Raw genomic sequence first — 115,343 nt, 5'->3', positions numbered from 1 at the left:
AAGGAATATTATGAAATACTTTCCTTTCATACTTTTAGGTTTTTTCCTGGTTGCGATATATATTATTTCCATTATTTGATAATCAAAATAATACACTCATTTAATGATAATTACACTTTGAATTAATAAAGCCTCCGAATTAGGAGGCTTTATTAATAATGGATAATCTAAATAAGATGTTATTGACGATAGCCTTCAAGGAAGCGGCCAAATTTATTAATAGCCATTTCAAGATCGTCAGCATAAGGTAAGGTCACGATCCTAAAATGATCGGGTTCTGGCCAGTTAAATGCGGTGCCTTGGACTAATAACACTTTTTCTTGCAACAGCAAGTCAAGGATCATTTTTTGGTCATCATGGATATTAAAACGCTTAATATCAATTTTTGGGAACATATACAGTGCGCCTTGTGGCTTCACACAAGACACACCTGGAATTTGGTTAATGAGTTCCCACGCACGGTTACGCTGCTCATATAAACGCCCACCAGGTTGAATAAATTCACTAATACTTTGGTAACCCCCCAGTGCTGTTTGAATGGCATGTTGCATTGGCACATTGGCACATAAACGCATTGAGGCTAGCATTTCTAAGCCTTCAATATAGCTTTTTGCATGTTTTTTCGGACCATTTAATACCATCCAACCTTGTCGGAAGCCTGCAACACGATAGGTTTTTGATAGCCCATTGAATGTAATCGTTAATAAGTCAGGTGCTAATGCCGCAATAGAGTGATGAACTGCATCATCATAAAGAATTTTATCATAAATTTCATCAGCATAGATAATTAGATTGTGTTGACGAGCCAGTTCAACAATCTCTAATAGCAAATCTTTGCTATATACAGCACCTGTTGGGTTATTGGGATTAATGACCACAATACCGCGCGTTCTGGGGGTGATTTTGTTACGAATGTCCTCAATATCTGGCATCCAGCCTTGTTGCTCATCACACATATAATGAACCGCTTTCCCGCCAGAAAGCGAAACCGCTGCTGTCCAAAGTGGGTAGTCAGGGGCTGGGACTAACATTTCATCGCCATTATTAAGCAGTGCTTGCATCGCTTGGACAATAAGTTCAGACACACCGTTACCGATGTAGACATCTTCTACTGTCATTTCGTGAATGCCACGAGCTTGGTAATGTTGGACGATGGCTTTACGAGCAGAATAGAGCCCTTTGGAGTCACAATAGCCTTGGGAACTTGGTAAATTGCGTAAAACATCCACAAGAATTTCATCAGGTGCTTCAAAGCCAAACGGTGCCGGGTTACCAATGTTCAGCTTGAGGACTTTATTGCCTTCCTCTTCTAAGCGTTTTGCTTCTTTTAATACGGGCCCACGGATGTCATAGCAGACATTATCGAGCTTGCTGGATTTAGTTAGATTATTCATTGTTCTCTCATTACCTTAACGGGATTGCATTGCTAGGGCCGGCTTTATTGTCTTACTGTACTCCTCCCTCAGAAGCTTTTGAAGATGCAAGGTTATTTTTGGTGTAAAAGGTTGGTTAAAGTATAAATGTGATGTTTGACATCTTATTATCTTTTTTATGTTGGTTTAATATTTCAATAAACACACTTATGTTGGGTTTATATCTCGATAATATCGTGTCTTTTGGTGTGTAAATATAAAAAAAAAGGAAAAATAACAGTTGAACTAAAAAATTGTATCAAAATGTAATATTAAGCCTAGATTCGTTAGTTTAGTCATAAATTTCACTGCATATTGCCCTTTTTTTATATTTTTTTGACCGTTTTTGTTAGTAATATTGATTGTTTTGCTCAATATTTTTTAACTAAACATACACTTAAAACGCATAACCCGTTGAAATTTAAAGGTATAAAAAAATAGTGAAATGAATTTTATAATGTGCTTACATTAAAATAATTGCGATTACATTAAATATGTTACTATTTAGCGGTACTTTATAAAGCGTTTCTTTAATCAGATTCTGTAAGAGAATACACTTTTTGTTAACACTATTTTTGATTGATTGGCAGTACCCTGTTTATACCAGCATTGATGTTATTCGTTAATAACGGGTTGGTTATAACTAGATAAAATAATGAGTAGTCATTGCAGATCTAAGGATTAGAGATGCACTAGATGAGTAGTATATAAATTATATCGCTGATTCTCATGGAGGAGAGCAGAACACCAGGTAACATAAATATTATATAAGAGAATGAACGATGATAAATTCCAATCGTCCCATCATGAACTTAGATCTGGACTTGCTGCGTACGTTCGTTGCAGTCGCTGATCTAAATACATTTGCAGCTGCAGCTGCAGCAGTGTGTAGAACGCAATCTGCGGTAAGCCAGCAGATGCAGCGTTTAGAGCAACTTGTTGGCCGTGAGCTTTTCGCTCGTCATGGGCGTAATAAACTCCTCACAGCGCATGGTTTACAATTACTGGGTTATGCACGACAAATCTTGCGTGCTAATGATGATGCAACGGCATCATTAACCTATAACGATGCTGAAGGCGAATTACGTATCGGTGCATCTGATGACACTGTTGATATCCTATTGCCATTTTTGCTAAATCGTATCGCTTCTGTGTACCCACGCATTGCGGTTGAAGTTCGCATTAAGCGTGCTCAATTTATTGAATCAATGCTGGATAACCATGAAATCGATTTAGCATTAACAACAGCGCGTATTAGCCATCACCCAAAAACGGCATTGAGAACCGTGCCAGTGCTATGGCATAGTTCGCCTGATTTCCAATTACGTCATAACGAGCCGATCCCATTAGTTGTAATGGATGAAACCAACCCATACCGCAAACTTTGCACGCAAGCATTGGATGATGCAGGATTACCATGGCATATCGCCTATGAAGCCGCGTCTTTACCTGCAGTACGTGCTGCAGTAACAGCGGAAGTCGGGGTGACTGCACGCCCAATGGAAATGCAAAATGCGGATTTACGTATTTTAAATGAAACAGATGGTTTGCCGCGTTTGCCTGATATTCAATATTGGCTATATAAGAATGCAGATGAGCAGAAAGATTTTGTTTTGACCGTCTTTAGCGCCATTGAAAACAAAAAAATTCCTTATGTTGCTGCATCGGCAAGTGAACTTGCTGATGGGAGCGAAATGAATAATTAATCGTTTCAGGTGATATTAACTGACCGTTAATATCCGCGAATATACAACGAACAAAACGGTAATTCCTATTTTTTTAGGATTGCCGTTTTTTTATATCAAAAATTTGCATAAAAAGTGTAGGTAAAATATTTGCAAGCTAATTATTTTATGCAAATGCAATGAACAGCTCAATTCAGATAAATATATCGACTAAAGTGATATTCACTGGGAGGAAGTATAACCCTAGTAATCTAGGGGAAATACCATTCTTTTTTGGATGCATCTATCTACAGAGTAAGATGCTTCGTAACTGAAACGATTATTTCATACTGATGTGTTAAATTTTCAATATTGGGGAGAGAGTATAAGAAATCATTTTAAAACAAGGTATAAATATTGAGCGACGGTTTTGAAAAATCGTTATCAAGTTCAAATTTATCATTTTTTTATCGATTTCAGTACACAAAACCTGCAATTAACCACTTAATAAGTATGGTTAAATGTTGAAGACCATGAAATAATTGTGATGTAGTTGGCAGAACCTGAATTTCATTTTTTGGTTAACAATTTGTTACGTTATTAACAATCTTTTTTTGCTGAATTGATAAAATAGCACTGGATTGTCAGCAGGTTAGTGAAATTGTTGAGTAAAAAAGCGTTACATGTTCTTAAAGTAAAATTGAACGGCATGTAAACAAATTGAGTACTTTTTCAATAAATCTGTGCGTTAGATCAAATAAAAAGCGCAATTTTTCATCTGTTAAGACAGGTTTTTCCTGCGATAATGGTGTAGTAAAAACGAATAATCAGTTAAACTAGTTTGAGTGTTTACTTGTGTTTCATTACACTGACACGTTTTAGCAGATCATGAGTACTTTTTGTTGTTTTAATGTTTTTTCTATGTGAAGTTTTTGTAACAAATACGGGTTATTTTACCTAATTTGGGTAAAGTAAATTGTAATGAGAGAGGACAAACCAAACGCAGTCATCAGACTGATTTATGTTTGGTGATGATTTTTGGTCTTTCTTCTCGATTAACTGGGCAATTGTGGTGCAATACTGCCGTGTTGTAAAAAAGAGCAGTTTACGCACCATAAGTAATGAGTAAGCAACGAGTATGTCTACATCAATCCTAGCGTTAGCCCATAACTGGGCGTTTGCGATATTCCTTATCGGCACTATCGGTCTTTGTGCTTTCATGTTGGTCGCAGGTCACTTCTTGGGTAGCCGCGCCAAAGCCAGAACAAAACATGTTCCTTACGAGTCAGGTCTTGATTCGGTCGGTAGTGCACGTCTTCGTATGTCTGCTAAGTTCTACTTAGTCGCCATGTTCTTCGTTATCTTCGATGTTGAAGCCATGTTCTTATTTGCATGGTCAGTTGCCATCCGCGAAGCTGGTTGGGTTGGTTTCATCGAAGCCGCGATCTTTATTTTGGTATTGTTGGCGGGATTGTTTTATCTAGTTCGCGTAGGAGCATTGGATTGGACTCCAGTCCGTTCCCGCGGAAAAGTGAAGCATCCTAGTGAAGTTATTAAAATCAGCAATCGTCATCCGCAGTAAAAAGCGAGGCATTATACAATGGATTATACGCTCACCCGCATAGATCCGAACGGTGAGAACGACCGTTACCCACTGCAAACCCAGGAAATCGTAACAGATCCTCTGGAGCAGCAAGTTGAAAACAGTGTGTACATGGGGAAACTATCTCATGCACTTCACGATGTGGTTAACTGGGGGCGCAAAAACTCTCTATGGCCATATAACTTTGGTCTTTCATGTTGCTATGTAGAAATGGTGACTTCGTTCACGGCTGTTCATGACGTAGCCCGTTTTGGTGCGGAAGTACTTCGTGCTTCACCTCGTCAAGCCGACTTCATGGTTGTTGCAGGAACCTGTTTCACAAAAATGGCGCCTGTTATTCAACGTCTGTATGACCAAATGCTCGAACCAAAATGGGTTATTTCCATGGGTTCATGTGCCAACTCTGGTGGCATGTATGACATTTATTCTGTGGTACAAGGCGTCGATAAATTTATCCCTGTGGATGTGTATATCCCAGGTTGTCCACCACGCCCAGAAGCCTATATGCAGGCTCTACTTCTGTTGCAAGAATCTATCGGTAAAGAGCGTCGTCCGCTCTCTTGGGTCGTTGGAGACCAAGGGGTTTACCGTGCCAATATGCAATCAGAAAGAGAAAGAAAGCATGGTGAACGTATCGCAGTGACTAACCTGCGTACACCAGACGAAATTTAAGGCTTAAAGCCATACAGCGTAACAGAGCAATGTTGTTGCGAAATAATAAACCTGATCAAGCGTTATGGTGAAGAATGATGACAGATCAGATAGCGCAAGCGAGTAGTACCCAGCCAGGATGGCAGACACAGGATCATTTAAATGACCCTGTGCTTCTGGAACTGCGCAATCAATTTGGGCCGGATGCCTTTTCTGTTCAAGCAACCCGCACTGGTATGCCAGTGATATGGGTTCGTCGTGAACAATTACTGGAAGTTGTCGATTTCCTGAAAAAATTACCGAAACCGTATGTCATGTTATTTGACTTACACGGGGTAGATGAACGTCAGCGAATTCACCGTCAAGGTCTGCCAGAGGCAGACTTTAGTGTTTTCTACCACATCATCTCCATCGATCGTAACCGCGATATCATGTTAAAAGTCGCTCTTAATGAGAAAGACTTAAATGTGCCTTCTGTGGTTTCACTGTTCCCGAATGCGAGTTGGCATGAGCGTGAAGTGTGGGATATGTTTGGGATCACCTTCCAAGGTCACCCAAATCTGCGTCGCTTGCTGATGTCGCCAAATTGGGAAGGTCACCCACTGCGTAAGGATTACCCTGCGCGTGCAACTGAGTTCGACCCCTTTGTTCTGACGAAACAGAAACAAGATCTGGAAATGGAAGCATTGACTTTCAAACCAGAAGAGTGGGGCATGGCGCGTGGAAACGAAAACGAAGATTTCATGTTCCTGAACTTAGGGCCAAATCACCCATCATCGCACGGTGCGTTCCGTATCGTACTGCAACTTGATGGTGAAGAAATTATCGACTGTGTGCCAGATATCGGTTACCACCACCGTGGTGCTGAGAAAATGGGTGAACGCCAGTCATGGCACAGCTACATTCCATACACTGACCGCATCGAGTATCTCGGCGGTTGTGTGAATGAAATGCCATACGTGTTAGCCGTTGAAAAACTGGCTGGTATCGAAGTGCCTGACCGCGTGAAGACTATTCGTGTCATGCTGTCTGAGTTATTCCGTATTAACAGCCACTTGCTGTACATCAGTACCTATATTCAAGACGTTGGTGCAATGACACCGGTATTCTTTGCGTTTACTGACCGTCAAAAAGTGTACAACGTGATTGAAGCGATTACGGGCTTCCGCATGCACCCAGCTTGGTTCCGTATCGGTGGTGTTGCACACGATTTACCGCGCGGTTGGGAAAAACTGCTGCGTGAGTTACTTGACTGGCTGCCAAAACGTTTAGAATCCTATGTTACGTCAGCGCTGAAAAACTCCATCTTAAAAGGCCGTTCAATTGGTACAGCAATGTACAACAAAGAAGAGGCTCTAGCTTGGGGTGTAACCGGTGCAGGTTTACGTGCAACGGGCGTTGATTTCGACGTACGTAAATGGCGTCCATATTCAGGCTACGAAAACTTTGAGTTCGATATTCCTATCGCTCACAACGGTGACTGTTATGACCGTGTGATGATCAAAGTGGAAGAGATGCGCCAGAGTATCCGTATTCTTGAGCAGTGCTACAAGAATATGCCAGAAGGCCCATTCAAAGCCGACCATCCACTGACGACGCCACCACCAAAAGAGCGTACATTGCAGCACATTGAAACCCTGATCAATCACTTCTTACAAGTGTCTTGGGGCCCGGTGATGCCTGCGAATGAATCATTCCAGATGGTTGAAGCCACGAAGGGTATTAACAGCTACTACCTGACCAGTGATGGCAGCACCATGAGCTACCGCACACGTATTCGTACCCCGAGTTATGAGCACTTACAGCAAATTCCTTCGGTGATCAGAGGTAGTTTAGTTTCGGACTTAATTGTCTATCTGGGTAGTATCGATTTTGTAATGTCGGATGTGGATCGCTAACCATGCATAATGAACATAACGAAAATGAGAAGCACAACGAGCTCAATGTCGTGAATGTGTTTGAACCGCAAGTCAATCATGGCTTTGTCTTAACAGAGAAAGAGCGTGAAGAGATTGAAGGTGAGAAACACCACTATGAAGATGCGCGTGCTGCCTCAATTGAAGCACTGAAAATTGTGCAAAAAAACCGCGGTTGGGTTGAAGATGGGGCTATCCACGCGATTGCTGACGTCTTAGGCATTCCAGCCAGTGACGTTGAAGGGGTGGCCACATTCTATAGCCAAATCTTCCGTCAGCCAGTAGGTCGCCACATTATTCGCTATTGCGACAGTGTTGTTTGCCATATTACAGGTTATCAGGGCTTAGAAGCTGAGATCATTAAACAGCTGAATATTCGCCCAGGTCAAACAACAGCTGATGGCCGCTTTACGTTGCTGCCAACCTGTTGCTTAGGTAACTGTGACAAAGGTCCAACGATGATGATCGATGAAGACACTCACAGCTACGTACAGCCTGAAAATATTCAAAAATTACTGGAGCAGTATCCATGACAAATTCTGTTAATCCAGTGATCCGTACTGCCGAAACTCATCCTCTAACATGGCGCTTGCGTGATGACAATCAGCCTGTTTGGTTAGATGAGTATCGTAGTAAAAACGGATACAAAGGTCTTGAGCGTGCGCTTAAAGGCATGGCGCCAGATGAAGTTGTGAATCTCGTGAAAGACGCAGGCCTGAAAGGGCGTGGTGGCGCGGGCTTCTCAACAGGTCTGAAATGGAGCCTGATGCCGAAAGACGAAAACATGAAACTGCGTTACTTCTTATGTAATGCGGATGAAATGGAACCAGGTACTTATAAAGACCGTCTATTGATGGAACAACTGCCTCACCTATTAGTTGAGGGGATGATCACAGGGGCTTATGCACTGAAAGCCTATCGTGGTTATATCTTCTTGCGTGGTGAATACGTTGAAGCTGCACAAAATCTGCGCCGCGCCATCGAAGAAGCCAAAGCAGCGGGTCTGTTAGGTAAAAATATTCTCGGTTCTGGATTCGATTTCGAACTGTTTGTGCACACGGGGGCTGGGCGTTATATCTGCGGTGAAGAAACTGCGCTGATTAACTCCTTAGAAGGTCGCCGTGCAAACCCACGTTCTAAGCCACCATTCCCTGCAACATCAGGGGCTTGGGGTAAACCGACTTGCGTAAATAACGTCGAAACTATCTGTAACGTGCCTGCAATTTTAGAGCACGGTGACCAGTGGTATATCGATTTAAGCGCAGGTAAGAGTAAAGATGCCGGCACAAAACTGATGGGCTTCTCTGGCCGTGTGAAAAACCCAGGTCTGTGGGAATTACCGTTTGGTACCACAGCGCGTGAAGTCCTTGAAGACTACGCGGGTGGGATGCGTGATGGCTTGAAATTAAAAGCATGGCAGCCGGGCGGGGCAGGGACAGACTTTCTGACCAACGATCACCTCGACTTACCAATGGATTTCGAAAATATTGCTAAAGCAGGCAGCCGTTTAGGGACTGCATTGGCGATGGCAGTTGATAATGAAATCAACATGGTTTCGTTAGTGCGTAACTTAGAAACCTTCTTTGCGCGTGAATCTTGCGGTTGGTGTACACCTTGTCGTGATGGGTTGCCGTGGAGTGTGAAAATTTTACAAGCACTGGAAAAGGGCGAAGGCCAGCCAGGCGATATTGAAACATTAGAGCAACTTTGCCGTTTCTTAGGCCCAGGTAAAACCTTCTGTGCTCACGCACCAGGTGCAGTTGAACCACTGCAAAGTGCTATCAAATATTTCCGTGATGAATTCGAAGCGGGTATCTCGCAAAAAGATCTGCGCAATTTAGTGCAGATTGCAGGTATTCAGCCAAACCTGCTGAAGCAGCGCTGGTAATCGTTTCGCGATTGAGCAACCGCGAACGAGATTTTTCACGAAGAACGTATTTTTGATTAACGCCTGCTTTATGCGGGCCTTTGGGAAGCATGCTGACTATGGCTACAATATATGTAGACGGCAAAGAATATGACGTTAACGGGTCTGAAAACCTGTTACAAGCCTGTCTTTCTCTCGGGCTAGATATTCCTTATTTTTGCTGGCATCCGGCGCTGGGAAGCGTTGGCGCTTGCCGCCAGTGTGCGGTTAAGCAGTATCAGAACGCGGATGATACCCGCGGTCGCCTAGTAATGTCTTGTATGACACCGGCAACGGAAGGCACCTTCATTTCTATTGATGATGAAGAAGCCAAGCAATTCCGTGAAAGTGTTGTGGAATGGCTGATGACCAACCATCCACATGACTGTCCAGTCTGTGAAGAGGGCGGTAACTGCCACCTGCAAGATATGACGGTGATGACTGGCCATAACATGCGTAAATATCGTTTTACGAAACGTACACACATTAATCAAGATCTGGGGCCTTTCATTAGCCATGAAATGAACCGCTGTATCGCGTGTTACCGTTGTGTTCGTTACTATAAAGATTACGCAGATGGCACGGATTTAGGGGTTTATGGGGCCCACAACTATGTGTACTTCGGTCGTACAGAAGACGGCACGCTGGAAAGTGAATTTTCAGGCAACTTAGTCGAAGTCTGTCCGACAGGGGTATTTACTGACAAAACCCACTCTGAGCGCTATAACCGTAAATGGGATATGCAATTTGCACCTGGTATCTGCCAACAGTGCAGTATCGGTTGTAATACTAGCCCAGGTGAACGCTATGGTGAAATTCGCCGTATTGAAAACCGTTATAATGGTTCTGTTAACCACTATTTCTTGTGTGACCGCGGTCGCTTTGGTTACGGTTACGTTAACCGCAAAGACCGTCCACGTCAGGCTGTCTTGAACAAAGATGGCGTTAAACAGGTTATCTCTGCTATTGAAGCAATGCAAAGCGGTGCGCAAATTATCAATCAAGCGAAAAAAGTGATTGGTATTGGCTCGCCTCGTGCAAGCATTGAAAGCAACTACGCATTACGTGCATTAGTGGGCGCAGAAAACTTCTACTCAGGTATCTCTGCGGGTGAGCAAAGCCGTCTAGCGCTGATGCAAAACATTCTGCAAAATGGTGGTATCTATACCCCAACTCTGCGTGAAGTTGAAGGTTACGATGCGGTACTGGTTCTGGGTGAAGATTTAACTCAGACAGGTGCACGTATGGCGCTTTCTGTTCGTCAAGCGGTAAAAGGTAAAGCACGTGAAATGGCCGCAGCACAGAAAGTGGCTGATTGGCAAATTGCGGCAATTATGAACATTGGTCAACATGCGAAATATCCGCTGTTTATCACCAACGTTGATGATACCCGCTTAGACGATGTTGCGGCTTTCAATTACCGTGCTCCTGTTGCTGACCAAGCGCGTTTCGGTTTTGCTATCGCCAATATGATTAACGGTGAGGCACCTGCGGTTAACGACTTACCTGCGGACCTAAAAGCGAAAGTGGAAACCATCGCACAGGCCCTTTCAAGCGCGAAAAAACCCCTGATTATCAGTGGTAGCCACAGTGCTAGTGATGCGATGATCCAAGCGGCAGCTAACGTGGCATTTGCATTGAAAGCAAAAGGCGCGCAAGTGGGCTTATCTTACTTAGCCTCTCATGCGAACAGCTTCGGTTTAGCGATGATGAACGCACAGCCATTAGACAGCGCATTAGCTCGCATTGAAGCGAATGAAGCGGATGTGGCTATCGTTATCGAAAATGACCTTTACCGTCACAGCAGTGTGGACGCAGTCAATAGCGCATTAGCGAAATTAAGCCACCTGATTGTTGCTGATCACCAGCAAACTGACATCATGGATAAAGCAACACTTGTTCTGCCAGCGGCGAGTTTCGCAGAAGCAGACGGTACGTTGATTAACCAAGAAGGTCGCGCACAACGTTTCTTCCAAGTTTTCGATCCAACTTATTACGATAAAACTATCGTGATGAACGAAAGCTGGCGCTGGATGCACTCGCTGCAAACGGAAGCGCAAGAACGTGATGCGGATTGGTCGCAACTTGACCATGTAATTGCTGACTGTGTGGCTGCATTACCGCAATTTGCGGGTATTGTGGATTCAGCACCGAAAGCGTCATTCCGTATCCGTGGACAAAAATTAGCGCGTGAGCCGCATCGTTACAGTGGTCGTACAGCAATGCTGGCGAACCAATCTGTGCATGAACCACGCCAACCGCAAGATATTGACTCTCCATTTGCTTTCTCAATGGAAGGGAACAACAGCCCAACCGCACCACGCCAGCAAATTCCATTTGCATGGGCGCCAGGTTGGAACTCACCTCAAGCGTGGAATAAATTCCAAGCAGAAGTCGGTGGCCATTTATTATTTGGTGACCCAGGTGTGCGTCTGTTCAATTCAACAGAAAGTAAATTGGCTTATTTCACTGATATTCCAGCAGCTTACCAAGCAGCGGATGCGCAGTGGGTAGTCGCGCCGTATTACCATCTGTTCGGTAGTGATGAAATGTCACAGCGCTCAGAGGTGATCCAACAGCGTATGCCAGAGCCTTATATCATGCTGAGCACGCAAGATGCTGCGACACTTGGCTTGGCAACAGGGACAAAAGCTGAATTTAGCTATGCAGGTCAAGGGTTTAACTTGACTGTACGCATCAGCAATAACCTGTCGACAGGTCAAATTGGCTTACCATTAGGGATGCCAGGTATCGCACCTTCAATGGCTGGCGTGTCAGTCAATAATCTGCGGAGGGGAGCATGATGGATTGGATTTCTCCTGAAGTGATGGAAGTATTAATTTCCATCCTCAAATCTGTCGTCATTTTATTGGTTGTTGTGACTTGTGGGGCATACATGAGTCTGGGAGAGCGCCGTATTCTCGGTCTGTTCCAGAATCGTTATGGCCCAAACCGCGTTGGCCCGTTTGGGATGGGCCAGTTAATCGCCGATATGTTCAAAATGCTGTTTAAAGAAGACTGGATCCCACAGTTCGCGGATAAGAAAATCTTTACGCTAGCGCCAGTTATCGCATTTTGTTCACTGTTCCTTGCATTCGCAATTGTGCCTGTCAGCCCGACTTGGCACGTAGCAGACTTAAACATTGGGATTTTATTCTTCCTGATGATGGCAGGTCTGGCGGTGTATGCGGTCCTGTTCGCGGGTTGGTCAAGTAACAACAAATATTCATTATTAGGGGCGATGCGTGCTTCGGCACAAACCGTTAGTTATGAAGTGTTCTTAGGCTTGTCTTTAATGGGCGTGGTCGCACAAGCAGGTTCATTTAACCTGATTGATATTGTGAACTCCCAAGAAGGCATGTGGAACATTATTCCTCAATTCTTTGGTTTTGTGACCTTTGCGATTGCGGGCGTTGCGGTATGTCACCGTCACCCGTTTGACCAGCCAGAAGCAGAACAAGAGATTGCGGATGGTTACCACGTTGAATACTCAGGGATGAAGTTCGGTCTGTTCTTCGTCGGTGAGTATATCGGTATCGTAACGGTTTCTGCCCTGATTGTGACGCTGTTCTTTGGTGGCTGGCATGGTCCATTCCTGCCGTCATTCTTGTGGTTTGCTATCAAAACTGGCTTCTTCATGATGATGTTCATCCTGATCCGTGCCTCTTTACCGCGTCCACGTTATGACCAAGTGATGTCTTTCGGCTGGAAAATTTGCCTGCCATTGACGCTGCTTAATCTGCTGGGTACTGCAGCAGTGATTTTATACAACGCTCAGTAAGGGGTGATTGAACCATGACATTGAAAGAGTTATTGGTCGGTTTCGCCACCCAAGTACGTAGTATTTGGATGGTCGGCCTACATGCGTTCGATAAACGCGAAACGCAAATGTATCCAGAAGAGCCGGTTTATCTGCCACCCCGTTACCGTGGTCGTATCGTGTTAACCCGCGATCCAGACGGTGAAGAGCGTTGTGTTGCGTGTAACTTATGTGCGGTTGCTTGCCCAGTGGGATGTATCTCACTGCAAAAAGCCGAGCACGAAGATGGACGCTGGTATCCGGAATTTTTCCGCGTTAACTTTTCGCGCTGCATTTTCTGTGGTCTGTGTGAAGAGGCTTGCCCAACAACGGCAATCCAATTAACACCTGACTTTGAAATGGCCGACTGGCGACGTCAGGATTTGGTTTACGAGAAAAATGACCTGTTGATTTCAGGTCCAGGTAAATATCCTGATTATAACTTTTACCGTAAATCGGGTATGGCGATTGCAGGTAAAGACAAAGGTGAAGCGGATAACGAAGCGAAACCGATTAACGTCAAAGACCTGTTGCCATAAGGAGCGATATTCATGGAATTTACATTTTATATCGCCGGTCTGGTTGCAATACTTGCAACTTTGAGGGTGATAACGAATACCAACCCGGTGCATGCACTGTTGTATCTGGTTGTTTCTCTGCTGGCACTGTCAATGGTGTTCTTCTCACTCGGCGCGTCTTTCGCGGGTGCGCTAGAAATCATCGTTTACGCAGGTGCCATTATGGTCTTGTTTGTGTTCGTCGTCATGATGTTGAACCTAGGCCGCTCTGTGCAGGAGCAAGAGCGCGCTTGGCTAACACCGAAAAACTGGATTGGTCCAGCGGGATTATCCGCAGTGTTGTTGGCTATCCTGGTTTACGGCATCACTTCTTTATCTTACGAGAAGGGGATTGATGGCACGGTGATTGGGGCGAAAGAAGTCGGTATCAGCTTGTTCGGGCCATATGTTCTGGCTGTTGAACTTGCTTCACTGCTGTTATTGGCAGGTATCGTCGTCGCATTCCACGTTGGACGTGACCGCAAAGAAAACGGTGCTGACCTTGTTAGCATTGCGGAGGAGCAAAAATGATACCTCTAGAACATGGTCTGATTTTAGCGGCAATTCTATTTGTGATGGGGCTTAGCTGCCTTGTTATCCGCCGCAACTTGCTTTTCATGTTGATCGGACTGGAAATCATGATTAACTCAACTGCACTGGCATTTGTCGTCGCAGGGAGTTTTTGGGGGCAACCAGACGGCCAGATTATGTATATCTTGGCAATCGCACTGGCTGCAGCGGAGGCGAGTATTGGATTGGCGTTGTTACTGCAACTCCATCGTCATCGTCAGAACCTGAATATTGATAAAGTCAGTGAGATGCGCGGATGAACCTACTCTATTTAACTATTCTGTTGCCTTTACTGGGGTCGGTGCTGTTAGCCTTCTCCCGTGGACGCTGGTCAGAAAACGTTTCGGCCATTATTGGTGCGGGGTCGGTCGGCTTAGCTGCCCTCGTCGCATTCTATGCTGGTAACGAATTTTTAGCTCAACCCGACGCTGGCGTGTTTATTCAGCCACTTTGGACTTGGATGTCTGTCGGTACCTTTAATATCCCATTCACCCTGATGTTAGATGGTCTGTCACTGACCATGTTAGGTGTGGTAACGGGTGTGGGCTTCCTTATTCACGTGTATGCCTCTTGGTATATGCGTGGCGAGGAAGGTTACTCACGTTTCTTCGCTTACACCAATCTGTTTATCGCGAGCATGGTCGTTTTAGTCCTCGCCGATAACATGATGCTGATGTATCTCGGTTGGGAAGGGGTAGGGCTGTGCAGTTACTTGCTGATTGGTTTTTATTACACCAATCCAGACAACGGCAAAGCCGCGATGAAGGCGTTCTTTGTGACGCGCATCGGTGACGTGTTCCTTGCTATCGGTATGTTTATTCTGTGGAATGAACTGGGCACACTGAACTTCAGCGAAATGGCGGTGTTAGCACCTCAGAAATTTGCTGAAGGTTCAAGCGCAATCAACTGGGCAACCTTGATGTTATTAGGTGGTGCAGTCGGTAAATCTGCGCAGCTACCATTACAAACATGGTTAGCTGATGCGATGGCGGGTCCAACACCAGTTTCTGCACTGATCCACGCCGCAACCATGGTAACCGCAGGTGTCTACTTAATCGCACGTACCCATGTTTTGTTCCTATTAGCGCCTGAGGTATTGCACTTAGTCGGTGTTGTGGGGGCGGTAACACTCGTACTGGCAGGTTTTGCAGCATTGGTACAAACGGATATCAAACGTGTCCTCGCTTATTCAACCATGAGCCAAATTGGTTATATGTTCTTGGCACTGGGTGTTCAAGCTTGGGATGCGGCGATTTTCCACCTGATGACGCACGCTTTCTTCAAAGCATTATTGTTCCTGTCAGCCGGTTCGGTGATCCTCGCTTGCCACCACGAGCAAAACATTTTCAAAATGGGTGGGTTGCGTAAGCAAATTCCATTCATTTATGCTGTGATGTTAATCGGCGGAAGCGCACTGGCAGCATTGCCACTGTTTACCGCAGGTTTCTACAGTAAAGATGCAATTTTGTGGGGCGCGCAGCTTGATGGACAAACTGTGTTGTTGTGGGCAGGTATCCTCGGTGCATTAATGACCGCAATTTATACCTTCCGTATGATTTTCATCGTGTTCCACGGTGAAGCAAAAATCAAAGCGCACAAGGTTAAAGGCATCACTCACACATTGCCACTTGGCATTCTGGCTATCCTTGCAACGTTTGTTGGTGCTTTAATCCACCAACCATTAGAAGGGGTGTTCCCAGCGGAAGCCGCAGGAAGTGAAGACGGTAAAGTCTTACTTGAAGCGATTTCAGGCGGGTTTGCAATCGCAGGTCTGTTGATTGCGGTATTCCTCTATCTATTCAGACGTTCCATTGTTGATGCTATCGCGAAAACGGCGGTTGGCCGCTTCTTCAGTGCCTGGTGGTACCAAGCATGGGGATTCGACTGGCTGTATGACGTAGTCTTTGTGAAACCGTTTAAAGGTATTGCATGGCTACTGGAAAGCGATCCGATTAACTCACTGATGAATATTCCTGCGCGATTATCAAGCTTAGCGAACAAAGGACTTTCTGTGAGTCAAAACGGCCAGATCCGTTGGTATGTTGCCTCATTGGGGCTGGGTGCAGTGCTGATTCTTGCTCTGCTGCTTTTGGTTTAATTAAGGGACACATTGCGCCATGCTACTACCCTGGCTAATACTTATTCCCTTCATCGGTGGCCTGCTAAGTTGGCAGGCTGACCGGTTCAGTCACCGCGCTCCACGTTGGATTGCGCTGGCAACGATGGGATTAACACTTATTCTTTCCGTGCAATTGTGGTTACAAGGGAGCTACTCTCTGGCTAACCCACAAGGCGTTCCACTATGGCAATCCGAGTTTTTCATGCCGTGGATCCCTGCACTGGGAATCAACATTCACTTAGCGATTGACGGTTTATCACTGTTGATGGTCGTTCTGACGGCTATCATGGGTGCGTTCTCGATTTTGAGCTCATGGAGTGAAAACCAAAAGAATCAAGGTGCGTATCACTTTAACCTCCTGTGGATTATCACTGGGGTGATGGGGATTTTCACAGCGGTTGACTTGTTCTTATTCTTCTTCTTCTGGGAGATGATGCTGATCCCAATGTACTTCCTGATTGCAAATTGGGGACATAAAGGCTCAGAAAACAGACAACACGTTAACGCCGCGACTAAGTTCTTTATTTATACGCAGGCAAGTGGTTTGATTATGTTAGTGTCCATCATTGGATTGGCACTGGCACACTTCAACTCAACGGGTACCTTAACATTTGATTACGACCAGTTATTAGGCACTCAAATGTCTAGTAGCGTCGCATTCATGTTGATGTTAGGTTTCTTCATTGCCTTCGCTGTTAAAATGCCTCTGGTACCATTCCATGGTTGGATGGCAGATACCCAAGAGCAATCCCCAACCGCAGGTTCGGTAGATATCTCGGGTATCATGCTAAAAACCGCGGCTTATGGTCTGTTACGTTTTACTTTGCCTCTGTTCCCTGAAGCGTCTATCCAGTTCACACCAGTGGCGATGACTCTGGGTGTGGTCAGTATCTTCTATGGTGCATGGTTAGCGTTCAAACAAACCGACATTAAACGTCTGGCGGCATACAGTAGCTTATCCCATATGGGGTTTGTGACTGTGGCGATTTATGCAAGTTCAGTGTTAGCGTACCAAGGTGCTGTAATCCAAATGATCACCAACGGTCTGTCAGGTGCAGCGCTGATTATCATCAGTGGCCAACTGTATGAGCGTACGCAAACGCGTGATATGCGCATGATGGGTGGATTGTGGAAACGCATTAAATGGTTACCAGGAATGTCCCTGTTCTTTGCTGCGGCAACGCTAGGAATGCCAGGTACAGGTAACTTCATTGGCGAATTCATGATCCTATTCGGTAGCTTCAGCCAATTCACATTAGTGACCTGCATTATGGTATTTGGTGTGGTGTTTGCCTCTATCTACTCACTGTGGATGATGCAGCAGACTTACTACGGCACACCAAAATCAGAAAAAGAAATGAAAGGGTTAACGGCGCGTGAATTCGGTGTGCTACTGGCTCTGGCTGCTTTACTGGTTATTATCGGTTTCTATCCACAACCAATTTTAGATACATCAGTTGGTTCAATGGAAACATTACATAACCTGTATTCTGCTTCACTAACAACATTAGGGCTGTAATTCGCCATGACAATAACTCCTCAAGAACTGATCGCAATACTACCACTGATGATCGTCGGGTTGACGGCGGTGGTTGTGATGCTGTCCATTGCGTGGCGACGCGATCACCTGACTAGTGCCGCGCTGACAGTATCGGGTTTTATCATTGCGTTGCTTTCACTCATTTGGGTAGCCGACGGCTACCTAATGGATGTGACTTCGCTTATCCGTGTTGATGGCTTTGCGCTGTTCTATAGTGCGCTTGTCCTGATTGCAGGTATCGGTACCAGTATCTTTGCTTACCACTGGCTAGAAGGCTTTGGTGATAACAGAGATGAATTCCATCTGTTAGTCGCAATTGCCGTCGCAGGTGGTGTGCTGCTATCCATGTCAAATCATATGGCATCAATGTTTATCGGTATCGAGCTGATTTCATTACCGCTGTTTGGTTTAGTGGCGTATACCTTCGAACGTAGCCGTACCTTAGAAGCTGGGATCAAATACATGCTGTTATCTGCAGCAGCGTCTTCGTTCCTGTTATTTGGTATTGCATTACTGTATGCAGAATCAGGTAGCTTAAGCTTCGCTTCGGTGGGGCAAAGCCTGTCTGACAACCAAATCCACGCGCCATTAGTGATGATTGGCTTTGGTATGTTGATTGTTGGTTTTGGTTTCAAACTATCTTTGTTCCCATTCCAACTATGGACACCGGATGTTTATCAGGGCGCACCAGCACCAGTTTCTGCATTCTTAGCAACGGGCAGTAAAATAGCTATTTTTGCGGTATTAGTGCGTATCTTTATGGAAGCGCCAATTACCAGTAGCAACACACTGGCAATTGTTATTTCAGTGATTGCAATTGCGTCTATTCTGTTTGGTAACTTACTGGCTATCACACAAAAAAGCGCAAAACGTTTACTGGGTTACTCCTCTATCTCCCATATGGGTTATCTGTTAGTGGCACTGGTTGCCCTGCGTATCGACCCTGTTGCTTCACAAGTGACGATTGCAATTTATTTAGTCGGTTACTTGTTTGCAAGTTTGGGCTCATTTGGTGTGATCAGTATCGTTTCTAGCCCTTACCGTGGTGATGACCAAGACGATTTCAGCGCGTTTCGTGGGTTGTTCTGGCATAAGCCTGTGCTTGCAACTGTGATGACAGTCGCACTGTTATCCTTAGCGGGTATCCCAATTACATTAGGGTTTATCGGTAAATTCTATGTGATTGTTTCAGCGGTAAATGCGGAACTTTGGTGGTTAACGGGGGCTGTTGTGGTAGGTAGTGCGATTGGTTTGTACTATTACCTGCGCTTTATGGCAAGCTTGTACAGCCGTGATGCAGAACATGCTGAGCGTTATACTGGCCCTGAAAAAGCAACTCTGGGTACGGTTTTTGCAGCTATCTGTGCAATTGCAGCCATTGTCTTCGGTGTTTGGCCACAACCGCTTATTGATATTTCGGCATTAGCTGTAGCAATCGTTGGTTAATGAATACAGTTTAAGTAATATGAAGCCGGTTACTGCAAAGTAACCGGTTTTTTTTTAATCGGGTAGTTGGCGTTGGTATTGATATTCCACATCATTCAAATAAGTCATCAACATTTGGCTTGCCGTATTGATTTGTACTAAGTTAAGGGGTTGCTCTGATATCTTTTCACTTATATATTGACACCATGACTCCCAATAGTTTTTGAGTAATCCAACTTGGTGGATAATGGTTTGTTTATGCAGATCGATGGCAGTAATTTCATTGGAGAGAGACATCAGTTGTGTGAGTCTAAAAATATTTGTGTCAATAGTATTAAGCTCTTCTTTGTGCTCAATAATTTGGTCACTTAAGTATAATCGGACATCAACTAATTTAGTAAACTCAAGGCCATCATCTACCATTGTTAGCAGGTTTCTAATATAACTAATTGCTGATTTTAAAATATCTTTTTTATTTGGTGGAATGTTGAGAGAGTCAATTATTTCTTTTCCTTTAAAATACTTATCAAAAAAATCAGTTAGCTTTGCTCGCAAAACAATATCTTCAGCAGCTGTAATAATAGAATAATTCTTGTGTAAATCATTTATTTTAGCTTGCATACTGTGCTTGGATGTCAAAAGAAGTTCTTTTTGGCTAGTGTATTGGGATAATTTTAACTTATTAGGTTCGTTAAGGTGAAAGATCAGTAGTGATTCATTTGTGTAGCGTATTTTTGAAATAAGTTTTTCTAACTCTAACTTTGCATCCATTAAATCATCAATAAAACTGGCGGTTAGAAATTGTTTTTTTATATCTGAATAGCTATCTTCGCTGGTTGTTGAGCTTTTGGGGATATTTAATTCATTATCTATTATATAATTAAGTTTGATGCGTAATATTGGAATCGAATTTCGGATCAACTCATTGATACGCTCTGTTTTGATTGCGATTTTTTGAATTCTTCCGTAAACAATATAATCATAATTCATGATATTTTTATTAAAAGAAACAATGTTATTTGAAATACATCTTAACTGATAAATATCAATAGGGGGTAACATTGGTAAATCAAGATTGTCATGCATATTAATGCCTTTTATTGAGATGATGTGTCATTTTTTTGTAGCTCATCAAATAATGTAATTAAATGAACTGAGTAATCTTGAATTGAACTCCAAGACATAATAATTTTCTTGAACTGAGCAATGAATCTAATAAGTTTGTCTGCATTATTTATTCGCTGGAAAATATCAATTGATTGTTTTATTTCAGTTAAAATAACTAGCCACATATAGTCAAGGTGGTCAATAGCTAATCGAGCATCTTTAAATAGTCCCTCAATTTTATGTAAGTTAAGTTGGATATCGAAAATCGTTTTTTGGATTAATTTTTCATTGTTTATCTTGGTGTTTATTTCGGCAATTTCTTTTAATAGTTCGTTCTTTCTGACTCTTATTGCATCTGCTTTAGGCCCAAAAATACTACTGGTAATAACCAGACCAATAATTCCTCCAGCTAACCCAGTAAAGCATAATTTGATAAAATGAGAGTACTCTTGTTCTAACTTCACAATATCTTGCTTTTTAAATTCAATCATTTCTTTTAGAAATGATTCGGTGCTATCTCGATTGGTCGGTTCGAGTTGCTGATAAATACCTTTTATATTAAATAGAAGTGATTCAACATGTTCAAAATTTGAGAGGTACCCACCTGTAATGTAGGCTCTAAAATCTGATACTGTATTTTTAATTTTGATTGTCTTTATTGATTGCTGTTTAATGTCATTTTTAATTATATTTAAAATACTAACAAGCTCAGTGGCAATTTGTTGGTCATCATTTTGATAGATTATTTTATCTAAGTCATTTGTGGTTAAATCATCTAAACTATCGGATATTTTCTGCAAAATAGGCATGTGGTTAATATATTCAATTATCTGATTTCCTGTTTGCATAATATTGCGACTTGTCAGTGATAAATTAACAGATTGCTCTTTAACTTGTTGTTCTACGTTATCCCAACTGTTTGCATGATTTCTAATATCAATAATTGCACTTGTTAAATCATTATGGTTAATTGGCAGTTCTGTTGAATCATTGATACCAAACCATTTCAAAATATCTGTCTCTCGTAAAGGAAGAGAAAGTGCGAAACGAACATGTTGATGAATATTGACTAAATCATCTAAGGTAAATATACCTGCGGAACGCGCGGAAAGCGTATCTTGATTAGTTAACAATGCTAATGTTGCATTTCCTATATTTTCTTTTTCAATAATTCGGTCATAACTTTCTTGAATATGCATTGTGAATTCCAGCTTTATTAAGTTAATGAGTAATGAATTTGTAACTTGATTCATTGTAGGAGACGTATGTACAGTAGGTATCTGAATTAGTTCTATTCAATGGAAATTAATCATTGGTAAAGCATAAGGTGAGCGCTTTATATTGAATAACCTACTAGAAAGTGATGACGGGGGTTGATACTAAAAAATGAAAATCATCGCTAAAAAATAACTCAATGTGTGTATCACAATAGTAAAAATTCGTATTTATAAAATTAGCTTAATTAATAAGAAGATTAATTTTTTATAAAATTAAGTTTATATGGAATGAGGGGAGGGAGAAAGTATCGTACTTTCCGTGTTCAATTGATATTAAAGATATGTTTCATAATGAAATGTGATAAATAGAAGCGAGTATATTTTATACATAATTAATGTCTGCGACCCATTCAATCCATGATAGCGATGATGTAAAACAGTTGATTGGCCAATAAACCGGTAATGTAACCGCAAGAACAGTGATAAAGTCACAAAATATCAATTAATTAAATGAATATGTCATTATATAATTGCTAGAATAATCTATACTAGATACAAGAAGAGCATAGAATCCCAGCTTTAGCTGGTCTTTGTGAATAAGTTAAGGCAGTGATTGTGGGAGACTCGTCATAGAGACAATAATTAATCAATGTATTAATGCATTACATTGCGCTATATAATAATTGGTGTAAATCTATGTGCTGTGGCAGTAGGGATCTAAAGTGATAAATAAAAAAATTGATAATGTAATAGCTGAAATTCTGGAACACTTGTCTACATTGGCACTGGGAAACAAAGAATACGTACGACTTGTTTGGCGACTTGATGAGCAAACTACTTTTCCTGGTTTAGCGTGGTTATCTTCGCAAGCTTGTTACCCGCAATTTTATTGGTATCAACGTACAGGTGCAGAGGAATGCAGTGCGTTGGGACGTGTTAAATCCTTTTGCTCTATTGAGGATGCCGAACATTTTTTATCCCAAAATCCACAGATACCTGATGTGCGTTTGTGGGGCTTAAATGGTTGGAATGCAGTGGGGGATGGCCTCACCGATGAAGAAAAACAGCAAGCAACATATTGTTTTCTCCCGCGTTTAGAGATTCATCGGCTGCGTTCAACAATTAATGTGAACTTGAATATTGATGGAAAAGATGACATTCAGGCTGCCATTTTGTTTCTTTCGCAACTGACAGCGACACCAGATGTCCCACTAACGCTTTCTGCGTCGATTACTGAGCAAAAACATATTCCTTGCCATGATGAATGGTGCCGTTTATTAAATTGCGCCATTAGCGATATGAAAGCAGGTAAGATGGAAAAAGTAGTTATGGCGCGGGAGACCCAACTTACGCTATCAAATGCGATTTCAGTCGCAGAGCTTTTATCTGCCAGTCAACAAGTTAACCACCATTGCTACCATTTCATGATGGCGTTTGACAAGTATTCAGGCTTTATTTCTTCGACGCCAGAACGTTTATATCTGAGGCAGGGGACACAGCTTAATTCAGAGGCGCTGGCTGGTACAGTGGCGAATGACCCTGATGATAACATTGCGGCGGAACATGCAAAATGGTTAATGGAAGACAAGAAAAATCAACACGAGAACTTAGTTGTCGTGGATGATATTTGCCAACAATTACAAGGGGCTGTTACGGGGGTTGATGTTTCATCGGCGAAAGTGATCCGCTTGAGAAAAATCCAACATTTATATCGTTCTATCGTGGCAACGTTGATTGCGCCTTCAGACTGCGATTGTTTGCAACGACTTCAGCCAACAGCCGCTGTATGTGGCTTACCACGACAGGCAGCAAGGCAATTTCTTGCAAAGAATGAACCTTTTTCTCGTGGCTGGTATGCGGGAACAGGTGGATTTATTAGCTTAAATAAAAGCGAGTTCGCCGTTTCTTTGCGCTGTGCGCAAATTAATGGTTCGCAAGTTTCATTATACTCAGGCGCTGGCATAGTGAGAGATTCAGACCCTGAACAAGAGTGGGAAGAAATTGAAAATAAAGCAGCGGGTTTAAAATCGTTGTTTGGTAATGGCTAAAAACCTTATAATAAAAAAGGTTATTTCCTTTTTATTTTCAATTAGTTCATCAAAAATTGTTCTGAGATCAAGAAACTTTTTTCTATCAGTCTAAACTGATTGATAATTAATAATTTGCTGAGCATATTATGTCGAATTCTGCATTTAATATCCGTTGGGCTGAAGTGATCATTGAAGCACTTAGCCGTCATGGTATGAAACACATTTGTATCGCGCCAGGTTCCCGTTCGACGCCTTTAACGTTAGCGGCAAGTAACAATCCAAAATTACATTGCCATACGCATTTTGATGAGCGTGGCTTAGGTCATCTTGCGCTCGGACTGGCTAAGGCAAGCGGTGAACCTGTTGGCGTGATAGTGACGTCAGGTACTGCGGTGGCTAATTTGTATCCTTCATTGATAGAAGCTGGATTAACGGGTGAAAACGTTATTTTTTTGACAGCTGATCGTCCTCCTGAACTGATTGATTGTGGTGCAAACCAAGCTATTCGCCAAACCCATATATTTGCTTCGCATCCGACTCAGTCATTAATGCTGCCTCGTCCAACAAGAGATATTTCCGCTAAATGGCTGGTGACTGCCGTTGATAATGGCATGAACCAACTGCATCATGGTGCTTTTCATATTAACTGCCCATTTGCTGAACCTCTCTATGGCGAAAATGAGGGGGAGTACGAATGGCAGCAAACATTAGGTGATTGGTGGAACTCAAACCACCCATGGTTAAGTGAGCCGTTAACACATACGGTTGCACTCGTGGCGGATTGGTACTTTTGGCGTCAGAAAAAGGGTGTGGTCATCGCAGGGCGAATGAGTGCTACTGAAGGCGAACTAGTTGCCCTGTGGGCTCAAGAGTTAGGCTGGCCAGTTCTTGGTGATGTGTTATCTCAAACGGGGCAGCCCTATCCTTGCAGTGATTTGTGGTTACAAAACCCGAGCGCTCAAGCTATATTGCAGGGTGCTGAATTAGTGGTGCAGTTTGGCTCAAGTATTACAGGTAAACGTTTGTTGCAATGGCAAGCCAATTGCCAACCAAAAGAATACTGGATTGTGGACTCAATACCAGAACGTTTAGACCCTGCGAATCACAGAGGGCGTAAGTTGACTTGTTCGATTAAGGGCTGGCTTGATAACCATCCCGCTCAGCCGCGCAGCTTATGGTGTGAAGCATTATTGAGCCTTGCTGAGAAAACCCAAAATTGTGTCGAAAAACAACTTTCAGGTCAATTTTCTGAAGCTGCAGTTGCACATCAACTCCCAGAATTACTTCCTCCGCGTGGACAATTATTTGTAGGTAATAGCTTAATCGTACGCTTGATTGATTCATTCGCACAACTACCTGTTAGTTACCCCGTTTATAGTAATCGAGGAGCTAGTGGTATCGATGGACTAATTTCTACATTGGCAGGTGTTCAGCGTGCAACGGCGAGACCGACTTTAGGTATTGTGGGTGATCTGTCAGCTTTATATGACTTAAATAGCCTTGCGTTATTACGGGAACCTTCAGCGCCAACCATTTTGGTTATTGTCAATAACAATGGCGGCCAAATATTCTCCATGCTGCCAACCCCAGCTGACGCGAGACAAAATTATTACTGTATGCCGCAGAATGTCAGCTTTGAACCTGCAGCAAAAATGTTTGGCTTGCAGTATTGTGCCCCGACAGATTGGGAGAGCTTAAAGAATACTGTCCAGCAATTTTGGCATAATCAGTATGGCACATTGGTTGTGGAGTTGGTTGTGGACAGTGATGAGGGTGCTCGAACGTTACAGCAGCTACTCAGCGTCGTCTCGGAGCTATAATGCTAACTGCTACACAGTACAATCCAGAAAAATCAGGACCTTGGCTCATTTGGCTCCATGGGTTGCTGGGGAGTGCAGATGATTGGCTTCCTGTGATTGGACAGTTTAATGATTATCGATCGCTAGCCATTAATTTGCCTGGACACGGTGGCTCACAAAAAGAGACATGCCAAGGTTTCGAGCACTTCGATGAGCAATTAAATAGGCTTCTGCAATATCATCAGGTTGATGAATATTACTTGATAGGTTATTCATTGGGAGCTCGCCTTGCCATGCATTTTGCCTGCTTTTACCAGCCAAAAGGCTTATTAGGGCTGGTTATAGAGGGCGGAAATGTTGGGTTGGATGACATGCAGGCGAGACACGACCGTGAAAAGAATGATAAAGCATGGGCACAACGTTTTCGTACAGAGCCCATAAAAAAAGTACTAAATGATTGGTACCAACAAACTGTTTTTGCGGATTTATCACCAGAGCAAAGAAATAAACTGATTGAATTGCGTCAAGGAAACAATCCGCATGGTATTGCGGACATGCTTGAGAGCACATCGTTATCTCAGCAGCCGTTTTTAGTGCCAAATTTGCACCAATTATCTTACCCGTACCACTATTTTTGTGGAGAGCGAGATCAAAAGTTTCGAAGCGTTTCGCAACAATACACATTGCCATTAACGCTGATTGAAAATGCAGGGCATAATGCTCATCGGGAAAATCCTACGGGTTATGCAACTGCACTTCACCATTTTTTATCACACTGTGGTTAAAGGAATTTGAGAATGATTTATCCAAGCGAAGAAAAACTGTACGCACCTATTGAATGGCAAGATTGTTCCGAAGGGTTTGACGATATTCTGTATCATAAATCCCCTGAAGGGATCGCGAAAATTACGATTAATCGCCCGCAAGTGCGCAATGCGTTTCGTCCTCAAACGGTTAAAGAGATGATCCAAGCCTTATCTGACGCACGTTATGATGACCACATTGGTACTATTATTTTAACGGGTGAAGGCGAAAAAGCTTTTTGCGCTGGCGGTGACCAAAAAATTCGTGGAGATTACGGTGGATACCGTGATGAAAGTGGTACTCATCACTTAAACGTTTTGGATTTTCAACGCCAAATTCGCACCTGTCCAAAACCTGTCGTTGCAATGGTTGCTGGTTTTGCCATCGGTGGCGGTCATGTTTTACATATGATGTGTGATTTAACGATTGCTGCGGATAACGCGATTTTTGGTCAGACAGGGCCAAAAGTGGGTTCTTTTGATGGCGGCTGGGGCGCATCTTACATGGCGCGTATTGTAGGGCAGAAGAAAGCGCGTGAAATCTGGTTCTTATGCCGTCAATATGATGCAAAAGAAGCATTAGATATGGGGCTGGTTAACACCGTCGTTCCTTACGCAGAATTAGAAAAAGAAACCGTTCGCTGGTGCCGTGAAATGTTAGAAAATAGCCCAATGGCACTGCGTTGCTTGAAAGCAGCACTAAATGCGGATTGTGATGGCCAAGCAGGTCTGCAAGAATTGGCGGGTAATGCGACGATGTTGTTCTACATGACGGATGAAGGCCAAGAAGGTCGTAATGCTTTTAACGAAAAACGTGCGCCTGACTTCTCTAAATATAAGCGTAACCCGTAATGCGTAAAGCCAAGATTTATTCATTCAGCCTGCCCATGGAGGCAGGTGTTATCCTTCGTTATCAACGCCTCAAAACACGTGATGGGCTTTTGGTGTGCTTGCAAGATGGAGATAACGAAGGTTGGGGGGAAATTTCACCTCTACCTGAATTCAGTCAAGAAACTTTGGAAGAAGCGACTGCTGAAACCATTGTTCGCCTGAATGAATGGGTGAAAGACGGCAAAATTTCTGATAGTCCACTTCCTTCCGTGGCATTTGGGTGTAGTTGTGCAGTGGCTGAGCTAATTGGCGAGTTACCCAAAGACGCAGATTATCGCAAAGCACCCCTGTGTAGTGGTGATCCTGATGACTTAATTTTAAGCCTTGATGCGATGGAAGGCGAAAAAGTTGCGAAAGTCAAAGTGGGCTTATATGAGGCCGTGCGTGATGGCATGGTAGCAAATTTATTGCTAGAAGCGGTGCCGGAACTCAAACTACGCCTTGATGCAAATCGCAGTTGGACACGAACGAAAGCGGACGGGTTTGCTAAATATGTTAATCCTGACTATCGCGACCGTATCGCATTCTTAGAAGAGCCGTGTAAAACGCGTGAAGAGTCTCTGCAATTTGCTGCTGATACGGGCATTAATATTGCTTGGGATGAAAGTGTGCGAGAAGAGGGGTTCAAGGTGGAGGCTCAAGCGGGTGTTGCAGCGATTGTGATTAAACCAACACTTACGGGTAGCTTAGCCTATTGCCGTTCTTTAGTTGAAGATGCTCACCGCCTTGGCTTACAAGCAGTGATTAGCTCGTCCATTGAAAGCAGTTTTGGCTTAACTCAGCTAGCTCGCGTTGCGCATTGGTTAACACCCAATACTATTCCAGGCCTAGATACGGTTTCTTTAATTCAATCACAGTTAATTCGTCCTTGGCCGCAGTGCGATATTCCATTACAGCAGTTAGAAGACTTAACCATTGTATGGCAGAGTTAACGCAGTTTAGAGATTGGCCTTGGCAGCATTGGGCCAATCTTCAACCCAATTCAATTGCTTTACATTCAGATTGTGAGAGCCTAACCTGGGATGCACTTAATCAACAGGTTAAGGACCTCATTACCTATTTTTCAATGCAAGGTGTGGCGAAAGGTCATTGTGTGGCGCTTCGGGGTAAAAACTCGGTTGAGTTATTACTTAGCCAGCTGGCACTGATTGCCTGTGGTGCGCGTGTTCTACTTCTTAACCCTAAGATACCTGAACGGACGCTGAGGGAATTGTTGCCCCATCTTGATATCAGTTTTGTGATTGATTTTACTGATGATATTGAGACACTTTCTAATTACCGAAATCTTGACTATCAACTGTATTACCACTTTATTGGTGATGATGAGTTCCAGTCAGTTAATTTTCAGACTCATGCGACACAACCAGCCACACTAATATTAACCTCTGGATCAACTGGCTTACCTAAAGCGGCGGTTCATAGCGTTGAGGCACATCTCAGTAGCGCAGATGGCGTTGTTAATGCGATGGACTACCAACAGGGTGATTGTTGGTTACTTTCCTTACCACTTTTTCATGTTTCTGGGCAAGGGGTTGTTTGGCGTTGGCTACTTAAAGGGGGAACGCTCGCATTAAAAAATACGCCATTAATAGATGCTTTACAAGGAGTGACACACGCTTCATTAGTACCAACACAATTATGGCGTTTACTTAATGATGAATTTGACAGCCAACTTTCCCTTAAAGAAGTGTTGTTGGGGGGAGCCTCTATTCCTGTTGCATTAACAGATTTAGCTGAAAGTCGAGGTATCGCATGTTGGAGCGGTTATGGTATGACCGAAATGGCCTCGACAGTGTGTGCTAAGCGAGCAGATGGCAAACACGGTGTAGGCCTACCGTTAAAGGGCAAAAAAATTCGTATTGTTGCTGATGAAATTCAAGTTCAGTCGGCGAGTCAGGCTCTAGGCTATTGGTTTGACGGTAAAATTAAGCCTTTAAATTGTATTGATGGCTGGTTTAAAACGAATGATAAAGGTGCGTTTATCGATGGTGAGTATCAAATATTAGGGCGTCTCGATAACTTATTTATTAGCGGTGGGGAATGTGTCCAACCTGAAGATATCGAAGCGGTAATTAATTCACATCTTAATGTGTCACAGAGTTTTATCATCCCAATTGATGATGTGGAGTTTGGTCAACGTTCTGTTGCAGTGGTGGAATGCAATTCAGATTTTTCGCTCACTGAATTATCTATTTGGCTAAAAGACAAACTAGCTCCTTATCAATACCCGAAACGTTTTTATCAGTTAGATGAAACGTTAAAAGAGGGGGGGATTAAGGTGTCTCGCCAGCAAGTGAAAAATTGGGTTTTAGCTCAAGAACAATCGATTGAATAAAAATATTACAGGTAAGTGAAGCGATTATGTTGATACGACGGGTAGATCACCCGTCGTGGTATGTTTTTTATTTTTTTAATGCATTTAACGCTTTCTCAACCCCTGCACCATATTCTGGGTGAACTTGTTTGAATAGCGCAATTTGGCGCACTTGCGTGGCTTCTGTGGCATCAATTAGCTCGCCTGCAATACGTTTAAACATGCGTTGATGTTCTGCATCATCTAATAATTCATATAATGCACGTGGTTGGCTGAAATAGTCTTGGTCTTCACGATGATCCCAGTGGTCAGCGGCACCTTCAAGAGATAATGGTGGTTCACTAAAATCAGGTTGTTCTTGGAATAAACCCGCTTCGTTTGGCTCATAGGTAACATGATTTCCGCTATTACCATCAACACGCATTGCACCATCACGGTGATAATTGTGGAATGGGCAACGTGGTGCATTCACTGGAATTTGGTGATGGTTAACACCAAGACGGTAGCGATGAGCATCACCGTAAGAAAATAGACGGCCTTGAAGCATTCTGTCTGGTGAGAAACTAATACCAGGCACTACGTTAGCAGGGCTAAATGCAGCTTGCTCAACATCAGCAAAGTAATTATCTGGATTACGGTTTAGTTCAAAATATCCTACATCAATTAATGGATAGTCTTTGTGTGGCCAAACCTTAGTCAGGTCAAATGGGTTATAAGGAACCTTTGAAGCTTCTTTTTCAGGCATGATTTGTACTTGCAAATTCCAGCGAGGGAAATCCCCTTTTTCAATCGATTCAAATAAATCACGCTGTGAACTTTCTCTATCTTTCCCCACAAGTTGCTCAGCTTGTTCATCGGAAAGGTTTTCGATGCCTTGCTGGCAGCGGAAGTGGAATTTCACCCAGAAACGTTCATTATTGGCATTGATAAAGCTGTAAGTGTGGCTACCAAAACCGTGCATATGGCGATAACTTTGTGGGATACCACGGTCACTCGCATCGATCGTTAATTGGTGTAAAGATTCTGGTAATTGGGAGAAAAATGCCCATTTATGTTCCATTGTTCGTAAGTTGGAGCGAGGATCGCGTTTTACGACGTGGTTTAAATCAGGGAATTTTAATGGGTCACGAAAGTAGAATACAGGTGTGTTGTTACCCACCATGTCCCAGTTACCTTCTTCAGTGTAAAATTTGAGTGCAAAACCACGAATATCACGCTCTGCATCAGCAGCACCACGCTCACCAGCTACTGTTGAAAAACGGGCAAACATTTCTGTTTTTTTACCTACTTCAGAGAAAATTTTTGCACGAGTATAAGGTGTAATATCGTGGGTGACGGTAAATGTACCAAATGCACCAGATCCTTTGGCGTGCATACGTCTTTCAGGGATCACTTCGCGGTCAAAATGGGCTAATTTTTCTAAGAACCAGACATCTTGTAACAACATTGGGCCGCGTTTACCTGCGGTCATGACATTATTATTATTGGCGACGGGGGCGCCAGAGGCAGTTGTAAGGCCTTTTTTCTTCATCACAATACTCCTGATTTTGAATTTAATGACTACATAAACCTAACTAAAAAGTTATTATTTTGTAATAAAACAAAAATACCACTACAATAAACTTGTAATTCAGTATAGTAATTATTGATATGATTATCTAATTAATATAACCAATTACTGTGATTGAATGTGAGATAAGCGGGATATTTAAGATACAGATTTAAAATTTAAATCTGACTTAGGTGCGATGAAATTATCTTTTGGCTGAATAGGTTGCGTAAATCTGAGTAATTAAGGCTGAGAAACGTGTGTAAATCGCGTAATATCCGTAGGTAATAACTTAAAGAGGATAAAATAATGCGCAAAGTAGTGTTATTAGTGGCGGCGATGTCCCCATTTCTTATGAATTCTGCTCAAGCTGTTTCTGTGAGTGCACAAGCTGGCAAACACTATACTGAATTATCAGCGGGTTTAGGCAATCAAAATGCAGGCCTCGCGTTTAATGGTTCTTGGGCACGTAGTGATCATGATGGTCAAATGGGCAGTTTAGGCGCTACATTTGGTCTACCTATTGGGCCTTTTTCTGCTTATGTTGGCGGTAAAGGTTTATATTTATCCCCTGATAATAACAGCAGTGGTGCAGCATTAGCTGTGGGCGGTGGTTTAAACTGGCAGGCTCTGCCTTCACTGAATATTTATGGTGAAGCATATGGTGCACCAGAGTCACTAACTTCAGGTAGCAAGTCTTATGTTGAAGCAAAAGCGGGCGCACGTTATACGGTATTTAAACCGTTATCTATTGATGCGGGCTATCGTGTAATTGAAATGAAAGGTTCACACAACAAGTCGAATGAAAAAATTGCAGATGGTCTTTATTTAGGGGCTGGTCTTTCATTCTAGCGTTGCAACCTAGTTTTTATTGCCCTTAGTTGCTTGTGTAATTTGCATCTAGGGGCATAGGTCTTGATTTTGCTGCAATTAAATACTTTTAAATAAAACTATTATCTTTTTGTTTATGACTTTTTAGATATTCATGTTGATTTTCATTACGTTATTGTAATGAGGCCAAAACTTCATGACTTAGCCCTGTAGTTTTCATGATAATTTCAAGGCTAACTCCATTTTTAAGCAACTGGATTGCCATGGCGATCTTTGTTTCAGCGATACCTTCTTCTCTTCCTTGTTGTATACCTTCTTGGCGGCCTTTGTTCTGTAGGCGTTGTGCAATATTCATGATCGTTTCCTTATGTTGTTCCGTTTGTTCCTCTAAAGTTTGAACGATTTCTTCAAAGTTAGTTGAGTCTAACGCAATAAACAGATAGTTGAGGATGGTAACCACATCGTTATCGCTATTATAGTGCCTATTGAGCGCTTGCGCCAAGAGTGGAAGAACCTGCTGAAACTCATCACGTAAATATTTATGCTTCATGGCTAATTCCATCACAGCAACTTTTCGGTGGTTGACTAATTCATTGTCATCGATGACGGTGATATCCACTAAAGGAAAAGGTTGTGTATATAGCTGGTTCGCAATCTCAGCAAAGGGAAAACAATCAGTCCATAATAAAGAATGTGGATAGGGTGAGCGATCACCATGATAAAAAAGTACGGGCACAACAAGGGGTAATACTGTATTTCCTTGTTGCATATGCTGATTCATCGCTAAAAAAGCGTAATGTATTAAGCGCCACGCCATGAGTTTATCAGGTGTCGATTGGTGCTCAACCAATAAGTAAAGGTACCCTTGTCCGTGTATAGTTTGAACTGAATACAAAACATCGGATAAGCGAGAGCGCAGCTGCTTATCAATAAAAGATGAATTAGTCAGTGCTAATGAATTAAAATCACATAGTGATTTTATATGTTCGGGTAAATGAATTTCAAAAAAGTCGCGAGCACTATCAATATTTGTCATGAATCCCTTAAACGCTGCATCATGAGCGGCAGAAACGTTTTTTCCTTTCATACAACCAGTTCCCTTATTAACCTCGGGTTAACAATAAATCAAGGTGGCCAGGTTGTCTTTTCAGTATTATTTGCGGTATATGACGTAATTAAAGAAATAAATTTCAATAATAAACATTTAATGAGAACTGAAATATTAAATGCCAATATTCGAGGCGTTGTGATTGATATGATCTATAAAAGGGAGGAGGGAGGTTATTAGGAATAGGGTACGACAAATAAAAGAAAAGCCACAATTTGAAGTTATCCAAATTGCGGCTTAATTACCAATTTATTAGCCGACGTTAGGTAGAAAACCCGCAACAATCGAGAACTGGATAGCAATAACAGTAATACCACAGAGTAATACTATCGCTAAAATAGGCATACCACCTTTGACTTGGTATTCACCTTTATCTTCCACCTTGCGAACACGTATAGTGAGCAGAGCGGGGATGATTAAAGCAAGGACAGATAATGCCACCGCTGCGTATGTTAAGGCTTGCACGAAGCTACTAAAGAACAGTGCCGCAAGCAATGGTGGAGCGAAAGTTAATAAGCCCGTTTGGGTACGACCAAATAAGCTATTACTGCGTTTAAATAAGTCAGCAAGGTAGTCAAATAATCCTAAAGCAACACCTAAGAAAGAAGTCGCAAGTGCTAAGTCCATAAATAGGCTAACAGCAATATTGACACGTGGTGTTGCTACCACATCACGAATAGCTGTTAGCAAGCCATTTAAACCAGACTCTTGTGCTAAAATACCTAAAAATGTTGTTGAGGGGATTGACCCAAGTGTTGCTACCTGCCAAAGGATATATGCAACCAATGGAATTGCGCTACCTGTAATGAAAATCATACGCAGTTTACGCACATCACCATTCATATAGTTAACTAAGCTAGGAACGCTACCGTGGAAGCCAAATGAGGTGAATATAACGGGAACAGCGGCGAGAATTAAACCTTTTTCAATAGGCATAGTGCTTAAGTTCACCGCTTCAGCATGCGGCATCATAACAACTAACATGATGATTAAGAAAATTGTTTTTGCGGTAAATAAAATTCGGTTAATAAAATCAACTGAATGAGTACCAATACAGACAACAGCTCCACCAATAATAGTGAAGGCGATAATGGCCGCTTCAGTACTGATGGTAATCCCCCACCAAGAAGAAAGACTGTCAGAAATTAATACGCCAGCCCCACCAATATAAGCGGTTGTTAGCGCATACATCAGTAGCAACATGCTTAAACCCGTGACGATTTGACCTGCTGGACCAAGGTATTTTTTTGCTACAGTACCTAACCCCATATTCGCAGGGTTATGTTGGTAGACCTCGACTAATAATAATGAGGTATAGCTCATTAACATCCATAACCCAACAAGCAAACAGACGATGCCTGTAAAACCGACGCCTGCAGCGGCAAGTGGCATTGCCAACATCCCTGCGCCTATTGTTGTTCCTGCAACGATTAACACACTGCCAAGAGTACGATTCTTCACAAGTTCCTCTAATTGAATCTGAATAATTAATAAGTGATGCAGATTATGCGATTGTGCGTATTGTGTCAAATGTAAATTACAGCTAGTGTAAATTTATTTTTACACCCATCAGGGGCAAAATAATAGTAAATAACTGACTAATATCAAGGTGAGTTAGCTAAAGGGAAAATGATGAATAAAGATACCTAAAGGTAAATTAATTTTGGATTATATGTTAAGGAATGGTGGTTAATTTATTGATTTTTCAGAATTATTGTTTTAACTGGCCAGTATCGCAGTTACTTAAGATAAATAGTGTGATTCGGTCAAAATAAACACAACAAAAATAAAACTATATTGGTTTTAAAATTATCATAAATCAAATTAATGCTTGAAAATCATCTCAATAATAGGAGGTAAATACATATAAAAGGATGGAACTATGGACTTTATGATTCAACTCGCCATTATCCTTGTTTGCTTGTTTTATGGGGCAAAAAAGGGGGGAATGGCATTAGGGCTTCTTGGTGGGGTAGGTCTTGTTATCTTAGTATTTGGTTTTGGATTACCACCAGGAAAACCACCTGTTGATGTTATGCTTGTGATTATTGCTGTTGTTGCCGCATCAGCTACGTTACAAGCATCAGGTGGTTTGGATGTTATGCTACAAATTGCAGAACGATTACTACGGAAAAATCCAAAATACATCTCTATTGTGGCACCTTTCGTGACTTGCATCTTAACCATTTTGTGTGGTACAGGGCATGTTGTGTACACTATTTTACCTATCATCTACGATGCTGCGATTAAAAACAATATTCGTCCTGAAAGGCCAATGGCGGCAAGTAGTATAGGTGCGCAAATGGGGATCATTGCCAGCCCTGTTTCTGTTGCCGTTGTGTCCTTAGTTGCAATGCTTAATGGTGTGACCATTAACGGTAAGTCTCTTGAATTCCTTGATTTATTAGCAATTACTATTCCTTCAACCTTAATTGGTATCTTAGCCATCGGTATTTTTAGTTGGTTCAGAGGGAAAGATCTCGATAAAGACCCGGTATTCCAAGAATTTATTTCTGTCCCTGAAAACCATGACTACGTGTATGGCGGTAGTGTGACATTGCTGGACAAAAAATTGCCAAAAATCAACTGGGTCGCGATGTGGATTTTCTTAGCATCAATTGTGGTTGTAGCATTACTCGGCGCATTTTCTGAGTTAAGGCCATTAGTCAATGGCAAGCCTTTATCGATGGTTTTAGTTATTCAGATGTTTATGTTGCTGGCAGGGGCGCTCATCATCATTATCTGTAAAACCAATCCAGGGCAAATTTCGAAAAATGAAGTATTCCGCTCAGGGATGATTGCGATTGTGGCGGTGTATGGTATTGCTTGGATGGCAGAGACCATGTTTGGCGCCCATATGGATGAAATTAAAAGTACACTGGGGTCTTTAGTGAAGGACTTCCCATGGGCGTATGCGGTCATCTTATTACTGGTATCTAAGTTTGTTAATTCTCAAGCAGCGGCATTGGCAGCGGTTGTGCCTATTGCGTTAGGTATTGGTGTTGACCCCGCGTATATTATTGCATCAGCACCTGCGTGTTATGGTTACTATATTTTACCAACTTACCCAAGCGACCTTGCGGCGATCCAATTCGACCGTTCAGGAACGACGCGTATCGGTAAATTCGTCATCAACCATAGCTTTATCTTACCAGGGTTAATTGGGGTAGGTGTATCCTGTGTGTTTGGTTGGGTATTTGCAGCGCTTTATGGCTATTTATAATAGCGAGTGTGAATTAATAAAGAACAAATAGACTAAAAGCGATTGCATAGAAGAATTGTGCAATCGCTGATAATGTTAACCAATCTCGATATCAGAAAGCGGATGGCAACAACAAGGTAAAATTTCACCTTCTTGTACAAAGGCTAGCGGTTTACGTTTGTAGCCTACTTTTCCCCGCAATAATGTGACACGGCAAGAGCCACAGTAACCTTCACGGCATTGGTATTCAACAGGTACCCGGCTATCTTCTAGCGCTTCCAATAAGCAAGAATGAACTTCTGTATGGTAGGGGACTTGAACACCCTGCGTGAGTCGCAGGGTGATTTTGTGGCTAGCCATAATTACAGTTCGAAGTCACTCAGGTCATCAGTATTGACTTCAGAGTCAATTTGACCAACTAAGTAAGAACTCACTTCAACTTCTTGTGGTGCCACTTGAACGTTATCTGACACCAGCCATGCATTGATCCATGGTATTGGGTTAGAACGTGCTTCAAAAGGTAGCTTCAGACCAACAGCTTGCATACGGATATTGGTGATGTACTCAACATATTGGCACAGAATATCTTTATTCAGACCAATCATTGAACCTTCACTGAACAGGTAATCGGCCCACTCTTTTTCCTGCTCTGCTGCCTGCACAAACAAGTCATAGCATTCTTGCTCGCACTCTGCTGCAATTTCTGCCATTTCAGGGTCATCTTGGCCTGAACGTAACAAGTTCAACATATGTTGGGTACCTGTTAAGTGCAGCGCTTCATCACGTGCAATCAGTTTGATGATTTTTGCATTACCTTCCATTAGCTCACGTTCTGCGAACGCAAATGAACAGGCAAAGCTCACATAAAAGCGGATAGCTTCCAGTGCGTTAACACTCATTAAGCATAGGTATAATTGCTTTTTCAGCGCACGCAATGAAACGGTGATTTGTTTCCCGTTGCAATTATGCGTGCCTTCACCAAACATATGATAGTAGTTGGTCATTTCGATGAGGTCATCGTAAAAACCTGAAATATCTTTCGCACGTTTTAAAATTTCTTCATTTTCAACGATATCGTCAAAAATAATCGCTGGGTCATTCACAATATTACGAATAATATGCGTGTATGAACGTGAATGAATAGTTTCAGAGAACGCCCATGTTTCTACCCATGTTTCCAGCTCAGGAATTGAAATCAGCGGCAGTAATGCCACATTAGGGCTACGACCCTGAATAGAGTCAAGCAGCGTTTGGTATTTCAAATTACTGATAAAAATGTGTTTTTCGTGATCTGGCAGCGCGTTGTAGTCAATACGGTCGCGTGATACATCCACTTCTTCAGGACGCCAGAAAAACGATAACTGTTTTTCAATCAGCTTTTCGAAAATCGGGTATTTTTGCTGATCATAGCGTGCCACGTTAACAGGTTGGCCGAAAAACATCGGCTCCTGCATTTGGTCATTTTTTTTCTGTGAAAATGTTGTATATGTATGTGACATAACAATTCCTATTAAATTTTACACGCGCCGCCTTCGCAATCGGAATCCGCTGACTCAACAACTTCTTCCAGATCGCCCTGAACATCTTCCGCACCATCACGGGTGTTGTGGTAGTAAAGTGTTTTCACACCAAACTTATAGGCGAGCAATAAATCTTTTAGCAATTGGTTCATTGGTACTTTGCCGCTCTCGAAACGAGTTGGGTCATAGTTTGTGTTAGCGGAAATCGACTGGTCGATAAATTTCTGCATAATACCAACGAGTTGCAGGTAGCCACTGATTGATGGCATTTGCCATAACAGCTCATAAGCCCCTTTTAAATTTTCATAATCGGGTACTACTTGGCGCAAGATACCGTCTTTTGATGCTTTAATGCTAATGTAGCCACGTGGTGGCTCAATACCATTGGTTGCATTAGAAATTTGCGAAGATGTCTCAGAAGGCATCAAAGCAGACAGCGTTGAGTTACGCAGACCATAAGTCTGAATATCTTTACGCAGTGCTTCCCAATCATAATGCAGCGGTTCATTGGTTAACTTATCGAGCTCTTTTTTATAGGTATCGATAGGTAATACGCCTTGCGAATAGGTGGTTTCATTGAACCAAGGGCATGCACCTTGTTCTTTCGCTAAATCGTTTGATGCTTTTAACAGATAATATTGAATAGCTTCAAAAGTTTTGTGCGTTAAATTATTTGCGCTACCGTCGGAGTAACGTACACCGTGTTTCGCTAGGTAATAGGCATAGTTAATTACGCCAATACCTAATGTACGGCGACCCATAGAGCCTTGTTTTGCCGCAATAATTGGGTAGTCTTGGTAGTCGAGTAGGGCATCTAAAGCACGCACTGCTAAGATAGCTAACTCTTCTAATTCATCAAGGCTATCAATTGCACCTAAGTTAAATGCAGACAGCGTACATAATGCAATTTCGCCTTCTTCATCGTTGATGTTATTCAACGGCTTAGTTGGCAGAGCAATTTCTAAACATAGGTTAGATTGACGAACAGGCGCAACCTGTGGGTCAAACGGACTATGTGTATTACAGTGGTCAACGTTTTGAATGTAGATACGACCTGTTGATGCACGTTCTTGCATCATTAATGAAAACAATTCGACGGCTTTTACGCTGGACTTACGAATAGTTTCATCTTGTTCATATTGAACATACAAACGTTCGAATTCATCTTGGTCAGCAAAGAAAGCATCGTACAGACCTGGGACATCAGAAGGGCTGAATAAGGTAATGTCTTGGTTTTTAATTAAACGTTCGTACATTAATTTATTCAATTGCACACCGTAATCCATATGACGAACACGGTTACCTTCAACACCACGGTTGTTCTTCAGGACTAACAGGCTTTCAACTTCAAGATGCCAAATTGGGTAGAATAATGTTGCTGCACCACCACGTACACCGCCTTGAGAGCATGATTTAACCGCTGTCTGGAAGTGTTTGTAGAATGGGATACAACCTGTGTGGAATGCTTCACCACCGCGTATTGGGCTACCTAATGCGCGAATTCGGCCTGCATTTACGCCAATCCCAGCGCGCTGAGAAACGTATTTCACAATTGCACTTGATGTCGCATTGATGGAATCAAGGCTGTCACCGCACTCAATCAGAACACAAGAGCTGAACTGACGAGTTGGTGTGCGTACCCCCGCCATAATTGGCGTAGGCAAAGAAATTTTAAATGTTGAAACCGCATCATAGAAACGACGAATGTAGTCTAAACGTGTTTCTTTTGGATAATGGGAGAACAAACACGCTGCCACTAAAATATATAAAAACTGTGCGCTTTCGTAGATTTCACCCGTTACACGGTTTTGAACTAAATATTTTCCTTCGAGCTGTTTAACGGCTGCATAGGAGAAATTCATATCACGCCAATGGTCAATAAAACCGTCCATTTGCTCGAACTCTGCTTGCGTGTAGTCTTCCAGCAAATGCTTATCATACTTGCCCATTTCAACAAGGCGTTTTACGTGAGTATAGAGCGCTGGCGGCTCAAACTGGCCATAGGCTTTTTTACGCAAGTTAAAGATAGCCAGACGTGCAGCAAGGTATTGATAGTCTGGTGTTTCACCAGTAATCAAGTCGGCAGCTGCTTTGATCATCGTTTCGTGAATATCAGATGTTCTGATCCCATCATAAAACTGAATCTGAGAACGTAACTCCACCTGTGAAACAGATACGTTACTTAGGCCTTCCGCAGCCCAGGTGATTACCTTGTGGATTTTATCGAGATCAATGCGTTCTTTATGTCCGTCACGTTTTGTGACTAACAGACTCTGGTTCATGAGTAAGTACACCTTGGTTGAACTACAAATAGTGTGCCACAAACATAAAAAAGCTCATGGTTGAATACCATGAGTCTAGTGTTGTTTAGTTTAGCTTCACTACTATATGTAGTAGTTTGTTGAGTAGACAATAACAAGATAATGTTAATATGCGATTTTATCAAGTGAACAAATTCGTGGGATCTTGTGGATAACTGGTTGGATAAGAAAAATGATCATGTCGGTAAGCTGCATGGTAAAAGGGACTAATAAAAAAAAGGCTTCCGACATGATGACTAAAATAAATTTTGTAAACGTAGACCGTTTGCTGATTTCTTAAACGTACTGCTTGCGATTTATTCTTTTCGTGATTAGTTAACTACTCACTAATTGTATGAAGCATATAATTCACATCTACATTTGGCCCAAGCCAGAACTTGTCAGTGATAGGGTTGTAGTGTAACCCTGTGATATGCTTATCTTTTAACTGTGTTCCGTCAATCCAACCGATGAGTTCAGAAGGGCGAATAAACTTATTCACATCATGGGTGCCTTTTGGAACCATCTTCATAACATATTCGGCGGCAACGACTGCCATCAGCCACGCTTTTTTGTTGCGGTTGATGGTTGAAAAAATAACATGACCACCAGGTTTAACCAATTTAGCGCAAGCTCTCACGACAGATTGTGGGTCAGGAACATGTTCTAACATCTCCATGCAAGTGACGATGTCATAAGCTTGTGGGTGTTTATCGGCATGCTGTTCAACGGTTTCTTGAACATATTCAACGGGAATACCCGATTCGAGAGAATGCAAGCGAGCGACCATTAACGGATCTGCGCCCATATCAAGCCCTGTAACGTCCGCACCTTCACGGGCCATACTTTCAGATAAAATACCGCCGCCACAACCGACATCAAGAATTTTTTTACCGAAAATGCCATCTACACGTTGCATAATATAACCAAGGCGCAATGGGTTAATACGGTGTAACGGGGCAAATTCCCCTTCTAAATCCCACCAACGGGATGCAATAGACTCAAATTTTTCGATTTCTTGTTTATCGACATTTAAGTATGTCGGTGCTTGGGTATCGCTCATTGATAAAACTCCTATTTTAACCCTATGACTGCTTATTGCCTTTTATGATGAGACGAATTAGGCGCAGTGATAGGTGTCCGTCAATCATTGATGGTCATAATCTAGACAATAATGCACTTAAGGCAGTTATTAATGAATAATCCCACAAGTTTCGGACACATAAACTTAATTTTCCGCTATTATACATAGCTTGAAAGACAAATACCCGTCTCTTATTTTTATTAAATTGGCGAATTGTGGTATAGTTCTACTCTTTGAATCCGAAGTTATGAGGGACAGTGGTTCCATGAGCGAGATTGCCAGAGAAATCACCCCAGTCAATATCGAAGAAGAGCTGAAAAGCTCGTATTTGGATTATGCAATGTCCGTTATTGTCGGCCGTGCACTTCCAGATGTTCGAGATGGACTGAAGCCAGTACACCGTAGAGTCCTCTTTGCGATGAATGTATTGGGAAATGATTGGAATAAACCCTATAAAAAATCTGCCCGTATAGTCGGGGACGTTATCGGTAAATACCATCCACATGGTGATAGCGCTGTTTACGAGACAATTGTTCGTCTTGCTCAGCCTTTCTCTATGCGTTACATGCTGGTAGATGGTCAGGGGAACTTTGGTTCGGTTGACGGGGACTCCGCAGCCGCAATGCGTTATACGGAAATCCGTATGGCGAAAATTGCCCATGAGTTACTGGCGGATCTTGAAAAAGAAACCGTAGATTTCGTTCCAAACTATGATGGTACAGAGCAAATTCCTGAAGTCATGCCAACGAGAATCCCTAACCTATTGGTTAATGGGTCGTCTGGTATTGCTGTCGGAATGGCAACCAATATTCCGCCTCACAACTTAGGCGAAGTAATTAATGGTTGTCTTGCCTATATAGAAGACGAAGATATTAGTATTGAAGGCTTAATGGAACATATTCCAGGGCCAGATTTCCCAACTGCGGCCATTATTAATGGTCGTCGCGGCATTATCGACGCTTATAAAACGGGTCGTGGTAAGGTGTATATCCGTGCCAGCGCCGAAGTTGAAGTTGACGAAAAAAGTGGCCGTGAAACCATTATTGTTAGCGAAATTCCTTATCAGGTGAATAAAGCACGCCTGATTGAAAAAATCGCTGAATTAGTCAAAGAAAAACGTGTTGAAGGCATCAGCGCATTACGTGACGAGTCGGACAAAGACGGTATGCGTATTGTGATTGAAATAAAACGCGATGCAGTGGGTGAAGTTGTTCTGAACAACTTGTATTCACTAACCCAACTACAAGTGTCTTTCGGTATTAATATGGTGGCTTTACATCAAGGCCAACCAAAAATTCTAAACCTGAAAGATATCATCGCTGCCTTCGTTCGTCACCGCCGTGAAGTGGTGACACGCCGTACGATCTTCGAATTGCGCAAAGCGCGTGATCGCGCGCATATCCTTGAAGCACTGGCTATTGCATTAGCTAACATTGACCCAATTATTGAGTTAATCCGTAAAGCACCAACGCCAGCTGAAGCAAAAGCGGGGCTGATCGCACGCTCTTGGGATTTAGGCAATGTGGCCGCAATGCTTGAACGTGCAGGTGATGATGCAGCTCGTCCAGAGTGGCTTGAAGAGCAATTTGGTGTTCATGATGGTCAATACTTCCTGACTGAACAACAAGCACAAGCGATTCTTGATTTACGTCTGCAAAAATTAACAGGTCTTGAGCACGAGAAATTACTGGAAGAGTACCGTGAGCTGTTAGTGCAAATTGAGGCACTGCTGTTTATCTTAAGAAGCCCTGAGCGTTTAATGGAAGTGATCCGCGAAGAATTAGAAATTATTCGCGATACTTACAATGATCCGCGCCGCACTGAAATTACCGAAAACACTGCTGACATCAACATCGAAGATCTTATCAATCAAGAAGATGTCGTTGTTACTTTGTCTCACCAAGGTTATGTGAAATATCAGCCATTGTCTGATTACGAAGCACAGCGTCGTGGTGGTAAAGGTAAATCAGCTGCAAGAACGAAAGATGAAGATTTTATTGAGCGCTTATTAGTCGCGAATACTCACGATACCATTTTGTGTTTCTCAAGCCGTGGTCGTTTGTATTGGATGAAAGTGTATCAATTACCTGAAGCGAGCCGTGGTGCACGTGGTCGTCCTATTGTTAACTTATTGCCGCTGGAACAAGATGAGCGCATCACAGCTATCTTACCTGTGCGGGAGTATGAAGAGGGTTATACTGTCTTTATGGCAACCGCAAGCGGTACTGTGAAGAAAACCCCTCTGCAAGACTTTAGCCGTCCAAGAAGTGCAGGTATTATTGCCGTGAACCTCAATGAAGGGGATGAACTCATTGGTGTAGATTTAACCAATGGTTCTAATGAAGTCATGTTGTTCTCTGCTCAAGGTAAAGTCGTTCGTTTCTCTGAAGATGCAGTGCGTGCGATGGGGCGTACCGCAACGGGCGTTCGTGGTATTAAATTAATGGACGACGATAAAGTTGTTTCTTTAATTATTCCACGTGGTGAGGGACACATCTTAACCGTAACAGAAAATGGTTATGGTAAGCGTACTGAAGAAGCAGAATATCCAACAAAATCTCGTGCAACTCAAGGTGTTATCTCCATTAAGGTGAGTGAGCGTAACGGGAACGTTGTGGGTGCGATTCAAGTTGATGATACTGACCAAATCATGATGATCACGGATGCGGGAACCTTAGTTCGTACTCGTGTTTCTGAAGTGAGCATTGTGGGTCGTAATACACAAGGTGTTACCTTGATTAGAACGGCTGAAAACGAAAAGGTTGTTGGATTACAGCGTGTTGCTGAGACTGAAGACGATGATAATGCAGATGAAAGCACCGACGAAAATGGTGCTGATGATGCAAATATCAACGATCAAGAATAAACAACGCCTTTAAGCGATATAACGGGCAGCACGGAAATGGCTGCCCGTTTTATTTATCTTCCATGGAACCATCTATTTATTCCTTTTCATGTTTATCGTTTTTTAATATTGTAATCGAGTATAATTCGCTGTTGTGATAACGCATAATTAGGAAGACACTTGAGATACTTACCCTCATTTAAAACATCATTAAGATTGTCCCGGGATCTTTTTCGTATCCTTGGATTGATGTTGTGGGGCATGGGTGCCTTTATTACATTATTTTTTCTCTATTCTCAATTTAACGAATACAAATCGGATATTCGTCAGCAATTTCATTCAGGTTTTGAAAGCCTACAATCGTATATTCAACAAACAGGTGAAACGCTACAAGCTATCCAATCCATGACAGAACAGCATCGGATTAAATTGGATGGGCATAAAAATTCAAATGAAAATGAGCCTGAATTTATGACATTACCTGGCTCAGTAAATTACTCTTACTATAAATTAACGCTAAACTCTGATTGTGATTATTTTCAATACCGTTCTCAGGGGTATTTACTGGCTTTTGAACAACTAAATTATTTTTGGAAAGACAGTATTGCAGTACCTCAAGGATTGAATCACGTTTTTGTCATTGGCTCCCAAAGTTATTGCTTAGTGGACTATCCAATTCGTTCGACGGTTTCTGATATTGAGACACTTAAAAAGGTGGGTTATGAAAGTGCACACTCTTATCAAAGTCTAAAATCACAAGGTAAAGAGCGTAGTATATATACGATCGTACATGGTGCTCAACCTGATAATGGCCAAGTTTATTTGATCCAACCGATTCAAAATCAGGGGGTTGTGACAGGGTTTATCGGTATTGAGCGTGTGATAAATTTAAATCAATTTAATATCAGCAAAGATAAATCCATCGAAATCATGGTGGTAAACTCCCATAATCAACCTGTTTTATACTCGTCAACAGAAGTCAATCCGAAAAATTCAGCATTGTTGGCGATTGCGGAGCCCACATTCTTTGGTTTTAATTCTGACTACTCAAAACTCATTTTTAAAAAACGGTTATTACCTGCACAACTCACTGTTTTCTTTTCAATTCCGACGTCTGAGATTTTAGCTAACCTTGAAAGCACTATATTTTATGGCACGATACTAAATATTTTTACTGCAGTTTTGCTGTTTTTTTTGATTTGGCTGCTTGAAAGAAAAATGTTAGAACCTGCAGCAAACACGGCTATTCGCCTAGAAGAACATGAACAGTTTAATCATAAAATTGTTGCATCAGCACCTGTTGGAATTATTATTTTAAGGTTAACGGATGGCGGGAACATACTGAGTAATGAACTTGCCCACGATTATTTTAGATTGCTTAATGATGATGATAAGCAGCGAGTTTTGACGATCATTCGCCAAAAAACGAGTAATTATATTGATGTTGTGACCACCAACGGAACTCACTTACAAATTAGCTTCGTGAATTCTCGATATCAAAATGAAGATGTGGCGATTTGTGTGTTAATCGATATTAGCATCCGTGTACAAATGGAAAAATCACTGCAAGATGTTGCGGATGCAGCAGAACAGGCGAACCATGCTAAATCGATGTTTTTGGCAACAGTGAGCCATGAATTAAGAACGCCGCTGTATGGGATCATTGGAAATATTGAATTATTACAACGTTACGAGTTATCAGAGAAAGCAACTCGCTTAGTTTCCACAATGGATAATTCCTCTGCATTGTTATTGCAGATTATCAGCGATATTTTAGACTTTTCTAAAATTGAATCTAAACAACTTAAAATTGAAAATAAACTTTTCAATTGTCGAGACGTTTTTGCCTTTGTATTAGCAAATTACCTGCCATTGGTATCGAAAAAAAGAATTTCACTGTACTCATATATTGAGCCTGATATCCCTGATTTGATATTGAATGACTCAGTGCGGTTACAACAAGTGGTCTCTAATATTGTAAACAACAGTATTAAATTTACCCATTCAGGATTCGTCTTGCTCCATGTTTGGAAAGATAATAATTATTTAAAAATTGAAATCCGTGATTCAGGAATCGGTATGACTAATGCGGTTGTTATGCAGCTGTTTGATCCATTCTTTCAAGTTTATGATCAAAATAACACGGGTCATAAAGGTACAGGGTTAGGGTTAGCTATTTGTGAAAAATTGATAAACTTGATGGATGGGGATATGGAGGTAAGCTCTCAGCATGGTCTCGGAAGTTCCTTTATTATACGTATTCCATTATATGGGCAAGAATATATTCAAAAAAATATACCTGAATATCGCGTAAATTATAAAATCGCCGTATCGTGTAAAAATGGATTTTTGATGAGTTTTCTGTCACGTCTACTCAAACATGCTGAATTTTCCGTAGTCACTGGGAATGATATTGATACACAGAAGGTTTATGACCTACTCATCACTGATTTTACTGACACAATTTCAGTACAGAGCCGTTACCAAATCAGGCTTTCAAGTTTCTATGCAGGAGAGTTTTATGAGACTCAGCCAAATGAGTGGATTTATAATACTTATCAATTAGATAAGCTACCGCTACTTATTGATAAGTGGTTAGTTAAAGTAGCAAAAGAAAATATAAAGAATCAGAATATTCATGAGCCTATTGAAGCGGATTGTCGATTGAGTGGGTATCATGTTTTAATTGTTGATGATCATCCAATTAACCGAATGTTATTGAGTGAGCAACTTGCCAGTATTGGTTTTAGTACAAGCACTGCAGTTGATGGTATTGATGCGCTTAAGTATTTGAAAAATAATCGTGCAGATATCGTTTTATCAGATGTGAACATGCCCAATATGGATGGATACCAGTTGGCTCAGGAATTACGACGTTTAGGGGAGACATTGCCAATTATTGCATTAACCGCTAATGCAATGGCAGAAGAAAAACAACGTTGTATTGATGCAGGGATGAATGAGTGTTTATCTAAGCCTACAACTATTGCAATTTTGCGTGAAACGCTTACTCAATTTTGTTAACGTAAAGAACAAAAAATAAAAACCCGCAATCGGGTTTTTATCGTTTAGTGGGCTGATAAGCCTTATTCGGAAGGGGAATTATCAATACTCACCGAAGAGAGATAATTGAGTAATGCAATATCATTTTCTACACCCAACTTCAGCATCGCAGATTTTTTCTGGCTACTGATTGTTTTAATACTGCGATTCAATTTTTTAGCAATCTCCGTGACTAAAAAACCTTCTGCAAATAAGCGTAACACTTCACTTTCTTTTGGTGATAAACGCTTGTCACCATAGCCACTTGCATTAACTTTCTCGAGTAATTTGCTGACGCTTTCAGGTGTGAATTTTTTACCTTTTTGTAAAGCCGCAAGCGCTTTTGGTAAGTCTGCAGGTGCACCTTGTTTTAAAACAATGCCTTCAATATCCAGCTCAAGAATAGCACTTAAGATAGCTGGGTTATTGTTCATGGTCAGAACAATAACGGAAAGGTCAGGATAGTGGCGTTTAATGTATTTAATTAGTGTAATACCATCGCCATACTTATCACCTGGCATAGATAAATCAGTAACTAGAACGTCAGCATTTAAACGCGCTAAGTTATTAATCAAAGAGGTTGAATCTTCAAACTCACCTACGATATTCACCCATTCGATCTGCTCAAGTGACTTTCGAATACCGAAAAGAACAATAGGATGATCATCGGCAACAATGACATTTAGGTTATTCATATTATTGGTTACCTTCTGGCATTAGTTTTTTGACTGAATTATCCAGGTCTCTAATGCAATTTCTTATTTCAATTCCGTTTTTATCTGCTATGTAGTGTTCTAAGTCCTCGCAAAGTTCATGAAGAACTGTAAACTCGAGCATAGCAAAAACTCCTTTTAAACGATGTGCAGTGTTTTTCAATTCGGCTAAATCCTCAACACTTTCACTATTATACAGTTTATTAATATCTATCGGTACTGTTGTGATGAACAAATCTCGATAACCGCTTCGTGCCAAAGCGGATTGATATGTCGCAATCGCTTTTTCTGTAGTGGTTAAAGGTTCATCAGGTAGAGCTATTTCATTAATATTACTGTTATCGGTATTGGCATTTTCTATTAATAAAGAAATCGCATCAATCAGTTCATCTGCAAAATTGTAGTTAGCTTCAATATAATTATGATTAACTTCATTTATTGAAGTGATACTCCCGTCAACTTTAAGTGTATATTCAAACGCTTCTTCATTGTTATCCGTGATGAGTAAGTCCCAATCTGTTTGGGCTGAGCTTTCGCTTAAATCAAGATACTCAGCACCATAGTTTGACAGTGTGCTTCTTACTATACGAGAGATGTCTGCATTATGAATATTTAAACGAATGTACACATCTTCTAATAGAGCAGGGTATTCATGCTCGATAGATTCATTAATGGCAGGCAGTGAAAGTTCATAATGTGTTCCAATCGCAGTACTTGAGCGAATAGAAAGCGTGCTGTTCATCTTTTTTGCCAATAATTTGCATAAATAGAGTGCCATTCCTGAGCGCGTAAATTGTGCTGGTTTAACAGTTTGCGCACTAAACGGGTTTTGCAGATTACTCAGCTCCTGATTGCTCAAGCCTGTACCGCTGTCTCTAATATTGAGAAGAATAATATGTTTCTCAATATCATAAGATAGCGTGAATGAGATCTTTCCAAAAGAGGTTGTGACAAGAGAATATTCCCAAATTAGTTGTAAAAAGTTTTGCAGATATATAGGGTTTACTTCAATGAGAGACTCTGGATTTACATTGTTATGAAAATAGAGCGATAGACCTTTATTATTGATTTTCGATAGATTGTTCTTGAGAAACTGATTGATCAATTGACTGATTGAAACCGTCTCAGGTTTGAGAGAGGTTTTCTGTGACTCTAATTGGTTAAGAAGTTCAATATTATTAAACCAAGAATGAATTGCAATTAATTGATTTTCAATCTCTTGTAGTATGGATAGTTCACTAGGGTCAGTAGGTTGTGTTAACTGAGAGAATTGTACCTCCAGCGCTGACAGTGCAGGTAAAATTTCATGGCACATATTTTCAAGTACAACTTTACGCATTTGAATATTTTTTTGATATTCACGCATTGCGAGTTCTTGGCGTTTTTGCGTCAAAACCTCTTTATCTTTATCCATAATAATAAAGAGTGCGGCATTTGGCATTGCGTCATTTTCTACGAGTACAACTTCGAAGATATTATTTTCTATGGAGACTTGAATAAAATCATGGTTATCCATGGCCATTTCTTTTATGTGAGCGAGATCCATTGAAGGTAATAGCTGATTAGCAATATTATTACTGAGGATTTTTGTGTTGGTATTAAAATCGTAAACCAAGATCCCATAAGATATATGGCTGATGATATCGTTATTCAGTGACTCTTTAAACTGGAGCTCCTGCAGCATGGATGTGTTCGGTGAAATCAAACGCTTACGTAGGAAAAGTAGCGTTAATACCTCTAGAAAGATCATGGTTATCATGCAAGCAATTAGCCAAAAGTTATAGCTAATAAGATGAAAGATAATCGTTTTTAATGAGATATGATAGTAAAGCTGATAGGGAGTGCCATCTATTGGCTGTGAAAATATAAGGTTTGTTCCCATTAATGTGGTATTGGTTTCGGGGCCCAGAGTGCTGGTTGGCCGAGAATTTATTGTGAAGAAATCGCCATCTAATGAAGAAGGAATTAAAGAATTCATCGAGATATCAAATGATATAACACTGGTTAATTGCCCTGGTGAATTAAACATCAGCCGGTATGTATAGTAATATACATTATCAGGGGAGTATTTTTGTACGTTAGAGATGATTTCCCGTCGGTCAAGTAATGTGGATTGAGCTAGCATGTCGGCGCGTTTTTCTTCCGCCGTGAGTGTTAGATAGCTTTCTTTGAAACGCAATTCAGGTTTTAGAACGGAATGAGTGGTTACAAGAACTAAAGTGTTATCTAACCCATTTAGGTAATACATGGAGTTATATTCATTTCTTGCCCCCCAAACGATCTCCATATAGTTAGCTAATTTAGTCGCTAGTTCATTATTAGTGGCTTTATTTGGCCCGAACACAATGGCATCTAAGGTTTGGTTGGTGCTAGTCAACCAATAAATATCATGGCGTATTTCCATCGCGGAAAGTGGGGTATTTGCGGGGACGTGTGATTTATCGTTAGCCAGTTTATAAATATGACTTGCTTGATAACGGTAGTCTTCAATTTGATAGGCTAACCTAGCAGCCATGCTATGAAGTGCAGTTTGGCGGCTTTTTACCCATTCGTGATAGTAGTTAAAAAGTGATAATGAAAGTATCACAATTAACAGTAAAATAAATGTCGCAAAAATGCGTGAAAGGGCATTTGGTTTTAATAATGTTTGTCTGTACATACTCGAGCACGCGATCCCATCGGCAAATTTATTATTAGATTAAAAATCATACGCCTAGAGTACTAGTAGACTCCGATTTTGCACAGATATTACCATTTTTCTTGGTAAAATGAGAACAATTGAGTGAAGATTAGCCAAATGAATTAAAAAAAGCAATTTTTTTACTTTCGGGGGTAGACAAGGAGGTCAGATTCCTCCATAATCGCGCCCCATGGAGAGATGGCCGAGCGGTCGAAGGCAGCGGTCTTGAAAACCGCCGATGGGTAACCATCCTAGAGTTCGAATCTCTATCTCTCCGCCAAATTAGCCGGCTTAGCTCAGTTGGTAGAGCAACTGACTTGTAATCAGTAGGTCACCAGTTCGACTCCGGTAGCCGGCACCAAATAAGAACCCGCTAACTTGTAAAAGTTAGCGGGTTTTTTCTTTTTTGTTCTCTGTATAATTACAACACGCTAAGTCGTAGTTGTGCCATATTTGTGTCATCGTATGACATCAGTTTATTACTCCATTTTGCATGTTCAACAAGATGATTTGCCACTAAGTGTGTGGTTTTTTCACCATTAAAGCCTGCGTTGTATCAGAGAATGCCAAGAGGTGCATATAAAACACCATCTTTTTTACCACTAAACTCATCAGGGAAAGTTACTTATTTACTCCAAAGAATGACGCTGGGAGCGTGTCATCTTTCTATATAAGACCAGAGCGTATAAATGTTCGTGATCCAGCCATGGTAATAAAAGAAGGAAAAACCTACTTCTTTGCTACAGAATAGTCATTTAAAACCTAACTAAGCTTGCTTCATTCGGCAGGTTTTCTGTTTGCTTCAATTTACACTCCCACTAAGCTAACATTACTGAAACTAATTGATGGGATGGTGAGATGAAAAGGGCACTAGCGGTTATATTACTTATGTATTTCCCACAGGCGGCAATGGCTACTACATATAGCTTGGATGAGCTACAAATAATGCTAGATAACAATAGAAGGCCAGAAGTAGTGAGCTCTTATAAGCAACTTGTAAAGGTCAAAGGGTTAGGCGACTTCAATTCTTGCAAAAAGTGGCAAAAAGAACAATTAGCACCGTATGCTGGATACCCACAGAAAGTAGGGGCTTCAATGGAGAAACTGTATTCCATTAGAGTGCTTTTGGAGGATAGAACGCTAACATTCAATTGTATTGGCCTAGACAATGTGTCTGGCACGATAAATGAAGCAATGTATAAATAACCTAGCCTGTCCTTGGGCTGGGGGGGTATTTTTACGCATTATTTGTAGTCTCAAGTTCCGAACAGAGAGTGATGCTACCCATTTATAGATTTATAGTCTAATTCAAACTCAGCTAAACTCCTGAATTTTATTCAAAGAAAGTCATTATAAATCGCAATAATTTATGTGTGATTGACATTGTTAAGCATTTCAAAGGTACCTAATTAATATCACCTCTTAGTATTGACTGGCTCTGAGGAAGAGAAAATAATATTATAAATATTAGCTAAAAAAATAGCCCCTGGTGTTGGGGCTTAAAAGGGATGGTACTACTAGGATTAACTCATAGAGTTAGTTATACGCGAATGAGCGTCATTTTTTGCAAGTGCTAGTTAAAATTAAATTAAGTTTTGTAAAGTAATGAAAGCTAAAGAAAATCACGTTAGGCTCAGAGGTGGTATCGGTGATGGTCTTGCTTATAGTTATGGTTGAAAGGAAATGAAGTATTAAGATATTGGGGCAGTGGAAATATAAATTTCATTGCGTATTAAAAATTAGTTTTTAATACTAGGTGGAATTACTTGTTTTATAAATAAAGAAAAGCCTCGTTAGATGACGAGGCTTTTTTTGTTAGAACCAGCTGTGTAGCATAAAATAGGATAATGAAAATACAAAAATTACCATTAGGTGCTGAAGCACCTTTAAAAATAAAAGAAATCTTCTTATTTGATTCATTTTTTCCTGCTCAGACTAACAAAAGATACGAAAAACTAATACAACGTTTATAGCGTAGTTAAGATATCAATAAAATTCCAATGACTAAAAGGAAATTATCAAAAAAATAAAGAAATAGGTATATATAACTAGTATTAAAAATGGCTTAAATATATACGGAAAATATTGTTATAATAAATACGTAAGGGAAAATATTCTAGAATTGTATTTTTTTAGAAAAAAATGCCCTATCTAATTGTCAGAAAGGGCATCATTGTAATAGCTTATTTATATTTTGAATTAAAAGGTACTTTCATACTCACGTGCTTTTTTGATGTCGTAATTATGTTCCCATTTAGCAATAACGAGAGCGGCCAATGCATTGCCGACAACGTTAAGGGCAGTACGCGCCATATCTAAAATACGGTCAACACCTGCAATGAATGCAAGGCCTTCCAATGGGATCCCAACACTGCCTAACGTCGCAAGTAGTACAACGAATGATACGCCAGGAACGCCTGCAATACCTTTTGACGTGATCATTAGGGTAAATACGAGTATTAGCTCTTGGCCTATGGATAATTCAATACCATAGAGCTGGGCGATAAATATTGCGGCAATACTTTGATATAAAGTGGAACCATCGAGATTAAATGAATAACCGATAGGAATAACAAAACTGGTTACAGATTTTGGTGCACCGTACTTCTCCATTTTATCCATAATGCGTGGAAGTACAGTTTCAGAGCTTGCTGTGGAATAAGCTAATAGGAGCTCATCTTTTAATATTTTCATTAACGTGAAGATATTAATTTTACAATAGCGCGCAACAATTCCTAATACCACCACTGCAAAGAAAATAATTGCACAGTGCACAAGAATAACCAATTTAAGTAATGGGACTAATGATGAGAACCCAAAGTTTGCAACGGTGACAGAGATCAATGCGAACACCCCGATTGGTGCATACATCATGATCATATTAGTCACGCGGAACATGGTTTCAGAAAATGTTTGTAACACATCAAGCAGTGGTTGTTTTTTCTCAGCGGGTAAAGATGACAGCCCTAAACCGAAGATAACTGCAAAAAAGATGACAGGGAGCATGTCACCACTTGCCATCGCAGCAAAAATATTGCTAGGGACTAAAGTGAGAATGGTATTGATAATTCCTGATGGGTGACTTTCGACTTCTTGTGTCGTTTTTTCGTATTGAGAAATATCGACTTGGGTGAGTTGAGACATATCAATGCCAACACCCGGTTGAAATATATTTGCGAAGGAGATACCAACAATAATGGCAATTGTGGTAATCACTTCAAAATAGAGAATGGTTTTGAAACCGAGAGAGCCTAATTGTTTTGTATTTCCGACACCAGCGATACCGACAATGAGCGTTGAGATAACAATGGGCACAACGATCATTTTAATTAACTGGATAAATATTTTACCCGCGGGAGAAAGAATATTTAAAATAAGCCAATCTTTGTACTCTGTATTGTCATGCAAAAGTGCACCAGCAATAACACCTAAAATAAGAGCAATCAGTATTTGCCATCCTAGGCCAAATTTAAAGGGCTTCTTATTAGTCACTTGGTTTAATGTCATAATGAAATCTCATTTATATTAATAATTTTTATGTATGCTTTTTTATTATCGTAAATTTTATAACGAATATTCGAGAAAACTACAACTATTAACTCGATTTATTTGAGTAATTTCAGTGGGTAATTTATATCAATTCGTTACTTTTGTTAAATAAATAGCCTTAAAGTCAATTAATTGTGATAACCTTGTGCTTGATGTAAATTCTTGTGGCATGAGAAAGTTAATTTTCGACTTACATTAAAAAAATGAAAGTGTTTTATTCTGGTTGGTTTTTCGTTAAAAATAAGTTAAATGCGTAAGGAGGGAAACTAGATTGGATGAAAAAACAAACAAAAGTACTTTTTTTATTACATACCGATATAAATAGAATATTAAAATTAAAGATATGAATGCGGTTAATTAACAATACAGAGTTTTCTACTCGATAAATTTAAACTTACTTTGCTGTAATATTAGTAAAAATTTTTATTGTGGGAATAAGATGATTCACTCAAATTTTTGTAATGTAAAAAATTTAATTTGGGGCAATTCAAAGTGGGGAAGAATAGCGTTAATTTGGTAAAACAAGAAAATTAAAATGAAGTTTGGCTGCGTTTATAAGCTGCCAATAGTGTTCGTTCAGATAAATCAAGGTAGCTGCGTAAGGTATTTGCAGCTTCAAGGTTGTGGCCTTTATCGAGTAGCTCAAGAATAAATTGGTTTTTATCAATATAGGGCGCATATAAAATTTTGGGGTCATTTAGGTGCCCAAAAGCGAGACGTAATTCAGCAGATATATTACGATAAAGTTTGATAAGCCGCTCGCTATCGGTTAATTCGACTATAGCAGTATGGAATTTCATATTGGCTGTGCCCACACCAATCCAATTCTCGATTTTTTCATGTTGACGTGCATCACCAACTGCATCTTTCATTTTTTGCACGGCAGGATGTAACGCATAAGCGTGTTCTAGTGCATTACATTCAATGAGCCGCCTCACATGGTAAATATCAATAATCGCAGCCATATCAGGAACTGACACAAAAACGCCCTTATTTGGTGCATAGGTCAGTAATCCTTCTTGTGTTAATACACGAAAGACTTCGCGAAGCGTATTACGTGAAATAGCGAGTTCATCACTCAATGTTGCTTCAGACAGCCGCTGCCCTGGCGTGATTTCCCCTACGGTAATTTTAGCACGGATGACTTCTGCAATCGTTACTGACAAGGTTTGAGCAACAGGCGTTTTTTTCATAAAAATGCAAACTTGAATTTGGTGGATGATGAAGCGGCTATATTCACACATTCAAGTTTAAGCAGCAAGTTTCCTTTCAAAAACATCAGGGTGCATCCCCTGATTTGCACCCATATGGTGAAAAATAGCCTAAGCTGCACTGAATCGGTGCATTTCAGTGAGATCCATAACCTATTTTTTGCTTTCATTGTTAAAAAAGTGATCACGCCTTGATTTTTAAATCATGGATAACGATTTTTATTGATTGTTTATTCAGCATCTCATACTAATTGTTCAACAATTCATTAAAGATGAATTAACAATTAACATAACAAGTAGAACAATGGCACGATAATTGCCTGAGTGATAATCGCAATAACAACATCCACAACGACACAAATAATTAAAACAATAACGCATAGAGGAGTACGTATATGGCAGCTCAAGAAAGCGCACCAAGCACTGCTGAGTATGTGAAAAGTCGCCGTTCGTCACTAATTGGTGCCATATTTTTGATGGCGACGTCTGCGATAGGCCCTGGGTTTATTACCCAAACTGCAACATTTACTGTAACGTTGGGCGCGGCGTTTGCTTTTGGTATTTTAGCCTCCATCGTGATTGATTTTGTTGTGCAGCAAAATATCTGGCGAGTCGTGACATTAACCAAAATGCACTCATCACAAATAGCGAATGCGACTATCCCTGGGAGTGGTTATTTACTGGCAATATTGGTGATTTTTGGCGGCTTAATTTTTAATATCGGTAATATTGCAGGGGCAGGACTAGGGTTAAATGCACTTGTTGGTCTTGACCCAAAATGGGGGGGATTAATTAGTGCCTTACTTGCCATTTATATTTTCTCATCACGTAAAGCCAGCACATTTATTGATAGGTTAATTATTGGCCTCGGGATTGTCATGATTGGTTTAACCGTGTTTGTCGCAATTGCATCGAATCCACCTGTAGGGGAAGCGCTACGCCAAAGTGTTTTACCTGATACCGTCGACTTTGCGATGATTACGACAATTGTGGGCGGTACGGTTGGCGGCTATATCTGTTATGCGGGGGCTCATCGCTTACTCGATAAAGGTACGGTAGGAATTGAAAACATTCATGTGGTATCCAGTGCGGCAACAAAAGGAATATTGGTCGTTGGTTTAATGCGCTATGTCTTATTCCTTGCCATTCTAGGCGTTGTTGCAAGTGGCGTTACAATTGATATCTCTGGTCATGCAGCTAACCCCGCATCTCAAGCTTTTCAGGCAGCTGCGGGTAATTTTGGCTTGCGTATTTTTGGGTTGATCTTATGGGCTGCGGCACTAACAAGTGTGATTGGTGCGGCTTATACGTCGATGAGTTTTTTAACTGCTTTCAAACCCACTATTTCTGAAAGACAACGTAATATTGCGACGATCATTTTTATTGCAGTTTCTCTGATAGTGTATTTGCTGATGGGAACGGCACCTGCTGCATTGCTGGTTTTTGCAGGGGGATTCAATGGATTAATCCTGCCAATTGGTTTGACTCTTTTTGTCTATATTGGCTGGAAACGTGCAGATTTGATGTCAGGTTATCACTATCCACGTTGGTTATTATGGTCAGGTGTGGTGACTTGTGCACTGACTTGGTACATGGGGGCGATGTCAGTCAGCGCCATCTTTAATTATCTGAAATAACCCTTGGAGTGATGATGAAAAAACAAATCGATTTAAACAGCGACCTTGGGGAAAGTTTTGGTCAATGGCAGATGGGAAATGATGAGGCTATCTTACCTGTCGTCAGTAGTGCAAATGTGGCTTGTGGCTTTCATGCGGGTTCACCTGAAGGGATCTTAAAAACCTTAAAGGCGGCCAAAGAAAATGGTGTGGCAGTAGGCGCTCATGTAGGGTATCCCGATTTAGTGGGATTTGGACGTCGAAATATGGATATCGCCTCCAGCGAATTGACTGCGGATGTGATTTACCAAATTGGTGCACTAAAAGGCTTAGCCACTGCTGCGGGCACTGATGTGTTGTATGTGAAGCCCCATGGTGCACTTTATAACACGATTGCACATGATAAACGCCAAGCTATTGCAGTGATTGATGCAATCAAAGCGATTGATAATCAATTAATTCTTGTTGCATTAGCGGGATCCCCACTAATTGGTTGGGCACAAGACAGTGGTTTGCAAGTTGTGGCGGAAGCCTTTGCAGATAGAGCTTACAACAGCGATGGTACATTGGTTTCCCGCAAACTCGCAGGCTCTGTATTGCATGACCCGAAAATTGTGGCTAAGCGTATGTTGCAATTAGTGCAGGAAGGCGGCGTTGTATCTATTGATGGTGAATTTACCCCAATTGATGCTGGCTCCATTTGTGTCCATGGAGATAGCCCAGGTGCGCTTGAAATGGCACAACAAGTTCGCTCTATCCTTGAAAAACAAGGGATTGAAATTTATGGCTTTGCCCATAAAGGGGAGCGCGAATGACACAATTAATAAAAGCCTCTGCGCAAGCGATTGAGGCCGCACGCATTGCCCGCGAAGCGATACGTAATGGCTATGATAAACCGACAGCAGGCCTTGCTCCAGGCATGACACAGGCCAACATGATTGCACTTCCTCGTGATTGGGCGTTTGATTTTTTATTGTACGCACAACGTAATCCGAAAAGTTGCCCAGTCTTAGATGTGTGTGAATCGGGAAGTTGGCAAACCCTGTTAGCTGAAGGCGCAGATTTACGAACTGATATCCCGCGTTATCGCGTATGGGAACATGGGCAATTAGCTGATGAAATCACGGATGCGACCGCAGTTTATCGACAATATCCAGATTTAGTTACATTTTTGATTGGTTGTAGTTTCACATTCGAGACACCTATGATTGAGGCAGGTATTGATGTGCGCCATATCACCGATAAATCGAATGTCCCAATGTATAAAACCAATCGCTTGTGTCGCCCAGCAGGGCGCTTACAAGGGGAATTAGTGGTTTCGATGCGACCAATTCCTGCAAACCGCGTTGCTGATGCTGTCAGTATAACCGGGCGATTCCCCGCCGTTCACGGTACACCTGTGCATATTGGTGCTCCTGAGCAGCTTGGTATTGCCGATATAATGCAACCCGATTTTGGCGATGCGGTACGTATCGAAGAGGGGGAGATTCCCGTATTTTGGGCCTGTGGTGTGACGCCACAAGCGGCAGTGATGAAATCGGGGGTGCCATTTGCGTTAAGCCATGCGCCTGGATATATGTTCATCACTGATGTGCCTGATGCGGCTTATCATATATAGAGGTGCCCATTGAGATTTTTACCTGTCAATTTAAGTGCGCTGATGGTAGAGCTTCAAAGTCTTGAGCAGACAATGGCGCTCACAGATTCATTGTATGAAACGCCAATTAAGGGGATTGAAGAAATCACGCCTGCAGCAAGGACGATTTTAGTTCGCTATAACCCTATCATTATTAATGCGGAAAATTTGGTTAGCCAGATTTCTGTCAGAGATATTGCGAAAGTGACGTCTAAATCGAGCAAATTAGTGGTCATCCCAGTGCGTTATACTGGGGAAGATTTAATGGAAGTTGCTGAAATATTAGGTGTTTCTATCAGTGAAGTGATCCGTCGTCATACGGAAAATGAATACCACGTTGCATTCAGTGGTTTTGCGCCTGGTTTCGGTTACATGGTGTCGAAAGATGCGCAGTTGCATGTACCTAGACGCCAATCACCACGCGTTCGTATCCCTGCGGGTTCGGTCGCGCTTGCAGGGGAGTTTAGCAGCGTGTACCCACAAGCAAGTCCAGGTGGATGGCAACTGATTGGTGTGACAGATCTTGCTATGTGGGATATCAATCGTCCAGAGCCTGCTTTAGTCCAAGTGGGCTCACGGGTGAATTTTACCAATGCAGCGAAAAGTACGGTGAGCTATAGCCTGCCTGAAAAGGTCAAGCAAACAGCAATCTCGCAGAATTTAACGAATGATTTCACCGTATTAGCGACAGGGTTACAAACATTATTCCAAGATTTAGGCCGTATTGGCCAATCAGCGCTGGGTATCTCAGAATCAGGGGCTATGGATAAAACGGCTCTGCGTAGTGCTAACCGTCTTGTGGGTAATCGTTCCGATGAAACTGTATTAGAAATCACGCAAGGCGGCTTTAAGGCACAGGCAAATAAAGATTTAATCGTTGCTGTAACAGGGGCGCCTTGTGCAATTGAAATAACGACAAACAACAACGAATACTACGAAGCGAATGTGTATGAAACTCTTCATCTTGCTAAAGGCGATGAGATTAAACTGGGGCGCCCAACGAAAGGTGTTCGCAGTTATTTAGCCATTCGTGGTGGTTTTAATGTTGCTCCGATTTTATCGAGTCGTTCGTTTGATACCCTAGCCCAAGTTGGGCCATTACCCTTAGTGGTTGGTCAAGAGCTCGCAATAAATAATCAAACGACCTCGCAAGCTATCTCCGTTAACGAAACGCCTGTTTTTGATTATCCATCAGCAGATGATGTCGTGGTTTTAGATGTTATTTTGGGGCCAAGGACAGATTGGTTTACTCAGGAGGCTATTGAGCGACTCACTCACCAATTATGGCAAGTGACTGCTGCATCGAACCGTATTGGTTTGCGACTACTGGGTGAACAACCGTTTGAGCGAAAAATCCAACAGGAATTACCGAGTGAAGGGACCTGTATTGGGGCGATCCAAGTCCCTGCGAATGGACAACCTGTTTTATTTTTAAATGACCACCCATTGACGGGCGGATACCCCGTTATCGGTACTGTCTGTGAGTATCATTTGGATCTCGCAGGACAAATTCCAGTGAATGCCTTAATACGTTTTAACCCATTAGGCGAGTTTAAAGAATTACAAGGGAGTGATTGAGCTTATGAATACGAACAACAATAAAAAAGACCATAAAGTATTGATTGCCAATCGTGGCGAAATTGCTGTACGCATCATCCGTGCTTGTCGTGATTATGGTTTTCAATCTGTTGCTGTGTATGCAGATAGCGATATAGCTGCGTTACACGTCAAAATGGCTGATGAAGCTTATGCTTTAGGGGGGAGCACCCCAGCTGAAAGTTACTTAAATATTGAAAAGCTGATAAGTATTGCCAAGAAATCAGGGGTAACAATGGTTCACCCAGGTTACGGCTTTTTATCAGAACGAGCAGAGTTTGCTCGTGCGGTAAACGAGGCAGGGTTAATTTGGATTGGGCCGAGTGCTGAAAGCATCGATATCTTAGGGGATAAAGTGCAAGCTCGTCATATCGCAATGCAGGTTGGAGCCCCTTTGGTTGTCGGGACAAAAGACCCTGTTAAAGACGCGCGCGAAGTGGTGGAATTTGCCCATCAACATGGTTTGCCGATTGCAATAAAAGCGGCGTTTGGCGGTGGTGGGCGAGGCTTAAAGGTTGCATGGCAAATGCATGAGGTCGAAGAGCTTTATCATTCCGCTGTGCGCGAAGCGACCGCTGCATTTGGTCGAGGTGAATGCTTTGTTGAGCAATTCTTGCATAATCCACGCCATATTGAAGCACAGGTTATCGCAGATACGCATGGCAATGTACTGGTCGTGGGAACCCGCGATTGTTCATTGCAACGTCGTAACCAAAAATTAGTCGAAGAATCACCTGCGCCATATTTATCAGAAAAGCAATTACAGCAAATTATCACTTCATCGACCGATATTTGTCGTAAGGCGGGGTATGTCGGCGCGGGTACGGTTGAATTTTTGCTTAGCCAAGATGGAACGCTATCTTTCCTTGAGGTCAATACACGATTACAAGTTGAGCATCCAGTGACAGAAGAAACGGCAGGAATTGACCTAGTTATTGAACAGTTGCGTATTGCACAAGGCCTGCCGTTAAGTACCAATGAAATGCCTAAACCGCGGGGGCATGCTTTTGAGTTTCGTATAAATGCAGAAGATGCAGGCAATGGTTTCTTACCGACGCCTGGGACGATTACCGTTTTTGATGCACCATCAGGGCCCGGTGTACGAGTGGACAGTGGGGTAGAAACAGGCACAACAATCCCGCGGACTTTTGACTCGCTAATGGCAAAACTGATCGTGGTTGGAAATACCCGTGAACAAGCTATTTCACGAGCTCGTCGTGCTTTGGCTGAGTTTACTATTGAGGGGGTGGCTTCTGTTTTACCTTTCCACCGGGCTGTGATGGAACAGACTGATTTTTGTGGCGATTTTAAAGTGCACACTCGTTGGATTGAAACGGAGTTTAATGTGGATATTCCACCAGCACCACGCCAAATTCCACAAGATAGCAGTGCATTAACACGTACGTTTATTGAAATTGATGGCAAACGCTGTGAATTGGGCTTGCCAGCTGAACTCCTTTCGGGTTTATCCGTTAACCGTGCACCAGCAACAAAAGCGGTTTCTCAAAAGGTGAGTAACCCAGATGCTGTTAATGCTCCGATCTCAGGTGTGTTATTTAACTGGTTAATCCCACAAGGTGAAAAAGTGAATGAAGGGGATATTATTGGGGTAATGGAAGCGATGAAAATGGAAGTTCAGGTGCTTGCTCATCGAACAGGAACCTTAGAACATAGTGTCAATAAAGGCGATTTTATCGAAGCAGATTGCCAAATTGCACAAATAAACTAGCTAATTCCTTGGCTAACTTGGGCACAAATCGGGGCTCAAGTTAGCGTGAATGGCGTTCTGGCAGTGAACGTAGAGGGGGATGCGGTGCTGGCACAGCATGTTTTTCTTCCTCAGTCATTTCTTCGCTGTCACGATAGACCTCCCCGCAGAGGAAATACAGATTAGGGCGTTTTGACTCGAGGTAGCTTTTTCTGCTAACACATTGTTCTTGAGTGAAAATGGTGTCAGTGACAGGAAGTGCATCACATGAATCAGTCCCGCAAGGGCTGACCCATAATGCCCAACCAATAAGTACCATATGTCCTGCCATTTACATTGCCATCCTTAATGAGAGCCAATATTAAACGCTGAAGAATTATTAATGTGATGTCGTATGCTTAAATACGTTAGCTATACAATTATATTATCAGTGAAATTCTAACATTAGCTTAACCAAAAGTATCTATTTCCCCTTGGTAAACAGATGGCTTCACATTAAATAATAAAACATAAAAATTGAAAAAGTTTAAACCTATTATAGTGATAGATACAATAATTTACCTCAGATATAAACAAGCTAATTTGTTAAATGGTGATAATAAATGTTGTGCAATTTTTTAGCGTTAGGTCGCAAAAAAACAAAATAATTTGCTGTGAATTGCCGTTTTTAGAGTTTAACTCTGTTAATTAATACGATTATTAACTAGGATTACGATAACGTCTAATAAGAAAATCGATAGGAATATACGATGAATACCATGGAAGAAGTGCTTTCATTTTGGTTTGAAGAATCAACACCAAAACAGTGGTTTGAAAAAAGTACAAAATTTGATTCGACGATTGCCCGCCGTTTTTCAGCGATTTGTGAGCGTGCAGCGAAAGGCGAGCTCGCTTATTGGCGTGCGTCAATTCGGGGTCGTTTAGCGGAAATTATCGTGCTTGATCAGTTCTCTCGTAATTTATGGCGTGATACTCCGCGTGCTTTTGCTCAAGATGCGATGGCGTTGGCGTTAGCGCAAGAAGCCATCAAACAGCATGATTATAATTTGCTGACGCTATCGCAACGTAAATTTGTCTTAATGCCTTATATGCACTCAGAGTCCAGTTTCATTCATTTACAAGCGGTGGAGCTATTTCGTATGTTAGGGGATGACAATACGTTAGATTATGAAATGCGCCATAAAGCGATTATTGATAAATTTGGTCGTTATCCGCATCGTAATACGGTTTTAGGCCGTCCATCGACCCAACAAGAGCTGGCTTTTTTGCAAGAGCCAGGCTCCTCATTTTAACGTTTAAATAATCAAAGAGCAGGTAGCTTAAGCTTACTCTTGGATATAATAAAATTAGCGGAATAACTCAACCTGAATTGGTGTAAGTTCTAGCTGTTTTTGTAAGTCAGTTAAGTAGACTTCAGTGACCTTGGCGATATTTGGGTAGAAGGCGCTTTCTGTTTGCGTTTGTTGAACTAAGGTTAAGTAGCGATATGCCCACGGTAATAAATGCTGCTCCAACAATTCAACGATAGCGTCATCTTCCCCCTGTTCTGCGAGCGCTGAAATTGCCATCAACATCAAGCCAAACTGGTCTTCAGGTTCTCGAATGCCTGTATCAGTGACTAACCCTTTTGATTGCAGCAAGTTGCGATAAGCCGCAGTTGACTCGCCCATGACGGTATTATCATGTTCAAGGTACACTGATCCCCAAGGTGGCGCAGGCATGCTACCTTGCCCTTCAAATAAGACAGAGTAATCATAAGCAATATCATTAGGGGCAGTTTGTGCCAATGAAGTGCAAATAGCTTGAATTTGCTCTGAGTCTTTCCACGAGTGTAATTGTGGTAATTCACCTAAGGCGGAATAGACGTTCTGTAAGGTATCTGATTGCGGGGAATAGTAAAAAAACGCACCTAAAATGCGCAGTATAGTGGTGTCTAGCATCGTATTTTATCCATCTTATTTCGCGCTGCAGCATGGCATTTTAATCTGATTACGTTCAATGGTATTGTTGCAGAATAATTTTTGCATTTAATCAAAGAACGCCAAAAGGCGTTCTTTGATAGGTCATTTTAACACAGTAACAACAAAGGGTTACATGGTAATTTGCCATAAATTATAGAAGGCAATGCGACCCGCAAGTTCAGCCAGTAAAACCGCTGCTGCACAGGTAGCTAAGGTCGCTTTCGGTGCGCGTTGTTTCAGTGCGATACCAACAAATGCAGCTAAGGCGATAGCTAAAACAACCACTTGGAAGCCCCAGAAACCTGTTTGCTCGCCACTGAGAGCAGGGCCTGTTTCTGTTAGGAACGCTTGATATCCCGCGCGGCTGGCAAAAATAGCGAAAGTACCGATAAGAAAAGCGGCAATGCCTAATCCGCGAGCACCAATGGCAATGGCAAGTGCACCACCACCAACTAGCATGGTCATCCACATTTGCAGTGTGGTATAGCCCGTGTTCCAGTTTGCGATTGTTGCAATGTTATATACCTGTGGGATTGACCAGACAAAGGCTAACCCAGATACCACAGCCGCGATATTCGCCAATTCACGCAAGACGGTATTTTTGAAGAACAATGTGAAAAACAAGGTTGCTGCTGCACATCCAACAAATACACCACTTAAGAAGGCTTCGTTACTCATTGGAGAACGGCCAACACCTAGCAGCATATTAAAGAAGCGTAGAGGCTGACCTACGTGCAATCCACCAATAACTAAACCAATGAGCATAATAACAAACGCAACGATATTCGCCGTTTTTAACTGTTTGTCATCAATGGAACCCATTTTGCGACTTAAATAGGCCAACAAAAATAGTCCAGCAGCGGATTGCCCTAAGACGGTGAAAAAAACTAATGGTAATTCATGCATTTTACACCTCCGCAGGGTTTTTTAGTTCGCCACTTTTATCACCAAATGGCTTCGCGTCTTTATGGGGTTTGATGACAATGTTCGGATTAGTGAAGCTTGGGTCTGGCATTGGTGCAATCCCACACTCTGTACCATGTAACTCACGCAGAACATTAATATCATCAAAGTCTAAAGCGCGTTGTGGGCAGGACTCAACACACACGGGCTTCATACCTTTTGCGACACGCTCATAACAGCCATCGCATTTGCTCATCAGCTTTTTCTTCTCATCAAATTGCGGGGCACCATATGGACAACGCAATTCACAATAACGACAACCTACACAAATAGACTGATCAACAACCACTAGGCCATCCTCTTCTCGCTTATGCATTGCGCCTGTTGGGCAACCTGCGACACATGTTGGGTTTGAGCAGTGGTTACAGGAAATTGACAGATAATAATTAAAGACATTCTGCTGCCAAATACCATCTTGTTTTTGCCAACTACCGCCGCCAAATTCGTACACACGACGGAATTTAGGGCCTAAATCTAAATCTTTTTCGTCCTTACAACTGACCTGACAGGTTTTACAGCCAGTGCATTTTGTGGAGTCAAAATAAAAGCCATACTGTTTCATGATTTAACTCCTTAAGCGCGTTTAACTTCAACAAGGTTAGTATGCTGTGGTGTTCCTTTTGCCAACGGAGAAGGCACGTGTGAAGTTAATGTATTGATACAACCACCAACATCTAAACCTTCACTATTTAGAGTACGCCATGCACCCTGTGGAACAGCAATAACACCAGGTAAGACACGCTCAGTGACTTTAACTTTAATTTGGATACGACCACGGTCATTGAAAATTTCAGCCAGATCACCATTACTTAAACCACGTTGCTGTGCATCAATTGGATTGAGCCAAAATTGATGTGGGATGGCTTCACGCAGCATCGCAACATTATAATAAGAGGAGTGTACGTGGCCTTTATCATGGAAGCCTGTCATTAACAAAGTGTGTTTTTGGTCTTTAGCTTGTGCTTCAACCCCTTCTTTATTCACACAATATTCAGGAAGAGCAGGGATGCGCTGACCTTCTGGCAACTCCCAGTTTTTGACTCTTTCAGCTAATTTTTCCGAGTAAATTTCAATTTTTCCAGATGGTGTTTTTAACGGATTGTTAATCGGGTCATCACGGAATTTTTTCAGTGCAATATTTTCGCTACTATTTAGGAACTTACGGTCAATGATGCCCGCACCATCTGTTTCACTAAATTCAGGTAGATGTGGCATTTTTTCACGAGTCTTGTTGTAACAGAACTCAATCCACTCAGCGTAAGTACGGCCTTCCGTGAACTGTTCTTTAACACCCATTTTTTCAGCGATCTCGGCTAACACGTCATAGTTAGGACGGTTTTCCCATAACGGCTCAATCGCGTTTTGTAAGCGTACAAGATAATGATACGCACCGCTTGCATAGGAGTTATTAATCAGGTCATTAGTTTCAACCGTAGTGACATCAGGTAACAGAAGATCAGCATATTTAGCGGATGGGGTATCATGGTTATCCCACACTAAAATAAACTCACATTTAGACTCATCAGAGAGAATTTCATGCGTTTTATTCAAATCACCATGCTGGTTGCCAATGACGTTACTGGAATAGCACCACATAAATTTGATGTCGTTTTCCAGTTTATCGACGCCTTTAATACCGCCATTTTCAGCTGTCAGTTCTTTACCACGTACAATGGCTTCAGACCACATGTAGGTTGGGATCAACGCTTTCACAGGGTTAGGTAGCGCAAAACCTGCAACAGGATAAGCGTAGCTATTACCCCATAATCCAGTGTTGGTTCCTGCTCGGCCAATGTTACCTGACATCAATGGCAGCATCATGATAGAACGACACGCTTGTTCGCCATTTTCAGTGCGTTGTAAGCCCCAGCCCTGCGAGATCCAGGCGCGGTTTGCATTGCCAATTTCACGAGCTAATTGGGTAATACGTGCAACAGAGATACCTGTCAGTTTACTTGCCCATTCAGGGGTTTTAACAATGCCATCAGGACCATTACCTAAGATATAATCTTTGTATGATCCATTACGCGGTGCAGAAGCAGGAAGTGTAGACTCATCCCAACCGATGCAATAATTTTTCAGGAATTCTTCGTCAGTTAACTCTTCTTGGATCATCACATAACCCAATGCTGCGACTAATGCAGCATCCGTGCCTGGGTAAATAGGGATCCATTCAGCGCCCAAAGTTGTGACGCTATCAGTGCGGCGAGGGTCAATAATAATGACTTTCGCTTTACTTTTATCTAAGGCATTGAGTGTTTCATAAAATTGCCCACCACCCGACATCCGTGTTTCGGCGAGGTTATGCCCAAACATGACGACTAAATCAGAATTTTGGATTTCAGATAAATAAGACTCTTCAACGCTACCATATACGTATGGTGTAATTTCCATTAATTGAGCGTACGAATAAGTACCGTAGTCACCTAAAAAACCACCCGTTAAGCTAAGTAAGCGTTTACATGCTGCGCGACCATGCAAATTGGCGCCTGTAGAACCTGAACCGTATTGGTAGTAAATGGCATCACTGCCATATTTATCAATGGTATATTTCAGTTTTTCAGCGATGATGGTGGTGGCTTCATCCCAAGTAATTTTCTTGAATTTACCTTCACCTCGTTTACCCACACGTACCATTGGGTATTTTAAGCGGTCTGGGTTGTAGGTTTTCCAACGTACAGAACGTCCACGCAAACATGGGCGGATTTGGTGCTCGCCTAATGTGGAGTCATCGTACATTGTTTCGTTAGAAATACGGCTGATAACACCGTCTTTAACGTGAACCTTCAGAGGACAACGACTTCCACAGTTAACTAAGCATGCGCTATAACTGATTTTTTCGCTGACTTCGTCAGGCATGATTGCTGGTGCTTTTGCTTGAGCAGAAAAGGGGAGAGTGATTGAGCCCGCTACTGCGGCGACACCTGCAACAGTTGCGGAGGTTTGTATAAACTCCCTCCTGCTCAGTTCTCCAAATTGAGTATTATTTTTAATTTTATGCATTGACATTGCCTATATGTAAATAACAACACGACTTTCTTGTTTTATATGTTAAAAAAAGTCTCTGTTAAGTGACATGACGTACATCAATGTTACTGTGGATAAATTAGATGTATTTATATAATTTATAAGGAGTTTTTTTGAGCCAAAAGCAATTTCAGTTCTATTTTTATTAACAATCGTTATGTTTATTTTTATATAATGATAAGGTGTGAAGTGAGGAAAAAGAGGGGTAAACCCTCTTTTAAAATACTACTTTAGATGTAGATAAATAAGAAACCTTAACTAATTACTTTGGGTTAACGGTTTTACTGCCGATTGGTTAATTAACCTAACGTCATTTCCGGTAGGTGATTGATGTGGCATCAAATTAAACTGTGGCAAAATGGAGAAAATATGGTCAAAGATATCTGATTGAATCCTCTCATATTCAACCCAAACCGTTGTGTTAGTGAAGGCGTAAATCTCAATTGGAATACCATTTGAGTCAGATTCCAATTGCCTCACCATAATTGTCATTTTTTTATGAATATTGGGGTGTGCTTTTAAATAGGCGTCAATATATGCGCGAAATGTCCCAATATTAGTCAAACGCCGCTGATTTAATGGGATCGCTTTATCATCAGGTATTGCGGAATTAAAAACTTGGATTTCAGACACTTTTTGGCCGATATATGGCTCAAGTAAATTTGCTTTTTCGCAATGCGAAATTTCTTCTGGTGTCAAAAAATGTACGCTGGTGGCATCAATACGAAAGCTACGTTTTATTCGGCGCCCGCCAGATTCGGTCATGCCTTTCCAGTTTTTAAAAGAATCTGAAATTAATGCATAAGTTGGAATAGTTGTAACAGTATTATCCCAATTACGGACTTTAACGGTAGTTAAGCCGATATCAATAACGGCACCGTCAGCACCATATTTAGGCATTTCTAACCAATCGCCAATATTGACCATATTATTGGCAGATAATTGTATACCAGCAACTAAGCCCATTATTGGGTCTTTGAATACCAACATCATCACTGCTGTCATAGCACCGAGTCCACTTAAAATAATCAGTGGAGACTTACCAATGAGTAGCGCAATGATCATGATTGCAATCAGTATGGATGCGATGAGCTTAATGCTTTGGAAAATTCCTCGTAAGGGAAGGTGAGCAGTTTTGGCAGCACGTTGTAAGATGCCTAACACGATATCGAGTATGGAGTAAATCGTTAATAAGCCAAATAACAGGCACCATGCTTGTGAACCGACTTTAAGTACTGTCTGGGCTGTTGAACCTGTAGATAGCCAAAGTGAAGCTTGAATGTTAACAACAATACCTTGAATTACAAATGCAATTCGGTTGAAAAGATTATGTTGAGTAAGCAAATGCGGCCAGCTACCTGCTGATTTTTGACCCCGTTTTTCTAATGTAGGTAGTAATATTTTGTGTAAAAAAAGGTGTAAGACAAGGGCGACAATCAGTATGAGCCCAAGCACAATAAGCAAAGAGGCGAGGTTGGCATAGTCTTGATTAAACTGGTGTACCCAGTCGAGCAGTTGCTGCTGCATGTGTTCTCCTTCTATCAAAGGTTTTGTAGCAAATTTCAAAAAAGTGAGCAAAGCCTGAATAGCATATCATATATGCGATAAAAACTCATTAAGGGTGATATTAAAAACTGCCTTAAATGTTTTAATTAGTTAATAATTTCATCGCATTAATGGCGACTAAGGCTATCATTAAAATAGCAGATTTCAGAAGATACAACCCAGCAGAGAAATAACATTTACATAACATGACAGATGATAAGTATTTTCCGATTGCGAATGAATATGGCGCAGAATAATGTTTGCTGAATATTAAAAGCGAGTTTTTCACAGACCTGCGTATATAGGGGGTAATCATGGATGTATTTAAGTTAAGTATGATTCGGAATGCTGCACGTTCTCGTCATCTACTATTTTTCTTTGCACTGGTAATGCCGATATCATCAATGTCATCACCACATGAAAATAATGGGCAAGGAAAGGGTAAAGGGCATCAGCAAGTTCATAATGGAAAGGATAAGCAAACTCAGCGAAACGAAAAAAATAATGCTAAATGGCATCAAGATGCGAATAAGCAAAAACATACGCTGGCAAATTTTAATGTCAGTTTTGGTTATGTACGTCCGCTCGCTATTGAATATGGCTTAACAGGGTATAAAGGCTTACCACCAGGTATAGCGAAACAAATTGGTCGAGGTAAACCATTACCCCCAGGTATTGCCAAAAAGGTACTCCCTAGGGAATTTATATCGCAACTTCCAGTGTATGTTGGTTATGAATGGCAGGTAAGTGGGCGGGATTTACTGCTTGTTGCAGTTGGAACCGCGATTATTGCAGAGATTATTGAAAATGTTTTTGAATAAAAAAGCGGCTTTGAATTCAAAGCCGCTGTGCAAAATGTTTGCAAATTAACGCTAATGATAAGGTAAATGAAAGGTTTGATTGACTAGAAAACAACTAACTTACATAAAACGTTTTGACAGTAATTCAACGACTTCTTGAACACTACTGATAAATTCTTTAATGCTGCTCATGGTTAACTCCGATTATCAAAGTGTGATCTTGATCACGTGAGAGCATTTTAATCTTTGAGTTGTTAATGTCAAGTTAATCCTAAAATTTATTTTAAAAATTAAACATAATTTTAATGTGGATATTCACTACGGTTATTGGCGTATCCGCTAGACGTTTTATAAGAAAAAGGCGATGAATTTAAACGCAGATAAATATATATGGTGTATGGTTAATGATATAAAAGAGAATAAATTGGCTAATTAAAGGGATGTATCTCAATGATAAGTTACGTGAATGGTCAATACCTACCTGAAGAACAGGCAACAGTCTCCGTTTTTGACCGAGGTTTTCTGTTTGCCGATGCGGTGTATGAAGTGACAGCCATTATTAACGGTAAATTGGTCGATTTTGAACATCATATCGCACGCTTACAGCGCTCATGTCATGAATTGCAACTTGCTTTACCTTATAGCTTAGAAGAAATTAAACAAATTCATACGCAACTAATTGAGCGTAACAATATCAATGAAGGACTTATTTATCTTCAATTCACTCGAGGAAATGCAAAGCAGCGTAACTTTCTATTCCCTGATAAAGATATTCAGCCAACATTGGTCTTGTTTGCACAAAAGACGAACATTGTTGATAACCTAAAAGTAAAAAATGGCATTAAGGCTGTCACAGTAGAAGATATTCGCTGGGCGCGGTGTGATATTAAGACAGTGGCTTTATTAGCGGCTTCTTTAGCGAAAGAGCATGCTAAACAACAAGGTGCTGATGATGCAATTTTCGTCAAAGATGGGATTGTAACAGAAGGGAGCTCCAGTAATTGTTTCATTGTGAATCAGCATGATCAGTTACAAACCCGAGGGTTAAGTCATCAAATATTACCAGGCATTACACGAAAAGCCGTTCTTTCACTGGCTAAAGAGCAGGGTATCACAATTATCGAAAAAGCGTTTAGTCTTGAAGAAATGCTAACGGCGAAAGAGGTCTTTATGACATCAGCTACAACATTAGTTTGCCCTGTGATCAAGGTTAACCATCAGAAGATTGGAGAAGGTAAGCCGGGGAATATTGCCATCCGGCTACGTGAGATTTACCTAGAAAATACAAAATAACAAATAGGCTTTGCTATTTTAATTGCAGAAATTCCTTAACGGTAGAAACGGTGACCATACCCTCTAATGCTTGGAGACTTTGTTCATGAAGTTCAATTGTTGGTGCGGCGCATAAGTCATCTAAAATGGTAACAAAATAGCCTAAATCATGCGCTTCCCGTGCTGTGCTCTGAATGGCTTTAACGGTGCTTACACCACCGATAAATAATTGCGTAATTCCATTATTAGTCAGCCATTTATTAAAATGGTTTCCTGCAAATGCAGAGACACCTTTTTTAATCATGATTGGGTCACGAAAACCCACATCAAGGTCATTTACCCAATTGCAGCCATTATCACTTAACTTTAACGCGCCGATTTCTTTGGCATGTTGAAACATAGGGGAGCCAGCGGGAACATCGTGGTAATTATCAGAAAAACCGACTTTTACCCAAATGACAGGAATATGAAGGTTCCTCGCGTGATTGGCTGCTTGATTCGTTTTTTCAATAATTTTGCGCTCATAAGTTTGTTGGTAGCTGGAATTTGATAAGCCATTTTTACCAATTATCTCTTCAATGAGATCAATAATTACTAATGCCTTGGACATTATTGCCTCTTTTTGCTGTAAGTAAATTAACTTAAAGGTGGCTATTGTACCCCTAAAATAATGGGGGTGTTGTTAACTCAATTACAGAATTAGATTTATGGCAAATCAATAATGAAACCAATCCCTCTATTATCTAACCCATCAGTAACTCTAATTGACGCATTAATTTTCATTGCTAAATTATGGGCGATGGATAAACCTAATCCACTCCCTGTTTCCATTGTGCCAGGAACACGGTAAAAGCGAGAGAAAATGAGTTGGCGACTTTGTTCTGGAATGCCTCGCCCATTATCTTGTAATGAAATGGTGGCACCAAAGGGAGTTAAATCTTTAATTGAAACTTTGATTTTGCCTTTTTCAGGGCAATATTTGATCGCATTTTCAATTAAATTGGTAAAGATATTTGTCAGAGCTAGTTTATCTGTGAGCACATAGAATGAGTCTGGGCTTTGCAGTTCAACATCAATATTCTTATTAATTGCATAAGGAACATGGGATGAAATAATGGTGCTGATTAAAGTGGGTATATCGACTTGCTCATTATTTAAGACGAAATCCTCGGCTTCTAAACGGGCTAAATCAATAAGCTGATGAGATAAAGAAGCTGCACGATTTAGTGTCTCCTGCATATCATTAATAATTTCTCCTTTTTCTTTTGGATTATCGATTTGCATTAATAAGTGTAATTGGGCGATAACGGCAGCAATAGGGGTGCGAAGCTCATGTGCGGCATCTGCCATAAAGCGCTTTTCACGCTGATTAGCCGCATCAACACGAGCCATTAAATTATTGATTGCGGCAATAATCGGCCGAATCTCTTTATATTGCTCTTTCACTTCAATAGGCGCTAAATTGCCTGGTTGACGGCTGGAGATAATCTTTGCAGCTTGTCTTAATGGCCTTAGGCTAAAGTAGGCAGTAATGACGATAGCAAGAAGCATGATTGCTAATATAAAAGCGAGAGGTATTGCTGTGCCTTCAGCGGGGGTTCCTAACAAGGAAGTGCGGTCTGCATAGGATTCAGCGATGATAACTTCAAATTTTTTTGAATTATCCCATGCAGATGTAAAATGCCAATCTGGATATTGCTTTGTTAATTCGTTAACTGTTTTTAACGAAGGCACGGCTAGTTTTTCACTATTACGGTAAAGGACATTGCCCAAATTATCTCTAACGACCATAAATGGCCGATAATTGATGCCCTCTCCGCTCTCAATAGCTTCAGTATAGAGATCCTGTAGTATATTCGCGACGTTATTAAAATATTCTGGATTATCAGAAACAACTTCCAGCGTTTTAGCAAATCCAGTCGTAATGATCGCTTGTTGCTTGTTCAATTCTTCATGAATTGAAGGCCAATAGAAAAACTGCAGCCAGCCAACTAATATTAGCCAAAGAAAAATTACAGAGCTAATTTGTAATCCGAAGGTATAAATAAAAAAGGACTTAACTTTCACTTGTTTGAGCTTCTTTTTTTAATAAATAACCGATACCACGGATAGTAATAATGCGGTCTTTACCTATCTTGCGGCGCAAATTATGGATATGAACCTCTAAAGAGTTACTTTCTACATCATCAATACCAAAAAGGCGTTGTTCTAAGTCTGTTTTTCGAACAACATTATCGGCATTCTTAATTAACTCATACAGTAATAAATATTCTTTTCCAGAAAGCAGAAGCAGTTGCTCATTAAGTGTGACTTGGTGATTTAACGGGTTTAATTGCAGATTATCTAATTGCCAAATCTCAGAAGAGAACCCTGCTATTCTGCGGCTTACAGCTTTGACGCGAGATATAAGTTCTGGCATGGCAAAGGGCTTAGTCAAAAAATCATCTGCACCTGAGTCTAAGCTAGAAACCAAATTATCCATCTGATTTCGTGCGGTTAATATAATGATGGGAATTGACTCCCCAGATTGACGCCATGCAATTAATTCTTCCTGACCATCACCATCAGGTAGTCCTAAATCTAATAGCATTAAATCAAAATTACGAGAAGCAAGCTGTGACTTTGCATCTGTAAGTAACCGTACCCAACAGGGGTTAAAACCAGCTAATTCAAGCCCACGGCAAAGTGCTTTTCCCAACTGGAGATCATCTTCTACTAATAGGATATTCATATTATCACCTCTGACCATCAGTATAAGTAGTCAATGGAAACCAGACAATATCTCGCCGTCCCAAGTTCAGCTTAGATTTAAGTTTATCTTAAGGTTGGTTTAACCCAATTTTAAGGTACAAAAATATAGACAGATTATTATTCTAACACCCTCCTAAGAATAAGAGCATTGATGATGAAACAAGCTTTCTATGAAGTACCAATGTTTATTGCAGTTATTCTCATCGCTTTGATCATTATGGGAAAAGATTTCAATAAAACATCAGGCAATTATCTTTCTAGCATAACAATCAATGAAATATCAACATGTATTGATGTTAATAAATGTATTTCGCAGTCGCGTCTTTCTGATGAAAGAAAAAACAAATCAAACCCATTAAAAGAAATTAAAACGTTTTTAAGACAAAAGATTTATTAACCACGATGAGCGTAATTTGAACATGAAAAAAATTGTAGCATTAATAGTTGGTATCTTACCTTGTAGTTGTGTGTTTGCAGGGGAAAGTACATTTGTTGCAGGGGCGGGGATCAATATAGCGCCCGTTTATGAAGGTTCAAAAAAGTACCAGCTTGGGCCAAACTTAGAAGCAACGTATGCATATCTTTCTGATGATTATGGCGTATTTAGTTTAGGTATCGAAGGTGCTGCATGGGGAATAGGCTTAACGGATAATCTCACTTTTGTCAGTTCATTAGGCTATGATTATGGGAGAGATGAAAAAATTGGCTTTCTTGGTAATAAAAACAAAGACCTAAAAGGAATGGGGGACTTAGATGGCTCCTTGCTAGTCGGCGCTGACCTGTCTTATACACTAAATAATTATGAATTTTACATCATGGGTGACATAGCAACAAAAGATAGAAAGTATGGTGGTCGCCATATAGGTCGAACCGTTACTATAGAATTAGGTATGAATACAGACTATGAAATTAATAGCTCATGGGAAATGGAATATAATTTAGCGGCGGTTTGGGGAAATAAAGCCTATAACCAAGCTTATTTTGGTGTTTCCAAACAACAAGCCAGCAAAACTAAATTTGCAGAATATGATGCAGGGAGTGGTTTTAAAGATATTCATGGCTCAGCGATATTAAATTACAATATGGATGACAATTTCACACTATATACTGGTATTGCGGCGTATTATCTAATTGGTGACGCAGGTAAGAGTTCATTAACAGAACAAAAATTAGGTTTTGTGGGGTTAACTGGCTTCCGCTACAAATTTTAAGTCTCCAAAAAAGGAATGCTTATTTATTACTAACATTCCTTTAGTCAATGAAGTTTATTCAGCAGTATTTTCTTCGGGGATCCACCCGTCATCTAACCAAATTTCTTCCAATATTTCTTCAATGCGGATTTTATCTTCAGACATTTTGGTTCCTGAAATGTTTACGCGCTGCTGCGAGCTAAAACCAACACGGGTTACCATATCTGGGTATTGGTTTTGTAATTTACGTAAAATCTCGGATTCAAGCGCGTGTAAAACGCTTGTGCTTGGTTTCTGTGGTGCGTTTTTATCAAATAAAACTTCAATCCTTAACATAATAGCCTCGGCCAATTACTGTGTTAATATACAGTATTTTTGGGCGTATATAGAAAAAAGTCAATATGATCACAAAAATATTTTTTAAATTAATCTGAGTTAAGAACCAATATTTTTATATGAGAAAATAATAAACAATTAAAACAAATAGTTATTTTTTATGCAAATCGGCTTGCAGTGGATAAAATGATTGTCAGATCTAAAAAAAAACGTATTCTAAGAGTGTAATTATGTTCATATAACGATGAGTCTAAGATCAAATGCTACATTCAATCAGAATTTCTAGGGAAAACATAAACGAGAACAATGTTGTTAATCAGCTATATGATCAGGCATTTCCGCTTTATGAGCAGAGAAGTTACCAAGGTCGTAAATCAATTTTGAGTCATGACGACTATTATCTCTATTATTTTACCGATAATAATGTATTTGTTGGTTTTATTGGTTGCTGGAAAATTAATGAATACTTTTACATTGAACATCTCGCCATTTCTGATTCTCTCCGGGGGCAAGGGTATGGTCAGAAAGTATTAAAGCAATTTTGCCATGATGTAGGGCTAGTTATCCTTGAAATTGATCCTGTCATTGATGAAATCAGTCAAAAGCGACTTTCGTTTTATCAGCACTGTGGTTTTCAACAAAACGAATACAAACATGCTCACCCAAGTTATTACCCTGAAAATAAGCCCCATAAGTTAGAAGTATTAAGTTTTCCACAGGCAATAGATAAAGAAACGTATCAGCAATTTAATCAGATGCTACAAACTGTTGTGATGGAAAAATCACTACTATAGACCTGATTGTTAAGTTTTTTTACTTGGCAATGTAGCAGTAAATAAGCTCTGGGTCATTATCATCTAGGTTTTCAATCCAACCACTAGGAATAAAGCCAGTTTTTATCAATAACTGTTGAGTGGCTATATTTGATTTATTAGTTGACGTGAAAACTTTGGCTGTTGGGCTTTTCTTTATCAATTGATTGATTAGTATAAGCCCAAGACCTTGCCGACGATATTGGTTATTGACCATTAATAGTTCAATAAACCCATAGCCAAAAAAATGTGTGTTTATAACACCGTACGCTAATATTTCTTGATTTTTTTCCAATATAAAACAGTCATTCTGTTTTACCCAATGTGTGATTTCATTTAATCGAATATCTGTCGCTACAGTGTCTATTTTGTAGATATTGTCTATGTCATCAATTATTGCTAAACGGCAGTTCATGTGAAGGTATCTTCTAATTTAGTAGGGTGTAGTAGTATAGAGCCAAATAATCTTAATCTTCAATAAATTAGATATGTTTATTGACAAACACAACCTGAAATAGGTATTTATGTGCAAAGTGGAAATAGAGAACCATGGTGAATATTTAGAACAAAAATTTTGTAACTTAGAGCTTGAAAACAAAAGACTAGAGCACATACTTTTTGAGCAGTGCGAATTCATCAATTGTAACTTTACCGGAAGCCGTTTTGTAAGTTGCCGATTTGTCGAATGTACATTTCTAAAATGCAATTTGAGCCTAATCACCATCCCTAATTCCCGTTTTTCTATTTGTGAATTTAATGGGAGTAAATTAGTGGGGATAGATTGGACAAAAGCGCATTGGCCTCGTTTTGATTTTTATTCACAGCTGAGTTTTAAAGGTTGTATTTTAAGCGGTAGCAATTTTTTTGCGCTTAAACTTCATGAAACTCATTTTGATGATTGTCGTTTACACGATATTGATTTTAGAAATGTGGAACTTAATAGGTCTGTGATAACAGATTGTGACTTATCAAACAGTCGTTTATGCAAACTAATTTAACTTCGGCTGATCTTACAGGTACTCATTCTTTTACGATTGATATCCGCCAAAATACCTTAAAGCAGGCTAAATTTTCACGTTTTGAAGCATTAGAGTTGTTATATGGTTTAGATATTCAACTTGTTGATTAACATGTTATAAATTATGAAATCACCCTTTACAGGGGGAACCTGAAAGGGCGATTATTTAATATTACATTGCATACATAAGTCCTATTTGCTTATCTTCAACCTCAATACTAATTTTGTCGCTATCAGGCATTTCAATAGTCGCCAAAGAGATGAAAAAAGCAATGACAATGATGGTATATACGAGAAACATACAAACCTCCCGTAATGCTTGGCGGTGACAGTACTACACGTAAGCATGCTCGCTCAATTTAAGAATAAATGAGTTTTTTAAATTTGGGAATAGAGAAGGGACATTTTTTAAAAGGTTTATTGTTAAAGCTACTTATATTTATCAGGTATTTTATCTGAGCAAATATTAAAATATAAAAAAATCAACCAGATAGGCTGATTTTTTGAATTAGATTAATGTGTAAAACTCGAAGTAATAAAGTTTTCGTTATTCTTTTAGGCTATCATCAGTTAAATCATCAAAATTAATAATCTGTTGATCAAAGTTGGTAACCTTATTTTGATTATCACATTGGTCATTAGATAGCATTTTACAAGACGTACTTATCGACTCTTCTTTAATGCCCATCCAATCAGCGATTAAGTTAAAGAAATTAAGTCCACTCCTTCGAGCTGATATAAATTCGCGCATTTGCGAGTCTGAAGAGGTAATAAAAAGCGGTGGTTCAAAATTTTGTTTACGTTTATCGCCATGAATCAAATCTTTTTGATTATCAATAAAAGAAAGACCATGATCCGAAAAATAGAGCATAGACCATGATTTTTCGGTTTCTAATAATCTTTCATATATCTGAGATAGCAGTAAATCCGTATTTTTTATACTCTGTATGTAGCATGATAGATCTTTACTTCTATAGAACTCGTCATAAGTGTTTTCAATTCGAGTACAGAAAGGCGAATGGCTTCCTATTAAATGCACAACAATAAGTTTTTTCTTTGCGGGGGCACTAAGTACCTGAAAAAACTTAGGGAGAATAGGACCGTCATCTGAGATCACATCATTAGATATTTTTGAATTACCGCTCACGAAATAAGCTTCATTTGCCCTTCTTGCAATAGAAGCAACTGGCCCATCATGTTTGCCACTTTGACCCTGCCTTGATATCCAAAACGTACTAAACCCTGCTTTATTTGCAAGAGTAATAATATTGTTAGGCATAGTTGGATAAACAGAAAGACTTCTAGAGAGGGACAGATTCGTAGAACCTGCTGCTGAGATATAATTGTTAAAAAATACGCCATTTATATTGCTCATAAATGGTGTATTATTTATTTTAAATCCATAATTATGCATAAAATCGCGGCGTACACTTTCGCCTATAACAATAACATATGTATCATATTGACTGTTTACAGTTAGTGGGCCAAAGGTATCATCACCTTCTATCGATTTTTTTTCTTTATTCAAGTAATCCAGATAATATAAACTTTCAGCAAAAAACCTAATTTCAGGTAAGCCTGATGTTAGAAGAAACTTAGTACTATTGTTATAGATAGCTTTAACTGGTTGTATCATCGCAATGATGATAAAAACAGATAAAAATAAATGTCGAGTTTTTATACTGGCACTAAGCTTAAATCGACTAACAGCAAAACCAAAAACAAAGATGATTACGGAGATAAGATAGTATTTTAGGTTTATATTTGTCAGAAAGCCTTTCGCTTCTTCTGTATTGGTATAATAGAACGATGAAAAAATATTATAATCAGGTGCCCCGTATAGCATCGCAACGGGAAAATATAAGGATGCGATAATTGAGTAAAATAGGATAAGCCCGACATAGATTTTACGGTATGGATTTACGTATATTGCTAACCCAACAATAGATAACACATAAAATGGCTTAAAAAGATATCCCATTGCGAAATGGATTAATGAAAAAAATGTGAATAGTAGCAGTATGGCTATTGTATTTTTTTTATTTAAAAATGACATTTTTCTCTCGTTATACTAATACGATAACCAAATGAATTACCGGATATTTTAAATAGATAAGGTAATATGTTCATACTAGGGTGACTGAATTTTTGTGGCATCAATATGATTAATGTCGATACATTATCCAGATAACTTTACAACTCTGAAACTAGAATAGGTAATGTTTTAATCTAAATACATTAAAATCCAAGATGCTATAAAAAAACCAACCGTAATTGGTTGGTTTTTCTAAGGAATTTTGGTCGGCATGAGAGGATTTGAACCTCCGACCCCTGACACCCCATGACAGTGCGCTACCAAGCTGCGCTACATGCCGAACTATGATTTATACTACCCAATTTGGTCTTAAAATCAAGAGGTCTATGTTGAGACTGATTGATAATTAAGCACTAATTTTCATTAAATCGTTTTAATTCTGTAAAAATTTTCAGAAGCTCAGCCAAGTTAGGTTTTGCATCTTTTTCAATAACACCTTGTTTATCATAAATATTAAATTGCCCATTATGATCCATATACAAAGTAGCATTGTCAGTGGTAATGACCACATCATTGTCATCCCCAGTAATCACCCACGGGTATATGCGCTGGTTACTGAATAAATCTTCACCTTGGCTGTAATCATCTGTTTGATTATTCACATGTAACAACCGTTGCATTAATGTCGTCATAATGTCTTGATGACTAGTTAACTTGCCAATTTGTTGAGCAGGTGTATTTGGCCAATAAATAAATAAAGGGACGTGCATTTGATCGCGATTAAAGTTCTTATCGCTTAGCCAATCCTCTTCTTGTTTACCTTGCTTATTATAATTAGCAGTAATAATGACAATGGTATTTTCAAGGCGATTATCGCGTTTCAATGTTGCGATAACTTGGTCAATTTGTGTGTTAGTTTTTGGGCTGCCTGGTATGCCTTTGATATTCAAGAAAGAGAACCAAGGAGCATCATGTTTAAGGTTATCTAACCAGCTAATCCATTGATTAATAGTTAGGCTATCATTATCTGCTGTTTTAGCAGGTAATGAGTAATCGGATAAAATGGCTTGACGGAACAGTGGTGAGTTAAATCCATCTGTTGAAAACAGACCAAACTGATAACCTTGATGTTGTAGCGCTTCAACCAAGACTGAAGGGTGACGGCCATTAAGAATGTTATCAAGATAAGTCGACGAGATGCCATAGAAGAGACCAAATAAGGCAGTGTCATCGCGTAAACCTGCAGTATAGTGATTCGTAAACTGCGTACTCATTTCTCTAAAGCTGTTAAGGGAGCTCATTGTTGTTTGTTGAGCTTCATTACCGAGATCGTCCACGACCAGTAAGAGTAAATTATACCCTGTACCTTGGTCGTAGTAACTCAAAGGTTTAAGAGGGTAATTAAGCTTCAGAGCGGTAGGGCTACCATGTTGGAATACCCGATTTTGGTGCTCGGTAAGATCCAATAAACCATATCGGTCTAATAATTTACGAGCCGTCATCGGTTGTGATAACGGGTAGTTATAACGCTGCATCGTGATTGGACGATAAAAATTCGCATCGGCCCACGCATACATCAAATGTGACATAATGAATGTCACAATGAAAATGCCTGCTAGGGGCTTACCAAACGTTTGGCGGTTTAAACTTCGTAGTTTTTGCCAACTCCAAGTTGCAAACAGCATTTCTACCAAGAAAATAATGGGGATACTGATAAACATCAGTTGCCACTCACGAGCCATCTCTCCCTTGACTGGATTGATGACTAAATCCCAAACTTGCGGTGTTAGATGAAGGCCAAATTGGCTAAAAACACGGATATCAAAAATTAGGAGTGTAATACCCGCAGTGGCAAGCGCAACAAAAATTAGCCTCAGCAGCCGCTGAGACATCACAATAAAGGTCAGTGGAAAAATAATGAGTAGGTAAGCGGCAAAGACCACAAAACTAAAATGACCTAACCAACTGACGAAGGCGTAGATACGGCCAGCTAAGGTGTCTGGCCAATCAAAAATAAACAGATAGCTACTACTTAACACGAGGCTAAGCAGTATATTAAATAGTGCAAACCAGTGTCCCCAACCAATCATGTTAGAGACTTTGTCACGGTAGCGCTGATGGGTGACCATACTGTTTATTTCATTAATCTGTTAGTGTGATTTATCTTCTTTTACAGAAGAAAGTAACGCATTGGCAAAGGATTCTGCAATCATTTTACGTTGTGCGGGGGCAACTGACGTATTGAGCAGGTTCGTTACCATGTTACCTAACACCATTAGGGAAAGGTCAACAGGGGTATGGTTTTTTTCTAACACACTCACGAGGTCAGAGAGTAAACCTTCAACTTTTTCATCACTATAGCGAGATGATTGTGGCATAAATTGAGACATCCTAAATTAATGAAAGCTCCATATCATAGCGTATAGCCGCATGTTTTTCTTCTTTCTTCGCAACAAATTTTTGTTTAAGTGATAATAATGCTTATTCAGATTCAAAAAGTGTGTATTAGTTCAGCATTTTCTGATGAAAAATAAGGCAAATGATAGTTTCTATTGCAGCGTATAGATATCAATGTTTGAATACGCGCGATAATATTTCTGCTAGAAGAAGGAGCCAACAATGAGTCTGGAAATTACCCAGATAGCCTTACATCAGTTGATTAAGCGAGATGAACAAACCTTAGAGGTGATGTTACGGGATTCTTTATTGACGGCTGATGATGTCGTGCAAGACATGATGGCAGAATTGCACCGTGTTTACAGCGCAAAAAGTAAAGCCTTTGGTGAATTTAATGAAGAAAGTGAGTTAGCTGATGCATTAAAGCTCTTACGCAAGGGTGAAGAAGAATTTTTAGGTTTTAGCCGTGCGATGACGGTTCGCTTAAAGGATGAACTTGCGAAATACCCATTTGCTGAGGGGGGGATTGTTCTTTTCTGCCAATACCGTTATCTTGCCGTCGAATATTTATTGATTTCTGTTCTTAATAGCTGCGATAGCATGTTTGTCACAGATACATTAGATTTAGGGACGACACATTATTTAGATATTCCACACGCAGATATCGTTGCACGTATTGATTTAACCGAGTGGGAAACCAATCCAGACTCGAAACGCTACTTAACATTCTTAAAAGGTCGAGTAGGGCGTAAAGTATCTGATTTCTTTATGGATTTTTTAGCAGCATCTGAAGGTTTGAATGCGAAAGTGCAGAACAAAGGTTTAGTCCAAGCGTTGGATGATTTTTGTGATAATGCTCAGATGGATAAAAACACTCGTCAAGCATATCGTCAACAAGTGCATAGTTACTGCACTGAACAGCTGCAATCTGGCGAAGAAATTGAATTACAGGAATTGGCGAAAGAATTGCCACTGGTAGAAGAGCAAAGCTTTGATGATTTTGCTCGTCAAAATGATTACCAATTAGCGGAAAGCTTCCCAGCAGATAGGGGAACACTTAAACAACTGACTAAATTTTCAGGTAGTGGTGGCGGTATAACGATTAGCTTTGATGCCATGTTGATGGGCGAACGTATTTTTTGGGATCCAGTGACAGATACATTAACCATTCGTGGTACTCCGCCAAACTTACGCGACCAATTACAGCGTCGTGGTAGCAAATAAGATTCTTAGAATAGCTGGCTTAGTGTATTGGTGATATTTATTGATGCACAAAATAAAGTTTTAGAAATAAATAACGCCGCAATTGCGGCGTTATTTACTCGGCGTCCCGAAATTTCTAAAGCTCGGCTGTGGGCTTTAATTAAGCGCGCAGGAAGTCAATGTGCGTCACTTTTGGCTTAAATGGGTGACGTTGAACAGCCTGAACTTTTACTTTTGTTTCTTTACCATCGATAACCAGAGTCAGAACTTCGTAAAATTCTGCTTTGCTTTCTTGGTTAATAACTTCATCGTGGCTCAGAGTGATAGAGATAGGCTCTTGGTTACCACCGTAAACGATAGCTGGAAGCTGATTATCTCTGCGCAGGCGGCGGCTCGCACCCTTACCCTGCTCTTTACGTTCAATTGCATTGATAGTTAACATTACTATTTCTCTATAAAAAGAAAATATAAATTCCTGCTACAGGCGACCCAGCAGCAGGTTCGAGATTTGGCCTAGGAATAACGCATTTTGGAAAATGAGATATTTGAAGGCGGCGGCATTTTATCGAAAAAACCGCCATCCAGCAATCTTTAAGATCGTTTATTGTGTCAGGAAAGGGAGTTTGCGATGCGAAACCGCCCTTGATAATCAAAAATTTTCTCTCTAATTTCCCAATAACGGTCTTTTTTCCTTGCAACGATAAATTGTGGGTAACGTAATAATGATTGCTGCAAAATAATGTCATTTGCATTATTCCATTTAAATGGAATACCTGGTGCTCGTTGGTGCTCACGCAAAAAACGGTATTCAAATACACGACGCTGAGAGGGGGTTGTTAAGCGATAACGTTCTGAGACGCTAGTGCCATCTTCATCATAATAGTTTATTTTTATCCATTCACCTTTTGCATCATTACCAGAGATAAATTGCATACCGCCACAGCGAATAATCAGTGCATCTTTTAATTTTAATGCTGCTTTGAGCATGTCATCAGGATCAGTAAGGACTTCTTGACACTTTTGGCAGCGGCGAGCTGCGATATCATTTTCAGCACCACAGTGGGGACATTGCTTAAAACGAAAGCGGAACTCACATTGTTGCTTTTGACCATGATCATCTTCTTCCCAGCCTTGGCAACGACGGCCATAGTGCTCAATAATTTGCCCATCAGTAGTACATTTTCCCCAAAACACATTGGCAAATTGGCAAAGAGGGCAAAAAACTTGAACAGGGACACTGGCGGAGTTTGGTTTACTGCAACCGACTTCAGGGCGATATAAATCATGAGGATTACCCGCATAATCTAAAATCAAGCATTGGGTTTTCCCCTGGCAAAGACGTAACCCACGACCTACAATTTGCTGATATAAACTAACTGATTCAGTTGGGCGCAAAATTGCAATCACATCAACATGGGGGGCATCAAAGCCAGTGGTTAGAACAGAAACGTTGACAAGATAATGTAATTCTCTGTTTTTAAATTGATTAATAATAGCTTGTCTATCAGATGCAGGTGTTTCGGCGGTGACTAATGCGGCAGATTTTACAGGTAAATAACCCAAAATTTCTTTTGCGTGCTCGACGGTAGCCGCAAAAATCATACAGCCTTGCAGTGGTGCGGCATATTCAATGATTTGTGCAACAATTTTAGGTGTAATACGTTGTTGTTTTTGTAGTGAAAGGTTTAACTCTTGCTCATTAAAAATACCCGCAGATGTTAGCGAAACTTGGCTAAAATCATACTGTAAAACAGGCATATCTAAGCGTTCAGGGGGAACTAAAAACTTATTTTTAATCATGTAATGCAGAGGCAGCTCATAAATACAATCTCGGAAAAAACAATTTTCATCACCTCGAACTATGCCATGATAATGATATTGGTAAATCCACCCGCTACCTAAACGGTAAGGGGTAGCAGTTAAGCCCAGAATCCGTAAGGCTGTATTGCTTTTTTGTAGATGCTGAATGATTTGCTGGTATTGGCTTTTATCATTCAAACTGATGCGATGGCACTCATCAATGATCACTAATGAAAACTGTCCATTAAAAGCAGCAAGGTTACGAGCGACAGACTGTACGCTGCCAAAAACGACTTTATCTTGTGATTCTTTTCGATTCAGCCCTGCAGCAAAAATATCCGCCTCGAGGCCATAGGCGAGATATTTACTGTGATTTTGCTCGACCAATTCTTTAACATGGGCCAAGACCAGTACTCGCCCACGGGCAAGACGTGCCAATTCAGCAATCACCAAACTTTTCCCTGCACCGGTAGGCAGCACAATAACGGCGGGCTGAGTGTGTTTGCGAAAGTAGTGGAGCGTCGCGTCGACGGCTTCTTGTTGGTATGGGCGTAAGGAAAAAGACATATTGCTCAGTATTGGTTAAAAAAACAGGTGAATGAGGTTAAATTTAATTTAAAACAATGACTCTGTCTAAAAATGCATGTTGTTTCATGGAAACTATCCCTTAACTAGGGTTATTGTTATAATGAATTATGTGATAGTAATCACAACAACCTTTCATTCTTTATTCTGACAGTTAGGCGCTATTGTACGCTTCGCTGGCAATCCATCAAGTTAAGAGAATCTATGCGACTGGATAAATTTTTGTCCCAGCAATTAGGGATAAGCCGGAGTTTGGTAGCACGCGAATTGCGTGCAGGTCTTGTTACGATTGACGATGAAGTGGTCAAATCAGGGGCATTCCAAGTCACGCTTGACCATGAAGTCGCTTATGATGGAAATGTGTTAGTACAAGTCACGGGGCCGCGTTATTTTATGTTACATAAGCCTCAGGGGTACATCTGTTCTACCGATGACCCAACACATCCTACCATTCTTTATTTTATTGATGAGCCGCTTGCACAAAAGCTTCATTCTGCGGGGCGCTTAGATATTGATACGACAGGATTAGTGCTGCTAACCGATGATGGACAGTGGTCACATCGCATTACATCGCCTAAACATCATTGTGAGAAAACGTACCGTGTTCAATTAAGTGAAGATATTGCCACTGATGTTGCCAAGCAATTCGAGCAAGGCATCATGTTAAATGGTGAAAAGTACCCAACAAAACCCGCACAACTCGAAATTATCAGTCCTCGTGATGTTCGCTTAACTATCAGCGAAGGCCGTTATCATCAAGTTAAACGAATGTTTGCTGCGGTAGGAAACCATGTTTGTGGATTGCACCGTGAGCGAGTAGGGGATATTTATTTGGATGAGACTCTTGAGCAAGGCGAGTATCGCCCACTGACAGATGAAGAAATTAATAGCATTAATGTACCACGTAAATAAAAGCAGGAGTCTATAGCGTGCAACAGCAGCGTTCATCCTATTTGGGGCTGATTTTAATATTAGGTTTATTGTCTATGCTAATGCCATTGGCTATTGACATGTACCTACCTAGCTTTCCGACGATGATGCAGTATTTTAATGTTGATGAGGGGCGCATTCAAATGACGCTCAACAGCTACATTTTTGGTTTTGCGATTGGGCAACTTTTTTATGGACCAATGGCGGACAGCATCGGTCGTAAACCCGTAATTTTGGGTGGAGTCATTGTTTTTGCTATCGCATCGGCTGCTTGTGCAGTCACCGAATCAATTGATTCACTTATTTGGTTACGCTTTTTGCATGGTTTTGCCGCCGCAGCCGCTAGTGTAGTGATTAACGCATTGATGCGCGATATGTTTACGCGCGACGAATTTTCTAGAAGTATGTCATTTGTGGTATTGGTGATGACGATCGCACCTTTATTGGCTCCTATTTTAGGTGGCGAATTGATGCGTTGGTTCTCATGGCATGCGATTTTCTGGAGCATTGCCATTGCGGCAGTTATTGCAGTGATTTTAGTGAGCTTTTTTGTGCGTGAAACATTACCCGTTACGAAAAGGCAAAAATTCCACATTGGCACAACATTACGTCAGTTTGCGACCTTATTTAGGGCAAAGCAAGTTTTGTTCTATATACTGGCGAGTTCATTTTCGTTTGCAGGGATGTTTTCATTCTTAAATGCAGGTGCATTTGTTTATATCGACCTAAATGGCGTTTCTCCTCAACACTTCGGTTACTATTTTGGTATTAACATCATTTTTCTCTTCATTATGACGACTATTAACAGTCGCTATGTTAGGCGCTTTGGCGCAGAGAAGATGCTGTATTTTGGTATTATTATTCAGTTTATTATGGGGATTTGGTTATTAGGCACAACCGCATTTAGTCTTGATTTTTGGACGTTAGTTATTGGTGTCGCCATTTATGTCAGTGGAATCGCAATGATTACATCTAATGCGATGGCTGTGATCCTTGATAATTACCCACATATTGCAGGAACGGTCTCTTCTTTAGCAGGAACGATTCGTTTTTCAATTGGTGCACTAGTAGGAACATTATTATCACTGATCCCCGCTAAAAATGCGTGGCCAATGGTAGGTTCGATGGTGGCTTGTGTCGCTTTATCGATGCTTTTTGTTTTGCTAGCCAAAAAAGCGAAATAATCTCTAAGTTATCAGCTTCATGGATGAAACTGATAATTTGTTCTCACCTTTTATTTCCTCGAATATTCTTATTTTCCCTTAAGTAGTCTCTTACCATTCACATTATATTGAGTTTTTTCAGTGTTACTGTTCGGTAATTTCGATTAGTTTATTTGTGGTATTAAATTACATGCTGAAAAATGATCTAAATCAATTATCATTAGTGTGCTTTTTGTTAAATTTATGTTTTTAATGATACTCAAAATGGGATTGACAGTGCTAATTGAAAATAACTACTCATCAAAAATTTGAATGATTATTGCTATTTTTATTTGGCAAATGTAAAAAATAGTTAAATGATTTACCGACCATGTTGAGGGCTAATGTCAAAATTAATTTAATTTTTAATATTTTTAGCAAAAAAATAGACATGCAATGATTTGTGTCACAAAAATTTAACGACACATCATAATTTTAATGTTATATTTAGGTTCTAATATTTAACATTGTTGTTACTTTTTTGTTGTGTTAAAGCTTCGGTTTGAACGAGTAATATTTTGAAGTCAAAAATTGACGTCAAAGAACACACAGGATATAGGGGCATTACTCAATGTTAGGTTTGTTTGCAGGGCTATTTCCTGTAATTAGGCAAAATACCAATTGTTTTAATAGGATATTTTTGTGGAAAAATTAGGTCTTTCGGTGGTGCACAGGCTACCGCAAAGCTACCGCTGGTTATCAGGCAAAATAGGAACAGATGTAGAAGTTGTGCCTATGAATGATGTTGATAGCGATAATCTTGTGGGGCTAAAATTACTTAGTCATGACTGTGCAACAGATTGTATAGCGATGCAGAAATTGTCTGAATCGTTATCTGATATGCAAATTTCAAGTGCTATCTTAGAATGGCAGAAGGAAGTTTGCTTGTTTATTCATGCAAATGATGAATTGGCTGCAATGTGCCGTTTAAAAGCAACGGGGGTAGCAATTGCAGAGCTATCTTCAGGCTTTTATTGTTCTTAGTTAGCTTGAGCTGTAATGTTTTTAATGGGGAAGATATTGTTGTGTCTGACTCATTTTATGGTGGTTAGTAAGGGTAGGTATTTGTATTGGCGTCAAAAAGATTATTTTACGCAATAATGGCAGTTTTCATTTTTACATGATGGCAAATATAAAAAAAGCTTCCAGTTTTGGAAGCTTTTTTTATAGGTAAGGGGGTAGGGGGTTACTGAAAATTAGGAGCCGTTGATAATCCGACGACTTGCATAATACCTTTTACTCCAATAACTATTAGACATTTCAGAAACAATGACACCACTGCTAGTTGATGCATGAACAAATTTTTCATCACCAATGTAAATGCCAACGTGTTTCATTGTACGACCTGTTTTAAACAGAACAATGTCACCCACTTTTAAATTATTACGCTTTACGCTTTTGCCTGAAGATTCTTGTTCTGACGTTGTACGAGGTAATTCAACGCCGAATTGTTCAAAGAAGGTGCGTTGAACAAAGCTTGAACAATCAATGCCGCTTTTAGTGGTTCCGCCTAGGCGATAAGCAACACCTTTCCAATTTGCATATTGGTTCATGATTTTAGATTTAGTGTCAACACTTTGCACTAATTCTTCAAATTCGTCTTGGGATGCCATTGTTAAAGAGTCGCCTGCGGCACTGTTTAACATACGAACATCTGATTTAGCAGTATATTGAGTATTTTTTGTCGACTTCGGGTTGGTACATGCTGTGAGTGTCACGGCAATAGCAACTGCCGGAACAATGCGCCAAGCATAGCGCTTAAGTTTTTCAGAGGTTAACATTCTTATATATATCCCTTACCATTTCTTTATCGCATTATTGTGTAAAGAGACACAACAAAACTAAACTTTTCCCTGTGAAAAACGCATTGATAAATAAGAGTGTGCTTTTCGCAGAAAGTGTTTATCACGCCATCTAAATCTTTACTGAATCAGAGGTTTCTTGTGACCTTATTGAGTATAGACGAAAGCTCAATATTTGCTAATTCAGTTATTGCTTGAAGTTAGTACCGTAACAGCCCGAATACCAAACCTTTAAGAGCATACATAAACAAAACCGAAATGGCGAGTTAATAGGGGGATAATTTACAAAACATTAGATAAAAGTGCATATGTGCCATTGAGTTATGTGATTTCTGTCATATGTAGCGTATTTTTGCGTATAATTGCGCCGATTATTGATAATGAAATATGATCTTTCTCACATTTATTATTACTTTATTTCAGTTTATTTACGTAATAAGCTTTTTTTTGCACTTCAAATGTAAAGAAGTTTAAATTTACGCAAGGCGAGCTCAAATTTTAGCGGGTGTAAGCAGCTAAATTTTGACGGCTAATACTTTTCTTGGTGGTTAAATAGGCGAGTTTAAGTAAGAGATGCAATAACCACTGTTTATTTATCAGTATTTATTGAGGATGAGGGCTTAAACAATAAAGGAATAATATATAATCACTCCTTTATTGCGGGGAGGAATAAAATTATCGAATAAAAATTAAATAAAAAAGATAATGAAAAATGGATATTTATAATTTGACATGGAACTCTTTGTATAGCCGTTTTTCAAAATCTGCAAAGCGGCGGTCTAACGTTGAACGTGCAATTGTGGATGAAAAATAATCGAGAGGGATTAAATTAGATGACCCAAGGTTATCGATAATTAAAAATTGTCCATGTGGTTTATAGCCTAATTGATAAACGATATTATAGGTTTTTAGCGCCATGGTGGCGATTGCTTCTTTATAAATAGATTTTTTAAATTGAGCATAAGCAATTTTCATATTTTTTTGATGTTTTAAGTAGGCATTTTTATTTTTTAGATAATAATCTAAAGTATGCGATACATTCCCTGTTTTATCCTTAATTAATTGAAATACATAGCCTAGCCCAAGATTGGTTTCTTGTGTGCCAAAATAGTGGGACACTGTTGTTGCTTGGTATTTCTTTCTGTAAAGGCGCTTATAGTAGCGTACTTCTCTGAGTGTTTCTTTATCATCGCGGCCTTTTAGGTGAATCTTAATACAGAGCTCATCATAATCTGGGTGCTGGTAGCAGGCTCGTTGACGTCCAGAAGCTATTAAGTCAGTCGGTAATAAATTAATTTTGTAGTTGAGTTTTTCATTCATATCTAATAACGCTATTTTTGATACATCGAATACAAATAAATAGAAAAAACGCTAATTTCGACGAAGATTACTATATTTTCGTCTTATTTTAATAGACTTAATTTTATATGTGTTGCAATACGTGTGGTGATTAAAAGTGTGATCCAGTCTAATAATTATATATTGAATATCATCCAATATTAAAAATAAAAAACTACGACCATAAGTGAAATCTCTAGCTGTTCATTAGGAATAAGATGTCGTCCTCATTCAGTTGAACTGAATTATTCATTTTTAGAGTAAATAAATTACTAAAAATGACGATAACTTAATTTTAAGAGGAAAATTCTTATGAATGGCTTAGTAAAAAAAACAATATTCACATTTTTAGCAGCGGCTACATTAATGACCAGTATCTCAGCATTCGCTTCACACAACAGTGGCCAACAACGTTCTAATACTGCGGTTATTCGTTTTACAGGTTCGATTGTTGCGGCTCCGTGTATCATTGGCACCAACCAAAATGTTGTCGAAACAAAGTGTTGGAGTGACTCAGGAAAAGAAAAAACACAATCTGTTGATATTTCCAAGTTAAAAGCAACAGAACAACTATTACCAAATTTAAAGGGCACACAGCAGTTCAATTGGATTAATAAAGAAAAAACAATGGGTATTTACACTATTAAGTATGATTAATGACAATAAATAAAATAAGGAAGTAGTAGGCTAGGAGAGTGTGATGTTAAATAAAAATGTATGCCTATGAGTATGTTGCCCATAGGCATAAACATATTATTTTATCGATATAAGATTAATCACAACGTCCCATATAGCGGCGTTCAGGGATATGAATACGAATTTTTTCACCACTGGTGAGATATTCAGGAACTTGAACGGTTAACCCCGTCGGCATCAAAGCGGGTTTAGTACGCGCACTGGCGGAAGCACCCTTGATTCCTGGTGTTGTTTCAACAATAACCATATCAACAGTTTGTGGTAATTCTAAGGCTAAAACTTGCCCATCCATTGTTAGAACTTGCATGCCTGGTAACCCTTCTTCAGGGATAAACAGCAGTTCATCTTCAATATCTGCTTTTTTGAAAATATATGGCGTGTAGTCTTCGTTATCCATGAAAACATATTCATCACCATCAATATAAGAAAAGCTGACACCACGGCGAGTTAACGAAATCGTTTCTAAAATATCATCGCCTTTAAAGCGTTCTTCAACTTTCTGGCCCGTTTTGATATCTGTAAAGCGCATTTTGTATAAAGTACTGGCACCACGAGCGCTAGGTGCTTGAATATCAATATCTTTAACGAGTAGTAACTTGCCATTGTAGTTGATTGCTAAACCACGTTTGATTTCGTTGGCCTTGGCCATAAATAACCTTCTTTGGTATTGTCAAAAAGAGTGCGACAAAATTACTCGCACAAACGGGATTAGGCAAGATGTTGAGGTCAATTTTCAGTGAAAATTTTTTTGAAAAATAGCTGATGGGAAATAATATAGCCCCGTAGGGCTATATTAAGAACGGCAAATTAGTAAATAGGGAGTAGACCCGCTAAGGACATGATGTGCGCAACGGCGTTGATCAAACCAAATAAAATAACAAAACCGATAATAAACATGCCACCAGGTGCTTTATAGCTATTATTTGGGTAACGTCTACGGCTTGCTTTTGCCATCAATGCAGGGACAATCACTGCCCAAATTGTAGCCGCTAATCCAGCAAATCCAATAGCATAAATAAAGCCATTAGGAAAAATGAGTGCTAAAACGGTTGGTGGCATAAAGGTGACTAAAATAGATTTCAGTCGGCCTTGCTTATCATCAGAGAATTTAAAAAAGTCAGCAATAAAATCAAATAAACCTAATGACACGCCTAAGAAAGAACTCGCTAAAGCCATATAAGAAAACAGGTTCAAAAATTGGGAAATAAAGCTGCTTTGTGTAGAAATATTCATCTGAGTCAGTAGTGCATCAATATTGTTACCATTTTCTCTGATTTCAATGAATGAAGAGCGTGGAATGTTTCCTTGAATCGCATACTGCCATAAGATGTAAATAACAACAGTAATGATGGCACCGTAAGTTAAGCTTTTCACTACACTACGACTGTCTTTATTATAATATTTCACCAGCCCAGGCACGTTACCATGGTAACCAAATGACGTTAATAAATAAGGCAGCGCAGCTAAGGCATAAGGTAGATATTGTGTTTCGTTTTGCTCTACTTGGTTAAATAAAATTGCAGGCGAAGCCGTTGAGATCATCCCACCAATTGACATGATAAAGGTAATAACCATCCCACCAATTAGAATGGTACTTAACCTATCCACTGCACGGGTAGATAACCAAACAAAGAATGCAACGACAAACGCAAAAACTAACCCCGCTCCAGCTTGTGGAATTTGAATATGTTCTGCTAAGTTTGCGGTAATAATTGAACTGCCCGCAGAAATATAAGCGTAAGTTAGAATATACAAGACGAAAGTCACCGATAAGCTGTTAATGGTGTTCCAACCCGTGCCGAGTAAATCTTTTACCATGGTGTGAAAACTAGCACCCGCTGGGTAATTCATATTTGCTTCTAAAATCATTAGCCCAGAAAGTAACATACAAATAAAGGTATAAATTAACAGGATAACTGAGCCTGAAAACCATACGCCAGAAGTCACCATTGGAATTGAAAACATGCCTGCACCAACAGCGGTACCTGCAATGATCATAGCTCCTCCTAATATAGAAGGGCTTTTTGGTTGTGTTGTCCCATTAACGGCCATGGTGGCTCCTAATAAATTGTTTCACTGTACTAGCTAAATGATACGGTAGTGGCAACGTATTGTAAATAACGAAAATAAAATAAAATGAATAGTTTGAAAGGGATGGTGAATAAACATACAAATTAATCTAATTTGTATGTTTTCTGGGGGGTTAAATAGATTGGTTGTAAAAGCGCTGATTTAGCCAAAGATTGATTGCGTTACGACTTGCCTCAAAATGTGGTTCAGGCAGGGAGTTAGGAGAAACCCACATGAGGCTTTCACATTTATCGGCTTCCATGATTTGCGGTTGTTTATCTCCGTTATATTCAACATGCATGCAAATGGAAACGGTATGTTTACCTTCTTGTTGATAGGTTTGTAAGTTATTGCTGATACCAAATACAGAAGGTGTGGTGATATCAATGCCAATCTCTTCCTTTATTTCCCGAATAGCACAGGCTTCGAATGTTTCACCGGGATCGACATGACCACCAAAAATAGACCAATAGGGTGCATGTTTGCTGCTACGTTTACCTAGTAAAATCTGCCCTTGTTTATTGGTGATGATGACACCGACGCCAACGACGACGTTAATTGACTGAGACATATTTTCTCCCCATTATTTTCATTTTTAGCGTGGGAATTTTGCCATGGAGTATGAGAAAAACAAGCAGGAAAAAGTATAAATAGCACTGAAAACAACACGTTTTAATGTTATAACTATGGCATACATCTAATGATATGATAATCATGATAAGGGAGATTAGTGGTTATGACTCGCCGGGTTGCTACAATTACATTAAATCCTGCTTACGACCTTGTAGGGTTGTGCTCGTCTATTGAAGTGGGTGAAGTTAACTTAGTCAAAACCGCTAGCCTGAATGCCGGAGGGAAAGGCGTCAACGTGGCGAAAGTGCTGCGTGATCTGGGCATTGATATTACTGTTAGTGGTTTTATGGGAAAAGACAATCAAGAAGAATTTCAACATTTTTTCAGTGAAAATGGTATGGCAAACCGTTTCAGTATGGTGCCTGGGCGCACGCGTATTAATGTAAAGCTCACTGAAAATGATGGGAAATCAACAGATTTTAATTTTTCTGGCTTTGATGTAAGTAAAGAAGACTGGAACCGTTTTTCAACTGAATCACTAAATTGGTTAGGCCACTTTGATATGGTCGTGGTGAGTGGAAGCCTACCTAATGGGATTGACCCTGAGGAATTTACCCGTTGGATGACTCGCTTGCGCCAATTGTGTCCATGTATCATTTTTGACAGTAGCCGTGAGGCATTAAAAGCGGGCTTAAAGTCTTCTCCTTGGTTGGTAAAACCTAATCGCCATGAATTAGAAAGTTGGGTGGGCCGCAAACTGCCTGATTTAAAAGATGTAATTGCTGCGGCTCATGAGCTAAGAGATAAAGGCATTTCTCACGTTGTCATATCATTGGGAGAAGAAGGGGCATTATGGGTTAATGCTTCGGGCTCTTGGTTAGCTAAGCCGCCTCATTGTGAGGTCATCAGCACGGTAGGGGCAGGCGATTCGATGGTTGCTGGCCTGGCTTATGGGCTACTCAATGGTGAATCAAGTGAGCACACATTGCGGATGGCAACCGCAATTTCAGCGTTATCAGTTTCACAAGCAGATGTCGGTTTAAAGAACCGCAGTAAGTTAGCTGATATGATGGCTAAGATTGAAATGAAGTCGTTGTAATTTTTGAATATTTGAAAAGAAACCCCGCGTTATTCACGTGGGGTTTTTCAATAGGACTCTATCAATGTGAGCTATTTTGCTGGGATTTCAGCCATGCTATTTCTTGTGGCCAGATATCTGGGTTGATCGTTTCTAATATCAGCGGGATCCCATCAAAACGGCTGTCTTGCATAATATACGTGAATGGCACAAAACCAATATTACCTTCACCCAAGCTGTGGTGGCGATCAACGCGGCTGGCAAATTCGCTTTTAGCATCGTTCAGATGCATGCCTTTTAAAAATTCAAACCCCACAATCTCTGAAAACTGCGTAAATGTTTTATCGCAATCTTCAATCGTGCGTAAATCATAACCGGCGGCAAAGGCATGGCAGGTATCAATACACACACCCACACGGTTTTTATCTTTTACGCCTTCGATAATTTTTGCGAGGTGTGTAAAATCAAAGCCTAAGTTAGTCCCTTGCCCTGCGGTATTTTCAATGACAGCAGTGACACCTTCGGTTTCGGCTAACGCAATATTAATTGACTCAGCAATGCGTGCTAAGCAATCATCCACCTCAATTTGTTTTAAATGGCTGCCTGGGTGGAAATTCAATAAATCAATGCCAAGCTGTTCACAACGCTGCATTTCATCAATAAAGGCAGCTCGTGATTTTTCTAACGCTTCAAATTCAGGATGGCCGAGATTAATTAAATAACTGTCGTGGGGCAGAATTTGGTGTTTACCATAGCCGTATTTTGCACAGTTTGCTTTAAATTTTTGGATAACCTCTTCACTCAATGGTGCCGCTTTCCATTGACGTTGGTTTTTAGTGAATAATGCGAATGCCGTTGCATTAATCTCATGGGCGCGAATAACGGCTTGATCAACGCCGCCAGAGGCGCTGACGTGTGCTCCAACATATTTCATTTTTGACTCCTTTTTATGGAAGTATGCCATTAATAAGCGCATAAATGAAATCAACAAAAAAGCCGCTTAATAAAGCGGCTAAAGTCGGAGGCACACATTAAAAGATATTTTGTATCAGCAGATTAATTAATAAACCACCAATGATTAACCAAGCAAATAAAATCAGTGCCATTAATAATGGTTTAATACCTGCTTGTCGAATTGCGCTTACATGGGTGGTTAAACCTAATGCCACCATGGCCATAGCAAGTAAAACCGTATCTAACGCAATGATTTGTTGGACTAATGCTTGTGGTAGTAAATGTAATGAGTTAAACCCTGCCACTAAGATAAAGAACACTGCGAACCAAGGGATGGTAATTTTGCTTTTTTCTGTTGAATTGCCGCTTTTGGCTGCTGCTTTGCGGCTTAAAAATGCAGATAAAATAATTAAGAATGGTGCAAGCATCATAACTCTAATCATTTTTGCGATAACTGACGCATTTTCTGCATCAGTCCCAATAGTATGACCCGCGGCAACCACTTGCGCGACTTCATGCACTGTTGAGCCAATATAAATGCCGAATGTTTCTTGGTTCGCAGGGAACCAACCAAAGTGTGTATTTAATTGGTAAATCCAAGGGTAAACAAAGATACAAATTGTGCCGAAAATGACGACAGTAGAAACCGCAACAGCGACTTTACTAGCTGACGCTTTCACAACAGGCTCTGTTGCCATAACCGCTGCTGCACCGCAAATACTGCTGCCTGCGCCTATCAAAATGGTTGTTTCATCATCTAAACCAAAAACTTTCTTTCCTAGCCAGTAGGCTAATAAGAAGGTAGATGTTAGGGTCAATGCATCAATAAGAACGCCAGTGGCACCGACATCAGTAATTTGTTGGAATGTTAAACGAAAGCCATAAAGGATGATCCCTGCACGTAAAAAATAGTGTTTGGCGAATTTGACTCCGGTATCACAAGATTTACTTGCTGTTGGGTAAAAGGTGTTACCTACAACAATCCCTAATAAAATGGCGAGTGTTAACGCACCCAGACCGATATCCATAAACCATGATTGGTCACCAAGGTAGATGGCGATAGCCGTTAAAATACCTGCTAATAAGAGCCCTGGTAATAATTTCAAAACAGGGTGAAAGCTATTTTGATTTAGGGTGTGAATGTCGCTTTTATCCATGATAATGCTCTTTATTGCTGCTTATATGATTTGGTAATAAGCATATAATGAAAAGCATAATAATTTAAATTGATTGTTTGTATATAATCTATCAAAAAAAGTGATTATAAGTTTCTTCTGGAATATTGCTAATAAATCATTAATATTAACAATATTATTACAACGACTAAAAACACGTTGGGGCGACCTTTATGCGAATAACACTTAGGCAACTTGAGGTTTTTACAGAAGTATTGAAAAGTGGCTCCACGACGCAGGCATCTCAATTATTAGCGCTGTCTCAATCTGCGGTCAGCGCGTCGCTAACGGATTTAGAAGGTCAACTTGGCGTTCAGCTTTTTGACCGTGTAGGTAAACGACTTGTTACAAACGAGCATGGAAGACTTCTTTATCCCAAAGCATTAGCTTTATTAGAGCAAGGGGCAGAAGTTGAGCAATTATTCAAGAAAGAGATGGGCGCAGTGCGCTTGGCTGCGAGTACCACTATTGGTAACTACATGTTGCCAGAGATTTTAGCGGGTTACCGCCATGACCATCCTGATATCCCTCTAGAGCTTTTTATTAGTAATACTGAAGAAGTTATTAAAGCGGTAATGGAATTTCGAGCGGATGTGGGGCTCATCGAAGGGGTTTGTCATAGCCCTGAATTGATTTCGAAGCCTTGGTTAAAAGATGAACTGGTTGTCTTTGCTTCACCGCAAAACCCATTAGCAAACAAAAAGGTGTCATTAAAAGAACTTAGAGATGCACCATGGATTTTACGTGAGCGCGGTTCAGGAACGCGAGACGTGCTTGACCAATTGCTATTTGCGCACCTACCAGGTTTCCATATCTTAATGGAACTGGGCAATTCAGAAGCAATTAAACATGCAGTGCGTTTTGGGATGGGAATTAGCTGTTTATCAAGAAGGGTGATAGCTGAGCAACTAGAAAATGGTACCCTAGTTGAACTTAAAGTAGATGAACTTCAATTAGAAAGAACGTTGTATTTGATTTATCACCGTCAAAAGCATCTTTCGAATGCGATTACTAATCTTCTAGCCTACTGTAATTAAAAATCCTCGTCATCTTTTAGCGTGTCGCGTTGTTGGCTGCAATCGACTACCCAAGTCACATACTTATGTATGCTCCTCGGGTAGTCTCATTTACCGCCTAGCGACACACTAAAAGCTATAGAGGATTAGAGTGAATGTATACGGCTTCAATTTTGAATTCTTCTGGATATCGTTTGCTGCTCATAACCACCTCTTTTGTCTAACTAAAAGGTGTCTATCAAGTCGGTCGCTATTCAATCGACTACCCAAGTCACATACTTATGTATGCTCCTCGAGTAGTCTCATTTGCTGCCTAGCGACCCGCTAAAAGCGATAGAGGGTTAGAGTGGATGTATACGGTTTACTGCAATCGACGATTAAAAAAGGCCGCACTGGGCGGAGCAGCCTTTAAAATGAATAATTAAATTTTATTTAACCAGCTTACAAGTACGCCCCTTGTCATCTGTAGCTCTTCCATTTACCGCGTCATCTTCTGAGATTGTTGCTAGGTTAAACTCATTTTTTCCTTGCGACCACAGTTGAAAGTTTTCACCAACGTATCTAGCGCCGCTAGCTGAAACGGCTTCTTTTAAAACAATAAGCTCGTCGCTGTAATACATAACAGCTAACTGTTCATTTGGGAAAGACACTCTAATTTTTTGTCCTTCACAGTTGTATGTGTCAGTTTTTGCTGCTAATGCAGGTTGAACCATAAAAATGGAAGCTAATGTTATAATTGGTAGAAATTTACTCATGGTATTCTCCATAATAAAAATGCAAGTAATACGTCAATCAGATTACATTCATATATGGAACTTCATAATCAGACTACTCTGCAAAAGTGTACGAGGATATCGCTTAAAATAGGTTATTCGTAATAAACGAGCAGAATGAAATTTAGGGCTATTTAGGGTTATACAGTGTAAAAACAAAAGGTTACTTTAAATAGAATTTACGGCAAATATCACATTTATGCATGTCGACTTTTTCATCATACCGTTTGCTTATAGAGTTAAATGAAAACAAGGATGTTTTCCTCACAACACTAAATGTAATATCAATTGCGTGGTGATTTTCTGGAAGGTTTGACTAGTAGATGTCGTAGAATATTGGTTGTTTTACAATCAATGGGAGAAGTGCTTTCCTAAATAACTAATTGTTAAATAAAAGGTTATAGATTCAAAAGTCATCATTATGCTGAGTTTTTTTGCGATAACGCGTTTTACTTATAATTCTGTGTGAATTATGAAGGTATCTTATAACAGTAAAGAGTTGCTTAGTTCTCACAGCCTATTTTGCTAGAATTCACTCGATATTGGCTGAATAATAAAATACAGGGAACAAATGTCAGAACAACATACCAATACTATCACGCAAGACCGACCACAAAAGTTGCGCCGTGAATTAAAAGCGCGTCACCTTGCGATGATTGCTATCGGTGGCTCTATCGGTACCGGTTTATTTGTGGCATCGGGTGCAACCGTTGCACAAGCAGGCCCCGGAGGGGCACTACTCTCTTATGCCATCATCGGCTTAATGGTCTATTTCTTAATGACTAGCTTGGGCGAATTAGCTGCCTATATGCCAGTTTCAGGCTCATTCGCTACTTATGGCGCAAAATATGTTGATGAAGGTTTTGGTTTCGCATTAGGTTGGAACTACTGGTACAACTGGGCGGTAACCATCGCCGTTGACCTCGTTGCAGCACAATTGGTGATGACCTATTGGTTCCCTGATACGCCAGGTTGGATCTGGAGCGCCATCTTCCTTGCTATCATTTTCTTATTGAACTTCATTTCGGTTAAAGGTTTTGGTGAAGCCGAATATTGGTTCTCTCTGATCAAAGTCACCACAGTAATTATTTTTATCGTTGTGGGCGTATTAATGATTTTTGGCATCATGAATGGGGCCGAAAACGCAGGTTGGCATAACTGGGAAATCGGTGATGCACCATTTGCAGGTGGTTTTTCCGCCATGATCGGTGTCGCAATGATTGTCGGGTTCTCCTTCCAAGGTACTGAGTTAATTGGTATTGCAGCGGGTGAGTCAAAAGACCCTGCTAAAAATATTCCTAAAGCGGTGCGTAAAGTATTCTGGCGTATATTGTTGTTCTATATCTTTGCCATCTTAATTATTAGTTTGATCATTCCTTATACTGATCCTAACTTGTTGCGTAATGATGTTAAAGACATCAGTGTCAGTCCATTTACCTTAGTATTTGAAAATGCAGGGTTGTTATCAGCGGCAGCAGTGATGAATGCGGTTATCTTAACTGCGGTATTGTCTGCGGGTAACTCAGGTATGTATGCATCAACCCGTATGTTGTATACCTTAGCGCGAGAAGGCAAAGCGCCGCGCATTTTTGCTCGGTTATCAAAAGGTGGCGTACCACGTTATGCATTATTAGCCACGACGGTCGTTGCGGGGCTGTGCTTCTTAAGTTCCATGTTTGGTAATCAAACAGTCTACTTATGGTTATTGAATACCTCAGGGATGACAGGGTTCATTGCATGGTTAGGGATTGCCATTAGCCATTACCGCTTCCGTAAAGGGTATATCGCACAAGGTAAAGACCTCAATGACTTGCCATATCGTTCTGGTTTCTTCCCAATTGGGCCAATTTTTGCCTTTATTTTGTGTTTAACAATCACACTGGGCCAGAACTACCAAGCCTTCTTAGAAGATAATATTGATTGGATTGGTGTTACAGCGACGTATATTGGTCTCCCACTCTTTTTAGCCATTTGGTTTGGTTACAAAATTGCCAAGAAAACAACCTTTATTCGCTATAAAGATATGAGTTTTCCAAGCTACCGCGAGAATTTAAATAAATAATCGGTCATTATTTATGAGTTGAATAACAGCATCCTTTATAGGGTGCTGTTTTTTTGTATATAGCGTAATAAATCCACGATTTGCCCGTTAGTTCATCTAAATGTTTTGCTTTTCGAGGTGGCTCACACAATTCCATTCACTATACCCATTATTAAATCAATAATCGTATTGATAAGTATTCTTATTTGCTTTATTGTTACCGCATTAAAATGTAAGTCAATGAGTTTAATTGTGGAGCTTAATACTATGTCGTCGGTAGCCAAGAAGTCAGTAGCTAGGTCGGTAGTAAAGGGAATAGGTTTAGCATTATTAGCCAGTGCCAGTTTGAATGCATGGTCAGCAACAGTGACTGACATTGCAGGGCGAACCGTTGAAGTACCCGATAATGTTAACCGTATTTTACTTGGTGAAGGCCGCCTATTTAGTGCGGTTGCTCTACTTGAAGGCGATAAGCCGATTGAACGTATCGTAGGGTGGCAAGGGGATTTGCGTAAATTAGACCCACAAACTTATGCGGCTTATAAAGCCAAGTTCCCTGCGATTGATAATATCCCATTGATTGGTAATACCAGCGCAGACAGTGTCAGCTCTGAAAAAGTATTAACCTTAAACCCAGACATCGCTATTTTTGGTTTATCAGGCCACGGACCAGGTAAAAACAGCGAATTAGTCAATCAATTGGAAAAGGCCGGGGTGCCTGTTGTGTTTGTCGATTTCAGAGACAACCCATTAGAAAATACCCTACCAAGTATGCGTTTATTAGGTAAAGCACTAAACCGTGAGCAAGTGGCGAACAAATATGTAGATTTCTATGAAAGAAATCAAAAACTTGTCACGGATATCACATCAAAAATCCCAGAAGACAAAAAGCCAAGTGTCTTTATTGAGTTACGTGCAGGCGCCTTTGAAGATTGTTGTGGCACCGCAGGTGATGGCAATATGGGTAACTTTATTGACTTAGCGGGTGGTAAAAATATCGCGAAAGGTGTTTTACCTGGCGCATTAGGCACTATGAATTTAGAGAAAATCATCGCCGCAGACCCGAATATTTATATTGCAAGTGGCGCAAAAGCACCAGGCAGTAAAGATGCGGGTGTACAATTAGGTGCACAAAGCACATTGCAAGATGCTAAAGAAAGCCTGAAAAAGATCACAGATCGTAAAGGTATTCGTTCGTTATCCGCCATTAAAGATAAGCAAGACTATGCTATCTGGCACAACTACTATAATTCGCCTTACAACGTCATTGCGACACAAGTTTTCGCCAAGTGGTTCTATCCTGAGCAGTTTTCAGGCCTAGACCCACAAAAAACACTGGAAGAGTTGCACAGAGAGTTTCTTGCTGTCGAGCCAACTGGTGTATATTGGGTCAGCGAAAAGTAATGAGAGTAGGTAAGAATTAATGAGTATTACAAGCGAGCCAATAGCGGCGGTGGAACAAGCCGCTAAACAGGCTGATGATGGTGTAAAACAACATTATCAAAATATGTTGCGCCGTCGTTTTACATGGATAGTGGTAATTATTGCGGCAATTTTATTGTCACTGGTTATTGATTTTACGTTAGGGCCATCAGGTCTATCCTTAGAACGATTATGGCAAACCTTGATGACGCCTGAAGCTGTAGATGCAGGAACCCGTGTGATTGTATGGGATATCCGTTTACCTTACGCCTTGATGGCGGTGGTCATCGGTATGTCTCTGGGGTTAGCGGGTGCAGAAATGCAGACCATATTGAATAACCCATTAGCGAGCCCATTTACACTTGGGGTTTCTAATGCAGCAGCATTTGGTGCCGCGCTCGCCATTGTGTCGGGGATTGCGATCCCAGGCGTTCCTGACCAGTGGGTGATTTCAGCGAACGCATTTATTTTTGCCTTATTAGCGGCGTTAATGTTGGATGCTGTTACTCGCTGGACGCGCGTTGCTACATCAGGCGTTGTTTTATTTGGTATCGCGTTAGTATTTACCTTTAATGCATTGGTTTCGATGATGCAATTTATCGCCACAGAAGACACACTACAAGGCCTTGTGTTCTGGACGATGGGAAGTTTATCAAAAGCAACATGGGTGAAGTTAGGTGTAATGGCGCTGGTTTTTGCACTGATTTTCCCGATTGCCATGATGAGCTCTTGGAAACTAACAGCATTAAGGTTGGGTGAAGACAGAGCGATTAGTTTTGGTATTGATGTCCGTCGCTTAAGGCTGACAACTTTATTACGGATCAGTATTTTATCTGCGTTAGCTGTGGCATTTGTTGGGCCGATAGCATTTATTGGTTTAGTTGCACCGCACATTGCACGTTTGATTTTTGGTGAAGATCACCGCTTTTATTTACCTGCAAGTGCATTAATTGGTGCGTTGATATTATCGATGGCTTCAATTGCCTCGAAGAACATTATCCCTGGTGTAATTATTCCTGTGGGTATTGTGACCTCATTAGTGGGGGTACCGTTCTTCTTAAGTATTATTTTACGTCATCGAGGTAACGTATCATGAGTGGTCTGATTATTAACCAATTTAATGCGGGCTACCCAAAACGTGCAGTGATTGAGAACCTGACGACGGATGTGTTGCCAAGGGGCAAAATCACTGTATTGCTTGGCCCAAATGGTAGCGGTAAATCCACCTTATTACGTTCATTGGCAGGGTTAAACAAAGCCACGGGGCAATTACTGTTGGATGGCTTAGATCTTACGCAGCAAAATTTTGCCCAGCGTGCACAAAATGTGGTGTATTTACCCCAAACATTACCTGCAGGTGTGCACCTGTATGTTTTAGAGTCGGTGATTGTTGCTCAGCGCGCTTCAGGCGGTTTAAGTAATGAAAATCATAAAGACCAAGTAATGCACTTATTGCGTCAACTGGGTATTGAACATTTAGCATTAAGTTATTTAGACCAGCTTTCTGGTGGGCAAAAACAATTAGTGGGTTTGGCTCAATCGTTAATTCGCCAACCTAACTTATTATTATTGGATGAGCCACTGAGTGCGCTGGATTTAAATTATCAATATCATGTCATGGATTTAGTGGCGAAAGAAACTAAACGCCGAAATATTATTACTGTCGTGGTCGTTCACGATATTAATATTGCATTGAAACACGCAGAACATGTATTGATGTTAAAACAAGGCAAATTAATTGCACAAGGTGAACCTGCTGAGGTGATTACGCCAGAAAGCCTTGCTGAGGTCTATGGTGTAAGAGGGCGCATAGAACGCTGCTCTCAAGGTGTACCGCAAGTGTTGATTGATGGGCTGGTGGATAAACTCGCCAGTTAATTTGTGATTAATAATAAATATGCTTGTTATTCTGCAAGCATATTTAATAATCTACAGGAGCAGAAATAAAAAAGATTATTAAATATTTACTCACAGAAATTAATTAATAAAGATTAATTACCTACAGGAAATTTAATTGTATTAGGAAATGGTTTTTACCATAAATTTCCTATGGGTATTTATTATCCAAATAATAAAAATAATCATAATTATTAGGTTCAAAGAAACCAATGTTGAGCATATCAATTCATATATAAAACAGAATATTTCTTGGAGAGTTGGGAATGGTTGTTTTTAATAAAAGAAAAGTGGCGATTAGCATTATTGCCGCCATCGCTGCGTCACCTGCATTCGCTGATGATAGTAAAGATAAAATCTATGTGACAACGGCATCAGGTTATCAACAGCAAATTGAAGATGCACCGGCATCAATTTCTGTTGTGACGCGCGAACAACTTGAAACGAAAGCTTATCGTGATGTGACGGATGCGCTAAAGGATGTACCTGGCGTGTTAGTGACAGGCGGTGGCAGCAGCTCAGATATTAGTATTCGTGGTATGGATGCAAAATACACCATGATCCTGATTGATGGTAAACGTGTCGATACACGTAGTACACGTCCTAATAGTGATGGTTCAGGAATTGAGCAAGGTTGGTTACCGCCATTACCTGCAATTGAACGTATTGAAGTGGTACGTGGACCAATGTCCTCCCTTTATGGATCCGATGCAATGGGCGGGGTAATTAATATTATCACCCGTCGTGTGCAGCAAGAGTGGACAACCAGTTTACGTGCCGATACCACAATTACTGAGCGTAAAAAGTCTGGTAATACTGGGCAAGGAAGTTTCTACACATCAGGGCCGTTGATTGATGGCTTGCTAGGTTTAAAATTAAATGGTCAGTATTCACATCGTGGCGAAGATAAAATTATTGATGGCTTTGGTCGCCAAATAATGACAAGTGGTGGTGGAACATTGTCATTAACACCCGATGATAAGAATACCTTTGATTTAGACTTTAAAAAAGATAATCAACATCGAGACTATCGAATTGGTAAAACCGTTGAGTCAGATGGGAAAAATGATTTTAGCAAATATGAAATGACGCATACTGCGCTTACTCATACGGGTATTTATGATGGTGTATCGACAGATACATATTTACAATATGATGTATCTAAAAATCCCGGCCGTAAAATGAAAGCGGAAGATTTTATTTTACGTAATCAGGATGTATTTTTAATTGGCGATCATAGCTTAAGTATTGGTGGGCAGTATCGTAAAGAGAAACTTCATGATGATGGTAATCATCTAGAAGGTGTTGATAAATTAGAACGATGGAGTTGGGCCCTCTTTGCGGAAGATGAGTGGCTAATAACCAATGACTTTGCGCTTACTGGCGGTCTTCGTATGGATAAGGACGAAAATTATGGTACGCATTGGACTCCTCGTTTATATGGTGTTTGGCACTTAGATGAGCAATGGACTATAAAGGGTGGTGTGTCTACAGGTTATCGTGCGCCAGATTTACGTCAATCATCTGATGGCTGGGGTCAAGTGACTGCAAGAGGTAAAGGGGTTATTTATGGTAATTCTAACTTGAAGCCAGAAAAAAGTGTAACAGAAGAAATTGGTGTTATTTGGAATAATCAAGACAACATTACTGCAGGCATCACTCTTTATAATACTGATTTTAAAGATAAAATAACGGAAATTAGGCGTTGTGAAAAAGACTCGAAAGTAGGCTTGAGAGCGTGTAATAAGTCGGATGGCACTTATGATAACGGTACAGTTTATAATTTAGTTAGTGATCGAGCAAATGTCGATAAAGCGAACATGCGCGGGGTTGAATTAACATTTAACTGGGGCATTTTAGATAATTTAGATTTTGCGGCGAACTATACTTATACTGATACGGAACAAAAAAGTGGTGTAAATAAGGGTAAGCCTCTGAATAAACAGCCGAAACATATGGCTAACTCAACGTTAACTTGGCAAACTACAGAAGACTTGGAGACTTGGACTCGTATGAACTTCCGAGGTAAAACCTCAGATTTCCAAGGCCGAGGCCAAGCAATGAGCGATGGAACACCGTCTTATGCTTTGTTTGATTTAGGTGCGAGTTATCAATTAAACAAAAATGCGAATTTAGTTGGTGGTGTTTATAACGTATTAGATCGCCGTATTGATTCTACAAACTATGGCGCAGAACTCGAAGGCCGCCGTTATAATATTGGCATCAACTATAATTTCTAAGGCAACTATTCATTGTTGTTAACTAAAACCCTTTGGTTTGCGCTAAAGGGTTTTTTGTATCTCACCAAATCCAGCAGTGAAAATAAATAAAAAGTGTTTTTTAGAGTGAGAAAATGACGGGAAAAATGCAGTTATTAGTTGCCTCGCCAAAATAGGATAAACCATCAAAATTTCTCATCGGAAATAGGGCGGTTTGTTAACAATTTAACTTGCTATTTGGGGTTATGGCGTGCAAAATGCGCGAACTAAAAAATAACTGATGCTCAATAAACTTAAGCATCGGTTTTTTTGTTTTTAGGAACGTTCATTCTAGTGGGGCCGGACATAGAGCCGGAGAGATAATTTTAATATTTACGTGTAGCAAACATTTTACGCTACCGATTTGAGGAATGCTTTTATGGCTTACTTTTTCGCTATCGCAGCAGGGCCAAGCGGCCGTCGTTGCCGCATCGATGACTACGGAGCTCCGCGCAGCTTCGCACACACTCTTCTAACCTCTTCTACGTTTTTTTCTGCCTATAGGCAGATGCAAAGTCTTCCCAGTAACTGTCGATTAAGCCGAAGTAGCTTGCAATCGAAAGTTATGGGAGGGCTTAGACATGCCAAATAATTCAATACCTTTATCCATCGGTCCAAACCAAACTGGCGCCAATAACCGCGTACAACTTGCGAAAACCTTAACCTTGGTGCAAGTCGTGATGATCGGTCTGGCATACATCCAGCCAATGACTATCTTTGATACATTCGGCATGGTATCGGACAAAACAGGTGGACACGTCCCGACTTCATACATTATTGCACTGGTTGCGATACTGTTTACTGCTCTGAGCTACGGCAAGCTGGTGAAACGCTTCCCATCTGCTGGCTCGGCGTATACCTATGCTCAAAAATCAATGAGCCCACACATTGGTTTCCTTGTGGGTTGGACATCATTGCTGTCCTATATTTTTATGCCAATGATCAACATTTTACTGGCTAAAATTTATTTACAAGACATTTTCCCTAACGTGGAACCTGCGATATTTGTTGTTGGCCTTGTCATTGTTATGACCGCAGCAAACTTACGTGGTATCAACGTGATTGCTAATTTAAGTACGGTTATTGCGATTATTCAAATCGGTGTGATGGCGGTGTTTACAGGGCTGGTGATCCACGGTGTTTCTAACGGTGAAGGTTCGGGAGAAATTTGGACATTCAACCCATTTGCCAATGAAAAGACAGAAATGATCCCACTGATTGCTGGGGCAACCATACTCTGTTTCTCATTCTTAGGCTTCGATGGTTTAAGTTCACTATCGGAAGAAACGCCAAACGCAGGTAAAGTGATCCCTCGCGCCATTTTCTTAACGGCATTAATTGGTGGAATTATCTTTATCACGGTTTCATTCTTCTTACAGCAATACTTCCCAGACGTATCACGCTTTAAGAATATCAATGAGACGCAGCCTGACATTATGCGCTTTGTTGCTGGGGCATTCTTCCAGTCAATTATTCTGGTTTTCTCATGCGTAACAGTATTGGCTTCTGGTATGGCTGCTCACGCAGGAAGTGCGCGTTTAATGTACGTAATGGGTCGTGATGGTGTATTCCCAGAGAAAGTATTTGGTTATGTTAGCCCAAAATGGCGTACTCCAGCGTACAACGTATTAATGGTCGGTGTTTTAGCATTAGGTGCAATCTGGTTTGAAATGGATTTTGCGACCGCGTTAATTAACTTTGGTGCATTAATCGCGTTTACCTTTGTAAATATTTCGGTGATCAGCCAGTTCTTTATTCGCGAACGCCGTATGACAGGCATCAAAAACATTGTTAACTATTTGATTTTACCTATTATCGGTACATTAACAGTGTGCGTTTTATGGTTAAATATTGAAGAAGATTCAATGGTTTACGGCTTGATTTGGACGGCTGTTGGCTTAATCTATATGGCAGTATTGACGCGTATGTTTAAGCGGCCTATGCCGCAGATGAGTGACATCTAAGTATATTCTTCATATTTCACGCTGTCGCTGCGTTGCGTTCTCAAAACGACATGGGTCACATACTTATGTATGCTCCCCATGCTCGTTTGGCTCCGCGCCCTGCTACAACGCGAACTATTTTGAATATACAGAGTTACAAGAAAGATAAAATTTATTTTTATATTTTGCGTTGAGAAGTCGTTCAAATTAGTCCGAAATTAAAAATAGCGCCTAAGGCGCTATTTTTTTGCCTGTTAAGAAATCTTTAAGATAAAACGTGTAGCCTATTAACATCATAATGTTATGTGATATTGTTGTTAGCACTAATATTGCATAACTCATAATCAACATGAATTCGAGTAAGAAGGCACGCACATGAAAGATGCACAAAAACCTGAGAATCAACGATTATTACTCACACTCAGGAACATTGTTGGTAAGAAAAATATTCTCACTGAGCCACACAAAACAGAACGTTACCGCAAAGGGTTCCGCTCCGGCACTGGAGATGCGATTGCAGTTGTGTTTCCAACCACCTTGCTAGAGCAATGGCATGTATTTAAAGCCTGTGTAGAAGCCGATAAAATTGTTTTGATGCAAGCTGCAAATACAGGCCTGACTGAAGGCTCGACGCCAAGTGGTTATGATTATGACCGCGATATCGTGATTATCAGCACATTACGATTAAACCAAATTCAAGTACTTCCCGAATTTAACCAAGTGGTTGCCATGCCAGGCAGCACCTTGTATGACCTAGAAAAAATACTCAAACCCCTTGGACGCGAGCCGCACTCTCTTATTGGTTCCTCCTGTATTGGCGCATCCGTTGTTGGGGGAATTTGTAACAGTTCAGGTGGTTCATTAGTGCGCCGTGGCCCTGCGTATACCGAGCTCGCGTTGTATGGTCGTGTTAATGATGATGGGAAGGTTGAGCTAGTTAATCATTTAGGGATTGATCTAGGGAATACGCCAGAAGAGATCTTAACCAACTTACAAAACCGTGGTTATAGCAGTGAAGATGTACAAGTGAGTGACAAATTAGCGTCCGACCATGAATATGCTGAACGTGTGCGGGATGTTGATGCTGATTCGCCATCGCGTTTTAATGCAGATGAACGTCGCTTATTTGAAGCGTCAGGGTGTGCGGGTAAATTGGCCGTATTTGCGGTTCGCTTAGATACTTTCCCAGCGGATAAAAAAACGCAGGTTTTTTATATCGGCTCAAATAACCCAGATGTACTGGAAGATATTCGACGATATATTTTGAGTGAATTTAAAAACCTGCCAGTTGCAGGCGAATATATGCACCGCGGCTGCTTTGATATTGCGGAAATATACGGTAAAGATACTTTCTTAATGATTGATAAATTTGGCACCGATAAAATGCCAATGTTCTTTACTATTAAAGGGCGTATCGATGCTGTATTAAATAAAGTCCCTTTTTTACCTTCTAATTTAATTGACCGTACAATGCAGGTGCTTAGCAAATTATGGCCATCTCATTTACCACCTCGAATGAAAGAATTTCGTGACCGTTATGAGCATCATTTAATGCTAAAAATGGCAGGGGATGGAATTGATGAAGCAAAAGTTTGGCTAAAATCTTATTTTGCACAGGCAGATGGCGGCTATTTTGAATGCACCCCAGAAGAGGGCGCGAAAGCCTTTTTACATCGCTTCGCGGCGGCAGGTTCTGCGGTTCGTTACCATGCGGTTCATAATAAAGATGTCGAGGATGTATTGCCGCTGGATATCGCATTACGCCGTAATGATAGGGATTGGTTTGAAAAACTCCCCCCTGAAATTGAAGATTTATTAGTGCATAAATTGTATTGCGGTCACTTTATGTGCCACGTTATGCACCAAGACTATGTTTTGAAAAAAGGGGTTAACCCGAAAGACCTAAAAGAAAAAATGTTAGCTTTATTGGATGAGCGTGGTGCGCAATATCCCGCAGAGCATAACGTTGGGCATTTATATAAAGCGCCACCACAGTTAAAGTCTTTCTATAAAAATGCAGACCCGACTAATACAATGAACCCAGGTTTAGGAAAAACCACTAAGCGTAAACATTGGGAAGGGGATTGTGGTTGTGGTCAATCAGGTGAACACTAGTCTAAATTAATATAAACCTAAAAATGGGCAGAGAGTTTCTATTCTGCCCATTTTTTATTAACTCGCTAATTCCATCGCATAATTGACCAACGCTTTTAATTGCTGGCAGCGCTTTTCATCATGTTGATGTTCTTCTAATAAGAGTTGTATTTGTTGCATATATTCCGTTAATCGAGCTTCGCTGAAATAATCACGGCGATGCTGCAGCCAGCGTTGCTGTTCTTCGAAAGATAACGTTGCTGGGTAATTACGCGCTTTATAACGGAAAAAAAGTTCTTTCATCCGCTTATCTTCAAAACTTAAGTCTAATGCAGGTAAGTTTTGTGGTGGGGTTTCACGAATAATATCCATGGTGGAGCGGTCTGATGGACTAAAAAATCCATTATATATTTGTGCATCCACATCATCTGAAACTTCAAATTGTTGTGGTTCACTGAATAACTCAATGAGTTTATTACGGATATCGGGGGTTTTGCGTAAAATCTCTAAATTGCGATGACAAAGATCCCTATCTAACCCGGTACGTAGCGTATCTTCATCACGTAATGTTTTTTCAGGTGCTAAAATTGGGCATTTATTGATATGTACCAATTTCACTGGAACGGGAAGCTCACCGTTTAGTTCAGATTTAGGTGTATATAAACGCTCGCGTAGTTCTTGGGTATTTAAGGTTAATAATGGCGAAATATCCGCGGACAAATCACACATAATGACGGCATTGCGGTTTTCAGGATGCCAAGCAAGCGGGGCGACTAAGCTCACATAAGAACGCAATGCGCCAAACATACCAGAGACATGTACTAACGGCTTTATTTCCACAATATCAATAAGTTGGCTTACCTTGTTTTTATTGCGTAATTGATAAAAATAATCAAACATACGCGGTTGAGCCGCTTTAAGTAATTTTGCCATACTTATTGTTGCAATGACGTCTGACATTGCATCATGGGCATTCTCGTGGGAAACGCCATTGGCTTTTGTTAAGTGCTCTAAGCGCATGCTTGGCAAACCGTCATCATTTTCAGGCCATTCAATGCCTTCAGGACGTAGCGCAAAACAAGCTCGCAGCGGGTCAAGTAAATCCCAACGTGAATTATTTTGTTGCCAGCTGTATGCGTAGGGGTCGTAAAAATTACGGTAGAGAATATTGCGAGTGACTTCATCATCAAAACGAATATTGTTATAGCCCATAATACAGGTGTTAGGCACACTAAAAGCGTGATGGATGCGTTTAGTAAACTCCGCCTCGTTAACGCCTTGGGCCAATGCTATTTGTGGGGTGATACCAGTGATCATCACAGCTTCTGGCTGCGGTAAGTAATCATCCGCGGGAGCGCAGTAAAACACTTCAGGTTCTTCAATAATATTAAAGTCTAAATCAGTGCGCACACCTGCAAATTGGGCGGGCCTATCAAGTGCAGGGCGTTTACCAAAAGTTTCGTAATCATGAATAAAGAATGAGGGTTGTTTTTTATTATCTTGCAACGTTATCACCGTTTGAATTGTGCGCATTTAAATCTGATAGTGGAGTACCTTCAGACTCACTATTTTATATAAATCAATGATACCCTATCTATTATCAAAGCTAAACCAAGGCCATCTGAAATAGCAGGCAAATTAAATTGAATATCAATAAGGTATTTTTGTGTGTCAGAAAGGGATGCTGCTAGGTTATAGCGCGTGAAGTGTTATGTTCATCACATAAATTAATTGTTAACGTTAACATTGGTGATTAACATCACAAAATAATTGCTTTTGAGTGGGAATTGAAAAATGTTAACCTTAACATTCACCAAAAGTAAATTAATAATAGGTGATTAACATGAATAGCAGTGCAAGGAAATACTATGCGTCATTGAGCGCATTGTTGTTTTTTTTCTTTTTTACATGGTCATCTACATTTTCAGTTGTCGCCATTTGGCTGCGTAAGTATGTTGGCTTAGAAGGAGCGGACACAGGGTTTATTTTTGCCTGTATTTCAATTGTGGCGTTATGTGCTCAGCCTTTGTACGGCTTCTTACAAGACAAATTAGGGTTACGCAAAAACTTATTATTATTTATTGCAGTTTTACTGATTGCATCCGGGCCATTTTTTATGGTGTTTGGGACATTATTACACTGGAATATAGTAGTTGGCAGTATTGTTGGCGGGTTATTTATTGGCATGACGTTCCATGCAGGAATTGGTGTTCTTGAATCTTACACCGAGCGTGTAAGTCGACAGCGTAATTTTGAATATGGTAAGGCGAGAATGTGGGGGTCTCTTGGTTGGGCGGCCGCGACGTTCTTTGCAGGGCGCAATATTAATATCGACCCTGACTATAATTTTATTATGGCTACGGTATCAGGTGTACTTTTCTTAATCATTCTATTAAACCTTAAAAGCGCGAATGCAGATGCCTATAATAATTTAGAACATGGTAATTCATCTGCCATTACATTGCGTGATGCATTGCAACTTTTTGCTTTACCACGTTTTTGGGCGTTAATACTATTTGTATTAGGCACATGTATTTATAGTGTGTATGACCAGCAATTTATGGTGTATTTTTCGCATCAATTCCCAGATGAAAAATTAGGGAATGAGATGTACGGTTATCTGAATTCATTGCAAGTATTCCTTGAAGCTGGCGGGATGTTCTTAGCGCCATTCATTGTTAACCGAATAGGGGCTAAAAATGGATTGCTATTTGCCAGCTCAGTGATGGCATTACGGATTATCGGCTCAGGTTTAGTCGAGGGACCTGTTCTTATATCCGTGATGAAATTGTTACACGCCGTTGAGTTGCCTATCTTGCTGGTGGCAATCTTCAAGTATAACAGCCACCATTTTGATAAACGCTTGTCCTCAACACTTTATTTGGTTGGGTTTAGCTGTGTGAGTTCGGTGGTTGCTAGTGTGTTATCACCATTGGCAGGATGGGGGTATGACAAAATTGGTTTTGCACAGACCTATTTGATTATGGGGATGTTTGTGGTCATCACAACAATATTGTCTGTTTTTTGTCTTAGAAATGATAAAACTGATGAGATAAAGCTTAGTCTTAATGAGGAACCAACAAAGTTAAACCAACATAATCCAGAAATACAGGCGGAAAAAGCATAACCCAATGATCTTTTTCGAGAGATTAAATCAATAAATATGTGAAACTGACTTGTAACGTAAGGCGATTAGATTGTATTGTGTAATGAGATTATGCGTTTTGAATATTGACTAGAGGGTTTTAAACATGGACAACGCTAACAAGCCGTCTTTCCAAAATGTTCTGGAATTTGTGCGTATGTTTCGTCGCAAAAATAAAATTCGTCGTGAAATTACCGACAATGAGAAAAAAATTCGTGATAACCAGAAGCGTGTTTTATTACTGGATAATTTAAGCGAATATATTAAGCCAGGTATGTCAATTGAAGACATTCAGGCGATTATTGCCAATATGCGCAGCGACTATGATGACCGTGTTGATGATTATATTATCAAGAATGCAGAATTGTCGAAAGAACGCCGCGAAATTTCTAAAAAATTGAAAGAGATGGGCGAACTGCCACGCATTGACGTAAAATAGAAGAAATGAGCCGAGTTTATCTCGGCTTTTTTGTCAGTTTTTAATTGATAAGAAAGCACTATAATGTGAGAGTTTTTACCTGTTTAATGAGCGCGTTCGCTAACTGTTCCATTTCTGTTTTATCAATAAACCCCATCGTAACGGCCGCCGCGATTAATTCCCCACTCTGACTAAATACAGGGCAGGCGATAGACTGTGCTCCTGGGATCCCTTTTGTGGGTTCATAACGAATCGCATAACCTTGGTTAATGACTTTATTGAGTTCATCTTGCGAATAATCATCACATACAAATTGCTTATCAAAAGCCGCATAGATTAGACCCGCCGCACTTTTGGCTGTGGGCAATGGAGTATTTGGTAAGAAATCAATTTCGATATTTTTAAAACTACGGTTGTATTTAACCAGTGATAACATTTTTCCAGAGCGCAATGCAACACCCGTTGAAACATTTTGTTCATCGCGAAATTGAACCAAGCTGTTATTGATAACCTCAATAAAAGACCCTTCAGGTTCCACAAAATTCGCTAAAAAAGTGAGGTTACGGCCTAATCCATAACGGCTCGTTTGTGTGTCTTGATAAAGCATTTGAGTACGACAAAGGGATACCAAATATTTATGTAAACGGCTTTTGGATATTTCACAACCTTTGGAAATATCTGCAGCTCGCGCTATCCCGCCATTTTGGGCAATAAAATTCAGAATGCTTACAGCGATATCAACAGAATTAACACCTTGCAGGGTAGACATACATAAACCTCATTTTAACAAGTTCATCTATTTTATCATGAGTCACAGATCCCTGCTAATAACCGAAGATATGGATTGCCTAATCACTAAGAGGTAGATATTTCGTACCTATAAATAATAGCAAATTTTGATTAGCCTCAAGTTCACTATTGGTGGATAAGGTATATATATAGTGTACTTTTAAAAGCAATGTCGAGGTTTACTATAATGAAAACAATAAATGAATTACGCCTAAAACGCCGAACACTCCTAAAAGGACTTGGTGTTGTTGGGTTGGCGTCTATCACACCGTGTTCTTTTGCGCAGGGAAACAATAACCAGCCTCTGCCAAAAGTACGATTAAGGCTATCTGACTACAAAACTTTCCGTTCAACGTGTGCAATGGAGTGCTTACACTGCAACTTAACAGCATATACCTATCAGGGTAAGTTGATGAAAATACAGGCAACAGAGGGCTTTAATGTCAAATGTTGTTTACGGGGAATGAGTCGAACAAAATGGGTGTATCACGATCAGCGTGTCACGACGCCGTTATTACGTGT

General features: G+C 40.4%; 95 protein-coding genes and 3 tRNA genes (1 of these 98 cut by a window edge). 56 read left to right on the top strand and 42 right to left on the bottom strand.

Annotated elements, in window-relative coordinates; translation table 11 throughout:
• Positions 1 to 179: 179 nt before the first annotated feature.
• Positions 180 to 1,394, bottom strand: coding sequence for a pyridoxal phosphate-dependent aminotransferase (locus KDJ85_RS06305; protein ID WP_225818917.1), 1,215 nt, complete (start codon positions 1,392 to 1,394; stop codon positions 180 to 182).
• An 800-nt stretch (positions 1,395 to 2,194) separates the two neighbouring features.
• On the opposite strand from KDJ85_RS06305, the gene KDJ85_RS06300 reads away from it, so the two are divergent.
• The 14 genes from KDJ85_RS06300 (at position 2,195) to nuoN (ending at position 19,183) form a co-directional block, all read left to right on the top strand.
• Entirely contained in the window at positions 2,195 to 3,118 is a 924-nt protein-coding gene (locus KDJ85_RS06300; RefSeq protein ID WP_206082352.1) for a LysR family transcriptional regulator, read from the top strand.
• A gap of 1,096 nt (positions 3,119 to 4,214) precedes the next feature.
• Complete coding sequence (locus KDJ85_RS06295) at positions 4,215 to 4,658, top strand: NADH-quinone oxidoreductase subunit A (RefSeq protein WP_206082351.1); 444 nt, start codon at positions 4,215 to 4,217, stop codon at positions 4,656 to 4,658.
• A gap of 18 nt (positions 4,659 to 4,676) precedes the next feature.
• A complete protein-coding gene (locus KDJ85_RS06290; RefSeq protein ID WP_004912254.1) occupies positions 4,677 to 5,351 on the top strand; it encodes a NuoB/complex I 20 kDa subunit family protein in 675 nt (224 codons plus the stop codon).
• A 74-nt stretch (positions 5,352 to 5,425) separates the two neighbouring features.
• Positions 5,426 to 7,228, top strand: coding sequence for an NADH-quinone oxidoreductase subunit C/D (nuoC, locus tag KDJ85_RS06285; RefSeq protein ID WP_371006958.1), 1,803 nt, complete (start codon positions 5,426 to 5,428; stop codon positions 7,226 to 7,228).
• 2 nt (positions 7,229 to 7,230) lie between these two features.
• Positions 7,231 to 7,779: an NADH-quinone oxidoreductase subunit NuoE gene (gene nuoE, locus KDJ85_RS06280; protein ID WP_004912250.1), complete on the top strand. Its 549-nt coding sequence runs from the start codon at positions 7,231 to 7,233 to the stop codon at positions 7,777 to 7,779.
• Entirely contained in the window at positions 7,776 to 9,134 is a 1,359-nt protein-coding gene (gene nuoF / locus KDJ85_RS06275; protein ID WP_225818916.1) for an NADH-quinone oxidoreductase subunit NuoF, read from the top strand. The genes nuoE and nuoF overlap by 4 nt, the downstream gene beginning before the upstream one ends.
• A gap of 89 nt (positions 9,135 to 9,223) precedes the next feature.
• Positions 9,224 to 11,956, top strand: a complete 2,733-nt coding sequence (nuoG, locus tag KDJ85_RS06270; protein WP_225818915.1) for an NADH-quinone oxidoreductase subunit NuoG — start codon at positions 9,224 to 9,226, stop codon at positions 11,954 to 11,956.
• The gene (gene nuoH / locus KDJ85_RS06265) at positions 11,956 to 12,933 is read left to right on the top strand and encodes an NADH-quinone oxidoreductase subunit NuoH (RefSeq protein WP_004912244.1); all 978 of its coding nucleotides are present in this window, start codon (positions 11,956 to 11,958) and stop codon (positions 12,931 to 12,933) included. The genes nuoG and nuoH overlap by 1 nt, the downstream gene beginning before the upstream one ends.
• Before the next feature lie 14 nt (positions 12,934 to 12,947).
• The gene (gene nuoI, locus KDJ85_RS06260; protein ID WP_004259834.1) at positions 12,948 to 13,490 is read left to right on the top strand and encodes an NADH-quinone oxidoreductase subunit NuoI; all 543 of its coding nucleotides are present in this window, start codon (positions 12,948 to 12,950) and stop codon (positions 13,488 to 13,490) included.
• A 12-nt stretch (positions 13,491 to 13,502) separates the two neighbouring features.
• Positions 13,503 to 14,039, top strand: coding sequence for an NADH-quinone oxidoreductase subunit J (nuoJ, locus tag KDJ85_RS06255; RefSeq protein ID WP_225818914.1), 537 nt, complete (start codon positions 13,503 to 13,505; stop codon positions 14,037 to 14,039).
• The gene (gene nuoK / locus KDJ85_RS06250) at positions 14,036 to 14,338 is read left to right on the top strand and encodes an NADH-quinone oxidoreductase subunit NuoK (RefSeq protein ID WP_004912233.1); all 303 of its coding nucleotides are present in this window, start codon (positions 14,036 to 14,038) and stop codon (positions 14,336 to 14,338) included. Before nuoJ ends, nuoK begins: the two co-directional genes overlap by 4 nt.
• Positions 14,335 to 16,176 carry an NADH-quinone oxidoreductase subunit L gene (gene nuoL / locus KDJ85_RS06245; RefSeq protein WP_225818913.1) on the top strand — a complete coding sequence of 614 codons (1,842 nt, stop codon included), beginning with the start codon at positions 14,335 to 14,337 and terminating at the stop codon, positions 16,174 to 16,176. The genes nuoK and nuoL overlap by 4 nt, the downstream gene beginning before the upstream one ends.
• A 19-nt stretch (positions 16,177 to 16,195) precedes the next feature.
• Positions 16,196 to 17,716, top strand: a complete 1,521-nt coding sequence (gene nuoM, locus KDJ85_RS06240; RefSeq protein WP_225818912.1) for an NADH-quinone oxidoreductase subunit M — start codon at positions 16,196 to 16,198, stop codon at positions 17,714 to 17,716.
• Between the two features lie 6 nt (positions 17,717 to 17,722).
• Entirely contained in the window at positions 17,723 to 19,183 is a 1,461-nt protein-coding gene (gene nuoN, locus KDJ85_RS06235) for an NADH-quinone oxidoreductase subunit NuoN (RefSeq protein ID WP_225818911.1), read from the top strand.
• A gap of 54 nt (positions 19,184 to 19,237) precedes the next feature.
• Here the strand turns inward: nuoN and KDJ85_RS06230 are convergent, their stop codons facing one another.
• Complete coding sequence (locus tag KDJ85_RS06230; RefSeq protein WP_225818910.1) at positions 19,238 to 20,248, bottom strand: alpha-xenorhabdolysin family binary toxin subunit B; 1,011 nt, start codon at positions 20,246 to 20,248, stop codon at positions 19,238 to 19,240.
• Between the two features lie 11 nt (positions 20,249 to 20,259).
• On the bottom strand, positions 20,260 to 21,468 hold the full coding sequence (locus KDJ85_RS06225; protein ID WP_225818909.1) for an alpha-xenorhabdolysin family binary toxin subunit A: 1,209 nt from the start codon (positions 21,466 to 21,468) through the stop codon (positions 20,260 to 20,262).
• A gap of 740 nt (positions 21,469 to 22,208) precedes the next feature.
• On the opposite strand from KDJ85_RS06225, the gene KDJ85_RS06220 reads away from it, so the two are divergent.
• The 6 genes from KDJ85_RS06220 (at position 22,209) to menE (ending at position 29,344) form a co-directional block, all read left to right on the top strand.
• Complete coding sequence (locus KDJ85_RS06220; protein WP_225818908.1) at positions 22,209 to 23,534, top strand: isochorismate synthase; 1,326 nt, start codon at positions 22,209 to 22,211, stop codon at positions 23,532 to 23,534.
• A 128-nt stretch (positions 23,535 to 23,662) separates the two neighbouring features.
• Entirely contained in the window at positions 23,663 to 25,336 is a 1,674-nt protein-coding gene (gene menD, locus KDJ85_RS06215; protein ID WP_225818907.1) for a 2-succinyl-5-enolpyruvyl-6-hydroxy-3-cyclohexene-1-carboxylic-acid synthase, read from the top strand.
• Complete coding sequence (gene menH, locus KDJ85_RS06210; RefSeq protein WP_225818906.1) at positions 25,336 to 26,100, top strand: 2-succinyl-6-hydroxy-2,4-cyclohexadiene-1-carboxylate synthase; 765 nt, start codon at positions 25,336 to 25,338, stop codon at positions 26,098 to 26,100. The genes menD and menH overlap by 1 nt, the downstream gene beginning before the upstream one ends.
• Positions 26,101 to 26,112: 12 nt before the next feature.
• Positions 26,113 to 26,970 (top strand): 1,4-dihydroxy-2-naphthoyl-CoA synthase, encoded by an 858-nt coding sequence (gene menB / locus KDJ85_RS06205; protein WP_206082336.1) that lies wholly within the window; start codon positions 26,113 to 26,115, stop codon positions 26,968 to 26,970.
• Entirely contained in the window at positions 26,970 to 27,941 is a 972-nt protein-coding gene (gene menC / locus KDJ85_RS06200; RefSeq protein ID WP_225818905.1) for an o-succinylbenzoate synthase, read from the top strand. The genes menB and menC overlap by 1 nt, the downstream gene beginning before the upstream one ends.
• On the top strand, positions 27,929 to 29,344 hold the full coding sequence (gene menE / locus KDJ85_RS06195) for an o-succinylbenzoate--CoA ligase (RefSeq protein WP_225818904.1): 1,416 nt from the start codon (positions 27,929 to 27,931) through the stop codon (positions 29,342 to 29,344). Before menC ends, menE begins: the two co-directional genes overlap by 13 nt.
• Before the next feature lie 67 nt (positions 29,345 to 29,411).
• On the opposite strand, the gene KDJ85_RS06190 is transcribed toward menE, so the two are convergent.
• A complete protein-coding gene (locus KDJ85_RS06190) occupies positions 29,412 to 30,854 on the bottom strand; it encodes a catalase (RefSeq protein ID WP_225818983.1) in 1,443 nt (480 codons plus the stop codon).
• Between the two features lie 327 nt (positions 30,855 to 31,181).
• On the opposite strand from KDJ85_RS06190, the gene KDJ85_RS06185 reads away from it, so the two are divergent.
• On the top strand, positions 31,182 to 31,724 hold the full coding sequence (locus KDJ85_RS06185; protein WP_225818903.1) for a YfaZ family outer membrane protein: 543 nt from the start codon (positions 31,182 to 31,184) through the stop codon (positions 31,722 to 31,724).
• Positions 31,725 to 31,875: 151 nt separating this feature from the next.
• Here KDJ85_RS06185 and KDJ85_RS06180 read toward each other — a convergent pair whose 3' ends face one another.
• Together KDJ85_RS06180 and tyrP are read right to left on the bottom strand one after the other, a co-directional pair.
• Complete coding sequence (locus KDJ85_RS06180; protein WP_225818902.1) at positions 31,876 to 32,790, bottom strand: Rpn family recombination-promoting nuclease/putative transposase; 915 nt, start codon at positions 32,788 to 32,790, stop codon at positions 31,876 to 31,878.
• 273 nt (positions 32,791 to 33,063) lie between these two features.
• Positions 33,064 to 34,212 carry a tyrosine transporter TyrP gene (gene tyrP / locus KDJ85_RS06175; protein WP_263974614.1) on the bottom strand — a complete coding sequence of 383 codons (1,149 nt, stop codon included), beginning with the start codon at positions 34,210 to 34,212 and terminating at the stop codon, positions 33,064 to 33,066.
• A 481-nt stretch (positions 34,213 to 34,693) separates the two neighbouring features.
• Between tyrP and KDJ85_RS06170 the strand changes: the two genes are divergently transcribed.
• Positions 34,694 to 36,034, top strand: coding sequence for an anaerobic C4-dicarboxylate transporter (locus tag KDJ85_RS06170; RefSeq protein ID WP_206082329.1), 1,341 nt, complete (start codon positions 34,694 to 34,696; stop codon positions 36,032 to 36,034).
• Positions 36,035 to 36,109: 75 nt separating this feature from the next.
• On the opposite strand, the gene yfaE is transcribed toward KDJ85_RS06170, so the two are convergent.
• From yfaE to ubiG, 4 genes are all read right to left on the bottom strand, one after another.
• On the bottom strand, positions 36,110 to 36,373 hold the full coding sequence (gene yfaE, locus KDJ85_RS06165) for a class I ribonucleotide reductase maintenance protein YfaE (protein ID WP_206082328.1): 264 nt from the start codon (positions 36,371 to 36,373) through the stop codon (positions 36,110 to 36,112).
• 2 nt (positions 36,374 to 36,375) lie between these two features.
• Entirely contained in the window at positions 36,376 to 37,512 is a 1,137-nt protein-coding gene (gene nrdB / locus KDJ85_RS06160) for a class Ia ribonucleoside-diphosphate reductase subunit beta (protein WP_225818901.1), read from the bottom strand.
• An 11-nt stretch (positions 37,513 to 37,523) separates the two neighbouring features.
• Positions 37,524 to 39,815 carry a class 1a ribonucleoside-diphosphate reductase subunit alpha gene (nrdA, locus tag KDJ85_RS06155; protein ID WP_206082326.1) on the bottom strand — a complete coding sequence of 764 codons (2,292 nt, stop codon included), beginning with the start codon at positions 39,813 to 39,815 and terminating at the stop codon, positions 37,524 to 37,526.
• 358 nt (positions 39,816 to 40,173) lie between these two features.
• Positions 40,174 to 40,896, bottom strand: coding sequence for a bifunctional 2-polyprenyl-6-hydroxyphenol methylase/3-demethylubiquinol 3-O-methyltransferase UbiG (gene ubiG, locus KDJ85_RS06150; RefSeq protein WP_206082325.1), 723 nt, complete (start codon positions 40,894 to 40,896; stop codon positions 40,174 to 40,176).
• Positions 40,897 to 41,182: 286 nt separating this feature from the next.
• On the opposite strand from ubiG, the gene gyrA reads away from it, so the two are divergent.
• Both gyrA and rcsC read left to right on the top strand, forming a co-directional pair.
• Positions 41,183 to 43,783, top strand: coding sequence for a DNA topoisomerase (ATP-hydrolyzing) subunit A (gene gyrA, locus KDJ85_RS06145; protein WP_225818900.1), 2,601 nt, complete (start codon positions 41,183 to 41,185; stop codon positions 43,781 to 43,783).
• A gap of 159 nt (positions 43,784 to 43,942) precedes the next feature.
• A complete protein-coding gene (gene rcsC / locus KDJ85_RS06140) occupies positions 43,943 to 46,786 on the top strand; it encodes a two-component system sensor histidine kinase RcsC (protein ID WP_225818899.1) in 2,844 nt (947 codons plus the stop codon).
• Between the two features lie 62 nt (positions 46,787 to 46,848).
• Here rcsC and rcsB read toward each other — a convergent pair whose 3' ends face one another.
• On the bottom strand, positions 46,849 to 47,499 hold the full coding sequence (rcsB, locus tag KDJ85_RS06135; RefSeq protein WP_206082322.1) for a response regulator transcription factor RcsB: 651 nt from the start codon (positions 47,497 to 47,499) through the stop codon (positions 46,849 to 46,851).
• 1 nt (position 47,500) lies between these two features.
• A complete protein-coding gene (gene rcsD, locus KDJ85_RS06130; protein WP_225818898.1) occupies positions 47,501 to 50,176 on the bottom strand; it encodes a phosphotransferase RcsD in 2,676 nt (891 codons plus the stop codon).
• A gap of 213 nt (positions 50,177 to 50,389) precedes the next feature.
• Here rcsD and KDJ85_RS06125 point away from each other — a divergent pair.
• Both KDJ85_RS06125 and KDJ85_RS06120 read left to right on the top strand, forming a co-directional pair.
• Positions 50,390 to 50,477, top strand: a tRNA-Ser gene (locus KDJ85_RS06125).
• Between the two features lie 5 nt (positions 50,478 to 50,482).
• Positions 50,483 to 50,558 (top strand) — tRNA-Thr (locus KDJ85_RS06120).
• 1,838 nt (positions 50,559 to 52,396) lie between these two features.
• Here the strand turns inward: KDJ85_RS06120 and gltP are convergent.
• Positions 52,397 to 53,704, bottom strand: coding sequence for a glutamate/aspartate:proton symporter GltP (gene gltP, locus KDJ85_RS06115; protein ID WP_206082318.1), 1,308 nt, complete (start codon positions 53,702 to 53,704; stop codon positions 52,397 to 52,399).
• A 572-nt stretch (positions 53,705 to 54,276) separates the two neighbouring features.
• Positions 54,277 to 54,939, bottom strand: a complete 663-nt coding sequence (locus tag KDJ85_RS06110) for a GntR family transcriptional regulator (protein ID WP_225818897.1) — start codon at positions 54,937 to 54,939, stop codon at positions 54,277 to 54,279.
• 413 nt (positions 54,940 to 55,352) lie between these two features.
• Between KDJ85_RS06110 and KDJ85_RS06105 the strand changes: the two genes are divergently transcribed.
• Genes KDJ85_RS06105 through KDJ85_RS06085 form a run of 5 tightly spaced genes read left to right on the top strand, consistent with a single transcriptional unit; the run spans position 55,353 to position 61,534 of the window.
• Entirely contained in the window at positions 55,353 to 56,594 is a 1,242-nt protein-coding gene (locus KDJ85_RS06105) for an NRAMP family divalent metal transporter (RefSeq protein WP_225818896.1), read from the top strand.
• A gap of 14 nt (positions 56,595 to 56,608) precedes the next feature.
• On the top strand, positions 56,609 to 57,388 hold the full coding sequence (locus KDJ85_RS06100; protein ID WP_225818895.1) for a LamB/YcsF family protein: 780 nt from the start codon (positions 56,609 to 56,611) through the stop codon (positions 57,386 to 57,388).
• On the top strand, positions 57,385 to 58,191 hold the full coding sequence (locus KDJ85_RS06095; protein ID WP_225818894.1) for a putative hydro-lyase: 807 nt from the start codon (positions 57,385 to 57,387) through the stop codon (positions 58,189 to 58,191). Before KDJ85_RS06100 ends, KDJ85_RS06095 begins: the two co-directional genes overlap by 4 nt.
• Before the next feature lie 9 nt (positions 58,192 to 58,200).
• Positions 58,201 to 59,787, top strand: a complete 1,587-nt coding sequence (locus tag KDJ85_RS06090) for a 5-oxoprolinase subunit B/C family protein (RefSeq protein WP_225818893.1) — start codon at positions 58,201 to 58,203, stop codon at positions 59,785 to 59,787.
• Positions 59,788 to 59,791: 4 nt separating this feature from the next.
• Entirely contained in the window at positions 59,792 to 61,534 is a 1,743-nt protein-coding gene (locus KDJ85_RS06085) for an acetyl/propionyl/methylcrotonyl-CoA carboxylase subunit alpha (protein WP_225818892.1), read from the top strand.
• Between the two features lie 40 nt (positions 61,535 to 61,574).
• On the opposite strand, the gene KDJ85_RS06080 is transcribed toward KDJ85_RS06085, so the two are convergent.
• Entirely contained in the window at positions 61,575 to 61,844 is a 270-nt protein-coding gene (locus tag KDJ85_RS06080; RefSeq protein WP_219247269.1) for a hypothetical protein, read from the bottom strand.
• A gap of 418 nt (positions 61,845 to 62,262) precedes the next feature.
• Between KDJ85_RS06080 and KDJ85_RS06075 the strand changes: the two genes are divergently transcribed.
• Positions 62,263 to 62,805, top strand: coding sequence for a DUF924 family protein (locus KDJ85_RS06075; RefSeq protein ID WP_225818891.1), 543 nt, complete (start codon positions 62,263 to 62,265; stop codon positions 62,803 to 62,805).
• Between the two features lie 54 nt (positions 62,806 to 62,859).
• Here KDJ85_RS06075 and KDJ85_RS06070 read toward each other — a convergent pair whose 3' ends face one another.
• From KDJ85_RS06070 to KDJ85_RS06050, 5 genes are all read right to left on the bottom strand, one after another.
• Positions 62,860 to 63,453, bottom strand: coding sequence for a molecular chaperone TorD family protein (locus KDJ85_RS06070; RefSeq protein ID WP_225818890.1), 594 nt, complete (start codon positions 63,451 to 63,453; stop codon positions 62,860 to 62,862).
• Between the two features lie 150 nt (positions 63,454 to 63,603).
• Complete coding sequence (locus KDJ85_RS06065; protein WP_225818889.1) at positions 63,604 to 64,380, bottom strand: dimethyl sulfoxide reductase anchor subunit family protein; 777 nt, start codon at positions 64,378 to 64,380, stop codon at positions 63,604 to 63,606.
• A 1-nt stretch (position 64,381) separates the two neighbouring features.
• Positions 64,382 to 64,999, bottom strand: coding sequence for a DMSO/selenate family reductase complex B subunit (locus KDJ85_RS06060; RefSeq protein ID WP_206082307.1), 618 nt, complete (start codon positions 64,997 to 64,999; stop codon positions 64,382 to 64,384).
• 11 nt (positions 65,000 to 65,010) lie between these two features.
• The gene (locus KDJ85_RS06055) at positions 65,011 to 67,440 is read right to left on the bottom strand and encodes a DMSO/selenate family reductase complex A subunit (protein WP_225818888.1); all 2,430 of its coding nucleotides are present in this window, start codon (positions 67,438 to 67,440) and stop codon (positions 65,011 to 65,013) included.
• A 282-nt stretch (positions 67,441 to 67,722) separates the two neighbouring features.
• Entirely contained in the window at positions 67,723 to 68,991 is a 1,269-nt protein-coding gene (locus tag KDJ85_RS06050) for a mechanosensitive ion channel family protein (protein WP_225818887.1), read from the bottom strand.
• 332 nt (positions 68,992 to 69,323) lie between these two features.
• On the opposite strand from KDJ85_RS06050, the gene KDJ85_RS06045 reads away from it, so the two are divergent.
• Positions 69,324 to 69,830, top strand: a complete 507-nt coding sequence (locus tag KDJ85_RS06045; protein WP_225818886.1) for an anti-virulence regulator CigR family protein — start codon at positions 69,324 to 69,326, stop codon at positions 69,828 to 69,830.
• A 423-nt stretch (positions 69,831 to 70,253) separates the two neighbouring features.
• Complete coding sequence (locus KDJ85_RS06040; RefSeq protein WP_225818981.1) at positions 70,254 to 71,102, top strand: D-amino-acid transaminase; 849 nt, start codon at positions 70,254 to 70,256, stop codon at positions 71,100 to 71,102.
• 13 nt (positions 71,103 to 71,115) lie between these two features.
• Here KDJ85_RS06040 and KDJ85_RS06035 read toward each other — a convergent pair whose 3' ends face one another.
• The 3 genes from KDJ85_RS06035 to KDJ85_RS06025 all read right to left on the bottom strand — a co-directional run bounded on the left by KDJ85_RS06035 (position 71,116) and on the right by KDJ85_RS06025 (position 73,812).
• Positions 71,116 to 71,691 (bottom strand): cysteine hydrolase family protein, encoded by a 576-nt coding sequence (locus KDJ85_RS06035; RefSeq protein WP_225818885.1) that lies wholly within the window; start codon positions 71,689 to 71,691, stop codon positions 71,116 to 71,118.
• 95 nt (positions 71,692 to 71,786) lie between these two features.
• Positions 71,787 to 73,148: a sensor histidine kinase gene (locus KDJ85_RS06030; RefSeq protein ID WP_225818884.1), complete on the bottom strand. Its 1,362-nt coding sequence runs from the start codon at positions 73,146 to 73,148 to the stop codon at positions 71,787 to 71,789.
• A complete protein-coding gene (locus tag KDJ85_RS06025; RefSeq protein ID WP_225818883.1) occupies positions 73,138 to 73,812 on the bottom strand; it encodes a response regulator in 675 nt (224 codons plus the stop codon). Before KDJ85_RS06025 ends, KDJ85_RS06030 begins: the two co-directional genes overlap by 11 nt.
• Before the next feature lie 171 nt (positions 73,813 to 73,983).
• Between KDJ85_RS06025 and KDJ85_RS06020 the strand changes: the two genes are divergently transcribed.
• Positions 73,984 to 74,229, top strand: coding sequence for a hypothetical protein (locus KDJ85_RS06020; protein WP_225818882.1), 246 nt, complete (start codon positions 73,984 to 73,986; stop codon positions 74,227 to 74,229).
• Positions 74,230 to 74,251: 22 nt separating this feature from the next.
• Complete coding sequence (locus tag KDJ85_RS06015; RefSeq protein WP_225818881.1) at positions 74,252 to 75,043, top strand: MipA/OmpV family protein; 792 nt, start codon at positions 74,252 to 74,254, stop codon at positions 75,041 to 75,043.
• Between the two features lie 54 nt (positions 75,044 to 75,097).
• Here the strand turns inward: KDJ85_RS06015 and KDJ85_RS06010 are convergent, their stop codons facing one another.
• Complete coding sequence (locus tag KDJ85_RS06010) at positions 75,098 to 75,358, bottom strand: DinI-like family protein (protein ID WP_225818880.1); 261 nt, start codon at positions 75,356 to 75,358, stop codon at positions 75,098 to 75,100.
• A 260-nt stretch (positions 75,359 to 75,618) separates the two neighbouring features.
• On the opposite strand from KDJ85_RS06010, the gene KDJ85_RS06005 reads away from it, so the two are divergent.
• Positions 75,619 to 76,152, top strand: coding sequence for a GNAT family N-acetyltransferase (locus KDJ85_RS06005; protein ID WP_225818879.1), 534 nt, complete (start codon positions 75,619 to 75,621; stop codon positions 76,150 to 76,152).
• Between the two features lie 19 nt (positions 76,153 to 76,171).
• Here the strand turns inward: KDJ85_RS06005 and KDJ85_RS06000 are convergent, their stop codons facing one another.
• The gene (locus KDJ85_RS06000) at positions 76,172 to 76,585 is read right to left on the bottom strand and encodes a GNAT family N-acetyltransferase (protein ID WP_225818878.1); all 414 of its coding nucleotides are present in this window, start codon (positions 76,583 to 76,585) and stop codon (positions 76,172 to 76,174) included.
• 109 nt (positions 76,586 to 76,694) lie between these two features.
• Here KDJ85_RS06000 and KDJ85_RS05995 point away from each other — a divergent pair, with 109 nt between their 5' ends.
• Both KDJ85_RS05995 and KDJ85_RS05990 read left to right on the top strand, forming a co-directional pair.
• Positions 76,695 to 77,168: a pentapeptide repeat-containing protein gene (locus KDJ85_RS05995; protein WP_225818877.1), complete on the top strand. Its 474-nt coding sequence runs from the start codon at positions 76,695 to 76,697 to the stop codon at positions 77,166 to 77,168.
• Positions 77,153 to 77,299: a hypothetical protein gene (locus tag KDJ85_RS05990; RefSeq protein ID WP_225818876.1), complete on the top strand. Its 147-nt coding sequence runs from the start codon at positions 77,153 to 77,155 to the stop codon at positions 77,297 to 77,299. The genes KDJ85_RS05995 and KDJ85_RS05990 overlap by 16 nt, the downstream gene beginning before the upstream one ends.
• Positions 77,300 to 77,360: 61 nt before the next feature.
• Here KDJ85_RS05990 and KDJ85_RS19220 read toward each other — a convergent pair whose 3' ends face one another.
• From KDJ85_RS19220 to KDJ85_RS05970, 5 genes are all read right to left on the bottom strand, one after another.
• Entirely contained in the window at positions 77,361 to 77,489 is a 129-nt protein-coding gene (locus KDJ85_RS19220) for a hypothetical protein (protein ID WP_263974613.1), read from the bottom strand.
• A 246-nt stretch (positions 77,490 to 77,735) separates the two neighbouring features.
• The gene (locus KDJ85_RS05985) at positions 77,736 to 79,244 is read right to left on the bottom strand and encodes a phosphoethanolamine transferase (protein ID WP_225818875.1); all 1,509 of its coding nucleotides are present in this window, start codon (positions 79,242 to 79,244) and stop codon (positions 77,736 to 77,738) included.
• A 242-nt stretch (positions 79,245 to 79,486) separates the two neighbouring features.
• Positions 79,487 to 79,563 (bottom strand) — tRNA-Pro (locus tag KDJ85_RS05980).
• Between the two features lie 73 nt (positions 79,564 to 79,636).
• Positions 79,637 to 81,352, bottom strand: a complete 1,716-nt coding sequence (yejM, locus tag KDJ85_RS05975; RefSeq protein WP_225818874.1) for an LPS biosynthesis-modulating metalloenzyme YejM — start codon at positions 81,350 to 81,352, stop codon at positions 79,637 to 79,639.
• Between the two features lie 21 nt (positions 81,353 to 81,373).
• Positions 81,374 to 81,601 (bottom strand): YejL family protein, encoded by a 228-nt coding sequence (locus KDJ85_RS05970; protein WP_047755730.1) that lies wholly within the window; start codon positions 81,599 to 81,601, stop codon positions 81,374 to 81,376.
• A gap of 241 nt (positions 81,602 to 81,842) precedes the next feature.
• Here KDJ85_RS05970 and yejK point away from each other — a divergent pair, with 241 nt between their 5' ends.
• Positions 81,843 to 82,844 (top strand): nucleoid-associated protein YejK, encoded by a 1,002-nt coding sequence (gene yejK, locus KDJ85_RS05965; protein ID WP_225818873.1) that lies wholly within the window; start codon positions 81,843 to 81,845, stop codon positions 82,842 to 82,844.
• Between the two features lie 139 nt (positions 82,845 to 82,983).
• Here the strand turns inward: yejK and rplY are convergent, their stop codons facing one another.
• Positions 82,984 to 83,265: a 50S ribosomal protein L25 gene (gene rplY / locus KDJ85_RS05960; protein WP_206082290.1), complete on the bottom strand. Its 282-nt coding sequence runs from the start codon at positions 83,263 to 83,265 to the stop codon at positions 82,984 to 82,986.
• A gap of 167 nt (positions 83,266 to 83,432) precedes the next feature.
• The gene (radD, locus tag KDJ85_RS05955; protein ID WP_225818872.1) at positions 83,433 to 85,190 is read right to left on the bottom strand and encodes a DNA repair helicase RadD; all 1,758 of its coding nucleotides are present in this window, start codon (positions 85,188 to 85,190) and stop codon (positions 83,433 to 83,435) included.
• A gap of 222 nt (positions 85,191 to 85,412) precedes the next feature.
• Here radD and rsuA point away from each other — a divergent pair, with 222 nt between their 5' ends.
• The 3 genes from rsuA to KDJ85_RS05940 all read left to right on the top strand — a co-directional run bounded on the left by rsuA (position 85,413) and on the right by KDJ85_RS05940 (position 88,324).
• Positions 85,413 to 86,120, top strand: a complete 708-nt coding sequence (gene rsuA / locus KDJ85_RS05950; RefSeq protein ID WP_225818871.1) for a 16S rRNA pseudouridine(516) synthase RsuA — start codon at positions 85,413 to 85,415, stop codon at positions 86,118 to 86,120.
• A 17-nt stretch (positions 86,121 to 86,137) separates the two neighbouring features.
• A complete protein-coding gene (locus KDJ85_RS05945; RefSeq protein ID WP_225818870.1) occupies positions 86,138 to 87,322 on the top strand; it encodes a Bcr/CflA family multidrug efflux MFS transporter in 1,185 nt (394 codons plus the stop codon).
• 660 nt (positions 87,323 to 87,982) lie between these two features.
• Positions 87,983 to 88,324, top strand: coding sequence for a YejG family protein (locus tag KDJ85_RS05940; RefSeq protein WP_225818869.1), 342 nt, complete (start codon positions 87,983 to 87,985; stop codon positions 88,322 to 88,324).
• A 212-nt stretch (positions 88,325 to 88,536) separates the two neighbouring features.
• Here the strand turns inward: KDJ85_RS05940 and mepS are convergent, their stop codons facing one another.
• Together mepS and KDJ85_RS05930 are read right to left on the bottom strand one after the other, a co-directional pair.
• A complete protein-coding gene (gene mepS / locus KDJ85_RS05935) occupies positions 88,537 to 89,121 on the bottom strand; it encodes a bifunctional murein DD-endopeptidase/murein LD-carboxypeptidase (protein ID WP_225818868.1) in 585 nt (194 codons plus the stop codon).
• A 741-nt stretch (positions 89,122 to 89,862) separates the two neighbouring features.
• Positions 89,863 to 90,462, bottom strand: coding sequence for a YrbL family protein (locus tag KDJ85_RS05930; RefSeq protein ID WP_225818867.1), 600 nt, complete (start codon positions 90,460 to 90,462; stop codon positions 89,863 to 89,865).
• 330 nt (positions 90,463 to 90,792) lie between these two features.
• Here KDJ85_RS05930 and KDJ85_RS05925 point away from each other — a divergent pair, with 330 nt between their 5' ends.
• Complete coding sequence (locus KDJ85_RS05925; protein WP_225818866.1) at positions 90,793 to 91,137, top strand: fimbrial protein; 345 nt, start codon at positions 90,793 to 90,795, stop codon at positions 91,135 to 91,137.
• 115 nt (positions 91,138 to 91,252) lie between these two features.
• Here KDJ85_RS05925 and yeiP read toward each other — a convergent pair whose 3' ends face one another.
• The 3 genes from yeiP to KDJ85_RS05910 all read right to left on the bottom strand — a co-directional run bounded on the left by yeiP (position 91,253) and on the right by KDJ85_RS05910 (position 93,817).
• On the bottom strand, positions 91,253 to 91,825 hold the full coding sequence (yeiP, locus tag KDJ85_RS05920) for an elongation factor P-like protein YeiP (protein ID WP_225818865.1): 573 nt from the start codon (positions 91,823 to 91,825) through the stop codon (positions 91,253 to 91,255).
• A gap of 158 nt (positions 91,826 to 91,983) precedes the next feature.
• The gene (mtr, locus tag KDJ85_RS05915) at positions 91,984 to 93,228 is read right to left on the bottom strand and encodes a tryptophan permease (protein WP_225818864.1); all 1,245 of its coding nucleotides are present in this window, start codon (positions 93,226 to 93,228) and stop codon (positions 91,984 to 91,986) included.
• A 151-nt stretch (positions 93,229 to 93,379) separates the two neighbouring features.
• Positions 93,380 to 93,817, bottom strand: coding sequence for a nucleotide triphosphate diphosphatase NUDT15 (locus KDJ85_RS05910; protein ID WP_225818863.1), 438 nt, complete (start codon positions 93,815 to 93,817; stop codon positions 93,380 to 93,382).
• Positions 93,818 to 93,982: 165 nt separating this feature from the next.
• On the opposite strand from KDJ85_RS05910, the gene fruK reads away from it, so the two are divergent.
• Positions 93,983 to 94,918 carry a 1-phosphofructokinase gene (fruK, locus tag KDJ85_RS05905; protein ID WP_206083006.1) on the top strand — a complete coding sequence of 312 codons (936 nt, stop codon included), beginning with the start codon at positions 93,983 to 93,985 and terminating at the stop codon, positions 94,916 to 94,918.
• Positions 94,919 to 94,979: 61 nt separating this feature from the next.
• Here fruK and nfo read toward each other — a convergent pair whose 3' ends face one another.
• On the bottom strand, positions 94,980 to 95,831 hold the full coding sequence (gene nfo / locus KDJ85_RS05900; protein WP_225818862.1) for a deoxyribonuclease IV: 852 nt from the start codon (positions 95,829 to 95,831) through the stop codon (positions 94,980 to 94,982).
• A gap of 97 nt (positions 95,832 to 95,928) precedes the next feature.
• Complete coding sequence (locus KDJ85_RS05895) at positions 95,929 to 97,008, bottom strand: YeiH family protein (RefSeq protein WP_225818861.1); 1,080 nt, start codon at positions 97,006 to 97,008, stop codon at positions 95,929 to 95,931.
• 191 nt (positions 97,009 to 97,199) lie between these two features.
• Here KDJ85_RS05895 and yieE point away from each other — a divergent pair, with 191 nt between their 5' ends.
• Complete coding sequence (yieE, locus tag KDJ85_RS05890; protein ID WP_225818860.1) at positions 97,200 to 98,063, top strand: DNA-binding transcriptional regulator YeiE; 864 nt, start codon at positions 97,200 to 97,202, stop codon at positions 98,061 to 98,063.
• A gap of 407 nt (positions 98,064 to 98,470) precedes the next feature.
• On the opposite strand, the gene KDJ85_RS05885 is transcribed toward yieE, so the two are convergent.
• Positions 98,471 to 98,797 carry an MliC family protein gene (locus tag KDJ85_RS05885; RefSeq protein ID WP_225818859.1) on the bottom strand — a complete coding sequence of 109 codons (327 nt, stop codon included), beginning with the start codon at positions 98,795 to 98,797 and terminating at the stop codon, positions 98,471 to 98,473.
• 589 nt (positions 98,798 to 99,386) lie between these two features.
• Here KDJ85_RS05885 and KDJ85_RS05880 point away from each other — a divergent pair.
• The 7 genes from KDJ85_RS05880 (at position 99,387) to dld (ending at position 110,490) form a co-directional block, all read left to right on the top strand.
• On the top strand, positions 99,387 to 100,877 hold the full coding sequence (locus KDJ85_RS05880) for an amino acid permease (protein ID WP_225818858.1): 1,491 nt from the start codon (positions 99,387 to 99,389) through the stop codon (positions 100,875 to 100,877).
• Between the two features lie 246 nt (positions 100,878 to 101,123).
• Positions 101,124 to 102,260, top strand: a complete 1,137-nt coding sequence (locus tag KDJ85_RS05875; RefSeq protein WP_225818857.1) for an ABC transporter substrate-binding protein — start codon at positions 101,124 to 101,126, stop codon at positions 102,258 to 102,260.
• 19 nt (positions 102,261 to 102,279) lie between these two features.
• Positions 102,280 to 103,374, top strand: coding sequence for a FecCD family ABC transporter permease (locus KDJ85_RS05870; RefSeq protein ID WP_206082273.1), 1,095 nt, complete (start codon positions 102,280 to 102,282; stop codon positions 103,372 to 103,374).
• Entirely contained in the window at positions 103,368 to 104,156 is a 789-nt protein-coding gene (locus tag KDJ85_RS05865; protein ID WP_225818980.1) for an ABC transporter ATP-binding protein, read from the top strand. Before KDJ85_RS05870 ends, KDJ85_RS05865 begins: the two co-directional genes overlap by 7 nt.
• A 284-nt stretch (positions 104,157 to 104,440) precedes the next feature.
• Complete coding sequence (locus tag KDJ85_RS05860; protein WP_225818856.1) at positions 104,441 to 106,414, top strand: ligand-gated channel protein; 1,974 nt, start codon at positions 104,441 to 104,443, stop codon at positions 106,412 to 106,414.
• A gap of 599 nt (positions 106,415 to 107,013) precedes the next feature.
• On the top strand, positions 107,014 to 108,396 hold the full coding sequence (locus KDJ85_RS05850; RefSeq protein ID WP_206082271.1) for an APC family permease: 1,383 nt from the start codon (positions 107,014 to 107,016) through the stop codon (positions 108,394 to 108,396).
• Between the two features lie 354 nt (positions 108,397 to 108,750).
• The gene (gene dld, locus KDJ85_RS05845) at positions 108,751 to 110,490 is read left to right on the top strand and encodes a D-lactate dehydrogenase (RefSeq protein WP_206082270.1); all 1,740 of its coding nucleotides are present in this window, start codon (positions 108,751 to 108,753) and stop codon (positions 110,488 to 110,490) included.
• A gap of 57 nt (positions 110,491 to 110,547) precedes the next feature.
• Here the strand turns inward: dld and sbcB are convergent, their stop codons facing one another.
• Complete coding sequence (sbcB, locus tag KDJ85_RS05840) at positions 110,548 to 111,975, bottom strand: exodeoxyribonuclease I (protein ID WP_225818855.1); 1,428 nt, start codon at positions 111,973 to 111,975, stop codon at positions 110,548 to 110,550.
• Between the two features lie 337 nt (positions 111,976 to 112,312).
• On the opposite strand from sbcB, the gene KDJ85_RS05835 reads away from it, so the two are divergent.
• Positions 112,313 to 113,596 (top strand): MFS transporter, encoded by a 1,284-nt coding sequence (locus KDJ85_RS05835; RefSeq protein WP_225818854.1) that lies wholly within the window; start codon positions 112,313 to 112,315, stop codon positions 113,594 to 113,596.
• A 124-nt stretch (positions 113,597 to 113,720) separates the two neighbouring features.
• Positions 113,721 to 114,053 (top strand): PTS system regulator TmaR, encoded by a 333-nt coding sequence (gene tmaR, locus KDJ85_RS05830; protein ID WP_004253179.1) that lies wholly within the window; start codon positions 113,721 to 113,723, stop codon positions 114,051 to 114,053.
• A 58-nt stretch (positions 114,054 to 114,111) separates the two neighbouring features.
• Here tmaR and KDJ85_RS05825 read toward each other — a convergent pair whose 3' ends face one another.
• Complete coding sequence (locus KDJ85_RS05825; protein WP_225818853.1) at positions 114,112 to 114,801, bottom strand: helix-turn-helix domain-containing protein; 690 nt, start codon at positions 114,799 to 114,801, stop codon at positions 114,112 to 114,114.
• Between the two features lie 207 nt (positions 114,802 to 115,008).
• On the opposite strand from KDJ85_RS05825, the gene KDJ85_RS05820 reads away from it, so the two are divergent.
• Positions 115,009 to 115,343, top strand: the start of a protein-coding gene (locus KDJ85_RS05820) for a molybdopterin-containing oxidoreductase family protein (protein WP_225818852.1). 1,996 nt of this gene lie beyond the right edge of the window; the window shows 335 of its 2,331 coding nt (coding positions 1-335); its start codon is at positions 115,009 to 115,011; its stop codon lies beyond the right edge, outside the window.

Source organism: Providencia vermicola (genome assembly GCF_020381325.1).
GTDB classification, from domain to species: Bacteria; Pseudomonadota; Gammaproteobacteria; order Enterobacterales; family Enterobacteriaceae; genus Providencia; species Providencia vermicola.
This window is presented reverse-complemented; position numbering and strand designations above follow the sequence as displayed.

Excerpts from the sequence above, each read along its gene's own strand:
- KDJ85_RS06080 (WP_219247269.1), bottom strand. The coding sequence starts at position 61,844 with ATGGCAGGACATATGGTACTTATTGGTTGGGCATTATGGGTCAGCCCT.
- KDJ85_RS06230 (WP_225818910.1), bottom strand. The coding sequence starts at position 20,248 with ATGCATGACAATCTTGATTTACCAATGTTACCCCCTATTGATATTTAT.
- nuoM (WP_225818912.1), top strand. The coding sequence starts at position 16,196 with ATGCTACTACCCTGGCTAATACTTATTCCCTTCATCGGTGGCCTGCTA.
- menH (WP_225818906.1), top strand. The coding sequence starts at position 25,336 with ATGCTAACTGCTACACAGTACAATCCAGAAAAATCAGGACCTTGGCTC.
- KDJ85_RS05885 (WP_225818859.1), bottom strand. The coding sequence starts at position 98,797 with ATGAGTAAATTTCTACCAATTATAACATTAGCTTCCATTTTTATGGTT.
- nrdB (WP_225818901.1), bottom strand. The coding sequence starts at position 37,512 with ATGTCACATACATATACAACATTTTCACAGAAAAAAAATGACCAAATG.
- KDJ85_RS06085 (WP_225818892.1), top strand. The coding sequence starts at position 59,792 with ATGAATACGAACAACAATAAAAAAGACCATAAAGTATTGATTGCCAAT.
- gltP (WP_206082318.1), bottom strand. The coding sequence starts at position 53,704 with ATGACATTAAACCAAGTGACTAATAAGAAGCCCTTTAAATTTGGCCTA.
- KDJ85_RS06060 (WP_206082307.1), bottom strand. The coding sequence starts at position 64,999 with ATGAAACAGTATGGCTTTTATTTTGACTCCACAAAATGCACTGGCTGT.
- fruK (WP_206083006.1), top strand. The coding sequence starts at position 93,983 with ATGACTCGCCGGGTTGCTACAATTACATTAAATCCTGCTTACGACCTT.
- KDJ85_RS06050 (WP_225818887.1), bottom strand. The coding sequence starts at position 68,991 with ATGCAGCAGCAACTGCTCGACTGGGTACACCAGTTTAATCAAGACTAT.
- yejM (WP_225818874.1), bottom strand. The coding sequence starts at position 81,352 with ATGGTCACCCATCAGCGCTACCGTGACAAAGTCTCTAACATGATTGGT.
- nuoG (WP_225818915.1), top strand. The coding sequence starts at position 9,224 with ATGCTGACTATGGCTACAATATATGTAGACGGCAAAGAATATGACGTT.
- nfo (WP_225818862.1), bottom strand. The coding sequence starts at position 95,831 with ATGAAATATGTTGGAGCACACGTCAGCGCCTCTGGCGGCGTTGATCAA.
- KDJ85_RS05825 (WP_225818853.1), bottom strand. The coding sequence starts at position 114,801 with ATGTCTACCCTGCAAGGTGTTAATTCTGTTGATATCGCTGTAAGCATT.
- KDJ85_RS06095 (WP_225818894.1), top strand. The coding sequence starts at position 57,385 with ATGACACAATTAATAAAAGCCTCTGCGCAAGCGATTGAGGCCGCACGC.
- KDJ85_RS05850 (WP_206082271.1), top strand. The coding sequence starts at position 107,014 with ATGCCAAATAATTCAATACCTTTATCCATCGGTCCAAACCAAACTGGC.
- KDJ85_RS06020 (WP_225818882.1), top strand. The coding sequence starts at position 73,984 with ATGATGAAACAAGCTTTCTATGAAGTACCAATGTTTATTGCAGTTATT.
- KDJ85_RS05925 (WP_225818866.1), top strand. The coding sequence starts at position 90,793 with ATGAATGGCTTAGTAAAAAAAACAATATTCACATTTTTAGCAGCGGCT.
- KDJ85_RS05835 (WP_225818854.1), top strand. The coding sequence starts at position 112,313 with ATGAATAGCAGTGCAAGGAAATACTATGCGTCATTGAGCGCATTGTTG.
- yfaE (WP_206082328.1), bottom strand. The coding sequence starts at position 36,373 with ATGGCTAGCCACAAAATCACCCTGCGACTCACGCAGGGTGTTCAAGTC.
- KDJ85_RS06035 (WP_225818885.1), bottom strand. The coding sequence starts at position 71,691 with ATGTCCAAGGCATTAGTAATTATTGATCTCATTGAAGAGATAATTGGT.
- KDJ85_RS06025 (WP_225818883.1), bottom strand. The coding sequence starts at position 73,812 with ATGAATATCCTATTAGTAGAAGATGATCTCCAGTTGGGAAAAGCACTT.
- KDJ85_RS05930 (WP_225818867.1), bottom strand. The coding sequence starts at position 90,462 with ATGAATGAAAAACTCAACTACAAAATTAATTTATTACCGACTGACTTA.
- dld (WP_206082270.1), top strand. The coding sequence starts at position 108,751 with ATGAAAGATGCACAAAAACCTGAGAATCAACGATTATTACTCACACTC.
- KDJ85_RS06185 (WP_225818903.1), top strand. The coding sequence starts at position 31,182 with ATGCGCAAAGTAGTGTTATTAGTGGCGGCGATGTCCCCATTTCTTATG.
- nuoE (WP_004912250.1), top strand. The coding sequence starts at position 7,231 with ATGCATAATGAACATAACGAAAATGAGAAGCACAACGAGCTCAATGTC.
- tyrP (WP_263974614.1), bottom strand. The coding sequence starts at position 34,212 with ATGTTGGCAATGCCACTTGCCGCTGCAGGCGTCGGTTTTACAGGCATC.
- nuoI (WP_004259834.1), top strand. The coding sequence starts at position 12,948 with ATGACATTGAAAGAGTTATTGGTCGGTTTCGCCACCCAAGTACGTAGT.
- nrdA (WP_206082326.1), bottom strand. The coding sequence starts at position 39,815 with ATGAACCAGAGTCTGTTAGTCACAAAACGTGACGGACATAAAGAACGC.
- rcsD (WP_225818898.1), bottom strand. The coding sequence starts at position 50,176 with ATGTACAGACAAACATTATTAAAACCAAATGCCCTTTCACGCATTTTT.
- KDJ85_RS06010 (WP_225818880.1), bottom strand. The coding sequence starts at position 75,358 with ATGTTAAGGATTGAAGTTTTATTTGATAAAAACGCACCACAGAAACCA.
- KDJ85_RS05970 (WP_047755730.1), bottom strand. The coding sequence starts at position 81,601 with ATGCCACAATCATCTCGCTATAGTGATGAAAAAGTTGAAGGTTTACTC.
- tmaR (WP_004253179.1), top strand. The coding sequence starts at position 113,721 with ATGGACAACGCTAACAAGCCGTCTTTCCAAAATGTTCTGGAATTTGTG.
- KDJ85_RS06045 (WP_225818886.1), top strand. The coding sequence starts at position 69,324 with ATGGATGTATTTAAGTTAAGTATGATTCGGAATGCTGCACGTTCTCGT.
- menE (WP_225818904.1), top strand. The coding sequence starts at position 27,929 with ATGGCAGAGTTAACGCAGTTTAGAGATTGGCCTTGGCAGCATTGGGCC.
- KDJ85_RS06065 (WP_225818889.1), bottom strand. The coding sequence starts at position 64,380 with ATGCATGAATTACCATTAGTTTTTTTCACCGTCTTAGGGCAATCCGCT.
- KDJ85_RS05880 (WP_225818858.1), top strand. The coding sequence starts at position 99,387 with ATGTCAGAACAACATACCAATACTATCACGCAAGACCGACCACAAAAG.
- menC (WP_225818905.1), top strand. The coding sequence starts at position 26,970 with ATGCGTAAAGCCAAGATTTATTCATTCAGCCTGCCCATGGAGGCAGGT.
- gyrA (WP_225818900.1), top strand. The coding sequence starts at position 41,183 with ATGAGCGAGATTGCCAGAGAAATCACCCCAGTCAATATCGAAGAAGAG.
- KDJ85_RS05860 (WP_225818856.1), top strand. The coding sequence starts at position 104,441 with ATGGTTGTTTTTAATAAAAGAAAAGTGGCGATTAGCATTATTGCCGCC.
- nuoH (WP_004912244.1), top strand. The coding sequence starts at position 11,956 with ATGGATTGGATTTCTCCTGAAGTGATGGAAGTATTAATTTCCATCCTC.
- KDJ85_RS06075 (WP_225818891.1), top strand. The coding sequence starts at position 62,263 with ATGAATACCATGGAAGAAGTGCTTTCATTTTGGTTTGAAGAATCAACA.
- nuoK (WP_004912233.1), top strand. The coding sequence starts at position 14,036 with ATGATACCTCTAGAACATGGTCTGATTTTAGCGGCAATTCTATTTGTG.
- KDJ85_RS05895 (WP_225818861.1), bottom strand. The coding sequence starts at position 97,008 with ATGGATAAAAGCGACATTCACACCCTAAATCAAAATAGCTTTCACCCT.
- KDJ85_RS05995 (WP_225818877.1), top strand. The coding sequence starts at position 76,695 with ATGTGCAAAGTGGAAATAGAGAACCATGGTGAATATTTAGAACAAAAA.
- yieE (WP_225818860.1), top strand. The coding sequence starts at position 97,200 with ATGCGAATAACACTTAGGCAACTTGAGGTTTTTACAGAAGTATTGAAA.
- nuoN (WP_225818911.1), top strand. The coding sequence starts at position 17,723 with ATGACAATAACTCCTCAAGAACTGATCGCAATACTACCACTGATGATC.
- KDJ85_RS19220 (WP_263974613.1), bottom strand. The coding sequence starts at position 77,489 with ATGTTTCTCGTATATACCATCATTGTCATTGCTTTTTTCATCTCTTTG.
- KDJ85_RS06170 (WP_206082329.1), top strand. The coding sequence starts at position 34,694 with ATGGACTTTATGATTCAACTCGCCATTATCCTTGTTTGCTTGTTTTAT.
- rcsB (WP_206082322.1), bottom strand. The coding sequence starts at position 47,499 with ATGAATAACCTAAATGTCATTGTTGCCGATGATCATCCTATTGTTCTT.
- KDJ85_RS05870 (WP_206082273.1), top strand. The coding sequence starts at position 102,280 with ATGAGTATTACAAGCGAGCCAATAGCGGCGGTGGAACAAGCCGCTAAA.
- KDJ85_RS06180 (WP_225818902.1), bottom strand. The coding sequence starts at position 32,790 with ATGAAAGGAAAAAACGTTTCTGCCGCTCATGATGCAGCGTTTAAGGGA.
- KDJ85_RS06190 (WP_225818983.1), bottom strand. The coding sequence starts at position 30,854 with ATGAAGAAAAAAGGCCTTACAACTGCCTCTGGCGCCCCCGTCGCCAAT.
- KDJ85_RS06295 (WP_206082351.1), top strand. The coding sequence starts at position 4,215 with ATGTCTACATCAATCCTAGCGTTAGCCCATAACTGGGCGTTTGCGATA.
- KDJ85_RS06105 (WP_225818896.1), top strand. The coding sequence starts at position 55,353 with ATGGCAGCTCAAGAAAGCGCACCAAGCACTGCTGAGTATGTGAAAAGT.
- KDJ85_RS06300 (WP_206082352.1), top strand. The coding sequence starts at position 2,195 with ATGATAAATTCCAATCGTCCCATCATGAACTTAGATCTGGACTTGCTG.
- KDJ85_RS06015 (WP_225818881.1), top strand. The coding sequence starts at position 74,252 with ATGAAAAAAATTGTAGCATTAATAGTTGGTATCTTACCTTGTAGTTGT.
- mepS (WP_225818868.1), bottom strand. The coding sequence starts at position 89,121 with ATGTTAACCTCTGAAAAACTTAAGCGCTATGCTTGGCGCATTGTTCCG.
- rsuA (WP_225818871.1), top strand. The coding sequence starts at position 85,413 with ATGCGACTGGATAAATTTTTGTCCCAGCAATTAGGGATAAGCCGGAGT.
- KDJ85_RS06000 (WP_225818878.1), bottom strand. The coding sequence starts at position 76,585 with ATGAACTGCCGTTTAGCAATAATTGATGACATAGACAATATCTACAAA.
- rplY (WP_206082290.1), bottom strand. The coding sequence starts at position 83,265 with ATGTTAACTATCAATGCAATTGAACGTAAAGAGCAGGGTAAGGGTGCG.
- KDJ85_RS06005 (WP_225818879.1), top strand. The coding sequence starts at position 75,619 with ATGCTACATTCAATCAGAATTTCTAGGGAAAACATAAACGAGAACAAT.
- KDJ85_RS05990 (WP_225818876.1), top strand. The coding sequence starts at position 77,153 with ATGCAAACTAATTTAACTTCGGCTGATCTTACAGGTACTCATTCTTTT.
- KDJ85_RS06100 (WP_225818895.1), top strand. The coding sequence starts at position 56,609 with ATGAAAAAACAAATCGATTTAAACAGCGACCTTGGGGAAAGTTTTGGT.
- radD (WP_225818872.1), bottom strand. The coding sequence starts at position 85,190 with ATGTCTTTTTCCTTACGCCCATACCAACAAGAAGCCGTCGACGCGACG.
- yejK (WP_225818873.1), top strand. The coding sequence starts at position 81,843 with ATGAGTCTGGAAATTACCCAGATAGCCTTACATCAGTTGATTAAGCGA.
- KDJ85_RS06110 (WP_225818897.1), bottom strand. The coding sequence starts at position 54,939 with ATGAAAAAAACGCCTGTTGCTCAAACCTTGTCAGTAACGATTGCAGAA.
- KDJ85_RS05875 (WP_225818857.1), top strand. The coding sequence starts at position 101,124 with ATGTCGTCGGTAGCCAAGAAGTCAGTAGCTAGGTCGGTAGTAAAGGGA.
- nuoL (WP_225818913.1), top strand. The coding sequence starts at position 14,335 with ATGAACCTACTCTATTTAACTATTCTGTTGCCTTTACTGGGGTCGGTG.
- KDJ85_RS06290 (WP_004912254.1), top strand. The coding sequence starts at position 4,677 with ATGGATTATACGCTCACCCGCATAGATCCGAACGGTGAGAACGACCGT.
- menB (WP_206082336.1), top strand. The coding sequence starts at position 26,113 with ATGATTTATCCAAGCGAAGAAAAACTGTACGCACCTATTGAATGGCAA.
- KDJ85_RS06225 (WP_225818909.1), bottom strand. The coding sequence starts at position 21,468 with ATGCATATTCAAGAAAGTTATGACCGAATTATTGAAAAAGAAAATATA.
- nuoJ (WP_225818914.1), top strand. The coding sequence starts at position 13,503 with ATGGAATTTACATTTTATATCGCCGGTCTGGTTGCAATACTTGCAACT.
- KDJ85_RS05910 (WP_225818863.1), bottom strand. The coding sequence starts at position 93,817 with ATGTCTCAGTCAATTAACGTCGTCGTTGGCGTCGGTGTCATCATCACC.
- KDJ85_RS05985 (WP_225818875.1), bottom strand. The coding sequence starts at position 79,244 with ATGTCATTTTTAAATAAAAAAAATACAATAGCCATACTGCTACTATTC.
- nuoF (WP_225818916.1), top strand. The coding sequence starts at position 7,776 with ATGACAAATTCTGTTAATCCAGTGATCCGTACTGCCGAAACTCATCCT.
- KDJ85_RS06305 (WP_225818917.1), bottom strand. The coding sequence starts at position 1,394 with ATGAATAATCTAACTAAATCCAGCAAGCTCGATAATGTCTGCTATGAC.
- nuoC (WP_371006958.1), top strand. The coding sequence starts at position 5,426 with ATGATGACAGATCAGATAGCGCAAGCGAGTAGTACCCAGCCAGGATGG.
- menD (WP_225818907.1), top strand. The coding sequence starts at position 23,663 with ATGTCGAATTCTGCATTTAATATCCGTTGGGCTGAAGTGATCATTGAA.
- KDJ85_RS06070 (WP_225818890.1), bottom strand. The coding sequence starts at position 63,453 with ATGCTAGACACCACTATACTGCGCATTTTAGGTGCGTTTTTTTACTAT.
- KDJ85_RS06055 (WP_225818888.1), bottom strand. The coding sequence starts at position 67,440 with ATGCATAAAATTAAAAATAATACTCAATTTGGAGAACTGAGCAGGAGG.
- ubiG (WP_206082325.1), bottom strand. The coding sequence starts at position 40,896 with ATGAGCGATACCCAAGCACCGACATACTTAAATGTCGATAAACAAGAA.
- mtr (WP_225818864.1), bottom strand. The coding sequence starts at position 93,228 with ATGGCCGTTAATGGGACAACACAACCAAAAAGCCCTTCTATATTAGGA.
- yeiP (WP_225818865.1), bottom strand. The coding sequence starts at position 91,825 with ATGGCCAAGGCCAACGAAATCAAACGTGGTTTAGCAATCAACTACAAT.